This is a genomic window from Ruegeria sp. BG8 (assembly GCF_056538325.1).
The window spans coordinates 616,587-726,733 of sequence record NZ_JBQFSZ010000001.1; the positions used below are offsets into that span (position 1 = coordinate 616,587).

Consider the following 110,147-nt stretch of genomic DNA (forward strand, 5'->3'; position numbering starts at 1 on the left):
AAACCCCAAACCTTCTGCCCAAGAGATCGACGATTACATGCATGGCAATGCCTGCCGTTGCGCCACCTATCAACGTATCCGCGCCGGTATCCAGCGCGCATCCGAAATTATGGAGGCCTGATCCATGACCATCAACACCTCTCGCCGTGGATTTCTGAAGGGTGCTGCTGCCGCTGGTGCCGTTCTGCTGGTTGGCGCGCGGCCCGATGGCGCGCTTGCAGCGGCCTCGTCCGAGACCGCTCAGTTCAATCCATTCGTGAAAATCGACGCGGATGGCACCGTGACTGCCATCGTTAAACACTTTGAAAAGGGTCAGGGCCCGGCCACCGGCCTGCCGACGCTGATCGCCGAAGAAATCGGCCTCACGATGGATCAGATCGAATATGAGTTCGCGCCATCTGATCCGAACGTTTACAACAACCTGTTGTTCGGCCCCTTCCAAGGCACCGGTGGTTCGACCGCCATGGCCAACTCGTGGATGCAATACCGTCAGGCGGGCGCTGCCGCGCGCGAGATGCTGATCAACGCCGCAGCTCAAAGCTGGGGTGTGGATGCGTCCGGCATCACCATCGAGGAAGGCATCGTAAAGGCAGGCGACAAATCCGCGCCAATTGCCGAGTTCGTGGCCGCCGCATCGCAAATGGAAGCCCCTGCTGAGCCGCGCCTGAAAGATCCGTCCGAGTTCCGCCTGATTGGCAACGAAGCCGTTCGGCGCAAGGACTCAGCCATCAAGGGCAATGGTCAGGCGATGTATGCGATGGATGTGCATCTGCCCAAACAGATGGTCGCCATGATCAAACGTCCTGAGTCGAAAGGCGGTGTCGCACTTGGCTTTGACGATAGCGCGTCGAAAGAGGTCAAAGGCTATATCAACGCAGCCGTCCTACCCAATCAGGCGGGTGTCGCGGTTTATGCTGAAAACACCTGGGCCGCGATTCAGGCGCGTGACGCGCTGGAAGTCGATTGGGACATGTCCAACGCCGAGACCCGCGACTCGGACCAGATCAAGGCCGAGATCATGGCTGCACTGGACGCCGAGCCGACGTATAATGTGAACAAGGCGGATATGGCCGCCGTATCCGCGGCCATCGACGGCGCGGACAAGGTGGTTGAAAAAACCTTTTACTTCCCACTGCTGGCGCACGCCCCGATGGAGCCTCTGAACTGCACCATCGAGCAAACCGCCGATGGCGACATTGTTCTGCATGACGGTGCACAGATGCCCACCGGGCCACATATGGCCTATCAGCAGATCTTCCAACTGCCGCCCGAGAAGATCCACATCAAGACCATGCTGGCCGGAGGCTCGTTCGGTCGTCGCGCCACACCCGATGCGGATTATCAGGTCGAGGCCGCGTTGGCCTTTGTGATGACCGACCGCTCTCGCCCGGTGAAACTGGTTTGGACACGCGAAGACGATATCCGCAGCGGTTATTACCGCCCAGCTTTCGGCCACAAAGTTCGTGTCGGTCTGGATAACGAGGGAAATATCGTAGGGTGGCAGCATCAGATTGCCGGTCAGTCTGTGATCAAGGGTACCCCGTTCGAGGCGGTTCTGGTGCACGATGGAATTGATCACAGTTCGGTCGAAGGTGTGACAGACAATCCCTATGCTATTCCCGGCATGTCGATTGGCCTGACGGACACGCCCAAGGCAACCACGGTCCTGTGGTGGCGATCGGTTGGTCACACCCACACGGCCTATGCGATGGAGACCATGATGGACATGGCAGCCGAGGCTGCAGGCCGTGACCCGGTCGAGTTCCGGCTGGCCCATCTCGCCGACAGCGCCAACCCCGATCAGCAGCGCCATGCAGCCGTTCTGAAACTGGTGGCCGAGAAGGCAGGCTGGGGTAATGCTCCGGCAGGGCGTTCCCAGGGCATTGCGGTGCACAAGTCCTTTGGATCCTATGCCGCCGAGGTTGTCGAAATATCGGGCGATCCGGAAAACGGCATCAAGATCGAAAAGGTCACCTGTGCCGTCGACTGTGGGATCGCTGTGAACCCCGACGTGGTGCGCGCGCAAATGGAAGGCGGTATCGGCTATGGTATCGGCCACGCGATGCGCGACCAGATCACGTTGACCAGCGGGGCGGTCGATCAGTTCAACTTCCCCGACTACGAGCCGCTGCGCATTAGCGATATTGCCGCGATCGACGTTCACATCGTGCCATCGGCCGAAGCACCAACAGGCGTGGGTGAGCCCGGCACGCCTCCGTCCGCGCCAGCACTGGCGAACGCGATCCGCGCCATTTCGGGGGTCCAAGTCGCGGAACATCCGATGGAAGAAAACGGCGTCAGCTTTGCTTGACGCCCTGCCCCGCGCTGTCTGATCACGGCGCGGGGTAAATTTGATCAAATTCCGTGACAAGGCGCGCTGCGTCGACTAAACCTCGGGTAACCAGTGTGATGGAGACCCCGATGGACCTGAGCGCCTTGCACAGTTTTCGCGTTGCAGCCTGTGACCTTAACGGCCAGATGCGGGGTAAACGCGTGCCACCATCTTATGCCAACAAGCTGGAAAAAGGCTCGGTGCGGATGCCGTTTTCCGCGCTGAACGTGGACCTGTGGGGCGCAGATATCGACGGCAGCCCTCTGGTCTTCGAATCCGGCGACGCCGACGGGGTTCTGTTACCAACCGAGCGCGGCCCGGTGCCGATGCCCTGGCTTGAGACAGAAACGGCATTGGTGCCCATGTGCCTGTATGATGACCACGGCGAACCCTTTGCTGGCGACCCGCGCCACGCGCTGGCTTCTGTTCTGCATCGCTATGCCCAGCGCGGATGGTCGGTTATTGCAGCGACCGAGTTGGAGTTCACGTTGCTGGACTCCTCAAACGCACAACCTCAGCCGCCGATGAATCCCTTGACCGGACGCAGGCTTGTGGATGAGGCCGTTCTCTCCATGGCCGAGATGGACGCTTTCGACGCGTTTTTCACCGATCTCTACGATGGTTGCGCTGCAATGGGCATTCCTGCGCAGACCGCTATTTCCGAAAGTGGAGTTGGCCAATTCGAGATCAACCTGAACCACCAGGACGCCATGCGATGCGCGGATGACACGTGGCTTTTCAAGGCATTGACACGCGGCCTGGCACGCAAACATGGGTTTACTGCCACGTTCATGTCCAAACCCTATTCCGACGATGCTGGCAACGGGATGCATGTGCATTTTTCGGTTGTCGATCAGGCGGGTCGCAATGTCTTCGACAATGGCGGTCCCGAGGGAACCGAAACGCTGCGCCACGCCATCACCGGATGTTTGGCGGCCATGCCGGGCAGCACCTTGATCTTTGCGCCACATGGCAATTCCTACACACGGCTTGTCCCCGGTGCCCACGCGCCGACGGGCGCAAGTTGGGCCTATGAAAACCGCACCGCCGCCTTGCGAATTCCCGGCGGTGCCCCGGCCGCTCGGCGGATTGAGCACCGCGTTGCGGGCGGGGATATCAACCCATACTTGATGCTGGCCGCTGTTCTGGGCTCGGCCATGAACGGGATCGAAGACGCAATGGACCCGCCGGCCCCGATCACCGGCAATGCTTATGAAATCACCGGGCTGCCGCAACTGGCTCGGGACTGGGGCAGCGCGATTTCGGCCTTCGAATCCGACCCGCAGGTCGCGCGCATTTTCCCAGCCGATCTGATCCGGTTTATGGCGATGACCAAACGGCAGGAAATCCGCCGCTTTTCCGAGCGCTCACCCGAAGAACACTGGCTGAGCTACGTCGAGGCGGTCTGACCCCTCTTGCCCGGTTCAAAACGGTGCGGTAGAATAAATTTGATCAAATTTGGTGACCCATGAAAATCGGCATCCTTGTAACTGGCCACCCTCCGGACGAGTTATACGACGAATTCGGCGAATATGACGGCATGTTCCGCAACCTGTTGGATGGCAACGGGTTCACTTTCGAAACGTTCAACGTGGTGGACGGCCAGTTCCCCGCCAGCACCGATGCCGCCGATGGTTGGGTCATCACCGGCTCGCGCCACGGGGCGTATGAGGATCATCCGTGGATACCCTTGCTCGAAGATTTGATCCGAGCAATCCGCGACAAGGGGCAACCGCTGATCGGCGTCTGTTTCGGGCACCAGATCATCGCCCAGGCCCTTGGCGGAAGGGTCGAAAAATTCAAGGGCGGCTGGGCCGTCGGGCGAACGGATTACGACTTGGATGGCCAGACTGTTACGCTGAATGCATGGCATCAGGATCAGGTTGTCGCGTTACCCGACAGTGCACGTGTTACGGGCACGAATGATTTCTGCCGCAATGCGATGTTGGCCTATGGGGACACGATCTGGACGGTTCAGGCCCATCCTGAATATGGTGATGGTTTCATTCAGGGCCTGATCCAGACGCGCGGCAAAGGCGTTGTTCCCGACGAATTAATGCAGACGGCGACGAACCGTCTGCCCGCAAATGACGACAACCCCAAAATCGGGCAGTTCATGGCGGAGTTTCTAAAGAAAGAGAGGGCCTGATGGCCGACTGGACAGAACAGCTGCCGCAGGCAGCCCGCAGCTATTTCGACGGCCACCGACTGGATGAGGTCGAGTGCATCATCTCTGACCTGCCGGGCATCGCCCGGGGTAAGGCAGTGCCTGCCTCGAAATTCGCCAAGCAAGCCTATTTCCATCTGCCCGACAGCATCTTTTACCAGACCATCACCGGCGACTGGGGCGAGGCCGCGGGAGAGGACGGGTTCATCGAACGGGACATGATCCTCAAGCCCGATTTCTCGACCGCCTCTGCCGCACCGTGGACCGGCGACTGGACGTTGCAGGTGATCCACGACGCCTATGATCGCGATGACAAGCCGATCCCGTTCAGCCCGCGTAACGTGCTGAAACGCGTGGTCCAGATGTATCACGACAAGGGCTGGAAACCGGTCGTCGCCCCCGAGATGGAGTTCTTTCTGGTCGCCCCGAATGTCGACCCCGCTCAGGGTATCAAGCCGATGATGGGCCGTTCGGGTCGCCCTGCTGCTGCACGTCAGGCATACTCGATGACCGCCGTGGATGAGTTCGGCCCGGTGATCGATGACATCTATGATTTCGCAGAACATCAGGGTTTCGAGATTGACGGCATCACGCAGGAAGGCGGCGCAGGCCAGTTGGAAATCAACCTGCGCCACGGCAACCCGGTCAAGCTGGCCGATGAGGTGTTCTATTTCAAACGCCTGATCCGCGAGGCCGCGCTGCGCCATAACTGCTTTGCCACCTTCATGGCGAAACCGATCGTGGATGAGCCGGGTTCGGCCATGCATATCCATCATTCGATCATTGACATGGAAACGGGTCAGAACATCTTTTCCGGTCCACAAGGTGGAGAAACGGACGCGTTTTATCACTTCATCGCCGGGTTGCAGAACCACCTGCCTTCGGGGTTGGCGGTGATGGCGCCCTATGTGAACTCGTATCGCCGCTATGTGAAAGACCACGCCGCGCCGATCAATCTGGAATGGGCGCGCGACAACCGCACCACAGGTATCCGCGTGCCGCTGTCAGGCCCCGAGGCGCGCCGGGTCGAAAACCGCATCGCCGGGATGGACTGCAACCCCTATCTGGGCATCGCCCTGTCACTGGCTTGTGGGTACCTTGGGCTGACCCAACAAGAACGCCCGCGCCGTCAGTTCTATGGTGACGCCTATGAGGGCGACGGGGATATCCCTCAAGTCATGGGCAACGCGTTGGACCTCTTCGATCAGGCGACTGCTTTGCACGAGGTTCTTGGATCCGAATTCGCCCGTGTCTACGGCATCGTCAAACGCGCCGAGTACGAAGAGTTTCTGCAGGTTATCTCTCCGTGGGAGCGCGAGCATTTGCTGCTGAACGTCTGAGGCATGCAATGAACCTGCTCTATTCTAATGACCGAAAGGCTGAATACCCGGCCAGTTGGTACGCAGCGACAGCCAATCCGATCGACCGGTTTCCTGTCCTGAAGCAAGACATCAAGGCTGATGTCTGTGTCGTGGGCGGTGGCTACACCGGCCTGTCCGCCGCGCTGCATCTGGCCGAGGCCGGGTTCGACGTCGCTCTGCTCGAGGCGCATCGCGTGGGCTTCGGCGCGTCGGGTCGAAATGGCGGTCAGTTGGGCAGCGCGCAGCGGATGGATCAGGAAGACCTTGAGCGGTTGGTCGGCGATGACGACGCGGCAAAGCTATGGGATCTGGCCGAGGACGCCAAGGCGCTCGTCAAATCGCTGATCGCGAAACATCAAATCGCATGTGATCTGAAACCGGGCGTCGCCGTTCTGGGCCTGTCCAGCAAAGAGCAACAAGAACTGCATGACCACGCCGCGCATCTGTCTGAACGCTATGGCTATGACCAGATGGAGCTGCTGGACGAAGGCGCGGGCCACGGTCTTTGCCCCTCACCCTCTTACAGGGGCGGTTATCTGGACATGGGTGCCGCGCATCTGCATCCGTTGAATTATGCGGTGGGCCTTGCACGCGCAGCAGCTCAGGCCGGGGTGCGAATTTACGAAAGCACCGAGGTGACGGGGGTCGAGGAAACCTCGCCCGCCATTGTCCACGCCGAACAGGGCAAAGTGACAGCCGACCATGTCATTCTGGCCTGCAATGGGTATCTGGGTAATCTGAACGGTAAAGTCGCAGCGCGCGTTATGCCGATCAACAACTTTATCGCCGCCACCGAACCGCTGGGCACCGAAGCAGCCCGCGTTTTGACGCGGGACGTGGCGGTGGCCGATACCAAATTCGTGGTGAATTACTTTCGCCTCAGTGCCGATAACCGACTGCTATTCGGTGGCGGAGAAAGCTATGGCTATCGATTTCCAGCCGACATTGCGGCCAAGGTCCGCAAGCCAATGACCGAGATTTTCCCGCATCTGAGGGACGTAAAGATTGACTACGCCTGGGGCGGCACCTTGGGGATCACCATGCGCCGCATGCCCTATCTGACGCGGGTTGCGCCCAACATCCTGTCGGCCTCGGGCTATTCCGGCCACGGGGTCGGCACCGCGACCCACGCCGGTCAGTTAATGGCACTGGCCATCCAAGGGCAGGCCGAAGGGTTCGACACCATGTCCCGCGTCCCCGCCCTACCCTTCCCTGGAGGTCCCACCCTGCGCAGTCCCCTGCTGGTGTTGGCGATGACGTGGTTCGCGCTAAGGGATAGACTGGGATTGTGATTGAAAAGTAGCCAAACGCGGCGGTGTAAACTCTCGCAACACTCGAAAACCGTTAGACTGCGATCTGGCGTCCGCCCGTATTGGACCACGCGTGGCAACGCGAGAGAAATCCATTGCCGTCCAGTACGTTCCACCACGGCCAACTCTCTCGTCACAATCTGCCGAAACTGACATTTCGAGGTACACGCTGGACGAGTTCCAAGTTTTGTGCCGATCACTCCAACATGTCATAGTTATCTCGGCTACATTCCCTGACATATGCCGGAAGCCCCAAGCGTTGGCCGCATCAAGCTCTTCAACAGGGACCGGATGGCCTCTCCTAGCTAAATCTGGACGCTTTACGCCCAGCATTTCTTCGGTGGGTTTACCGTGAAAATTAACCTGATCGGTAGTGACTTCCTCTCCTTGAGCAAACGGTGTCTGAGTTCCTGCCCGCGCTGCATATTCCCATTCTGCCTCAGTGGGCAAACGGTACACATTTGCTCCGACTTTGTCGTTTAACCAACGAGTGTAAGCGACCCCATCCAAAAACGAAACGTTGAAGACTGGGTGACTACCTTGGGTTTCTAGACAGGATCCATCAGAGCGCGGTATGCAAGCACGCGGGATATACCCCCCACAACCTCCATCGTTCACGCAGGCCATCCATTGGTCATGGGTCACTTCATTTCGCGCCATTGCGATAGGCATCTCGATCCTAACCGGGTGAACTGGACCTTCGTGATGTGCAATATACGGCTCTTCCGGTGTCGCGAGACGGAACCCCTTATTGTCCCAATGGAAGTTACGCTTGGATTCTCCCGATGGGGCACCCATCAGAAACTCTCCCAACGGCAACACGATCATCTCGGGGCAGACATCGCATTCCTGAAACATTTCAAGCGGGGAGACCTCGGTTCCGTCGGTCAGATCATATTGGGCATGTGCCGGCAGAGCCAAAAAGAACAGTGAAATAGCGAGCCGGGCCAGCATGAAGGCAACAATCCGAATAGTGAAATGCATTCTTTAGATTGTGTCATTGCCACCCGACTTTCCCAACAGAAGCAAGACACATTTTCGAACCGCGTTGCGATTGCCACATCAAGTACGACAAATTGGTGAAATTTTGCCGCCCCCGCGAATGAAGGCTTGGATTGTCATTTGATTAGCTTTATCTTTCCCAAAGGTAGAATTTGGGAAAATCAAATATGACACTTCCTCCAAACGTTCATGACGCCGAACCCATCCCAGCAGCTGCCCGCGAGGCGATTGACGCTCTGATGCAATCGGGCGACCTGTTTCGCTATACCGCACCGCAAGATGCGCCGGTTGCTCTGTTGGAAAGTGAATTCGCAGAGTTGCTGGGATCGAAATACGCTCTGGCAGTTTCGTCCTGTTCAGCCGCTTTGTTTCTGTCTTTGAAAGCGTTGGACCTGCCCCGCGACGCGCGGGTATTGATCCCCGGATTTACCTTCGCTGCGGTACCATCGTCGATTGTGCACGCTGATTGCATTCCGGTGCTCTGCGAAGTGGGCGAGAACTACCGGATCGACTTGACCGATTTCGAGGCCAAGCTGGACAGTGTTCAAGCCGTCATCATCAGCCACATGCGCGGACATACCTCGGACATGGACGCGATCATGGCCTTGTGTACCGCGCGCGATATACCCGTCATAGAAGACGCGGCGCATTCGCTGGGCACCACGTGGCATGGGCGCAATATCGGCACCATCGGCAAGATCGGGTGTTTCTCATTCCAGTCGTACAAGATGATAAATGCCGGTGAAGGTGGCATCCTGATCACCGACGACGCCGATCTGGTGGCCCGTGCAGTGATCATGTCCGGCGCATACGAACACAACTGGAAAAAGCATAAAGGGCCGCGTGGCGACAACTCTCCCGAGTTGGAACAGGCTTTTGTCCGGTGGCAGAACAAACTGCCATTGTATAACCTGCGTATGAGCAATCTGAGCGCCGCCGTTATCCGCCCACAGATTCCTGAATTGGCGCGCCGCGTGAAGGACGGACTGGCAAATCATGACTATGTCGCCGAACGTCTAAATACTTCGCCCTTTATTGACGTCCCCGCCCCTCTGGCACCCGAGCGTCGTGCACCAGATTCGATTCAGTTCAACCTTGTTGGCCTCAGCGACGAAGACATTCGCGCCTTTGCTGCGGCTTCCGAGGCGCGCGGCGTCAAGGTTCAGGTCTTTGGTCTGAGCCAGGACAATGCCCGTGCGTTCTGGAACTGGCAGTTCCTGCCTGAACAGTTTGATCTGCCGCAGACGCAAGACATGCTGATGAAAGCCTGCGACGTCCGGCTTCCCGTTCGTCTGACACGCGCAGAATTGGATGTGATCGCCGATATCATACTGGCCTCTGTCGGTGAGGTGACAGCACCCGTCGTCGCATTCGGCACCTGATCAGATAGAAACAACGCAAAAGGGCCCGCTTTTACCGGCGGGCCCATTTGCGTTTTGTGCTGGATACTCAGTTCAGTTTCGATAACTTCTGCTGCAGCTCTGCCAGTTGTTTCTTGATGTCATCCAGATCTTCTTTGCCCTCTGGTTTGGCACCGTCGTCGGCATCGCCGCCCGTCCAACCACCGGACAATCCACCTGTCATCGCCTTTAGGAACGCTTGTTGCTGAGCCTGCATCGCCTCGAACCCGGGCATCTGCGACATCGGGTTCATCGCGTTCATATTCTCCATCATTTTGGACTGGCTTTCGCGCAGCATCTCGAACGAGCTTTGCAGGAATTGCGGCATTACACCCCCACCTGGCAGCATGTAACTGCGTACCAGATCGTTCAGGACGTTGACGGGCAAAACGTTCTCGCCTCGGCTTTCATGCTCGGCGATGATTTGCAGCAGGTATTGCCGTGTCAGGTCGTCCCCGGTTTTAAGGTCGATGATCTGCACCTCGCGACCGTCGCGGATGAACGCAGCGATATCCTCAAGCGTGACGTAGTCGCTGGTCTCGGTGTTATACAGCCGGCGGCTGGCATAGCGTTTGATCAGCAATGGTTTTTCTTGTTCCGACACCGGGTATCCTCCCCAAGGAATGATGCGTTGCAGCAGAGATTATGCGAGCGCAGAACAAAAAGAAAGGGCAGGTCTTTCGACCCGCCCAACGCGATTGCACCTAAAGGGAGGATTGGGTGCGCCTCGCGGCTTAACAACTTACTTGGCAGCAGCAGCTTTCTTGGCAGCGGCAGTTACCTCGGTCGTAGCTTTCTTAACAGCAGCAGTTGCGTCTTCTGCAGCGTCCTTACCGGCAGCCATCAGCAGCTCAACGGTTTCGGACTGAACTTTTTTCGCGATTTCTGCGAAAGCAGCCATGTTCTCTGCAGCAACTTCAGCCGACGCGCTTGCGAAATCGGTCGCAGCTTTTGCGTAGTCAGCAGGCTCTGCCTTTGCTTTCGACATTTCAGCCAGTTTGGCCAGAGTGTCTTTGGTCCATTTGTTGGAGAGCTCAGCCGACTTTTCAGCCGCCTCCAGAGCAACGCCAGACAGCTTTTCGTTCAGGGTTGCGGTCGACTTGAAAGCGCCTTCCATAGCGGTGGTGTCAACGGGAAATGCACCCATCATGTCTTTCAGAGTCGCGGTAAAGTCTTGAGTCTTTGCCATTGTCCTAAATCCTTTTGCCGAACCGGGCCCACCCCGGTTTTCATCAGCATGTCGACAATATGATTGCTGCGTCGCAGCATTGCAAGGTTTTTCTTGCTGCAACGCAGAAAAATTTTAGTTTCAGAATGAAATCAGCGGTTTGCTTTGACCTTCACATAGGTCCCCGGCGCCGGTGCAAGGCTTGGGTGGTCCGAATCGCCGGTATCCCGCGCGGGCACTTGCTTGCCGGACCGCTTTTTCAACCAGGCTTCCCACATCGGCCACCACGATCCTTCGTGGAAATCAGCCTCTTTCAACCAAGTGTCCGCGTCGGCCTTGATGTCGGGGTTGGTATAGTGTCCGTATTTTTTCTTGCTGGGTGGGTTCACAATCCCTGCGATATGCCCGGACTCGGACACGACAAAGGTCTTGGAGCGTGACCCCGTCTGCTGAAAGCCGCGGTAGCAGTCTTTCCACGTGGCGATGTGATCCGTTTCGCAGGTGATAGACATAAGCGGAATATCCACGTCGCGGATATGCAGCTTGTGCCCCATGAGGTCGAAACCTTCACTGACAAAGTCATTCGACTGGCAGAGCCCTCGCAAATACTCGACCGCCATCTTGCCCGGCAGGTTTGATCCGTCCCCATTCCAGAACAAGAGATCAAAGGCCGGGGGTGTCTCGCCCATCATGTAGTTGCGTATGGCGGGCGAATAGACCAAATCGCGCGACCTAAGGAAGGACATTGTGCGACCCATTATCCACGCATTCAATACGCCCTCTTTCGCCACGTGGTCCTCAATACCGTCGACAAAATGGTTCTGTAGGAATGGCGTGAACTCTCCCTGCTCGCCAAAATCGGTCAAGGTTGTAAAGAAGGTTGCGGATTTGACGGATTTGTCCCCACGCTGTTTCAACAGCGAAAGAGTCAGGTGCAGGGTCGTTCCGGCGATGCAATAACCGACAGCATTCACTTGCTTGACCTTGCAGATCTTCTTGGCCTCTTCGATCGCCGCCAGAAAGCCATCCTCGATATAATCGGCCATTCCGACATCCGCATAGGACGCATCCGGGTTAACCCAACTGACCACGAATAGGGTATATCCCTGTTCGGTGATCCATTTGATCATGCTGTTCTGGGCTTTCAGATCGAGGATGTAGAACTTGTTGATCCAAGGTGGGAACAAAACAATCGGCGTTTCATGAACCGTTTCAGTGGCCGGCTTATACTGGATCAGTTCCATCATACGGTTCCGGAACACCACATCACCCGGCGACGTGGCAATGTTCCCGCCAACTTCAAATGCGCTGTCATCAGCCAGTTTTACAACCAGCTCGCCATTGTTTGCTTCCAGGTCGGATACGAGGTTCTCAAGCCCTTGTATCAGCGACTGACCCTCGGTCTCGAGCGCCTTTTCCAATGCGTCGGGGTTGGTTGCCAAAAAGTTGGTCGGCGCCATCATGTCAATAATCTGCTGCGAGAAGTACTGAAGGCGTTGCTTGTCCTTGGCTTCAAGGTCTTCGACCGATTCAACCGCCTGTGCCAGCGCATCGGCGTTTGTCTGATATTGTTGGCGAATAAGACGGAAATAGGGGTTGGTCTCCCACATCGGGTTGGTGAACCGCCTGTCATGCACCAGGCTATCCGGCACCGATTCCCCACCTTGAGCGAGCGCCTTTTGCGCTTCGGCAAAGTTTAGAACGGACTTGCCCCAATACTCCACTTGCTGCTCAAGCAGCTTGGCCGGATTCTGCCAAGCCTCGGCCCAATAGGCCGTTGCCGCTCGTGCGAAAAGATCTTGATTCGGCCCGTCCAAAGCAGGCGTATGTGGTTTCTTTCCCGCCATGACTTCCATCAGACGTCGGGACAGCTCTTCAACTTTACCCAGATTTTCCTTAAGCTTTTCAAGGTTTTCTTCGGCCACCTGAGGCGTATCGCCGTCCGTAGTTGTCATTTTAACAATTCCCACTTAGTCTCGCTGCTATGCAGAATAACGCCGCGGAACCCTATGGGCAAAGCGACGAATGGTCCGAACTATCAGGCTGACATCCAGGAGGCCCATCCAATGCGATACATGATGACGTACGATCTGATGGAAACCGTGCGCAACACCAATCAATGGATGGGTGCGACAGCCAGTTCGATGGCATCCTACCCGATTTTTGCGATGGTCCCAAACCCCGCGTTCAGCATGATGGCCGCTTGGGGCGAAGTGACCGAGCGGACGTTCCAGCGCATGATCGTAAAGCCCGATTGGGGCATCCGGACGTTTACCTGCGAGGATGGTAAGGACCATCTGGTCGATATCGTTCCTGTTCTTGAACGCCCGTTTGGCGATCTTGTCCATTTCCGTGTGAACGGCCGTGCCGAACAAGCGCGTAAGGTATTGATCGTGGCACCCATGTCCGGTCACTATTCCACGCTGCTGCGGTCCACGGTCAAAAGCCTTTTGGTCAATTGCGAAGTCTACATCACAGACTGGCATAACGCGCGCGACATCCCCGTGTCGGAAGGTAAGTTCGATGTCGAGGACTATACACTTTACCTTGTCGATTTCATGAAGGAACTCGGCCCGGAAACCCACGTCGTGGCCGTTTGCCAACCAGCCCCACTGACGCTGGCGGCAACAGCCTATCTGGCAGAGGTCGAGCCGAAGGCCCAGCCCAGCACGCTGACCCTGATCGGCGGCCCGGTCGACCCTGACGCCACCCCGACGGATGTCACTGATTTTGGGCGCCGCGTCACGATGGGCCAACTCGAAGAGACCATGATTCAACGCGTGGGCTTCAAGTACAAAGGCGTGGGCCGTATGGTTTATCCCGGCCTGCTGCAATTGGCCTCGTTCATGTCCATGAACGCCGAGCGTCACACCAAAGCCTTCACCGATCAGATCCAGCGGGTCATGCGCGGTGAGGCGTCAGACCATGACGCGCATAACCGCTTCTACGACGAATATCTGGCCGTGATGGACATGACAGCCGAGTTCTATCTGTCCACTGTCGAGCGGATCTTTAAAAACCGTGAAATAGCGCGCAATGAATTTGTTGTGGCCGGCCATAAAGTGGATATCGGCAAGATTACCGATGTCGCTGTCAAAACGGTCGAGGGTGCCAATGACGACATTTCCGCGCCCGGCCAGTGTATCGCTGCGCTGGACCTCTGCACCGGGTTGCCGGAAGCGAAAAAAGCCAGCCATGTTGAACCCGGCGCAGGCCATTACGGCATTTTCGCAGGCCGCAGCTGGCGCGACAATATCCGCCCGCTGGTCATCGACTTTATGAACGCCAATTCCCGCAAACCACGTCGACGCGCCGCGAACAAAAACAAGGTGGCTTAACCTTAATGAGCATGGGCGAGGCGACGGATAGCGCCTTTTCCTGCACTTGCGGAACGATGCGTGGGCGGCTTACCCGGTCTGGTGTCAAGTCGGGCACGCATGTTGTATGCTTTTGCAACGATTGCCGCGCGGCCCAGCTATATTTCGGTCAACCAGACCCCGCACCCGGACCCGTTGAAGTCCTCCAGATGCTGCCGGAAGCGGTCAGAATTGACGCTGGCGCAGAACAGCTTGCTGTTATGCAGCTTAGCCCACGCGGCATGTTGCGGTGGTACGCCAGATGCTGCAACGCGCCATTGGCTACGACATCGCGCACCCCAAAGTTCCCATTCGCTGGTTTCATTGTCGACCGCATGGCCGACCCGAAGGTATTGGGCCCCGTCACAACCCGCGGTTTTGTTCCAAAGCCAGGTGGCAAGCAAGTGCACGAAAAACTCGGCCCTGCGATCTACGGGATGCTATCGCGCGTGCTGAAATCTCGCATCTCAGGCAGCTGGAAAAACACGCCGTTTTTCAAACCGGGCACAAGCGAACCGGTTTGCGAGCCCCTGATCCTGAGTAAAACGGAACGTTCTGCTCTTTACAGATAGGGCAATCTAACCTGAATATTGAGCCATTCCTCAAGCGCCTCACTTACAGCGCCCGGAGTTTCCAGCGGTGGCAGGTGGCCCGCGTCCTCAATCACCTTGAGTTCTGCATTCGGGATCATATCCGCCATAAATGCGTGTTTTCTCACGGGCGTTAGCTGATCATGCGCACCGCACAAAACCAAAGTCGGCACATTGATATGCCTTAGCGCCGGCTGCTGGTCCGGTCGCCTTTGCAAGGCGCGCATCTGCCGCTCGAACACATCAGGCCCCTGCCCCAACGCCATCTCCATAACCTCATTCATCACAGGAACACGGGCTGGCCCCGGAGCTAGAGTCTCGGTTCCAATGATCTTGTGCATAACCTCTTCCAGACGGCCCGATTTCGCACCGACGATAAGTTCTTCGCGGTCCGCTGCAATCTGCGGAGTGTCGGCTTGCGCATCGGTCGACATCAGGCACAAACGTGACACGCGATCAGACGCGCGGCGTACCAGCTCGAGCGCGACGACCCCGCCCATGCTGAACCCCGCCAGTGCAAACCGATGAGGCAATTGATCCAGCAAAGCGGATGCGATTTCTTCAATGCGCTCTCCACCGGATATTGGTGCAACAGTAACCGCACGCCGATCGGACAAGTGGAGAATCTGGGCCCCAAACAGCCGTGCGTCGCACATAAATCCGGGCAAAAACACCAACGGTTCAATCACGCAGGGCCTCCTTAAATTCGACCACTTTGTGCTTCATTTCCCGCAAGATGAGAGGTTTTGGGCAGGTGAGCAAGTGAAACTTCAAGGGTAGCGTATGCCGCGAAAGGTCGGAAAATCCGCGTATCTGCGTTGCCGCGTTCTGATATCCTCTTGGGGCTGGTCCCCCGGTCGCAAAAGACACCCGCGCGGGGCAATGTAGCTGTCAATGCGGCGATGCGGTTTTGGTCGCCAGACAAGGTTGAACGCACATAGTTTCGGGAAAAACCAGATTTCCGAATAGTCCAGATGATCGTGCATCCACCACGCAAGATCACGCCAATCCCGCCCGGCCTCATACTGATCCGCAAACCAGGGGATCACGATCGAAGCCCCGGCAATTCGCGCATCCCCGTCTGCCCTATCCCAGATATGGCATTCCATCGGGTTGTCGTTTCGTGCGCAATTCAGCCGGTTTTCGTTGCCAAATTGGTTCAGCGACGGCGCGCGGTATCCTGACCGAACAGCGATCCGGCCAAAGGTTTCTTCCAGTGGGTCCAACAAGGTCTGGCAAAGGGCGCGTCCTGTTTCGATGGCGAGGTCTGGGTTTTCCGGAAGGTTTTGGATCTGGTGATAGTTCCCGATTTCAGAATACAGGAAATCGCGCATGAAGAAATACCGGGACAATCGCACGCGACCCAAGGTTTCAAGGCTCCACATACTTCCCGGCTTACGCATCGCCCATCCTTTTCATTTGATACCCAGAGACCCAAGCCAATCCAGTATACCAGTGACTGTCGCCTCTGTTTGATCGGGCGACATGAGGCGCCCAGCAATAACATGCGACGCCGGGTCATCACGCGGCCCCATCGTCACCAAACGTATCGTTGCTGGCGCACCCCAAGCATCGGCAACCTTATGGGTCAAGTCAGGACGCACGACCTGATCGTCGTTGGAAAACCAGAACAACGCAGGCACAGCCGCGTCGCTGAAGTCTTGCGCATAGACCACGTCGACAAGCCGCGTCATAGGAACGACAGCCTCCCACGGGTAGACCGAAGACCAGTACATGTTCTTTTCCGGGTCAGGCCCGCTGACGTCCCGGATTTCGCCGGTCAGCAGGGGCAACCAGCTTCGTGCCCAGGGTAAGCCGGGTATCCACGCGCCTACCGTATTCACGCCGAAGTTTGGTGAGATGAAAACGATCCCGGCTACGTCCTGACCCAAGTCTTCGTTCAAGGCGGCCATGACGGCGAGGGTACCGCCTGTCGAGGTTGAGATAATGACGACCTTTTCACCGACCGCACGCGCGGCGGCAAGTCCCTCAGCCAGGTCATTCATCCACCCCGATGCCGTACCTTCGGCCATTGCTGATGCATCACGACCATGACCTTGCAGTCTTGTGTAAACCAGATTGGCCCCCAAAGCGTCCGCAACGAGGTCAGGAACCGGGCGTATTTCCTCGGACGATGCGGAAAACCCGTGTAAATACAAAACGGAAACTGGCGTTCGTTGCTCTTTGAAACCGTCTTGCCAGATCACGCGTTTTTCAACGCCTGGAAAAATGTCGCCATAAGCGGACTCTGTGCTTTCAAAATAAACCTGAACGCCTTCGCCAAATTTGCGAGGGTCAAAACTGGGGTTCAGATCGACCTCTTCCCGTGGGCCCAGCCAATAGGCCAAACCGGCCGCGACGAAAACGACTGCCAGAATACGAACCAAGACGCGCATCATTCGGAGTTCGTCACCTCTGACACGGCCCGCTCGATCATCCCAAGACACGGACCGTCAGAGAACCGATGATCCGCATCCTTGACCAGCAACAGACGCATATCAGGCCCCGCGGCATGTTCCAACAAACGTACCGCAGTTTCCGTAGATACAGCCGTATCAGCAGTTCCCTGCAAAAACCGCACCGGGAAAGGCAAGTTCAACTCACCCCGCAAAACAAGCCTTTGGCGCCCATCTTCGATCATCCTCTTTGTGATGATGTATGGCTCCATGTAGTCTGACGGCAGTTCCACATACCCAATTGTTTCAAGCTGGTTTTTCTGGGCGTCCGAGAAGGAGGCCCAATATCCATCCTCGGTGAAATCCGGCGCTGCCGCGATCGTAACCATACCCTCAATTCGTTCCGGCATGACCTTGGCCAGCAGCAATGCCTGCCACCCCCCCATCGACGAGCCCACGACGACCAGCGGCCCATCGGTCAATTGCGATACAGCAGTCACCGTGTCCTCATGCCAGTCTCCAATACACCCATCCTCAAAGCTTCCCGAGCTTTCGCCATGACCGGAATAGTCAAACCGCAAGAAAGCACGCCCTTGTGCCCGCGCCCAAGCCTCAAGATGCACAGCCTTGGTGCCCTCCATATCCGACTTGAGCCCCCCCAGAAAAACGATGGTCGGCCCTGTGCCCTCGGTTTTGTGATACGCTAACCGCCGCCCCTGCGCCGTTTCTAAAAATTCAGTCGCTGCCATAAAACCCTCTTTGCTTTCCCTGCATCATGCACGCCGCACCCCCAAGTGCAATTCCCCGATCCGCCCTTCATCTGGCTAAAAATATCCCGGGGTGCGCGAGGGGCAGCGCCCCTCGCTACGACACTTGACACAATCCCCCCCACCTGCCAAAGCAGCCAAACGCAAATAACCCGCAACCGGGCGTTCAGTGGGCGCCAAACCGACGAGGAGAGCCAACATGGCCCTGGATTCAAAATCCGTCTCTCTCACTTTTCCCGATGGCAACGCACGATCCTATGACGCAGGCATCACACCCGCGCAGGTGGCAGCAGATATCTCGACCTCTCTGGCCAAAAAGGCGATCTCGGCCACGGTCGACGGCAAGCACTGGGATTTGCAGTGGCCCATCGAAGCAGACGCGCAAATTGCCATCCACACCATGAAGGATGAGGAACAGGCCAATGAACTGATCCGCCACGATCTGGCGCATGTCATGGCCCGCGCCGTGCAGGAAATCTGGCCCGCGACCAAAGTCACCATCGGCCCCGTGATCGACAACGGCTGGTACTATGACTTTGACCGCGAAGAGCCATTCACGCCCGAAGATCTCGGCCTCATCGAGAAGAAGATGAAAGAGATCATCAACAAGCGCGACCCCGTCACCACCGAAGTCTGGGACCGCGACCGCGCGATCGAGTTCTACAAGGCCAATAATGAGCCCTATAAGGTCGAACTGATCGAAGCGATACCCGGCGATGAACCTCTGCGCATATATTGGCACGGCCACTGGCAGGATCTTTGCCGTGGCCCGCACCTGCAACACACCGGCCAACTGCCCGGCGATGCGTTCAAACTTATGTCCATCGCCGGTGCCTATTGGCGTGGTGACAGCGACCGCGCGATGTTGCAACGCATCTACGGCGTGGCCTTCACTGGCAAGGAAAAGCTGAAAGCCCACCTACACATGCTGGAAGAGGCCGCCAAACGCGACCACCGCAAGCTGGGCCGCGAGATGAACCTGTTCCACATGCAGGAAGAGGCCCCCGGCCAGATCTTCTGGCATCCGAACGGCTGGAAAATCTACACCACCCTACAGGACTACATGCGCCGGATGCAGGAACGCGACGGCTATGTCGAGGTCAACACTCCGCAAGTCGTCGACCGCAAACTGTGGGAGGCCTCAGGCCACTGGGACAAGTACCAGGAAAACATGTTCATCGTCGAAGTGGACGAAGAACACGCCCGCGAAAAAGCGATCAACGCGCTGAAACCGATGAACTGCCCCTGCCACGTGCAGGTGTTCAATCAGGGCCTGAAATCCTATCGCGACCTGCCCCTGCGTATGGCCGAGTTCGGCTCCTGTGCGCGCTATGAACCCTCGGGCGCTTTGCATGGGATAATGCGGGTGCGTGGCTTCACTCAGGATGACGGACATATCTTCTGCGCCGAGGATCAGATTGAATCTGAGACCGCCAAATTCATCGCCTTCCTTTCCAAGGTCTATGCTGACCTCGGATTCCACGACTGGACGATCAAACTGTCCACCCGCCCGGAAAAGCGCATCGGGTCGGATGAAAGCTGGGATCTGGTCGAAAAGGCCCTTGGCGACGCCTGTAAGGCGGCTGGCTATGAGTATGAAATCCTCGAAGGCGAAGGCGCGTTCTACGGTCCCAAGCTGGAGTTCACTCTGACTGATGCCATCGGACGCACATGGCAATGCGGCACGCTGCAGGTCGACCCGAACCTGCCCGAACGTCTGGACGCCAGCTTTATCGGCGCAGATGGTGCAAAACACCGCCCCTTCATGCTGCACCGGGCGACGCTGGGTTCGTTCGAACGCTTCATCGGCATCCTGATCGAAGAACACGCAGGCAAGCTGCCCTTCTGGTTGGCCCCGCGTCAGGTTGTCGTGGCCTCGATCACGTCCGAAGCAGATGGCTACGTCAATGAGGTCGTCGAAACGCTCAAAGCCGCAGGTGTGCGGGCCGAAGCGGACATCCGCAACGAAAAGATCAACTACAAGGTCCGCGAACACTCGGTCGGTAAAGTACCCGTGATCTTGGCCGTCGGACACCGCGAGGTTGATGAACGGACGGTCAGTGTTCGGCGTCTGGGCGAGAAACAAACGCAGGTTCAGTCACTTGAGGCTGTAACAATTGAGCTGGCCAAGGCCGCGACTCCGCCCGATCTGCTGTAACAATCGGCACTAAACTGCCCGATATCTGGCCCCAAAATTGGGGCCAGATTGAAATATTTTCCTTTTTCGTTTTTAAAAACAATATGTTAACCTGCAAGGGGCCATGACAGTCTTTGACGGGGTTGTGAGACACGGGCTCGTGAATTTAACTGCGGCCCTCGAAAGACTACCTTTGTCATTGTCAAACACAGACATACGCAGTCATCAAAAGGATAACCGAGATGTCGAACACCGCTAAGTCCCTCGTTATTGCAAGCGCAGTTGCAGCAGCCGTTTCCGGCATGGCAACCACAGCATCCGCACAAGCCAAAGAGAAATGCTATGGCGTTTCGCTGGCAGGCGAAAACGATTGCGCCGCTGGCCCAGGTACAACCTGCGCAGGCACCTCGACCGTTGACTATCAGGGCAACGCCTGGACATTGGTCGACGCTGGCACATGCGCCGATATCGAACTGCCGCAGACCGCAGACGGTTCGGATCGCAAAGGTTCGCTGGAGCCGCTGGACCGCGACCTGCCCGCATAAGGCTGAGCAACTCGAAATCGAAGGGGCGGGCAACAGCGCCCGCCTCTTTGTCGTGACTGGGGGACGTTAAAATGCTGGATAACGCTATTCGATCAAACAGGCTGCCTGCGGCACCGGGTGTCGGGTATAAGCCTCAGCATTTCCAACAGATCCTTGAGCACGCGCATCCAGTTGCATGGCTGGAAATCCATGCCGAAAACTACATGGGCGACGGTGGTCGCCCTCTGGCCCAGCTGCGCCACTTGTCGGAACAGTTTCCAATCTCGGTGCATGGTGTAGGCCTGTCCATCGGCGGCGAAGGTCCGTTGGACGCAGACCATCTGGCCCGTCTGAAACATCTTGTGGGTTGGCTGAACCCGGCAAGCTTTTCAGAGCATCTGGCCTGGTCGACCCATGACAGTCACTTTCTGAATGACCTTCTGCCCCTACCCTACACTGACGCGACCCTCTCGCGGATTTGCGAGCATATTGACCAGGTGCAGGACGTTGTCGGGCGGCAAATGCTGCTTGAGAACCCGTCCAGCTACTTGGCGTTCGAGGAAAGCACGTGGTCCGAGCCGGATTTCCTGCGGGAAATTTCACGCCGTACTGGCTGTGGTTTGCTGCTGGACGTCAACAATGTGTTCGTCTCGGCCACCAACCTCGATTTCTCGCCGCAGGGCTATATTGATGTTTACCCGCTGGACAAAGTTGGTGAGATCCACTTGGGCGGGCATGACGAAGACGAAGACGACCACGGGCACCCGCTGTTGATCGACAGCCACGGGCGCGAGGTGGTTGATCCGGTCTGGGCGCTTTTGGATTACGCTTTGGAGAAATCCGGCCCCAAACCAGTTTTGATTGAATGGGACACCGACGTTCCCGACTGGCCCGTGCTGCGAGACGAAGCGATCCGCGCACAAACAGCCCTTGAGCGTATTCCGGCATGACCGTTTCTCAGACGACATTTAACACAGCGCTCCTGAACCCGTCCGAGGCGGTTCCAGATGGGCTGGTGGATGCATCTGAACAACCGGCTGGCCGTCGCTTTAGCGTTTACCGCAACAATGTGGCCGTCTCGCTGACCGAAGCCATGCATCAGGCGTTTCCGGTCATTACCAAATTGCTCGGCACGCAGAACATGGACGGTTTGTCTGGTATCTTTCTGCGCAAGCACCCTCCGACAAGCCCCATGATGATGTTCTATGGCGAGGCATTCCCAGAGTTTCTAGCGGGGATGGATCAGCTTTCCCATTTGCCCTACCTTCCGGATGTTGCCCGTCTGGAACTGGCGATGCGCACCTCATACCATGCAGCCGACAGCGATGCCGCCCCGGCGGACGCGCTGGCTGTCCCCCCCGAAGACGTGATGCAGGCAAAACTGGAATTCGCCCCGGCGATGCAAATTCTGCGTTCGGAATGGCCGATTTTCTCAATCTGGCGTTTCAACACGCACGAGGGCGCGCCCAAGCCACAAGCTGGCAGCGAAGACGTTCTGGTCACGCGGCCGGAATATGACCCTGCTCCGCACTTGTTGCCATTAGGTGGTGCGGATTGGATCGCCAATATGCAGGCCGGTCTGACGATCGGACAGGCGTTTGAAAAAACTGCAGCAACCACCCCTGATTTTGATCTTGGGGCTACCCTTGCGCTGCTGCTTCAAGGCGGCGCTATTACTTCTGTGACTATCGAAAGGCTGGCACAATGACTGCCCTTATCACTCTTCATAATAACGTCTTGGGACGGCTCGACAGTTCAGCCAACTGGCTGACACCGACCCTGGCACGGCTTGTTTTTGTTGCTGTATTGCTTGTGTATTACTGGAACTCGGCCACATTGAAGATTGACGGCTCGATCTTCTCGGCCTCTGCCGGTGCCTTTGGTCAGATTTTCCCTAAGGCTGCCGAGGCGGTACTGTATGACGTCACTCAGATGACGTTTTTCCAGCGGATCGTGATCTTTTTCGGCACAGTTGCTGAATTCGTTCTGCCCGCGTTGTTGCTGGTCGGCCTGCTGACCCGTGTGGCGGCACTGGCCATGATCGGGTTTGTTTGGGTCCAGACCATTGTCGACGTTGCCGGACACGGCGTCCAACTGGGTGGCCTTTTCGACAACGCAATCACTCTGATGGATCAGCGCGTGATGTGGACGTTCCTGTTTTTGGTCATCATCATCAACGGCGCAGGCCCGATCTCGATCGATCGCATCCTACGCCTGAAGTGATTTAGAAATGCGCCTTGGGCTCGTCCGGTTTACCCGCGGCCAGCCCAAGGAGGCCCGCCACTCCGGCGAAGGCCACGGGGAACATGGTAAACGCGTTAAAGCCAAACGCGTAATACATGCCCACGGACGAAATAAGTAAAAGCAGCCCCCCGACCAACGCCCGCGCATGGGCCATTGCGCCACCGACCAAAGCCAATAGCGGGGCGACGATGGACGCGACCTTTATCAATTGGGCGTTGTCGACCTGCTCAGCGATCCCGTCAATCTCGCCAAAACGGTCGATCAGTTCGACATACCCATATCCCACAAAGCCAACCATCATGCCGATCAAACCGGCAATGACGCCCAAAATCATCGCTGCGTTACGCATGTACTATCCTCTTACCTGCGTCAGAGCAGATAAGTACCCAATCAGGAAACGCCAAGTGCGGTCTTAGTTTCTGCCGTCCAACCAACGAACATGCCGCTATCAGACACGATCAAGGGACGTTTCATCAGCGTCGGATGTTCTTTCAGCAATTCTAACGGTGGGGTTGAACGCTGCTGCTCATCTAATCCGCGCCAGGTTGTTGAACGTGTATTGAGCAAACCCTCGCCGAAGCGTGAAAAGGCGTCTTCCAGCACGGATTCCGGAACACCTTGGGATCGAACATCCACGAACTCTGCTTCTGGCAATGATTTCAGGGCTTTGCGACACGTATCGCATGTTTTCAGACCATAAAGCCGCATTTGGGGGCTTCTCCTGCATTTGTGTTAATTTTGGGCAATATCGCCAACGTGTTCCGGTAATTCTTGATTTTTTACTTCACCGTGCAATGTTGAAAAAGACGAAATACGCAATCCGGGCCGTGGCGTGTGGGCGAGGCGGTGATGGGTCGCGGTGGCGTCAATCACTACCCCCACCAATTTTGTGGGACAACGTGTAAGTAGAAGGAGACACGGGAAATGCCAACTGGCACCGTGAAATGGTTTAATACCACTAAAGGCTATGGGTTTATTGCCCCCGACGAAGGTGGCAAGGACGTATTTGTTCATATCTCGGCCGTCGAGCGGTCTGGTCTGACCGGGCTCGCAGACAACCAAAAAGTCCAATATGAATTGCAAGACGGACGCGACGGTCGCCAGATGGCAGCCGATTTGAAGCCGTTGTAATACACCCTCCCAGCGGAACAAGCAGAACAGGACAACGGCCAATTACCGGCCGTTGACCAATTTGGACTTTTAGCTTGCTTTACCCTCGCGCAGGTTTTTCACCGGCATGAGCATGCCAGTGTTCGCCCATCGCAACGATGCAGGATGTTCCGGTGGAATAGGTTACCACCATCGTCCAATCGCCTTTTTGGCTGGTCCAGACCTCCATGACCTGCTCGGGGCTTCTCACCCCTGTCGCCGTGCGTTGCGATCCAAACTGACGTTCTAGCTTGTCATGCATGTGCGACGTCGGCTCACAAAGCACTTCGGCAATCGGAGATTTTGCAAAAGCCGGAGAGCAAAGCAGCGACGCAATGCATGCGTATCGGATACAGGAAAAAATCGTCATGAAGCCAATGTAACAGCTTCATGACAAAGTGTATAGACAAATGATATGCGCGACTAGCTCTTGCGAATGACGGCTTCGAACTCCCTCCATTCGCGCGCGGTCATTCCAGAGTTTTCCTGTGTCACGGTTTCTCCGGCCAACATTCTGCGCAGGCTATCGACCATCTGCGCAGACAGGTTCACCGCACCCAACCGATAGTCTTCAAATGCTTTGTAGGCGAAGGGCACCCAGTCGGCGACGATCTTGCACATGGTGTCGGCATAAACCCGAATTTCGTATTGGGCGTGTGGGTCAGCGCGCAAACGCAGGAAATGAAAGAGGTTGTGCAGGTCGACCTTCCAATACCACTGCGTGTAGATGTTCGCGGGCAAGTTCATACGCGCCAATTCGCGCGCCAGCCCCTGCTGACCGTCCTGACTGATCATCGCTTCGTAATTGTCGTAACAACGCGCGCTATCAGCCTTGAGCATCTCAAGAACACGTGCGGCTTCTTCGCCCTGCAAGGCGTCGCCACGGCCCTGGTTATTCACCTCGGACTGTGCGGCGACATGGTCTGGCGCGGGAATATAGAACTCACGATCCAAAATCGAATAGCGAGCCGAATACTCGTTTACGTTCGCTGTCCGGTGCCTGATCCATTGGCGGGCCACGAAAACGGGTAGCTTGACGTGCAGCTTGATCTCGCACATCTCGAACGGGGTCGAGTGCCAGTGCCGCATCAGGTAGCGGATCAAACCTTCGTCGTTTTGAACTGACTTTGTGCCTTTGCCATAGGAAACACGCGCCGCCTGACAAATCGCTGCGTCATCCCCCATATAATCGATGACCCGCACGAAACCGTGGTCCAACACCTGATGCGCCGTATAGAGATGGTCTTCCATACCCGCGGCCACAACGCGGCGTGTTGGATGCGATTGCGCCCTTTGCGCTTCGATCTCGGCCAGTTGGTCAGAGGACAGCGGCATGAAATTTCCTTTCCAGCAATGAGTCGCCGCCTACTATATCTCGCGAATTACCGGACAGGAACCGCGATATGTGCACCCATTTTCAGGAATTGCAAAATGTGTCCCCTCGGCCTCTCGACTTGGTTGGCTTGCGCGCTAAGGTGCTGTGGACCACCTGAATAGAAAGGAAAGCGCAAATGGGGCTGAAATACCTCCACACCATGGTCCGCGTGAAGGACCTGGAGAAATCCATGGCGTTTTATGAGTTACTCGGCCTGAAGGAAACGCGCCGGTATGATAGTGAACAGGGCCGGTTTTCGCTGATCTTCATGGCTCCTCCGGGGCAGGAAGACTGCCCGATCGAGCTGACATTCAACTGGGACGGGGATGATGAACTGCCCAGCGATAGCCGCCATTTTGGCCACCTGGCTTACAGTGTCGATAACATCTACGAAATGTGCCAAAAGCTGCAGGACAATGGCGTTGTAATCAATCGCCCCCCGCGTGACGGACGGATGGCTTTTGTCAGGTCTCCCGACAACATTTCGGTCGAATTGTTGCAAGACGGTGAGGCTTTGGAGCCAGCCGAACCCTGGACCAGTATGGAAAGCACCGGTCACTGGTGATCCGTTGGCTTGCAACACTGGGCTTGGCCGCTCTGGCCAGCCCCCTAAAGGCCGAGACTTGCCGTCTTGCGCTGGCGCTGGCCATGGATATCTCGACATCCGTGGATGCAACCGAAGACACGTTGCAACGTCAGGGCTTGGCAGCAGCCCTTATCGCGCCCGAGGTGACTGAGGCGTTCTTTTCCTCGCCCATGCCAGTCGCGCTGGCCGTATATGAGTGGAGTGGGCGGACCACGCAGAACGTCATTCTGAATTGGACCATGATCCGCACGCGCGCGGACCTTTTGGCCGCGGCAAGTACGGTTCAGAAATCCGTTCGCTCCGACAGCGTATCGGCAACCGCAATGGGCTATGCTTTGGCCTTTGGCGCACAGCTGATGCAACAGGCCCCGCCCTGCCTGTTTCAAACGATTGATCTGTCAGCAGACGGCTCGAACAATGACGGGTACGGGCCAGAGTCGGCTTATCGCCACTTTCCTTTTAACAACACGGTCGTGAACGGGCTGGTCATCAATGCCGCCGATTTCGAAGGTGAGCTGTTCCTTATACCCTTCTTTGAAAACAACGTTCTACACGGACCCGGTGCTTTTCTGGAAATCGCGCAGGGTTTCGAGGATTTTGAACGCGCAATGCGGAAAAAGTTGGAACGCGAACTGCAAGGGCTCCAAATCGGTGCGCTGACCGAACCGGAAATCAGATGATCCGCACGCTGGCCGCGATATTCTTCCTGACGGCGGGGCCGGCCCTGTCAGATTGCAGGCAAGCACTAGCTCTTGGATTGGACGTCTCAGGTTCCGTCGACAGCGCCGAATATCGCCTGCAGCTTGATGGGCTGGCTTCTGCTCTGCGTCAGCCTGAAATCGAACAGCTGATCCTCTCTGATAGCGGCGCACCGGTCAGATTGGCTGTATTTGAATGGAGCGAGTCCAGCCATCAGCGCATGCTGGTCGACTGGACCGAAATTCGCACCCAGAGCGATCTGGAGGCAATTGGTGCCTCACTAAAGGCTGTAAAGCGCAGCTCGGCCCCGCAAGGAACTGCTGTCGGCTCGGCCATGATGTTTGGGGCCGAACTTCTGGCGCAGCAATCGACATGTTGGAAACGCACATTGGACCTGTCCGGAGACGGCAAACACAATATCGGCCCGAACCCGCGTGAGGTGAAACGCGCCCTCCTCTCGTCTGGGATAACGATTAACGGCTTGGTCATCGGGGCCGATGACTCAAGCTATGGCGACCAGCGATACGTGCAGGTTGGCGACCTGTCAGCCTATTATTCGGCATGGGTTATTCTGGGACCAGATGCATTTGTCGAAGTTGCTTTGGGGTTTGAAGCCTACGAGGAAGCCATGACCCGCAAATTACTTCGTGAATTGGAAAACCTGACCCTGTCCGATGCGGGCCAGCTTACCAAGCCTGATCAATAGATATAGCGGATCTGATCGGTCCAGTATCGTTCAACACGACGCAAAGACGTTGTTATCTCGTCGATCCCCTCTAACCCCAGTACGCCACGCGATTGCAAACCTTCGGCATGTCGTGCGAAGAGGTCGGAAACGATGTCGCGGATTTCGCGCCCCTGCGGCGTCAACCGCACCCGCACCGAACGTCTGTCAATCTCACAGCGTTGGTGATGCATATACCCCATCTCTACCAGCTTCTTGAGATTGTAACTCACGTTACTTCCCTGATAATAACCCCTGCTTTTGAGCTCACCCGCCGTGACTTCGTGGTCGCCGATGTTGAACAAAAGCAAGGCCTGCACCGCGTTGATCTCAAGCACGCCAACGCGCTCGAACTCATCCTTGATCACGTCCAGCAACAAACGGTGCAACCGCTCAACAAGGGCAAGAGATTCCAGGTAGCTGGTCATGAAACCCTTGGTTTCCGGCGCGGAGACCTGCATTTCCATACTCATCCGATCCTCCGATTCAATCGCGCTGTTTCAGGCAGAATGAAACGAAAAACCGAAAAATCAGTTAAGCTGGATTTTCTTTATTTTTGAAATGTTTGCGCGATATCAGAAAGAAGTTCCCGGTGTTGTTCGGGCGGTGCTGACTGCCCTGTAACCCACTGATAGAGATCCTGATCGTTCTCGTGCAGAAGGGCGTCATACTGATCCAGATCGGCATCAGTCATAGCCTCAAGGTTGCGATCGGCATAGGCCGACAGGATCAAATCCATCTCTTTGATCCCACGCCGCATGGATCGCATCTTTAGCCGTTTTATCCGGACGTCCCGCGGTTCGGTCACTGCACCTGCTCCAACATGAGGCGGACCCGTTTTTCCAGCTTGGCCGCACGCTCGGCACTGGCCCGCATCTCACCACGGATCGAGCGCAGCTCGGCTACGATTTCGGACAGTTCAGGGGCATCTTCCTCGGCCTCGAACGGGGCATCCATGCCCTCGCCCTCGCCTGTCAGCAACCACATGATCGACACATTGATCATACCCGCCATCATCGACAATCTGTTGGCCCGTGGCTCGGAAAGGTCATTCTCCCACGCGGCTATCGTGGCCTTTTTTACACCCAGCCTGCGTGCCAGTTGCGACTGCGTCATCCCCGCGGCTTCGCGCGCGCCTGCCAACCGGTCGCCAAACGTGGCCGATTCCGGGCCGTACCAGTCGTTCTCATCGTTCATCGGGGTCTCCAAATCTCAGAATTCATAGCGCTTGATCGTCATTCGGGCGCACCCTATGACAGACAAGTTGAACATACAAACCGAGGGCACCCATGAGTTTCCTGTCTGCGACACTCTCACGCGTAAAACCATCACCGACGATCGCAATGACCGCGAAAGCGGCGGAATTGAAAGCGGCGGGGCGGGACGTCATCGGCCTGAGCGCGGGGGAGCCGGATTTTGACACCCCTCAGAACATCAAGGACGCAGCCGTTGCTGCGATCGCGGCAGGTAAGACCAAATACACCGCGCCTGATGGTATCCCCGAGTTGAAACAGGCCGCTTGCGCGAAAATGAAGCGCGATCATGGGCTGGACTACACACCGGCACAAATCTCGGTGGGAACTGGCGGCAAGCAAACGCTCTACAATGCCCTGATGGCGACGATGAACGAAGGGGATGAGGTTGTTATCCCTGCCCCATACTGGGTCAGTTATCCGGATATGGTGTTGCTGGCCGGGGGCACTCCGGTCGTGGTCGAAACAACTTTGGCCAACAGTTTCAAGCTGACGGCGGAACAGCTTGAGGCCGCGATCACGCCGAACACCAAGTGGTTCATCTTCAACTCTCCGTCCAACCCGACAGGGGCGGGATACAGCCGGGCGGAACTGAAGGCACTGACTGACGTTTTGATGAAACACCCGCATGTGTGGATCATGTCGGACGATATGTACGAACACCTGGCCTATGACGGGTTCGAGTTCTGTACTCCGGCCGAGGTTGAGCCGGGTCTGTATGATCGGACACTCACGTGCAATGGCGTATCCAAGGCTTATGCCATGACCGGGTGGCGCATCGGTTATGCGGCGGGTCCGGTAGAGTTGATCGCAGCGATGCGCAAAATTCAGTCGCAGTCGACGTCGAACCCCTGTTCGGTCAGCCAATGGGCCGCGGTCGAGGCTTTGAACGGAACGCAAGCGTTCCTTGCGCCCAATAACGAGACGTTCAAACGGCGGCGTGATCTGGTGGTTCGGATGCTGAACGAGATTGATGGTATCACCTGCCCGACGCCTGAAGGGGCCTTTTACGTGTACCCGTCGATTGCTGGTCTGATCGGAAAGACAACGCCGGCTGGGACACCAATCGACAGCGATGAGGCATTCGCCACGGCGTTGCTGCAAGAGGCAGACGTTGCCGTCGTTTTCGGTGCGGCCTTTGGGCTGTCGCCAAATTTCCGTGTCAGCTATGCGACCTCGGATGCGGCCTTGACTGAAGCCTGCACTCGCATTCAGCGGTTTTGCGCATCCCTGACCTGAAAGGACGCTTTGATGACTGTCGAACTGCCCGAATACTATTTCCGCATCCGCGAAAACGGCGCGGTGGTGTTCCGGATTGACACTGAAAACCGTCAGCGCCGGATCGATATGGAGCAGATCGCAGTCATCAACATCCGCAATGGTGAGGTAAAACCACATGGTCAACGGACCCTGACCGAAGCAGACACAGCCGAGATCACCCGTTGGATTTCGGATCGCCAATCCTTGTTGGCTCAGCGTGATCTGGACGATATTCACCGCGCGGTCGACTACCTGAACCTGACAACGCAATGGGCGCAATCCAAGGCCACGAACGAGCAGCTAGAGGATGTTACCGATCGGTTGCTGTTGGCCATGCATGATCTGCGTTCGGTTCTTGTAAAGAAAAAAGCCGACCGTCTGACCAAAAGCTAGGCGGTTGAGACGTCAGCGATCGGAACCGAGCGAACCGATCGCAGCCAAAAGCGCGCCATCAGTAAGACAGCGGCACAGGCCAGCCCCAGAACAAGACCAAGCCAGACGCCTACCCCGTCCATTCCCCGAACAAAGCCAAAATAATAGGACGCCGGAATCCCAACCACCCAATAGCTAAGCGCGGCCATTACCATCGGGACCTTGGCGTCCTGCAACCCACGCAGAAGCCCCAACGCGATCACTTGCGCCCCATCAACAAGTTGGAACAGTGCGGCCATCGCCAGCAAGACGGTGCCAATGGCCAGAATCTGAGGGCGCTGCGGATCGTCAGCCTCCATAAACAGTGAAATGAGCGGCTCGGCGCAGGTCAGGAACAGGATGACGGTCAACACGGACATCACAAGGGACATACCTGTGACGGCGATTGCCCCTTTCTCAAGATGGGCGCGGTCCTTTCGACCCAGTGCGTTGCCAGCACGGATCGTAGCGGCGTTCGACAAGCCCAAATGCACCATGAATGTCGCTGACGCCAAGTTCAGCGCAATCCCGTGGGCCGCCAGGGGAACCTGCCCCAACCATCCCATCATGACGGCCGACGTCGCAAACAGCGTCACCTCGGCCAGTGTGGTCAAACCGATCGGCACCCCTAGGCGCAGTACGCTTTGGAACATCTCCCAGTCTGGGCGCCAAAATCGTTGGAACAGGCTGTGTTCAGGCAGAACGCGCACGGCGTATATGACGACAAAAACCAGCGAAACAATCTGCGTCACAACCGATGCGATAGCCGCACCTATTACTCCAAGTTCAGGCGCGCCCCAGTTTCCAAAGATCAAAGCATAATTGGTCACACCATTAACGACAGCCGCTGTCACGGTGATCCACAAAACGATCTGAGTGCGTTCCAAAGCCGCCAGGTATGACTTGAGCACCATGACCAGCAAGGCCGGGAACAACCCCCACCCCGCTACTCGCAGATACTGAGCCGCAGTTTCGGCGACCTGCGGCTCCTGCTTTAGCGCGATCAGAATGGGATAGGACCACCACAACAATGGCAAAACCAGCGTGGCATAGATCAGCGACAGCCAAAGCCCCATACGTGTGGACCGGCGAATGCTGGTTTCATTCCCTTCGGCCGCTGCGGTAGCCACCATTGGCATGACCGCCCAGCCAAACCCCGCGCCAAACAGGAACAACACAAAGTAGTAGCTGCTTGCCAGCGTCACGGCAGCCAGTGCCTCAACACCGTACCATCCCAACATTATGGTGTCGGTCAAACCGATGGCGAATTGCGCCAGGTGACCGCCAATCAATGGCAGCCCCAGCACAGCAATGGCCCGGAAATGGCCGCGATATGTCATCACCTTGTTCATTGCCCCAGCCTTATTCCCGGCAAAAGGCCGGGACAAGACCAGAACAGTGAAATTTCACATTGAGACATAAGGATGATCGCAGGCGATCACCTCAGGCAAGACCACCTAGCGCGCGTCAGGATGCAGCGCATTCCCCAGAATATGCTCGGATCTGTGGATCACATGATGCGCTTGCCCCACGATCAGTGGATCGGGTTCGCGCACGATATCTTCGTTCTTATCCGGGTAATCCAACGTCGACAGGAAATGGCGCATACAGTTCAGCCGCGCGCGTTTCTTGTCATTCGACTTCACGATCGTCCAAGGGGCGTCAGCGGTGTCCGTATAAAAGAACATCGCCTCTTTCGCTTCGGTATAGTCATCCCACTTGTTCAGGCTGGCCTTGTCGATGGGTGACAGTTTCCATTGCTTAAGCGGGTCGGTTTCACGACTTTTAAAGCGGCGTTGTTGTTCGGATCGTGTGACCGAGAACCAATATTTATAAAGCTGGATGCCCGAACGAACCAGCATACGTTCCAGATCCGGCGTTTGCCTCATGAATTCAAGGTATTCATTGGGCGAGCAAAAACCCATCACGCGCTCAACCCCGGCCCGGTTGTACCAGGAACGGTCGTAGAAAACCATTTCACCAACCGTCGGCAATTCCTGAACGTAACGCTGGTAATACCACTGGCCTTTTTCTTCCCAGGTGGGTTTGTTCAAGGCAACCACGCGGGCTTGGCGTGGGTTGAGATGTTCCATGAAGCGCTTGATCGTACCGCCCTTTCCCGCAGCATCGCGGCCTTCGAACAACAACACAAAACGCTGGCCCGTTTCCTGTGCCCACAGCTGAACTTTCAGCAATTCAGCCTGCAGCAAAGCCTTCTGCGCCTCATAATCCTTGCGCGCCATCTTGCGGCCATAAGGGTACTTACCGCTTTCAAAGGCAAGGCGGATTTTTTCCGGGCTGGGTCCGGCTGCCTCGGGCTTTGAAGAAGGGATAACACTGATAGGGGTTTCTTTGCTTCCTATGTCCTGCGCTGTTTCCATTCAGTCTCTCCTTGTTACACTGTTGGGGAAACGCCTAGCAGAGCTTGAGAAAACGCGCTTTGATTGGTGTCAAGTTAACTCATCTTTTGCGCACCCGATGCCCGCGCTATCCAACGGAGCCTTCGATGAAAAGCCGATTTATCGACCTGAACGGCCAGCGCTTTTTCCTGCGCAGTTGGGGGGACGAAGACTTACCGACCCTACTGATGCTGCATGGCTTTCCCGAATATGGCGGCGCGTGGAGCGATCTTGCCCCGCACCTCTCGGAACGGTTTCACTGCGTCGCCCCGGACCAGCGGGGATACGGCCAGAGCTGGTGTCCGGATGGTGTCAGCCACTATACACTGTCTCACCTGGTTTCAGACATGGTTGCATTGATCGAGACACTTGGTGGACCGGTCTGCGTGCTGGGGCATGATTGGGGCGCTTCGGTTGCTTATGGGCTGGCCATGTTTCGGCCAGAGCTGGTCAGCAGGTTAATCATCGCCAATGGTGTGCATCCAATCCCGTTTCAACGTGCCATGGCGGCAGGCGGCGCGCAATCAGCGGCCTCGCAATATATCAATGATCTGCGCTCACCCGATGCCGCAGATCGGTTTTCCGCCAACGAATTCGAACGTCTCGAAAGGTTTTTCCGGTACGGCATGGGGCTCGACTGGCTGACAGATGAGCGGATGCAGTCTTATCGCACCGAGTGGGCGCGTGCTGGCCGATTGGAGGCGATGCTGAACTGGTATCGCGCCTCGCCGCTTGTGGTCGCGAACCCGGGCGAACCCCGTACGGACCTGCCCGACTTGCCAGTTGAACGGTTGATGATCCGCTGCCCGCATCTGCTGTTGTGGGGCCCGGACGACAAAGCCCTGTTGCCGGAATCCACATCTGGTCTGGAAGAGGTCGCCCCTGATTTGACGCGGATCGAGATTACCGGCACTGACCACTGGCTGCATCATCAAAACCCGTCAGCAGTAGCGCGCGCCATTCGCGACTGGATGCCGGACTAACGGTGCCCCCAATCGGACGGATCGTCCGAATTATTCGGAGACAGCCCAAGGATATCGCCATCCGTCGAACAGCCCAGACCTAAGACCGTGCGGTTCGCGTACGAGAAATAAGCGCAGACCTGATTGATCTCGAGGATTTCACCGTCATCCCACCCGTCTGCGCGCAATTCGGCGATGTCAGCCTCAACCAAGTCTGCCGGTGCCAGAGTCAGCTTCCTCGCATAAATCATCGCTGCAACTTGCGCTGCGTCCAACGGAGCGTCCTCGGGCGCGCCTGCCTCGATAGCCGCTCGGATTGCATCCCCACGCGCCGTATCGCCCAACAAACGCTGCAACCCGCTAAAGTGATGTTCGACGCAATAGCCGCACCGATTCAGCGAGCTGACCCACACGCCCAGAACCTCAAGAAACCATTTCGGGATGGTATTGGCCGAATGATGCAGCACGTTCTTATACAATGCCATGTGGCCTTCCATCGAATGCGGGCGCAGGGAATGCACCATCATGATGTTGTCCACATTATTGCCCGGCCCCGTTACCCGCTCATACAGCTTGCGCAGCTTGCCGGTCGCTTCTTCGAACGGCACTACTTTGATCCAGCTCATACCTGTCCCCTGTCGCTTCCAGCGCAGTTTAGTTGCGTTCAAATTGAGCTTCGAGAGGCAATCGTATGAAATTTAGTATTTATACCGCCGCACCTATGACTTGTGGCACTCATAAGTGGTGGCAGACAAGGGCATGTTCATCCCGTTCGCCCCGAAGGCATCAGTCAGCCTTGCGAGAATACGAGCCACGACATCTTCGGGATCAACACCACCACGTTCGCGGATCTCGTCGATAAAAGGATTGCCAAAGACAAGAGCTGCTGCAAAGGCCCGCGGGTTCGAGATGGTTTTCGTCAGCTCGATCGTCAGGAATGAGACATCCTCCCAACCAGCCTCGGCCAGATCCGAACATACCAATTGCGGGTCGCCATAATGGAAGGGAACCTTGTAAAAGCCCGGCGGGTCATCCGGGAACACCTCCGAAGCAACCTGTTGGGCGATCTGGGAAAACGGATTCAACTCGATCGCGCTCCAGACATTGAAAACGTACCGGCCACCCGGCTTCAGAACACGCGCCGCCTCACGATACGACGCTACTTTGTCGGGAAAGAACATGACCCCGAACTGGCACACGATAAGATCGAAAAGCGAGTCGCCAAATGGTAACTCCATCGCGTTGGCGACTTGAAAATCGATCTTGTCCTTGGAGGAAAATTTTTGACGCGCGACATCCAACATCGGAGCGTTCAGGTCAGTAATTATCAAGGAGGCATCCGAAGGCAATTTTTCCCGCAATCTACTACTGACGATACCCGTTCCTGCCGCGAGTTCCAAAACGGTCTTGGACTGTCCTGAAACAGCGGCGTCGACAATCCGGTCCGCGTAATCAAAGAAAATATTTGGACCCAACCCGTTGTCATAGTGCGAGGGGATATCCCCGACAAAGCCCGAGGCGTTCGTGCTCATTGAAATTCTCCCAGTCTGGTGCAGTCCGCAATAGTCACAGGGTACACGAACTTGACCAAGCTTGCCAAAACCATGATCAGCCCTTCCGACCTGCCTACCATTTACCCACAACACTTCGCGCCCCTCTTCCCCCGGACCACATCACCTGCCATAATGGGTAAAACCCAAAAACAAGAGCAGCACCGATGCCAGACGATCTGTTGACGCCCAGCGCGACCACTACCTACGACGCCTCCTCGATCGAGGTGCTTGAAGGTCTGGAACCCGTTCGCAAACGCCCCGGCATGTATATCGGCGGCACGGATGAGCGTGCGCTGCACCATATGGTGGCCGAGATCCTCGACAACTCGATGGACGAGGCGGTTGCCGGTCACGCCAACCGGATTGAGGTTGAGCTGCACGCAGATTACGCCCTGACCGTGCGCGACAACGGGCGCGGTATTCCGATTGATCCGCACCCAAAATTCCCCGACAAATCGGCGCTGGAGGTCATTCTGTGCACCCTGCACGCGGGCGGTAAGTTCTCGGGCAAGGCCTATCAGACCTCGGGCGGTCTGCACGGCGTGGGTGCTTCGGTCGTGAATGCGCTGTCGGATTCGATGGTCGTGCAAGTCGCGCGCGACAAGACACTGTTTGAACAGCGATTCTCGCGCGGGATCCCTTTGGGTCCGGTTGAGAAAATCGGCGCAGCCCCCAACCGGCGCGGCACGACTGTTACCTTCCACGCGGATGCCGAGATCTTTGGCCATCACAAGTTCAAACCCGCGCGGCTGTTCAAATCCATCCGCTCCAAGGCCTACCTGTTCTCAGGCGTCGAAATCCGCTGGAAATCCGCCATCGACGACGGCGAAACCCCTACCGAAGCCACGTTCCATTTTCCCGGCGGCCTGTCCGATTACCTCAAGGAAACGATGAACGGCTCATCCACCTATGCCGAACAACCTTTCGCGGGCACCGTCGACTTCAACGAGAAATTCAGAACACCCGGCAAGGTCGAATGGGCGATCAACTGGACGCCTTCGCGCGACGGCTTCATCCAATCCTACTGTAACACCGTCCCCACGCCCGAAGGCGGCACCCATGTCGCGGGCTTCTGGGCTGCGATTCTCAAGGGGATCAAGGCTTACGGCGAGCTGATCAACAACAAGAAAGCCGCGCAGATCACCCGCGATGACCTGATCACCGGCGGTTGCGCGCTGGTGTCGTGCTTTATCCGCGAGCCCGAGTTCGTGGGCCAGACCAAAGACCGCCTTGCCACGGTCGAGGCCCAACGGCTGGTCGAGAATTCGGTCCGCGACCATTTCGATAACTGGCTGGCCGCGGACACGAAATCCGCCGGCGCTATTCTCGACTTTGTGATACTCCGAGCCGAGGAACGTCTGCGCCGACGGGCCGAGAAAGAGACACAACGCAAATCCGCCACTAAAAAACTTCGTCTTCCCGGCAAGCTGGTGGACTGCTCTAGTTCAACACGCGACGGGACAGAGTTATTCATCGTCGAGGGCGACTCGGCCGGTGGGTCCGCGAAAATGGGCCGGGACCGAAAAACACAGGCCCTGCTGCCCCTGCGCGGCAAGATCCTGAACGTGCTGGGCGCGGCCAGTTCCAAGCTGGGCACCAATGCCGAGATCAACGACCTGACCCAAGCGCTGGGTGTGGGACTTGGCACCAAGTTCAACGTCGACGATCTGCGCTATGACAAGATCATCATCATGACCGACGCGGATGTGGACGGCGCGCATATCGCCTCACTGCTGATGACCTTCTTCTTCACCCAGATGCGGCCGATGATCGACGCGGGCCACCTGTATCTGGCCTGCCCGCCTCTGTATCGCCTGACTCAGGGCGCCAAACGCGTCTACTGTCTGGACGAGGCCGAGCGGGACGAATGGCTGGAAAAAGGTCTGGGCGGTAAAGGCAAGATCGACGTCTCGCGCTTTAAAGGTCTGGGTGAAATGGACGCCAAAGACCTGAAAGAGACCACGATGGACCCGGCATCCCGCAAACTGATCCGCGTCACGATTGACGAGGACGAACCCGGCGAAACCGGCGATCTGGTCGAGCGTCTGATGGGTAAGAAGCCCGAACTGCGGTTCCAGTACATTCAGGAGAACGCGCGGTTTGTGGAGGAGTTGGATGTTTGAGGATAAAACAAAAAGCTTCGTTGTTTGATCTTGTTGTTCATGAAACACGAGCGGCTCTAAGACAATTAAGTTCACCCGAAGCAGATTTTTTTGAAGTCTACGGAGGAATTACGTCTGCTTTGGATAGAGAAACGATTCAAGCAACAAAATTTACTTCGTATTTGTTGATCGCCACAATTGCCACTTACTCATTAAGCGAGAATGGCTTCTTAATATTGAAAACCAGTTTTCTCGAGGTCAATATACCGAAAATTTATGCAGTTTTTTCATGTGTTTCGATTTTTGCCGCCTTGTTTTTCAACCTCTTCACACTCCTGCAATTAATGGTGCAAAGAGTTTTGGCTGAGCAAATACTAGGTTCACGCATAAGGTTCCCAAGTGTTTTATTAGCCCATTTGGGTCACAAAGGATTTGACGTACTTTCCCCCCAACGGAACGGTCATTTGATTGAGCACACCCCTCGGGCGAAGGCCATACTTAGCATTCCTCTTATCTTGTTTTTTTCCGCAGCTTTTTTTCCCCTTGCTGGTGTCAACCTTTACCTTTTGAGAGAATCCTGGAGCGCACTTTTCACTATCGACAGCATGTTCTTATCCGGCCCTTTGTCAGTCGCTAGTATGGCAATGTTAACACTGCCTTATGTGTACATAATTTTGTATTTTACAAAATTCGAAGTGGTAAAAAACAAAAGACAAATAAGATGGGGTTTCCTAAACCAGATTTTCCCGAAACCTCATCCAAGAGTCAAACACTGGTTAAAACACAAGTAATGGATGTAAGTTGGGTGTTTACACGCATCTATCTACAAGCCGCAATCAAGTTAACTACCGCCGTCGTGCCCGATCTGAGGATGTCTTCGAAAAACACCCGCCGTCAAAACCCTTGCCTAACCCGTTGATGCCGTTCACACTTACCCCCAACCCGTCATTCAAGAACGATATTTGAGGTTCTCGAGCGTCCAAGACCCATTTGACCCACAGATTTCTCAACGGGAGGACGACATGAAGACACTCGCCTTTGGAATGACGCTGGCCCTACTGGCCAGTCAGGCAACCGCGCAACAAACGCTCAGCCTTGCATCCCCGATCCCAGACGGGGCAGAGAATAAGTTCTGCTATTACAAAGGTATGGCCTATTCCGAGGATGCCTTTGTCCTGCTGGTGGGCGACAACACCGTCACGGCTACGGCCACCGCTGTGCAGGAACGCTTGCTGCGCTGTCACCGTGAGGGCGACGGGCCCCTCAAGTGGAAACCTCAAAGCACGTTTTCCACCAACAATTGACGCTCGGGCGGTCTAGTCTAGCTTATCATCCAGCCAGTCGGCGATCTGTCCGGCTGGCCCCTCCCACCCCGGCTCCATGAACAGGAAATGCGCGTGGTTCTCGACCGGTAGAAATGTCGCGCGGTCTCCGTAAAGCTTTGCCAGAGCGCGGCAGGTGTTGGGGTTCACGGCCCGGTCCTCGGTGCCTGACACGATCAGAACCGGGCAATCGACTTTGTCGATATCCACCTTCATCGCGTGGTGGTCGTCGAACATCCAAAAGAACATCTCGAACATCACCCGCCCGCTTTCGGGGCCGAGTTGGTCGAACACTTCGTGCTGCTGCGTCTCGGGCATTTTGTTCAGCGCAAAGGGGGCCATCAGGTCGAAATCGACGCGCATGGGCTGTTTCCAAAACGCCCCGCCCTCCATCAACGCACGCGGAACGGCGCGTTCGTCGTCGGTTTCGGGCAAAGTCCCCCAAGCCGCGTTCGGGTTGATCAGGATAATCGCGCTGGCCAGACCGCGCGCCGCCACCTGCTGCGCCACCACCCCGGCGATGGCATGGCCGAGCAGTACAGGTTTGCTATCCAGACCCTGCACAAACGCGGCAATGTCATCGGCGTAATCCATGACGCTGGTGTCGGTCAGGCCGGGATCGGGCTCGGCCTTTGGGTCTCCACCATGATAGCGCAACGCGGGGGTGTGCACCGTCCAGCCGCGCGCGCGGAAGAAACCCGCGTAGTCCTCCATACACCACGGCCCGGCAAAGGCCCCGTGGATCAGAACAATCTCTTTGGTCATGAAAATCTCCCTCACCTCAGCGCAGTATGCGAGGTGAGGGAGTGGGTCTGCAAGCCTGTTACAGCGCGGCTTTGAACAGCGCGGTCAGGTTGTCTTCGGTCAGTTCAATCGGATTGCCGCCGCAGGACGGGTCGATGATCGCGCCTTTGACCAGTTCGGGGATCGACTCTTCGGTCACGCCCAGATCTGAGAGTTTGCGTGGGATTCCCAGCGCGTCGTTGAACGACTGCACAAAGGCGCGGAAGCCGTCAAAGCCGCCTTCGATGCCCAGATAGGCCGCCGCCTGCTGGAACCGGTCGGCGATGGCCGGGGCGTTGAACTCCAGCACGGTGGGCATACAGACCGCGTTGGTGGTGCCGTGATGGGTGTTGAACACCGCGCCGATCGGGTGACTCATGGCGTGGATCGCGCCGAGGCCCTTTTGGAACGCCGTGGCGCCCATCGCTGCCGCGCTCATCATCTGGGCACGCGCTTCGGTGTCGGTGCCGTCAGCGTAGGCGCGCGGCAGGTAATCCTTGACTAGACGCATGCCTTCCAACGCGATGCCCTGAGACATGGGATGGTAGTGCGGGCTGCTGAACGCCTCGACGCAATGCGCAAAGGCGTCCAGACCGGTGCCTGCGGTGATGAAGTTGGGCATGCCCACCGTCAGTTCCGGATCGCAGATCACCACGGTCGGCAGCACTTTGGGGTGGAAGATGATTTTCTTCGCGTGCGTTTCCGAGTTGGTGATGACGCTCGCGCGTCCCACCTCGGACCCCGTCCCGGCAGTGGTCGGCACCGCAATGATGGGCGCGATGACATCGACATCGGCGCGGGTCCACCAGTCGCCGATGTCTTCGAAATCCCAGACCGGGCGCGTCTGTCCGGCCATGAACGCAACCATCTTACCCAGGTCCAACCCCGAGCCGCCGCCGAACGCAATCACCCCGTCGTGACCACCGGCATTGTAGGCCGCCACCCCAGCATCAAGGTTTATTTCGTTCGGGTTAGGATCCACATCACTGAACAACCCCGTACCAAGCCCAGCCGCCTGCATAATATCCAGCGTAGCTTTGGTGATGGGCAGATCGGCCAGGCCTTTGTCGGTCACCAGCAGAGGGCGTTTAATACCTGCGGCCAAACAGGCCTCAGGCAGTTCCTTGATCCGGCCCGCGCCAAACTTGATAGCGGTCGGGTAGGACCAGTTTCCAACGAGGTTCATCTTGTCACCTATTTCATGTGTTTGGATATCGGGTGTCCCAGTTGGCGCCCCATCACGGAACCGCACCGCATCGGTCACCCTTAGTTTCTGACTATTTCTCTTGTTGCGTTGGATATTGTCCCACCACTAAGCAACAAGTGTGACCCTCAGGCGCGCTCGAACCCGCGGGCAATTTCCCAATCGGTTACCACGCGTTCGAATTCTTCGATCTCAACTTCGGCCGCACGGACATAGTGATCAATCACATCGTCCCCCATTGCCTCTCGCAACATGGCCGAGCCATCCAGCGTATCCCGTGCCATCCGGAGGTTACCCGGGATCATGCCGCTGTCGCCCTGATAGACATCCCCCTTGGTCGGCGGCTCCAGTTCGAGCCCCTCTTGAATCCCCGCGATTCCGGCTGCCAGCATACCGGCCAAGACCAGATAAGGATTCATGTCCGATCCGGGGATACGACATTCAATGCGAACTGCCTTAGTTCCATCGCCGCACAACCGGAACCCTGCCGTGCGGTTGTCGACCGACCAAATGATCCGAGTCGGTGCAAAAGTCCCTTTCATGAACCGCTTATAGCTGTTGATGTATGGCGCCATGAAATACGTGTAGTCTCCGGCATATTTCAACAGACCCGCCATGTAGTTTTTCATTAGCCCAGACATGCCCAACGCGTCTTTAGCGTCATAAAACGCAGGTTGACCATCAGCCCATAGCGATTGGTGCACATGCGAAGAACTGCCCACCTTGTCATGGTGCCATTTCGGCAGGAAGGTCGCGGCGTGACCATGTTGCCAGGCGATCTCTTTCACTGCGTTTTTGGCGATCGAGTGATACTCGGCCGTGTCCATCGCAGATGCATATTTGATATTCAGTTCTTCCTGACCAGTCTCAGCCTCACCCTTCGAGTTCTCAACCGGTACGCCCGCGTTCCACAAATGATTGCGGATCGGGCGCATGACATGCTCTTCCTTGGTGGTCTGCAGGATGTGGTAGTCTTCGTTATAGCCAGAGATCGGTTCGAGATCGCGGAAGCCTTCCTTACGGATCTGGTCAAAACTTTTTTCGAACAGGAAGAACTCCAGTTCGGTCGCACACATCGCGTCGTAGCCCAAAGCCTTTAAGCGTTTGACCTGTCTTTTCAGGATCGAGCGCGGCGCGTGTGGTACATCCTGATGGGTGTGGTGATCCAGTACGTCACACATCACCATGGCCGTGCCTTCCAACCACGGCACGGGGCGCAAGGTGCTGAGATCGGGTTTCATGATATAGTCGCCGTATCCCCGCTCCCAACTGGTAGCCGCGTATCCATCGGGCGTTCCCATCTCAAGGTCGGTGGCCAAAAGGTAATTACAGCAGTGTGTTTCGTTCCACGCGCCAGCTACGAAATGGCCTGCGTGGAACCGCTTTCCCATCAAACGCCCCTGCATATCCACCATGCAAACCAACACCGTGTCGATTTCCCCGGTAGACACCAGCGCCTTAAGTTCATCGAGTGTCATATCAACCTCATTCCCCGTTGGACATCAAAGGTGAAACCCTTTGTTCGTTTGCCCCATGTGCCTTTGTATAAGCCTAGATGAATTCGTGTATGCCCGCACCCTTGCGGGGACCAAGATTATACGTTGCTCCGATTAGGATCATTGCCGCGCCTCTGCTTCAAATCTCGCCAACGTTTGCGAAATCCACGGCACGAGGCAATCAGAAATGGCCACCTGCTGTTCGGACGTGCGTATCAAGTCGTTGCGGATTTCGATCATCACGTTCAACAGGCCATTCGGCACCGCACGCGCATCTAAGGTATGGGCCACCCCATCGGCCGCCGAATAAGGTTCGTTCAGCATAGTCACATAGGGAACATCAGCGGTTTTACCCGCGATCATCGCCTTTGCGAAATGGGCGTCTTGTCCGTGCAGAATACCAAGTTCAACCGCGCGCCTTTTGCCGTGGTAGACAGGGGTGAAGCTGTGGATCGTTACCATCAGTTCCAGCGAACCACGATGGCGGTCAATCAAACCCTCCAGAGACGCACAAAACGGCTTATAGATGCTGTCGACCCGAGACTGACGCTGATCGGGCGTTATCGAAATGTTTGCAGGAATATCGTAGGCCTCACTGCGAGAGGGCATTGCGCTATTTGCTTCGGGCGGGCGGTTGCAATCGTATACCAGCCGAGACACGCCGCCATGCACCAAGGGCGCCGAAAGCCGTTTTGCTATTAGCCTCGCAACTGCCAACGCGCCGGGATCCCAGGCGATGTGGCTGTGCAAGGCTTCCGGTCCAAGCCCCATATCCCCCAGAAAATCTGGAATACGGTGAGAGGCATGCTCGCACACCAACATGACGGTTGGTGCACCTGATACATCATCCACATGAACAACTGCCCCAAAGTCCAAATTTCTGCCCCACGAATCCGATCATGAAATTTGGTAAAAAATCCTACAGCCCACATGCGACTGTCAATATTTTTTCTGTGCAGATTTTTCCATGCTTGATAATGATGGTTAAATCTTCACAGTTCGAACCAAGCGCATTCCGGAGGATCATCAGTGCGGGTAACAGACAGGCTTCTGGCGTATCGGGACGAGATGACCCCGTCTGAACGCCAATTGGTTGCCGTGGTTTTGGATGACTACCCCATGGCCGGGTTGGGCAGCATCACTGAACTGGCCGAGGCGGCCTCGGTCTCGACAACCACCGTCGCAAGAATGCTGCAAAAAACCGGCTTTGACGGCTACCCTCAGTTCCAAGCGGCCTTGCGGGCAGAGGTCAAGGAAATGATCTCGGGGCCCGTGGCCAAGCGTGACGTCTGGCAAAACGACCTGCCCAAGGAACATATCCTGAATCGGTATTCTCAGCAGTCTCTGGACAACCAGAAACGTTCGATAGACGAGGTGGACCCTGCGGAATTTGATCGTTTTTGCAGCCTGTTATCCGACCCCAATCGCCGCATTTTCATAACCGGAGGCCGTATAACCGGCACCTTGGCGCAATACCTATACCTTCATTTACAGATGATCCGACCAGATATACGGCTGCTACCGGTCGCAGCCTCTTGGACGCACGACCTGCTGGATGTCCGAGAAAACGACGTATTAGTTGCGTTTGATGTTCGTCGCTATGAAAACGCCAGTCTACTGATCGCCCAGCTCTGCCATGAGCGCGGGGCACAGATCGCGTTGTTCACAGATCAATGGCGCTCGCCCATTCACAAGTTCGCCAAACACACGTTCGCCGCCCGCATCGCGGTGCCGTCCGCATGGGATTCTATGGCTTCAATACTGACCTTGGTGGAATGCACGATCGCCGCAGTTCAGGATCGTCTGTGGGAGTCGGTCAAAGATCGCACTAACGAACTGGAACAGGCCTTTGATCGGACCAAGCTGTTTCGAAAATTTGGTCAAAGCTCAGGCTCTTAGCGTTTGATTTTGCCATAAACTACAAGAGCCCGTGAAGAGTGTTGCCAGTTCGCGGTCGCGTCGTCACTTTGTACCCATGAGTTTTGTGGCTGATAACCAACTACCGCTGCTGGTGTTGTTCTTTCTGGTCGGGTTGATCGGAACGGGTTTCCTGTTCCGCAAACCGGCAGGGCACCGTGCCTGGAAACTGGCCGACCTTGTCTGGGTCGTGCTGGGGGGCATTGGTGCGCTTGTGGCGATACTGGCCGGGCTATACACCGCAGACAGTTCCCGGTTAGACCGCCAGATCGACGTGGCTTATGCAGCGACATTGGCCTTTGACCGTGATGCCGCCCGCTTTCGGTTGCGCTTTTGCGACCCGGCTTATGATGATGATATCGGGGTTCTGTGCGAAAAGGTCGAATTCCTGTCGGCCTCGACCGCTTCGAACGCAGATTTGCCGCTATTCATTGCCGTCACGAACGAAGTTGCCCCGCTTCAGGGTCTGCATTTCCTGTTCGGTCGCGAGGCAAAAGACGATATGGAAGACGCCCGCGCGATGGCCGCCAAAGCGGATGCGTTCAGCATTGATCAGTTTCTGGTCTTCACCACGCTGGACGACAAAACCCAGATTGCCATCGACAATATGCGTCGCAAAGTTCCTGCAATTGCTGGCGATTACCTGATCCTCGCCCAAAGCTATGACGATCTGGTAGAGCAGGTCGGCAAGCTGAAGGATGAATGGGAATACCTGCAGGCCAATGCGCATATTCTGGTTCTACAGATCATAGCTCTTTGCCTGGTCAGTTTTGCTGCACCATTCCGACTGGGTAAATCCATTGTCGAGCTGCGCACCGCGTTCAGCGCCGATACATCTGCGCAAGGCGTTCGGGATCCGCGCCCAGAAAATACCGCGTCAGAACCCACAGGTTCCGAGCACCCCGACGTATCCACCCCGCCCGCTCATAGCGGTCCGCGCTCGTAAAAGCGCGAACAGGCAGCAAGGTTATTCCTTTCAGGCGTCGAACCAATGCGACGTCTTCCATCAATGGCTGATCCGGGAAACCGTCCACCTCAAGATAGGTTCGGCGTAGAACCAGCAACCCTTGATCACCATACGGCAGGCCGAACAACCGGCTGCGCAGATTGGCCCACCCAGCCACCCATGTCGGCGCAATTCCTGCTGCCCGAAACGCCAGCCGAAATGCGGCGGGATTCCCTGTTGGCAAATGATCACTCACAAATCTGCTCCAGCCTTCCTGCAAAACAGTATCCGCATGCAAGACCAGCACCCATTCCCCTTTGGCAGCCGCGCATCCCCTTCGCAGTTGCCCCCCGCGCGACGCTGATCCGGTTACGATTTCCGCTCCGGCTTCATCTGCGATTTCAAGGGTTTGGTCCGTGGAACCGCCGTCCGACACGATCAACTCACGGATCAGGCCGGTGTGCAGCCCTTCGATCAACGCTTGCAGCGTCGCAGGCAGCGTTTCTGCTGCGTTCAGGGTCGGAATGACAATACTAATTGGTGCGGGCACGTCGGTTAGCCTCTGGTCATGTCGGCGCGAACTCCTATATCACGAGGCCGAGGGAAAGCACGAGGACATCGCCATGCCCAATCGCCGCATCTTGCGCCTAAGTGGCGCGGACACAGACAATTTCCTCCAGGGATTGGTGACCAATGACATCTCTGGGTTGGAAGAAGGGCTGGTCTATGCGGCGCTGTTGACGCCTCAGGGCAAGTATCTTGCTGACTTCTTTCTTAAGCGGGACGGCGATAGCGTTTTGCTGGACGTTGCCGAAGAGATCGCGGATGGATTTGTGAAACGCCTGACCATGTACAAGCTGCGCGCCGATGTTTCTATTGCAGACAGCGGGCTAAACTTGCAACGCGGCACAGGCAACGCGCCTCAGGGTGCCCTGCCCGACCCCCGTCACCCAAATATGGGCTGGCGCGTTTATACAGCGGATGATGCGGCAGATGATGGTACGGATTGGGATGCGATCCGGGTGCGCCACTGTATTCCCGAGACAGCCGTTGAACTGACACCCGACAGCTACATCCTCGAATCCGGGTTCGAGGACCTGAACGGTGTCGATTTCAAGAAAGGCTGTTATGTCGGTCAAGAAGTGACCGCGCGCATGAAGCACAAGACCGAACTGCGCAAAGGGCTAAGGCGCGTTCGCGTCATCGGAAACGCTCCGGTCGGCACCCCGATCACCGCAAACGGTAAACCTGTCGGCACCCTGTTCACGCAGTCAGATGGTGCGGGCATTGCTTACCTCAGACTGGACCGCGCGACCGGAGAGATGCAGGCCGACGCGGCAACCGTCCACTTGGACAGCTAGATTGTTGCCCTGCCATCACGGCTGACATCATCTGGTCTGGCGTGACATTGATACCAGCCACATAGCGCTGTCACAGTACCCCAAGGTCACTGAAACAGGTGCAAATATGTTCAAGCTGTACAGAGCGATCTGGCACGCAAGCGCCGGGCGTCAAATTATCCTTATTGCCCTGTCATTGTCCGTTGCCGCCCTAGCGGCCGTTCCGCTTGAGTTTCAGCGCGACATCATCAACCACCTGACCGCAAGCAACGTTGAACCAGACCGGCTTATCTTGCTGGGCGCAGGTATGATGGCTGTGATCTTGCTCAGCCTGGGCTTGAAGTGGGTACTGGGCTATCGCGCGGGCACACTGGGCGAGGACATGATCCGCATGATCCGCCAAAGGCTGCTGGTGCGCTCGGCGGATATCGGGGGCACGGGTGAGACGGTCCGCAAGGGCACAATGACAACCGCCATTTCAGCCGAAGCAGAAGAACTGGGTAAATTCGCAGGCGGCGCGTTCTCGGATCCGGTCGTGCAAATTGGCACGTTGATCAGCGTGATCGGCTATATTTCATCAACTCAGCCGGGTTTGGGCTTGATCGCCTTTTCCATGATTGTTCCGCAAATCTTCATCGTGCTGCTCTCACAGCGCAAGGTGAACGTCTTCGTAGCCGAACGTGTTCGCATCCTGCGCAGTGCCACCGACCGACTGACCGCTGAAGAAATCGACAAGATCTCGCGCGATGTTGAGGCGCAATTTGACGATATCTTCGAAACCCGGCGTAAAATGTTCATTTGGAAACTATCCGCCAAATTCCTGCTGAGCGTGATCAACGGTGCCGGAACAGTTGGCATATTGATGCTGGGTGGTTGGTTGGTTCTGCAAGGCAAGACAGATGTCGGCACAGTGGTCGCGGCCACCAGTGGGCTCAGCCGGATTCAAGGACCGACCGCCTTTTTGATCGCCTTCTACCGTCAGGTCAGTGCCAATCGCATCAAATATGAGCTGATGCTGGAATTGTTTGGGCCCAATCCGGAAAAATACCGCCGAATAAAGCGCCACAACTAAAAGGGCCGCACAGTAAAAACTGCACGGCCCGGTTTTCTTGGTTCCGCCGCGAAAATTAAGCGCGTTCGGAATATTCCATGGTCTCGGTGTTCACCACGATCATCTCATCCTGGCCGATGAACGGAGGCACCATGACCTTCACCCCATTGTCCAAAATCGCCGGTTTGAACGAGTTTGCAGCGGTCTGGCCTTTGACGACCGGCTCGGTCTCGACAATCTTACACGTCACCTTTTGCGGCAGGGTCGCGTTCAGTGCCTCAGATTCGTAGAATTCGACCACGATTGTCATGCCGTCCTGCAGAAACGGGCGGCGTTCGCCCAGCAGATCAGACGGCAGTTCGATCTGCTCATAGGTTTCGGAATCCATGAACACCAGCATACCGTCGGATTCGTAAAGGAACTGCTGATCTTTCTGCTCCAACCGCACGCGTTCGACTTTATCGGCCGAGCGGAAACGCTCATTCAACTTCGAGCCGTTGCGCAGGTTACGCAGTTCGACCTGCGCAAATGCGCCGCCTTTTCCGGGCTTTACATGATCAACTTTGACCGCCGCCCACAGGCCGTCATTATGCTCAAGCACGTTGCCGGGGCGAATTTCGTTCCCATTTACCTTGGGCATGACATAAATCCTTCACAAACGGTTGATGCGTCAGTTGTCGTCCCTATATCTGGCGTGGCTGCACCTGGCAAGACAACGATACCTTGTGCTGCAGTTGCAGCGAGCCATGCAAATGACGCAACGCAACTATGCATATTAGGTGTATCCGAATCACACTTAATCGGTCATAAGGACCGTCACGCCGAAAATGCAAGAGCAAGAACAACAAGGAAGACGAGATGAGAGATTTCGTTGACGGCACCGCCTTTAACAATGAGCAAGGCAACCGTGCGCGCAAACTTTTCGCAGCCGTTGTGTTGGCTGCACTTGATGATGCCATTGCCGATGACAAAAAGTACGGCAACGGCCCCGAACAGATTGCCCGTTGGGCACGCTCGCGCGATGGTCGCGAGGTACTGTCCTGTGCAGGCATCGACCCGAATGAACGGGTTGTTAGTGGCCTGATGGAATTCGTTGGTCGCGGAGTGCGGACTTCGGTCGCTCTGTCGCGTGAAGAAAGCGAACGCCGTAACGCAGCGCAGCAGGCCGAAGCCGCCTGACCTGAGCTGCAATCTTATTGAAAAAGCGCGCTCTTCCAGCAAGAGCGCGCTTTTCTTTTGCAAACGTAAGCTTAGAAAAACAGCAGCCATTGGCGGGCGACCCATATTTCAGCTGCCAACAAAGTCCCAAAGAACATTTTGGTCGAGGCGTTCAATCCTCTGCGCCAAAGGACACCATAGGCGATGGCACATGCCATGATCGAGAACGGGACCACCCACTGCGCGTGATGCGTGCTGTCCCAATAGCTGATCGGGCTATGAAAAACCCAAGAACTGACGGGCCAGAACTGAGGCCTGCCGTCCCCTGCATGCAGCAGAAAGTCAGTCAACAGGTGTAGCAAACCCGCAGACGCGCCCAAGATCAGAGGACGCGCGCCCAGCCACATCGCAATGCCCCATGCCGCCCCCCAGATCAGAAAGGAGTTGTCGATCGCAAAAACGGTCTGCCATGACGAAGAATAGTAGAGTTGGCCAAACACAACCTGTTCCGGAATCCCCAGTATGAACAGGGACACGCCTGCCATCAGGTACAGCGACAGGTCTGGCAGTACCGATCCGATTAGCACCGCTTGCAACGTGCGCCCATGAGCTGGGCGGGCGAAAGCGGCTGCCCCGATTAAAAGATGCGCTGGAGTATTCATCGGGGCTTTCCCTCTGCCATCAAATCGGGTCATCTGCCCGCCAGTTATAGGAGACTCGATATGGTTCGCGCCATCATGATTCAAGGTACCGGCAGCAATGTCGGGAAATCGGTGTTGGTGGCCGGGCTGGCGCGCGCATACACGCGACGCGGTCTTCGTGTGGCGCCGTTCAAGCCTCAGAACATGTCAAACAATGCCGCCGTAACTGAAAACGGGGGCGAGATCGGGCGCGCGCAGGCGCTGCAGGCGCGGGCAGCCAAGAGGCCGACGCATACAGACATGAATCCCATCCTGCTCAAACCCGAAACAGACACCGGCGCACAGATCATTGTTCAGGGACACCGCGCAGGGACGATGAAGGCCGGCGATTACCGCAAGGACAAGGCCAAGCTGCTAGGGGCCGCGCTAGAAAGTTTTGATCGTCTTTGCGATGACGCGGATCTGGTTCTTGTCGAAGGTGCCGGCAGCCCGGCCGAAACCAATCTGCGTAAGGGCGATATCGCCAATATGGGTTTTGCCTGTGCAGCGGGAGTGCCCGTCATTCTGGTCGGCGACATCCACCGCGGCGGGGTAATTGCGCAGATCGTCGGCACTCAGGCCGTTCTGGACCCGGGCGATTTGGCGATGATCAAAGGATTTGCCGTAAACCGCTTTAAGGGCGATGTGACTTTGTTCGACGACGGCAGAGACGACATCGCAAACCGCACTGGATGGCCTTGTCTGGGCGTTGTGCCGTGGTTTCAGGACGCCTGGAAACTGCCGGCGGAAGACATGATGGATATCCGATCCCATCACGGTGGCGATTGCAAAGTTGTCGTGCCTCAGCTGGAGCGGATGGCGAACTTTGACGATCTGGACCCGCTGTCTGCGGAACCCGGCGTTACGGTTGAAATTGTCCCGGCAGGACGACCTTTACCTGGCGATGCGAACCTTGTCTTACTGCCCGGCAGCAAATCAACGATTGGGGATCTGGCCTATTTTCGCGCTCAAGGCTGGGATGTGGACCTATACGCCCATGTCCGCCGTGGAGGGCACGTTCTAGGCCTATGCGGCGGGTATCAGATGTTAGGAAACAGCATCGCAGATCCCGATGGTGTCGACGGTCGCCCCGGCACCGTAAAAGGGTTGGGTTTGCTGGATGTCGATACGGTAATGGCCGGACAAAAGCAGGTCACCCTGCGATCCGCTCGCGCCCTTCCGGGGAATGAACCAGTCTCAGGATACGAAATCCACATGGGCCGCACCGAGGGCCCCGATTGCACCAGAGCCTGGCTTGAGATTGAGGGACGGCCCGAAGGTGCCACTGACCGAACCGGGCGCATCCGGGGCAGTTACTTACACGGTATATTTTCGTCAGACGCGTTCCGGGGCCTCTACCTGTCGGAATTGGGCGTTAAGTCCGAATTGGCCTACGAAGAAGGTGTTGAAGATACTCTGGATGCCCTTGCAACGCATCTTGAGCGCAGTATGGATTTGGATCGCTTGTTGGATTTGGCAGAAAAACCCAGTCGAGGATGACGGATTACTCGACCTTGTATTCAGCCAGGGCTTTCTGAATTTCGCGGCGCACCATCTTTCGAACGTTCCGTGTAATACGCTCACCAAGAACGCCCTGCAGCTCTTCCCGCACGACCTTGGCAATCAGTGCGCGCAAGGCTTCCTGATCCAGTGTCTCCACATCCCGTGGCGCAGCGGCCGGAGCAGCCATGCGTGACGTTGTTTCGGGGTCGCGTATGAAGGTCGCCTTGGTTTCGGACTTGATTGGCTCTTCAGGTTCTTCGTCTGCCTGAGCGGCTTGTGCGCCCTCAAGGTCAAACTCATCGGCCCAGTTTATGGCCTTCGCCAAGGTCCCAGAATAGGCATCCTCGCTATCTCCGTCCGGCTCCCATTGATCTTCCGTTTTCGCTATCGCAGCTTCCAACGCTTCTATTTTTGAGCTCAAACTTTCAGCAGCATTCTGCGCAGGAGTTTCATTCGAATTGGTGTCGCGAACATCTTCTTTGACTGCATCACTCGCCTTTAGAAGAATAGGCCTCGCTGATGGTGCGACAGCCTGCTCTAGATTCGATTCGTCGAATTCTTCATCCCGATTGTCAGTATTTTCGCTGACGCGTAACGCGTCAGTCAAAACCAGCCTATCAGGTTTTCTCTCCTGCGTGGCCCGTATTCCAGGAATTTTCCGCCCTTCTTCACTTACCAGGCGTTTAATGGAAGACAAAACGTCCTCCACTTCACCATTGACGAAGTTATCGGTCATTTTTTTACACCACTCTTTCCTTAGGAAAGAGTGTAGTCAAACTTGTTCAAGGTCACAACACGTAGTCGCGGCGTTTATTCACGCCGCAACGCTTTGAGTACACGATCCAGATCCTTGCTCTGCTTACTCAATTGTGCCGGGGCTTTCTTGACCAAGTTGTAGTACAGTGTCGGGTCATAGATTTGTACAGCCAAACCGAGACGTTCAGCAGTCAAAAGACCCTGCGCCTGCAGCAAATCATAGGCTGCGATAGAACGTTCTGTCCGCGACCCAACTTCGGCCAACTGCGCGTCCAACAGGTCTTGCTGCGCATTTAGTACGTCCAGTGTTGTCCGTGCGCCCAATGTTGCCTCTTCACGGATACCGTCAAAGGCGACCTGAGAGGCTCGGACCTGTTCGGTCGACGCCCGCAAACTGGCCGACGCCGCCTGGAAATTCGCATAGGCCGCAGCAACACCCTGTCGGATGTCTTTTTCAACGTTCAACAAGTTTGCGCGCGACGCATCGCGCGTGGCCATTGCGCTACGCACCTGAGCAGCCAGCGCACCACCTGCGTAAATCGGTTGAGTGAAGTTCAGCGAAATGGATGCGGTTTCAAGACTGTCATCATTGTCGAACGTCTCCTGAATACCAGCGTCAGCGTTCAAAGTTACGTTCGGCCCAAGGTTTGCGCGCTGCTGCTGAACAGCGATGTCAAAAGCGCGAACTTCGTGCTGCGAGGACAGGATGGCGGGGTGGTTGCGCTGCGCGAAAGCGATAGCTTCCGCTTCAGAGTTTGGCAGGTTTGGCAGGCTTGGTTGTCCCGCAGTTGCACCGGGCTCCTTTCCGACAGCATTTACATATTCGGCGATAGCGGTGCTCAGGTTACCACGTGCCACCGCCAGTTCAGCTTGCGCGCTCGCCAGCTGTGCCTCGGACAAGGCAACGTCTGTTCGTGTGACTTCGCCAACGTCGAAACGGTCTTGTGACGCGCGAAGTTCCTCGGCGGACACTTCCACATCGTTCAACTGAATCTGAACGGTTTCTTCCTGCAGAACCACCTGTAGATATGCGTTTACAGCCCGGAATAGAACGGCCTGTTCAATGTCGATCAAGTTCTGCCGTGTGGACAGAACGATCTCTTGCGCGGACTGCTTACCCAGAACCGAGAAGCCACCATCGTAAACCAACTGACTTAACGCAAGGCCGGTGAAGAAGGTCGACGGCTCATTCCGTGTGACGACGTCATCCACCGAAGACCGGTTGTAATCCTGACTAATCTGAGCCGTCCAGTTGATGATTGGTCGCAAAGCGGCCAATGCGATTGCCACGTCTTCGTCAGCCGCGCGCAGCAGCGCACGGTTCTGTTCAAGTAGGCCACTGGTATTGTAGGCCCCTATCAGTGCATCCGTCAGATTATCAGCCCAAGCTGCACGACCGGGTATAACACTAAGCGCAACACCAGCCGTCAGCGCCAACGCCTTGACCAGTTTACCTCCCGCCTTCGAACTCATAACGAAATCCTCTCAAATCAAAAATTACGCTGCCCTGCCGACAGTTTGCGCGTTTGTTTTCAACTAATCAAGGCGACAGAATAAACTTACACAAAATTATAGCGAAAATGCACGATCCATGGAAAATGCCTTCAAAACCGGCGCATTGGCGTTAAAAGCGTGCCGCCATGTGACGCGGGTGCCAGATTTGTGTCCAATCCGGACAGTTCCCAGCTCACCGTCCATAAACAAAGCCGCGATCCGACCGTGATCCTTGAGTTGATCGGTCAGAGCAGCTGGAACCTGCTCGACTCCGCCCTGGATCAAAATCACATCATATGGTCCATGCTCGACTGCGCCTTGCTCCAAAGGCCCCACATGAACAATCGCGTTATCCGCATCTGCTTCCATCAGAACGGTCTGTGCTTCGGCAGCCATCGCCTCGTCTTCTTCGACCGCGACAACCAGCTGTGCCATACGCGCGGCAACAGCCGTCGAATAACCCATAGCCGGAGCGATATCCAACACGGCCTCATCGTTGGAAATATTGAGGATATCCAGCATCTTGGCCAGAGTACGCGGCTCTAGCATACAGCGCCCATTCCCCAGTTCGATTAGCCCTTCGACATAGGCGGCTTCACGCTGCGCGTCCGGCACAAAATTCTCTCTTCGGACTGTCAGCATCGCGTCGATGATTGGGAATTTGGTTACGTCAGAGGGGCGAATTTGGGTATCAACCATTGTGCGGCGCCGGGCTGCGAAATCTGTCATTGGGTCGCTCGTTCTGTTCCCTAGGATGTGTGGCTTGTGCCATATCCAGACAAAACCGGCAACGCCCCTGTCGATCAAACTAATCAAGCACGGACAAGATTTTTCAACGCGCCGCAGCCACCGAGTGTTCGGATACGTCTAAATTTGCCCTCAACCCTCTGGACGCCCCAGACGAAAGCTGCTAAAACGCCTGTCACACCACGGCAAGTATTTGATTTTACTTGAAAAGGCGAGTTGGCGGAGTGGTGACGCAGCGGATTGCAAATCCGTGTACACCGGTTCGATTCCGGTACTCGCCTCCACTTCACCGATAATTCTAAGCGCCGGATCGTGGCTCCACTTGCGTCATTCGGCCCCACGTCCACTTGGGATGACTTCGTAGCCTGCCTCTTCTGGTTCGTCGTCCACCATCTCGGGCGGGAAACCGGGGGCTGTGATATCCAATCCTGTCGCGTCCTCAAGTCGGCGGATGATGTTGGGCGACAATTCGCGCTCGCCATACCGGGCGATGCCGTCCTCGAAAATATTGATCATGACAGGGTTTATTTCCAAGGGAACACCTGCACGGTCAGCCACTTCCTGAAAAAGACCGATATCTTTTTTCACAAGATCCATTGTGAATGAGATGTCGCGTGACCCGTTCAAAATGACTTGACTTTCCGTTTCATGCACAAAAGACGTTCCCGATGAGATCTTGATTGCCTCATACGTGGTGTTCAGGTCCATACCGGCGGCCTTTGCGGTGACCAATGCCTCGGCACAAGTGATCAGGTTTGCGGTTGCCAGATAGTTGGTCAGCACCTTCAGAACCGAAGCTGAGCCCAGATCGCCCGTGTGTAAAACGCGGCGTCCCATCGTGGTCAGAAATGGCAGGATTCTTTCAAAGGTCTCGCGATCGCAACCGGCGAAGATCGAGATGTTTCCCGTCGCCGCCCGGTGGCATCCGCCGGAAACCGGGCAATCCACTGCGGCACCGCCGCGCGCGATCACTTCGGACCCAAGACGTTTGACTTCTGCTTCGTCGGTCGTCGACATCTCCATCCAGATTTTGCCGGGGCCGACTTCGGGCAACATCTCTTGCATAACGGCATCTGAGGCGGCAGGAGACGGCAAGCAGGTGATCACTGCGTCGCAATCCCGCATCAGCTGCGCAGGGCTTTCGGCTGGCTTTGCACCTTTTGCGACGAACGCCTCGACAAGCGTTGAATTCAGGTCATGAACGGTCAAGTCGATTCCATTGCGCAGCAACGATCCCGACAGCTTGCCCCCCACATTCCCCAGTCCGATAAATCCAACCTTCATTCGTTGCGCCTCCGTCATCGCATTTCGTAGGCATGCCAGCACGAGAAACCGACCAGATCATGCCGCCCAGCGACGCCGACAGGTCGCTTTTCATCCCACTCACCAACAGATCAGCGCAACGCGCTTGACAAGCGACCTGCCGGTGCCGCATGTCCCATCCGTTGGTGTCTGCATCGGCAGATGAAAAGGGAATGCGTCAGCGGTTATCCGTCAAACGCAGCCGCCCCCGCGACCGTGACCGGAGAGGGTGCCCAAAGCCACTGGCCGAATGGCCGGGAAGGCGGGACACCTGCCAGAGCCAGGCCTCTGACATCCGCAAGCCGGGAGACCTGCCAACAGCCGAAGTTGAAACCGGACGGGGTGTTCCGGTGTCGGGTCCATGTCGCAACGCGTGGCCCGCATGAGACCCCGTCCCCCGCAAAAGGATCTGGGGGGATGAGAGACATGACCGAGACCACACCGGTTGAGCTGCTGGTCTGCACAACGTGCCGCCGCGGCCTGCCTGTCGAGGATGACGCGCAACGTCCCGGCGCTTTGCTACATAAAGCACTGGAACAAGCCGAACTGCCCGAGGGTGTGACCCTGAAAGCCGTTGAATGCCTATCGAATTGCGATCAAGGCTGTTCCATCGTTTTGCGCGGCGGCCCAGACCGCTGGACATTCGTCTACGAGAATCTGAACGAAACCGATCATGTTGACGTGATCGTTGAAGGCGCAAGCAAGTATCTGGCCACCGAGGATGGCTTGGTCAAATGGCGTGAACGCCCTGAACACTTCCGCAAGAACTGCGCCTCACGCATTCCCCCGATTGGAGCCCTGAAATGAGCAATCTCGAAAAACTCCCCGTCACCGTGATCACCGGCTTTCTGGGCTCGGGAAAAACCACGCTTGTGCGCCATTTGATGCAGAACCCACAGGGCAAGCGCCTGGCTGTCGTGGTCAATGAATTCGGCGATGTCGGCGTGGATGGCGATATCCTGAAATCCTGCGCCATTCCGGACTGCCCTGCGGAAAACATCATGGAGCTGGCAAACGGTTGCATCTGTTGCACCGTGGCCGACGACTTTATCCCGACAATCGAAGCGCTGATGGCGCTGGAGCCCCGCCCGGATCATATCCTGATCGAAACATCTGGTCTGGCACTGCCCAAGCCATTGCTGAAGGCGTTCGACTGGCCGGATATCCGTTCGAAAATCACCGTGGACGGTGTCATCGCCCTAGCCGATGCCGAGGCCGTAGCCGCCGGTCGCTTTGCCCCGAATGTCGAAGCGGTAGATGCCCAGCGGATGGCAGACGACTCGATTGATCACGAAACGCCGCTGTCCGAGGTGTTCGAGGATCAGATCTCTTGCGCGGACATTATCCTGTTGACCAAGCCCGATCTGGCCGGTCCGGAAGGGATCGCAAAAGCCAAAGAGGTCATCGCCGCAGAGGCCCCTCGCCCCTTGCCGGTTGTTGAAGTGGCCGAAGGGGCTGTGGACGTGCGCGTTGTTCTGGGCCTCGAAGCGGCAGCCGAAGATGACATGGACGCGCGTCCCAGCCATCATGATGGCCACGACGATCACGAGCATGATGACTTCGAAAGCATCATCGTCGACTTGCCGGAACAGACGGACCCGCTGGATCTGGTCGCAAAGATCGAACGTCTGGCCAATGAGCTGAACATCCTGCGCGTCAAGGGCTATGCCGCCGTTCAAGGCAAACCGATGCGTCTGCTGGTACAGGCCGTAGGCGCGCGCGTCCGCCATCAATACGACCGCCCCTGGGAGCCCGGCGAAGAACGCCGCTCGCGTCTGGTGGTGATTGCCGAACATGACGACATCAAAGAGGCTGAAATCCGCGAAATCCTGGCGGGTGTTCCGGAAGCTGCCGAGTAAGCCATGCACGTCGTCTTCCGCGAAAGCCACGGGCTCGAGGAAACCGAGACCCCATTCGATCTGGGCCAGAGCCCGGCGGATCTGGTGGTGCTGTCATTTTCGGACAGTGACCTTGGCGCTTTTGCGGCGGGCTGGCATCGCGGCGGCGGACCGGAGGGGCGCTTGCCGACAATGCGGCTGGCCAATCTGACGGCGTTGAAACATCCCCTGTCCGTCGACACCTATGTCGAACAGACGCTTGAGGGGGCCAAGGGCATCCTGATCCGCCTGATCGGAGGGGTGCCCTATTGGGCCTACGGATTGCAGCAGGTTCTGGCGCTGGCGCAGGCCAAGGGACTGGCTCTGGCCGTGCTGCCCGCCGACGGGCGCGAGGATACGCGGCTGGATGAGTACTCCACCCTGCCCGTCTCGACCCTGCGTCGGTTGGCGCATCTGTGCGATACAGGCGGCGAAGTTGCGGCACAGGCGGCGCTGGCGCAGATGGCATTGGCCGCAGGGCTTTATGCCGGGCCAGTCATGGGGGCCAAGACGATCCCCGAATGCGGCGCATGGTGCCCGGATCGCGGCGTGATCCCGGTGGAGAGCGCAGTCACGAATGCCGGAAAAACCATCGTCGTTACATTTTACCGCGCCTATCTGACCTCAGCCGACACCGCCCCGGTTGCAACCCTGATCCGCAATTTGCGCGCGCGTGGGCTCAATGCGCTTGGCATGTTTGCGCCGTCGCTGAAAGCCCCGGCCGCGGCGGATTGGTTGCGTGAAACCCTGACGGCGCTGAAGCCCTCGGCGATCATCAACGCGACTTCATTCTCGGGCAAAGGTGCATCCGGCACCTCTCCTCTGGATGCAGCCAACGTGCCAGTGTTCCAGGTCGCGCTTGCCACCTCACGCCGCAAAGCCTGGGCCGAGGCCGAACGCGGCCTGTCTCCCGCCGACCTTGCCATGCACGTGGTACTGCCCGAGGTGGACGGTCGGATTTCGGCTGGCATCGCCTCGTTCAAAGAGCCCGGAAAGCGTGACCCGCATCTGGAATACTCCCGTTTCGCACATCGCGCCGAGGAGGAGCGGATCGAAGCCATCATCGACCGCGTTACCGGCTGGTTGAAGCTATATGACAAGCCAAAGTCGGAACAGGTACCCGCGTTGGTGTTGTCCACCTACCCGGGCAAGGATTGGCAGATGGCCCACGCGGTCGGTCTGGACGCACTCGCCTCAGCCGAGGCCATTCTGTCCGATCTGCAAAGCGAAGGCTATTCCACAGCACCGGCAGAGCCAATTGCCGACACATTGCTGGATGCTCGGATTACATGGCCTCTGCAGGACTACCTCGTCGCGCTGGCAAACCTGCCTGAACAGATGCGCGCTGATCTGCAAACCGTCTGGGGGCGACCCGAGGACGACCCAGCCTTCCGCGACAACGTATTTGAGTTCACGGCGCTGCGCCGCGGCAAGGCACTGGTTGCGCTGCAACCTGAACGCGGCACGCCCGAGATGCGCGATGATGACTATCACGACCTGTCCCGCACCCCGCGCCACAGTTACGTGGCCTTTTACCTGTGGCTCCGCAAAGGGCTGGACGCGGATGCGCTGATCCATATCGGTGCGCATGGCACGCTGGAATGGCTGCCGGGCAAATCGGTCGCCCTGTCCAACACATGCTGGCCCGAGGCGCTGATCCGCGATCTGCCCGTGATCTACCCCTTCATCGTCAACGACCCCGGCGAGGCCGCGCAGGCCAAACGCCGGATCGGAGCCGTTACGCTGGGCCATATCCCACCTGCCCTGAAGGAAAGCGGTACGCCAGATCGCATGGTGCGGCTGGAATCCCTGCTGGACGAATTCTCGAACGCTGACGGTCTGGACCCCAAGCGCCGCGACCGCTTGCAGGAAGACATCCGGGATGAGGCGCAAGCCATTGGGCTGGAAAATGATCTGGGGCTGGATCAGGCCACTTGCACCGCCGAGGCGATCACGCGCATCGACCGCTTCGTCTGTGACATCAAGGAAAGCCAGTTCGGCGACGGGCTGCACATCTTTGGTCGGGTTCCGCAAGTCACCGGCAATTTCGACCCTGCGCCATCGGCCCATGCCGAGCGCGAGGGCTTGCTGGCTGCGCTGGCAGGCAAACGGATTGAGGCCGGGCCGTCCGGTTCGCCCTATCGCGGGCGCTCGGACGTGCTGCCGACGGGGCGGAACCTCTATACCACCGACCCACGCTCGGTCCCGACCCGCGCGGCTTATACCCAAGGCGTGAAACTGGCTGAGGAACTGGTGCGGCGGCATCTGCAAGAGGAAGGCGATTATCCCAAGGGGCTGATCGTCGATCTCTGGGGTTCGGCCACCATGCGCACGGCGGGCGAAGAATTCGCCATGGCGCTGCATCTGCTGGGCGTCAAACCGATCTGGGATAAGGGGTCCGAGCGCGTCTCGGGCATCGAGGTTCTGCCCATAACCGACCTGAGCCGCCCGCGGCTGGATGTGACACTGCGGGTCTCGGGCCTGTTCCGCGACGTGTTCCCGACGCTTTCGGCGCTGTATGGTCAGGCGATCCGGGCGCTGACTGCACGCGATGAGGCCCCGGACTGGAACCCCTATGCCGGACAAGAGCCCGCCGCCCGCGTCTATGGCCCCGCCCCCGGCAGCTATGGCGTGAACATGACGCAATTGTCCGAGGTCTACACCGACGAGGCCCGCGCGCAGGCGGGCGAAGCGTGGCTCAACGCCAGTTCCTTTGCGCTTGAGGGCGAGCATATCGCGCAGGACAAGGACGGGATCAAACAGCGCGTCGCCAATGCCGACAGCTTTGTCCACCTGCAGGACCTGACTGAGACCGATCTTCTGCTGGCCAATGACTACGCCACGCATGAGGCCGGGTTTGCCGCCGCCAAAAAGATCACCGGCGGCAGCGCGCAGCTGTATCATCTGGACAATACCAACCCCGACACCCCGCGCGCGCGTACTCTGCCCGAGGAAATCAGCCGCGTGGTCCACGCCCGTGCAGCCAATCCCGGCTGGATCGCCGGGATGCAACGCCACGGATTCCGGGGCGCGGCCGAGATCGCGGCGACGCTGGATCACATGGCGTCGTTTGCGCATCTGTCGGGCACGGTCGCACCGCATCTCTTTGACCTCTATCACGATGCCACACTGGGCAATGAGGATGTCGACGCCTTTTTGGCCGAAGCCAACCCAAAGGCCCATCAGGCCATGCAGGACCGGTTCCGCGCCTTGTTGGAGGCCGGGCTCTGGAATACGCGCCGCAACTCGATCCGCGCTGATCTGGAGGGGCTGGGATGAGTGCGCCAGTCGTCCAAGGCTGGTGTCCCGGTGCGCACCGACCGATGATGTCCGGCGATGGGCTGGTGGTGCGGGTACGGCCCCGGCTGGCGCGGCTGACGGCGGAACAGGCCGTGGGCCTGTGCAATCTGGCAGAGCGCTTTGGCAATGGCACCATCGACCTGACCAACCGCGCCAACCTGCAATTGCGGGGCGTGGCTGAGGGCGATCATCAGGCACTTCTTGCAGAACTCGCCGCGCTCAACCTGCTGGATACCGAGCCAGGCATCGAGGTGCGCCGCAACATTCTGGTCTCACCGCTGTATCAGGCTGGCGATCTGACCGCGCGATTGACGCAAGCGTTGATCAACCGGCTGGCCGAACTGCCCGCCCTGCCCGCCAAGTTCGGCTTTGCCATCGACACCGGGCTTGAGCGCCTGCTGGCCGGAGATTCCGCCGATATCCGGTTGGAGACTGGCCCGGATGGCCTGATCCTGCGCGCCGACGGTGCAACTAGCGGAATGGTGGTAGAGGAAGCCGAGGCCATTGATCACTTGATCGCTCTGGCCGAGTGGTTTGCCCGCACCTACACGCCGGAAGCCCGCCGCATGGCACGGGTCGTCGAGACTTTGCCGCAGCAGTGGCAGGGCAGCGCCCCGGGGTGCGTGGGGACACCACTGCAACCGGGCGCTTGCCAACAGGGCGCATTCTATGGCGCGGCCTTCGGACAACTGCCAGCACGCGCTTTGCGAGAGTTGATGGAAAACAGCGGTGCGAAGGCCCTGCGTGTCACCCCGTGGCGGCTGATCCTGCTGGAAGGCGGGGCGGCGATACCCGCCCCGGACTTTGTCACGGATGGCTCTGACCCGCTGATGACTACGGACGCCTGCCCCGGCGCGCCATACTGCACGCAGGCGCAGGTGGAAACCCGTGATACTGCGCGCAAACTGGCCCCGCGCATCCCCGGAAGCCTGCATATTTCGGGCTGCGCCAAAGGATGCGCGCGGATGGGATCGGCAGACATAACTTTGATCGGCCACAACGGACGATTTGATCTTGTCAAACAAGGCCGCGCAGGGGATGAGCCCAGCCAATGTGGTCTGACCAAAGAAACACTGATGAATATGGACTTCACCTGATGCCCTACACGTACGAAACCGACGGCGCAGCGATTTATAAAGAAAGCTTTGCCACCATCCGGTCCGAGGCCGATCTGGCCCGGTTCGACGCGGACGAGGAACAGGTTGCCGTCCGCATGATCCATGCCGCTGGAATGGTCGGGCTTGAGGAATTCGTCCATTTCTCGCCCGGTTTTGTCGCCGCCGCCCGCACCGCGCTGGAAAATGGCGCACCGATCCTGTGCGATGCGCGCATGGTCAGCGAAGGCGTGACACGGTTCCGCCTGCCCGCCGATAACGAAGTGATCTGCACCCTGCATGACGAGCGCGTGCGCCCACTGGCCGCTGAGATGAGCAATACGCGCTCGGCCGCCGCGCTGGAGCTGTGGCGTCCGCACCTTGAGGGCGCTGTAGTTGCTATCGGAAACGCACCGACCGCCCTGTTCCATCTGTTGAACATGCTGGAAGATCCCGACTGCCCGCGCCCGGCGGCCATCATCGGTTGCCCGGTTGGCTTTGTTGGCGCGGTCGAGTCCAAAGATGCCCTTTGGGAAGCACAGCCCGTGCCGTCCTGCATCGTAAAGGGCCGTCTGGGTGGCAGTGCCATCACCGTTGCGGCAATAAACGCGATCGCGAGCCGGGCGGAATGAGCGTCGGCAAGATATACGGCGTGGGTCTTGGCCCCGGTGACCCCGACCTGATGAGCGTTCGGGCTGACCGGCTGTTGCGAAACGCCCGACACGTGGCCTTCTTTCGCAAACCGGGCCGCAACGGTCAGGCACGTCAGATCGTCAACGGGATGATCCCCGAAAGCGCAACAGAATTCCCGATGGAATACCCGGTAACAACGGAAATTCCGCTGACTGATCCGCGCTATAACGAGTTGCTGTCGTCATTTTATGAAGACTGTGCCGCGCATCTGAAAGCCCTTTCAGACAAGGGCGAGGACGTTGTTGTCCTGTGCGAGGGAGATCCCTTTTTCTATGGGTCTTTCATGCATCTTTACAGCCGGTTGCGTGACATATCTGAGGTAGAAGTTGTCCCGGCCATCACAGGAATGTCCGGGGCGTGGACGGCCACGGGTGACCCCATCACGTGGGGTGACGACGTGTTAACAGTTTTGGTCGGCACCCTGCCCGAAGAGACATTGGCAGAGCGCATGAGCCAGACAGATGCCTTGGTCGTCATGAAGATCGGGCGCAACATCGAAAAAGTGAAACGCGCTTTGAAATCATCCGGTCTGTTTGACCGTGCATGGATTGTCGAGTTCGCACAAATGCCGAACCAGACCGTTTCAAAACTGTCTGAGGCAAGCGACAAGATCACCCCATATTTTTCGATCATCATCGTTCACGGCCAAGGACGGCGTCCATGACCGGCTGGGTCAAGATCGCGGGCCTTGGTCCCGGGGATGAAGCATTGGTCACCCCCGAAGTGACAGCCGCGTTGACCGACGCTACGGATGTTGTGGGTTACATCCCCTATGTCGCTCGCATCGCCGAGCGAGACGGCCTGACGCTGCACGCCAGTGACAATCGGGTTGAGATCGACCGGTCTCAGCATGCGTTGCAAATGGCGGCTGATGGCAAAAGGGTCGTTGTTGTTTCTTCTGGTGATCCGGGTGTGTTCGCCATGGCGGCTGCGGTTTTTGAGGCTTTGGAAGACGGCCCCGCAGAATGGCGGGATATTCCAATAGATGTTTTGCCCGGGATCACGGCAATGCTGGCCGCGTCAGCCCGCGCTGGTGCGCCGATGGGGCATGATTTCTGCGCCATCAACCTTAGCGACAACCTCAAACCCTGGTCGCTGATCGAAAAGCGGCTGCGTCTTGCGGCACAGGCGGATTTTTCGATGGCCTTCTATAATCCGCGCTCGAAATCCCGGCCGGAAGGCTTTGTAAAGACGTTGGAAATCTTGCGCGAAGAATGCGAGCCAGAGCGTCTGATCCTTTTCGCACGGGCTGTGTCGCGCGCGGATGAGGCGATACGTATTTCGACACTGGCAGATGCAACACCCGAAATGGCGGATATGCAAACAGTGGTCATCGTCGGCTCTTCCCGAACCCGCGTGATCGAACGCAATGGTCCGCCGATCGTCTACACACCGCGTTTCACCCCGGATGAGGGTCAGGGATGAATCAGCCAGTCCAGAACCTGCGCGACATTCGACAGCTCGACCCGATTGGGCAGGTTCGGGCGATCGATCATCAGCACCGGCAGGCCAAGCGCGCGTGCCGCGTCCAGCTTGGCGCGCGCGCCAGTGCCGCCTGCGTTCTTGGACACAACCAACTGCGTCCCGTGATCCAGCATCAGCGCGCGGTCTTCAGCCTCGGAAAAGGGGCCGCGGGCCGCGATAACGTCTGCATTCGGCAATGGCACAACGTCGGGCGCGTCGATCAGGCGCAGAAGGTAGTTGTGCTGCGGTCGCGCCGCGAAATCTTCAAGATGCATGCGACCGACAGCCAGAAACACGCGCATTGGATCACCAGACAATGCCTGGACTGCGGCAGCGATATCCGGCACATGCGTCCAAGCATCACCGGGCTGCGCGCGCCATGCCGGACGGGTCAACGCGGACAAAGCCGAACCGGTCACGGCACAAGCCTCGAAGGCGTTCCGGCTCATTTGAGCCGCGAAGGGATGCGTGGCGTCCACCACATGGGTCACCGCGTTGTCCCGGATGTAAGCCGCCAACCCTTGCGCACCGCCAAAGCCGCCGACGCGCACCGGCAGCGGCTGCGGTCGCGGATTTTCCACACGACCGGCATAGGAATAAACGGCCGGAATTCCTTGGCTGACAACAGCTTTGGCCAAAGCGTTGGCCTCAGTCGTACCACCAAGGATCAGGAGGTTGGGCATGTCTGAAGCTCCTTGGTTGACCGTATTGGGTTTGGGCGAAGATGGGCTTGATGGCCTTTCGCCTGCAAGCCGTCAAGTGCTGGATCGGGCCGAAGTTATCATGGGCCCGCCCCGCCATCTGTCGTTATTGCCCGACCAGAGCGCCGAGCAGATTGAATGGCCCGTTCCCTTTTCAGATGGCTTACCGATACTGCAGAACTTGCGTGGTCGGGCGACGGTCGTTCTGGCCTCGGGGGACCCGTTCTGGTTCGGTGCTGGTTCTGTGATCGCGCGCAGTTTTGAGGTTGGGGAATGGATAGCCCTGCCCGGGCAGTCAACATTTTCTCTGGCGGCCGCCCGTTTGGGCTGGCCGTTGGAAAGCACGCAAACCTTTGGCTTGCACGCCGCCCCCCTGACCCGCATGCGCCCGCATCTTTCGCCGGGTTTGCGGGCAATTCTATTGCTGCGCAACGGTGCCGCAGTTGCCGAGCTGGCCACGTATTTGAACGAGACAGGTTTTGCCAACACGCGACTACACGTCATGGAAGCCCTGGGCGGTCCGCGCGAACGCGCTCGCAGCGTATCACTGACCGAGGCTTTGCTGGGTGGATTTGATCATCCTGTTTGCGTCGGGCTCGAGGTTGCAGGCACAGGTCGGGCCTTTCCCAAAGCCTCTGGCAAGCCCGATGAAATTTTCGAAAATGATGGTCAAATCACCAAACGCCCAATCCGCGCGCTGACGTTGTCCGCCTTGGCGCCTCAGCGAGGCGAGCATTTGTGGGATATCGGCGGTGGGACCGGGTCGATCAGCATCGAATGGTTGATGTGTGACCCGACGCTGACCGCGACGACGATTGAGCCGCGCCCAGATCGCGCCGAGCGCATTCGCCGAAATGCAAACACCTTAGGACAGGATCGGCTGAACGTGGTGCACGGTGCTGCGCCAGACTCACTGGGTGAGCTGGAGCGACCCCATGTCGTTTTCATCGGCGGTGGCCTCAGCACCGAGCTGTTGAACTGGCTGCACACCAACCTGACTGCGGGCACGAGGCTGGTCGCGAATGCGGTGACCTTGGAAAGCGAAGCTTTGCTGGCTCAGTGGCACGCGAAACTGGGCGGTGAGCTGTTGCGCATCGAACTTGCGCAATCGGCCCCATTGGGCCCGCGCCGCGGCTGGAAATCTGCCTATCCGGTGGTGCAGTGGAGCGTAACGCTGTGATCGTGGCGGGTTTGGGTTTCTCTTCGGCGGCTACATTGGACAGCCTGCAATCCGCTTATGGTTCTGCAGCCGCTGGTCACGATGTTGGTGCTATTGCGACCGTTGCGGACAAGGACGGCCACGCCGCATTGTCGGCGCTGGCAGAATTGCTCGCCCTGCCCTTGCAACTGATCCCACCTGCCCAGTTGGCGGGGCAACGCACATTGACATGCTCGAACCGCAGCCGTGCCACGTATGGGACCGGCAGCGTCGCCGAAGCATCCGCCTTGGCAGCCGCCGGACCCGGCGCGCGGCTACTTTCACCCAGACTTATCTCGGACGACCGGCTGGCCACCTGCGCCATTGCCATCGGAGGACTAAAATGACCGTTCATTTCATCGGTGCCGGACCAGGCGCCGCCGATCTGCTGACCCTTCGCGGGCGTGACATTATCGCGTCCTGCCCCGTTTGCCTCTATGCGGGGTCGTTGGTGCCCGAAGAAATTCTGGGGCACTGCCCGGCAGACGCCAAGATCATCAACACTGCGCCCATGGATCTGGATCAGATCATGGCCGAGATCGAGGCTGCGCATCAAGCGGGTCAGGACGTCGCGCGCCTGCACTCTGGTGATTTATCCGTGTGGTCGGCGATGGGTGAGCAAATCCGTCGTCTGAAAGAGATGGGAATCCCGGTTAGCGTGACGCCGGGCGTCCCCTCGTTCGCGGCGGCTGCAGCATCCTTGGGCACCGAACTTACGCTACCCGGATTTGCACAGTCGGTTGTTTTGACCCGGACCCCCGGGCGTGCATCGTCGATGCCCGAGGGCGAAACACTGGAAAACTTCGCCCGGACCGGGGCGACTCTGGCCATCCATTTGTCGATTGGAAATCTGGACAAGGTCATTGCCGACCTGACCCCAGCTTACGGCCCCGATTGCCCGGTTGCCGTTGTGTACCGCGCAAGCTGGCCGGATGAACGGATTATTCGCGCGACGCTGGAAACGCTGAAAGATGCGCTGGATGACAGTATTTCCAGGACAGCCCTGATCATGGTGGGCCCCGCCCTCGCGGGCGAAGGGTTTGACGAAAGCTGTCTATACTCAAAAGACTACGACCGCAGGTACCGCCCGCAAAGCGCGGACAGCCCGTGGTCAAGCTGGAGCCATGGCGATGACTAACCCTCCGGGTGTTTTGATATCCGCGCCTTCTTCAGGGACTGGCAAGACCACTGTCATGCTGGGCTTGTTACGAGCGCTGGCAGAAGATGGCCTGACGGTTCAGCCGTTCAAAAGTGGGCCGGACTATATTGACCCTGCCTTTCATCGGGCTGCGGCAGGGCGTGCCTCTTTCAACCTGGACAGCTGGGCGATGGGCGATCCCTTGCTCAGCGCGATTTCAGAGCAGGCCGAGGGCGCTGATATTGTTGTCGCCGAAGGGTCCATGGGTTTGTTCGACGGTGTGGCAAAACCGGGTGAGCTGGGTCACGGCACCAGCGCCGAGACTGCGTTGCGAATGGGCTGGCCAGTTGTGCTGGTGCTGGACGTTGGCGGTCAGGCGCAATCCGCTGCTGCGACGGCGCTGGGGTTCAAGATATACAACCCCGACCTGCCGTTTGCCGGGGTGATCCTGAACCGTTGCGCTAGTCCACGGCATGAACGGTTGACCCGATTGGGGATGGAGCGCGCTGGATTGCCGGTATTGGGCGTCTTGCCGCGCCGCGGTGATCTGACTTTGCCGGAGCGGCATCTTGGTCTGATTCAAGCGGTCGAGCATCCCGATCTGGAGAGCGCAATCGTGGGCTACGCCGCGTTCTTGCGGGAACATGTGGATCTTGAAGCAATCAAGCGGGCGGCTTCCTCAGGCCCGGTGGGGCCATCGTCAGCCGCGCTGCCGCGCCCGCCTGCCCAACGGATTGCACTGGCCAGAGACGCCGCGTTTTCGTTTACCTACCCGCATTTGCTGGAAGGTTGGCGCGCGGCGGGCGCAGAAATTTTGCCTTTTTCCCCGCTCGCTGACGAAGCCCCTGCCCAAGACGCGGATCTGGTTTGGTTGCCAGGCGGTTACCCAGAGCTTCATGCAGGCCCCTTGGCAGCCGCAAGCACATTCCAAAGCGGTTTGCGCGCACATGCAGCAACCAAGCCCGTCCACGGCGAATGCGGCGGTTACATGGCTTTGGGTCAAGCGCTGATCGACAAGGACGGTGTTCAACATCAGATGGCGGGTCTGTTGGGGCTGGTCACCTCATACCAGAAGCGCAAATTCAACCTTGGCTATCGCAAGGCCGAGTTGCTGACCGAGATGCCGGGTTTCAAAGCGGGAAGCGCCTTGCGCGGGCATGAGTTTCACTATTCTTCGATCATCGAACAACCCGACGCCCCGCTTGCACGTGTTTTTGATGCGGAAGGTGCTGAAGGACCCCAGACTGGGTCGCGGCGAGACAACGTTACCGGTACGTTTTTTCACCTGATCGCAGAGGCCACGGCATGAGTGGTTTTGTCTCGTTCATCGGCTCGGGCCCGGGTGATCCCGAATTGCTTACGCTGAAGGCAGTGGACCGGATGCAAAAGGCGGATGCGGTGCTGTTCGATGATCTCAGCAGCGGCCCGATCCTGACGCATGCGCGCAGCGATGCGGATCTGGTGGGTGTCGGAAAGCGTGCGGGCCGACCCTCGCCCAAACAGGATCATGTCAGCCGGCTGCTGGTCGACTATGCAATGACCGGTCAACGTATCGTACGGCTTAAATCCGGTGACGGAGGGATGTTCGGGCGCCTTGAGGAAGAGCTGGTTGCCCTGCGCGCCGCCGGAATCGCGTACGAAATCATTCCGGGAATCCCGTCGGCGGTCGCCGCGGCAGCTGCCGCAGGTATTCCGCTAACCCGGCGCTTGACGGCACGGCGCGTGCAGTTTGTAACCGGCCATGACGTCAGTGGTAAACTACCCCAGGACCTGAACCTGCCAGCGTTGGCCGACCCGGACGCAACCACCGTGGTCTTCATGGGAAAACGTACCTTTCCTTTGCTGGTCCAAGCACTGAACGAGCATGGGCTGCCTTTGGACACCCCAGCCTTGATGGCCGAGTCTGTGTCAACACCAGACCAAAAGCTGCACCGCGCAACGGTCGGAGCGTTGTCCGACAAACTAAGTTCCGAGATCGGCACCGCCCCTGCATTGATCCTGTATGGCCCGTTGGCAGAGTTCGACAATGTATGACCTGACACTGGTCGGTATCGGCACCGGCAACCCCGATCACGTGACGTTTCAAGGCGCGAAGGCTATTCGGGCCGCAGATTTGATCCTTATTCCGCGAAAAGGTGAAAACAAGGCCGATCTGGCAGGGCTTCGGGAAGAGATCATCGCGCAGGTGACCGAAACTCCGCAAACGATCGCTTATTTCGACATTCCCAAGCGCCGGTCGGATGACGGATACCTGCGGGGCGTTGACGAATGGCACGATGCCATTGCGTTGCGTTGGCAAGACGCGATTGCGGCCCATCCTAAGGCGCGCCACGTTGCATTGCTGATTTGGGGGGACCCCTCGCTCTACGACAGTTCCTTGCGAATCGCGTCTCGGCTGCAACCGCAGCCGTCGACACGTGTGATCCCCGGAATCACGGCGCTTCAGGCGCTTACCGCGGCCCATGCGATCCCGATCAATGATCTGGGTGCGCCGTACGTTGTTACAACCGGGCGACGCATCCGCGAAGAGGGTTGGCCCGACGCCACCGCCAAGGTCGCCGTCATGCTGGACGGAGAATGCTCGTTCCAAAGCCTTGAGATGGCAGAGTTTGACATCTGGTGGGGCGCTTACGTTGGGATGAAGGAAGAAATCCTGATCAAAGGACAATTGTCCGAAGTTGCACAGCAGATCCTGGAAACCCGAGCCCGCGCCCGAAGCCAGCATGGCTGGATCATGGACATCTATCTTTTAAAAAAGCGCGTGAACTGACCAAAAATGTCGCAATTGGCGATTGCGCCAGCGCACCTCTAAGGGCTAAATGAATGGGTCTGGTCCTGCCGGAGATACTGGTAGGCTAAGAGGGAATGTGGTGCGATCACGCCAATGGTCAACTCCACAGCCGCCCCCGCGACTGTAAGCGGAGAGCCCCTGTTCAACCAGCCACTCCTGATTTTCAGGGGGAAGGCGAACAGAGGCACTGACCCGCGAGCCAGGAGACCTGCCGGGCAACGTATTGAAACACCGGCCGTCGGGTGCGGCGGCAAAGGAGAACTAGAATGGCGACTCAAACAGCAACCGCATCGGCCTCACGCGCTGGCATTCTGCCCGTTATGTTCGCAGTGGTTTTGGGCCTGGGTATTATCACGCTGACCGGTCACGTTCAGGCAGCCGCCCTGCATGACGCTGCTCATGACGTGCGTCACGCGACCGGCTTCCCCTGCCACTAACACCATGTTTAGCCGCATTTTGACCAGCGCGTTGTTCGCTGGTGCTGCAGCGGGGCTGATTGCCGCCTTGCTGCAGTTGGTTTTTGTGCAACCTGTTCTACTGCACGCCGAACTCTATGAGTCGGGCGAATTGGTGCATTTTGGCGCTGCCCCGGTTTCAGCCCATCCCGAGTTGCCCGGTATGTTTTCGGAACTGTTCCGCGACGCGCTGAGTGTCATTTTCACAATGCTCACCTACACGGGGTATGCGCTGTTGATGGTCGCGCTTATGTCGGTTGCAGAAGGCAACGGTCACAAGATTGACGGACGCACAGGCGTTCTGTGGGGTTTGGCCGGTTTCATCGCCTTCCATCTGGCCCCTGGCTTTTCTCTGGCACCCGAAGTTCCCGGCGTAGCCGCGGCGGACGTATACGCGCGTCAGGTTTGGTGGTTTGCCACTGTCGCAGCCGCAGTTGTGGCATTGTGGCTGATCGCGTTCGGCAGCAACCTTGTAAGCTACCTGATCGCGGCTGCCCTTTTCGTTGCCCCTCACCTTATTGGTGCACCGGAACCCGATGTCTTCACAGGCCCGGTACCGACCGAGATTGGCGCTTTGTTCGCCGCGCGCGCCTTTGGCATCGGTCTGGTGGCCTGGGTGCTGGTTGGCGCATTCGCGGGCTATTTCTGGCAACACGAAGGTCAACGCGCAGAAGCAACGGCCTGATTTAATTCCGCTTTGACGCGCCGGGTCCTGCCCGGCGTGTCTATGTTTGCATGCAAGGAACACGAAATGGCACGCTCACTTGCCCTTTTCGCAATCGGCTTGGTCTTTGGCAGCGGCGCGGGATTTGTTGTCGCCGCCGCAAACGGGGTCACCTTTGATGGGCACGACCACAGCGATCCTGCCCACCATGGGGCTTCGCATTCCGAAGCAGCGGCCCACGATCATTCGACCGCCATCAACCTACCCGCCGGCGCAGACGCACCCGGTTTGGAAATCGCATTGACGCAAGATCCGTTGGCCGGTTGGAACCTGCAAGTCGTACCCCGGAACTTCCGGTTCTCGCCCGAGAATGCCTCGGCCCAGGATATCCCCGGCGAGGGTCACGCGCATGTCTATGTCAATGGACAGAAACTGGCCCGGCTATACGGAAACTGGATGCATATTGATCAGCTTCCGAAGGGAGAGGTCGAGGTTTCAGTTTCCCTGAACGCCAACGGTCACAGCCCTCTGATGGTGGACAACGTACCGGTCAGTGCCGCCGTTACCGTTCAGGTCGACTAAAGCGCAGGAATGCGCGCGCGCAAGCACATTCGAAGGCGACCGCATGGCCGGGCGTCTTCGATCCAGCCCTTGGGGCTGTCCAGATATGCCTGACAGGTCGCTGCAATGTCATCTGCATCAGTCGTTACGTTGACACCAGAAAAGACATAGGTCGCCCGCCCCTCTGCCTGCATCGCCAAAGCAACAGGCTCGGCACATCCGCTGAAGCAGGCGTGCTCGGTCACTTCGACCTGCTCTGCCAGCGCCAAGTGCTCCAGGGCCTGTTTTATGGATAGCTCTTCCACCTCCCGATCCCGGGCACCAGAACAGCTGCTGCAGATCAACAGGCGCATTGCAACCTGACCTTTCTTTTCATTGCCGGGACGTTTTGCGCCTTTCGCAGCGCGCGGGCAATCCTGAATACGCACAAGATTGTGAGTGCGCGAAATCTCTGTTTCTGGCAATTATCACCCAGCTTCACCAAAGGAGATAGCGATATGAAGGCGTTTTGGACGACTCTCGCGTTTTTGGCTATGCCAGCATGGGCTGATGAGCCTCTGTCGGGATGGGCCGTGTATCCAACCGGTAAAAGCTATAATGAGTTGGTGGAAGATACGAAAGCGGCAGTTAAGAAAAACGGTTTGATCGTTGTCACACAGGCCGGGCCGACCAAAGCCGCTGCGTCCCGTGGAATCACGATACCGGGTAACCGCGTCATTGGTGCGTTTAACAACGATTATGCAGTGCGTGTGCTTGAAACCTCGGTGAATGCGATGATCGAAGCGCCAATTCGGTTTTACGTGACCGAAAACGACGATGGCACGGCAACTTTGTCGTATAAGACTCCAAGCTTTGTTTTTGCGCCCTATGTCTACGAAGGTGGGGAGCCCCTGCGCGACATAGCGGAAGAACTGGATGGCAAGTTCCAATCCATCGCCGAAACTGCAGTCAAATAGTCACACTGGCGTGATCCGACTTGCGTCTGAGGCTGTCCTCCGCAATCTGCAGTGAAACAATTCTTCGGAGCACGACTGATGCAAGACCTCTCGCCCCGCGCTGCGGATCTGCTGGCCCAACGTTTGTACGAGGCCGGATGCCGTCACGCATTTGGTATGCCCGGTGGTGAGGTACTGACCCTGGTCGATGCGTTGGAGCAGGCCGGTATTCAGTTCCACCTGACCAAGCACGAGAACGCGGCTGGTTTCATGGCCGAGGCAGTGCATCACCGGGATGGGGCCCCTGCCATTCTGGTGGCGACATTGGGCCCCGGCGCGATGAATGGCATCAACGTGGTCGCCAATGCGTTGCAAGATCGCGTACCGATGATTGTGCTGACAGGTTGCGTGGACGCCGACGAAGCACTGACCTACACGCATCAGGTGATGGACCACGCGCAGGTCTACCGCTCGATCACCAAAGGTACCTTCACGCTAACGGCCAAAGGTGCAGATATCATTGCTGACAAAGCAGTGACACTTGCAAACCAGCCTCGCCCGGGGCCGGTGCATATCGATGTGCCGATCTCGGTCGCGGACACCCGTGTCTCAGGGGTCAAGCTGCGCCGCCGGGCAAAGATCGCCGCCGTGGCCCCAGAAGGCAATTGCGTCGAAAAAGCCCGACGGTGGGTGGCACAAGCCGAACGTCCGATCGCAATCATTGGGCTGGATGTGCTGTATGACGATTCACGCAACGTCGTGCAGGCGTTTCTAGAGCATTTTGGCATCCCGTTCGTCACCACTTACAAAGCAAAAGGGATTATCCCCGAGGATCATCCGCTTTGTCTGGGTGGCGCAGGTCTTTCGCCATTGGCCGACAAGCACCTCGTTCCGCTGGTCGAGCAGGCTGATCTGGTGTTGTGCTTGGGCTATGACCCGATCGAAATGCGCCCCGGTTGGCGCGAAATCTGGGACCCGAACGAAAAGCGTGTCATCGATATCGCTGCTGTTCCCAACGACCACTATATGCATCAGGCCGGACTGAACATGGTGGCCCATACCGGTGCAACGCTGGAGGCGATCGCCAAGGGCAACCCCGCCCGTGCCACATGGCCGGGTCAAGAGCCTGAAAAGGTAAAAGCTGCGTTGTCGCAGGCGTTTCCTGCTGATGACGAATGGGGACCGGCTGCAGTGATCGCCGAAACCCACGCGGCGCTGCCAGCAGAAACACTCGCGACCGCAGACAGCGGTGCCCATCGCATCCTGTTAAGCCAAATGTGGAACTGCTCAGAGGAGCGCGGGCTGATCCAGTCATCGGCGCTCTGCACGATGGGGTGTGCGGTGCCCATGGCGATTGGCCTGAAACTGGCAGAACCTGAACGACCCGTTATCAGCTTTTCGGGCGATGCCGGGTTCCTGATGGTCGCGGGCGAGCTGTCAACTGCCGCAGAACTGGGCGGAAACCCGATCTTTCTTGTTTTCGTCGACGCCAGCCTCGCCCTGATCGAGCTGAAACAAAGGCAACGGCAAATGGGCAACAAAGGCGTTGACTTTGACCGCCATGACTTTGCCGCGCTGGGTCGTGCTTTCGGCGGCCACGGGCACACCGTTCGAAACCGCGAAGAACTGCGGGCCGCTTTGGATGCAGCCGTCAAGGCAGATACCTTCACCATCATCGCTGCCGAAATCGACCGCGGAGGATATGATGGCCGGATCTGAAGGGCCGCTGAAGGGCGTAAAGGTTCTGGATCTCAGCCGTATTCTGGCCGGACCGACCTGCACGCAATTGTTGGGCGACCTTGGGGCAAGCGTCATCAAAATCGAAAACCCCGCCACCGGGGGCGACGATACACGCCAATGGGGCCCTCCATACGTGACCGATGCCGCGGGCGTGCCCTCGGATTTAAGCGCCTACTTCATGTCCGCCAACCGCAACAAAAAGTCTGTTGCGATCGACATCACTTTGCCCGAAGGACAGGCTGAAATCCGTAGGCTGGCTTCGCACGCAGATATACTGATTGAAAATTTCAAACCCGGCGGCCTGGCAAAATACGGATTGGATTATGCCACGCTGTCGACGGAGTTTCCTGCTCTGGTCTACTGTTCAATCTCGGGATATGGGCAAGATGGGCCCAACGCATCGAAACCCGGCTATGACCTGATGGCGCAGGGGTATGGTGGGATCATGTCCCTGACGGGTGACCCCGACGGTGCGCCGATGAAGGTCGGAGTGGGTATCGCCGACGTCATGTGCGGCATGTATGCCAGCGTCGGCATCTTGGCTGCACTGCGGCACAGGGATCAGACCGGAGAAGGTCAACATATCGACCTCGCGCTGGTGGACGCGCAAATCGCGTGGCTGATCAACGAAGGTGTGAATTATCTGACGTCCGGCAAAGTTCCCCAACGCAGGGGTAACGGCCATCCAAACATCGTTCCATACGACGTGTATGAAACAGCGGATGGGCACGTCATACTGGCCGTCGGAAATGACAGCCAATTCAAGCGATTCTGCGCGTTTATTAACAAACCCGAACTGGCAGACGACACGCGCTTTGCGACGAACCCGGCCAGACTTGAAAACCGCGACGCTTTGAATGCCGTGCTGCGACCCGCCGTGATGGAACACGATACCGCGACCGTGATCTCGGAACTTGAAGCACGCAAGGTTCCGGTGGGTCCGGTTCAGACCCTGGATCAGGTTTTTGCCACCGATCAGGTGGCGGCGCGACAGATGCAGATCGCAATGCAAGCGGCCCCGGCCGAAGTGAATCTGATTGGAAATCCACTCAAATTATCCAAAACGCCTGTAACATATCGCAGTGCCCCACCGGTCTTCGGGGCGGACACTCAGGCCGTTTTAAACGCCGAAAACCCCTTTGATGACTGAAACACATTGCCTAATTCGGCAGCATGTTGCTGAAACATGCCGTTGAATCGGCGGTTTTTTTCACGTTTTGCGCACACAGCATTTCACCAATTCGAGAGGTCGGTCGATACTGATACGACCCCGCTAGAGTCTCTGGTAAGTCGAATATCGTAGAAATTCTCAACTGGATCGGACCACGAGCATGAAACAAGACGTTTTCGGACAGATGAACACCCTGACCCAATCGGCGGCTGCCGAAGCGTGGGATGGGGTGCTGCTCGGGTTCATGTCACACGCAGCTATTACGCCTCAGCATCTTGGAAAAGTGTTGGAGCTGGAGCCTGACTTTGCACTGGGGCACGCCGTAAAAGGTTTGTTCATGGTCTTGCTGGGCCGTCGCGAAATGATGCCTGTCGCTGTCGAGGCACTGACGGCAGCTAACGCAGCGATGGAACGCCAGCCCGTGACCAAGCGCGAACAGCTCTATGTTGATGCTCTTGGCCTTTACCTGTCCGACCTGCCCTCGCACGCTGTGCAGAAATTTGAAGAGGTGCTGCGGGAACACCCTCAGGACACGCTGGCGATGAAGCTCAGCCATGCGACACGCTTTGTTCTGGGGGATGCCGCTGGTATGCGTCGGTCCATCGAACGCGTGATGCCCGCCTACGAGCCTGACCACGCGGGCCGCGGTTACCTTTTGGGCTGCCACTCATTCGCGCTCGAGGAAACCGGCGCGTACGAAAAAGCAGAAATTGCAGGCCGTCAGGCACTGTGGATGGTATCGGACGACGCATGGGGCCTGCATGCTGTGGCCCACGTGCATGAAATGACGGGTAACGCGCAGTTGGGTCTGGACTGGCTGGCTGGCCGCGAGGATGCCTGGGCACATTGTAACAACTTCCGCTATCACGTCTGGTGGCACAAGGCGCTGATGCATCTGGACCTGGGCCAAGTGGATCAGGTTATGGAACTTTACGATAACTACATCCGCCAGGATAAAACCGACGATTACCGCGATATCTCAAATGCGACATCGCTGTTGTCCCGTCTGGAACTGGAAGGCGTCGATGTCGGCAACCGCTGGCAAGAGCTGGCCGATCTCAGCGCCGCGCGGACCGAGGATGGCTGTCTGATCTTTGCCGACCTGCACTACCTGCTTGCTCTGACCGGCGACAACCGGGACGAAGCGACCGGTAAAATGCTGCAGCGCATTCAGAAAGACGCCCAGCGCAACCAGGGTGACACTCCGATCCGGATGTCTGACCCCGGCATTGCAGCGGCCAAGGGTCTTGAGGCGTTTGGCGATGGCCTCTACGGCCAAGCCTTTGATTTCCTGTCGACTGCACGGGATGGAATGCAATTGGCAGGTGGAAGCCACGCCCAACGTGATGTATTCGAGCGCATCACAATTGATTCCGGCCTGCGCGCCGGTCGTCTGGATGCTGTCGAGCGCATTCTGGATGATCGCCGTGCAAAACGAGCCGGTGGCGAGGACAATTACGCTTTGGCGCGCCGCGCGTTGATTGACGCGGCTCGTGACAACGGAGACGCACAAAGCGTTCCGGCTGAATAACAAAATAAAAAAGACCAAAGAAGGACAGAACACGTATGGCGACTGCTTCGCCCGCTTCTGATTTTGCGCCTGTGGCGGCTTCAACAGCTGCCCCAGTACGCACGCGCGATCCGCGCCTGGATTTCTATCGCGGCATCGCGATGTTTATCATTCTGATTGCTCATATCCCGAACGATCCCTGGGCCAAATGGATTCCCGCGCGGTTCGGGTACTCGGACGCGACAGAGATATTCGTTTTCTGCTCGGGCATGGCATCGGCCATCGCCTTCGGAGGCGCCTTTGCCCGCAAAGGTTGGTGGATGGGCACAGCCCGCGTGGCGTTCCGCATCTGGCAAGTTTATTGGGCGCATATCTGTCTGTTTTTCTTTGTCGCCATGTCTATGGCGGCGCTGGATCAGTCTGGACTGTTTGAGAAAACCTACATCACCTCCCTGAATCTGCAGCATTTTTTCAATGACCCTGCCTCGCAGATGGTTGGCATCTTTACGCTGACCTACGTGCCAAACTATTTTGACATCCTGCCGATGTATCTGGTGGTTCTGGCCCTGATGCCCGTATACATGGGCCTGTATCGCATCGGTTTCTGGGCCGTAGCCGCAACGTCGATTGCGATTTGGCTGGTGGCACAAACCGGCGCGCTGGCCCTTCCGGCCGAGCCATGGTCGGACCGTCAGTGGTTCTTTAACCCCTTCGGCTGGCAGTTGCTGTTCTTTACCGGTTTTGCGTTCATGCGTGGGTGGATCCCCGCCCCACCTGTGTCGAAAACCCTGATCTGGGCCGCTGTGCTGTTCCTGATTCTGTCGGCCCCGTTTGGGTCGTGGAAGGTCTTTACCTGGATCAACAATGCCGCACCTGAACTGGGTGCCGTGCTACGCAAGGGCTGGCCTCTGACATCGGAACTTCGGGGCAAGACCGAGTTTGGCCTGCTGCGCTATGTTCACTTCCTCTCACTGGCCTATCTGGGCTGGGTCGTTGCGGGTGAGCATGGCCATCGCTTGATCGCAACCGGTCAGGGTGCTGCCGCGAAAGTTTGGGAATTCCTGCTGACCGTCATCACCAAGGTCGGGCAGCAATCACTTGCAGTCTTTGTATTTTCCATGGCAGCCGCGCGCCTGATCGGCGTCGGACTGGACCTGGGTGGGCGGGATGTCGCCAGTGTTTTCATCGCCAACATGATTGGCTTTGCCATGATCATCGGGGTGGCTTATCTGGCCGCTTGGTTCAAGTCACAACCCTGGAAGTCGAAAAAATGAATTTCACACGTCGCGCATTTTTGGCCTCTACATCGGCGCTCGCCGTTGCCCCGGCCACCTTTGCAGCAGGCGGAGAAGTCCCGTTTGACCGCAATGATGTGATCGAATTGGCCCGTGAGATGGCCAGCCGACCATACGCCGAACGCGAAATGGTTCCGCAGGAATGGCAGGACCTGACATACCAACAATACCGCTCGATCCGGTTCCGGCTTGACCGGGCGCTTTGGTATGAGACCGACACCCCGTTCAACGTGGATTTCTTTACGCCCGGCCTGTACTTCCCGCGAACTGTTAAGGTTTCGACAGTAGAAGATGGCACGACAACGCCTGTCAGCTTTGACCTGACAATGTTTGACAAATCCAAGGACGTGCCCACCCTGCCAATCGACGAAACGCTGGGCTTCTCCGGCTTGCGGTTGCGCACTGAAATGCATCGCCCGGGCAAAACGGACGAATTCTGCGTGTGGCAGGGTGCCAGCTATTTCCGCGCCATTGGGTTGCACGAAGTATACGGCCTGTCTGCGCGCGGACTTGCCTTGAAAACAGGCGACCCCGACGGTGAAGAATTCCCCGAATTCATTCGCTTTTGGCTGGAGCGCCCGAAACCTGGCCAGCGCAACATGATCGTTCACGCATTGATGGACAGCCCCAGTGTGACCGGCGCGTATAAGTTCAATGTAACTGCCGGCGCAGATTGCATCATGGACGTTGAGGCGACCCTATTCCCGCGCGAAGAGCTGCGGCATGTGGGTATCGCGCCCGGCACCTCGATGTTCCTGTTCGACCAAACCAACCACAGCCGTTTCGATGACTTCCGCCCGGCTGTGCATGACAGCGATGGCCTGATGATCCGCAACGGTGCTGGCGAAGTTCTGTGGCGTCCGCTCGCCAATCCGACACGCCTTCAGATTTCGTCCTTCGTTGATCTGAATCCACGCGGTTTTGGGCTGATGCAACGTAAGCGCAAATTCTCGGATTACGCCGATCTTGAAGCCAATTATCACAAGCGCCCCGGCCTGTGGGTCGAACCCAATGGGGATTGGGGTAAAGGCACCGTGACACTGGTTGAGATTCCGGCAGATCAGGAAATTTATGACAACATCGTTGCGTATTGGCGCCCTGCAGAACCTTACGCAGCAGGCAGCCAGGTCGACCTGTCCTACCGCCTGATCTGGGGTGAAGAGCCGCAGCGCACCCCAATGCCGCGTGTGATCAATACCGCCATGGGGGAAAACACTTTTGGCGAAGGTCGTCTGGCCGTGATCGACTTTGAAGACAGCGAGTTGTTTGACGACCCCGAGGCGATGACCATCTTTGTCAACTCGCCCCACGCCGAAACATCCGATGGCGTATTGCAACGTAACCCCGATACGGGCGGTATGCGGTTGGCTTTCTCGTTCCAGCCGGGCGACCGCAACCATGTCGAACTGCGCGCGCAATTGCTGAAGGACAGACAGCCGGCCTCTGAGGTCTGGCTTTACCGTTGGACCACATGAACCGCGATCTGCATATCATGCCGCCAGAAGCACCTCTGGCGATGCCCGCGCAGAACTTTAGCGAGGGGTTTCGGGACGCGCAGGTTCCGGGCGGCAAGCGCGCATCGGCGGGTTTTTGGCGTGCACTGGCGTTTTCGCCCGCGATGTTTGCAACGCTTGGCTTGCTATGGATCATGAGCGATTGGTTCGGTGCCGAGGGGATCAATCTGGTCGAAGGTATTCTGCTTGCGCTGATATCGTTCAACTTTTTCTGGATATCTTTCACGGTCTGCACCGTTCTGCTGGGTATGGTATCCCTGTCGCGGCAGGAACAACCCAAACGGCAAGGCCGACCGCAACCGCTGCGCGTGGCGCTGCTGATGCCGGTGTATAACGAAGTTCCCTGGAACGTTCTGGGCAACGCCCGCACGATGCTGGAAGATCTGCGTAAACGCAGCGGTCAGCACCACTTTGCGATGTTCATCCTGTCCGATACCCGTGATCCCGAAATCGCGGCACAGGAACAAGCCAGCATCGAGGCATTGCGCACCACACTCGCCCCCGGTCTTGAGCTTTACTATCGCCGCCGCGAACAAAACACTGACCGAAAAGTCGGCAATATCGCCGATTGGGTCAGCCGTTGGGGCGCCGATTGGGACGCGATGCTGGTATTGGATGCCGACAGTCTGATGACCGGCCGGGCCATCACACGCCTGACCGACGCCTTGGCGCGTGATCCCGGCGCGGGCCTCATCCAAAGCTATCCGCAACTGATTGGTGCACAATCCGTTTTTGCCCGGATGCAACAATTCGCCAATGGCGTTTATGGCATTGCGTTTGCCGAAGGTCTGGCCCGTTGGTGTGGGCAAGAGGGCAACTATTGGGGCCATAACGCGATCATTCGCACCAAGGCTTTCGCCTCGAGCGCGGGGCTGCCAAAGCTGCGGTCGCTGAATGGTCAGGAAAAACTGATCATGAGCCACGATTTCGTTGAGGCCGGTTTGCTGCGCCGTGCAGGCTGGGCCGTCCGCTTTTTGCCGCGGATTCGTGGATCGTACGAGGAAACACCGCCCACATTGATCGACCATGCGCTGCGGGATCGCCGTTGGTGTCAAGGTAACCTGCAGCATCTGAAGCTGTTGGGTTCAGCCGGTTTCCGGGCTGTGTCACGCTTTCATATGTTCCACGGAGCCGTCGGATACCTGATGTCGCCGCTATGGTTTGCTCTGCTGGTGATGTGGGCGCTGATCGGTCAGGGCGAGGACGCGTCGGTTCTATACTACTTTAGCCCCGACAACCCACTGTTCCCACAATGGCCCGAGATGTCGGAAACCCGCCATGTGCTGATTATCCTTGTGATGTACGCCATGCTGCTCGCACCCAAGGTCCTTGGTGTTTTGGCGTTGCCCCTAAGCGGTGTGCGCTATGCCGATTTTGGTGGCGGCGGGAAATTCCTGACATCCTTCCTGGCGGAAGTGATCCTTTCGATCCTGTATGCCCCGATCCTGATGGTACAACAGATGATCGCAGTGTTCCGAACCGCGTTTGGAATTCAGAAAGGTTGGTCGCCACAGGCGCGCGATGGCGGCAGCTACAGCCTGCGCACCCTTGTGTTTTGCCACGTGCTGGAAACCATCAGCGGCATTGCGCTGAGCGTGGGCATCCTGTCCGGCCTGGTATCCATCTGGCTGGCCCCAATCGCGATCAGCCTTGCGCTTGCGATCCCTCTGTCTGCGCTCAGTGGCGTTTCCTCCGGATCGGCGCGGCGCATGGTGGGAATGAAGGAAGATGTGCACGAGCCAGCGATCACCCGATCGGCCCGCCGCCACCGCGATGAACTCAAGCGCCTGATCGAAGGCAAAGGCGTCATGACACCTGCCGAGTGATTAACCGCCCGGCAGGCCCTCATACCAATCGACCATCATGTCCGCCCAACCTTTGGGGACATTGTGACCGCCGGGAAACAGCGCGAATTCCAGTGCGCTGCCATCGGCGCAACCGGTCCAATAGCGCCGCATGAACTGACCCGTCGTCGAAAATCCGCTGGGCTTGGTATCGGCACATTCATTCGCGACCCGCCAGATTTCTAACCCTGCAAAGATATCGCCCTGATGAAAACGGCCGCCCCCAAGAATGCGCCCTTCAAGCGGGACGACGTTATCCGTCCATCCATGGGTGTGGAACATACGGATAGGACCATCGCAGCTTTCGGGGTCTGGACGCCAAAAACCGCCCGAGACCGGAACGTAGGCAGAAAACGTCTCAGGCGCGGCGCAGGCAAGATAATAAACCATGAAGGCCCCTGCCGAAAATCCACCCAACAGAACGCGATCCGGGTCGACACCAAACCGGGCTGATGCGTCCTGAACAGCTTCGGTCAAAAAGGCGGTTTCATCGCGGCCTTTCCAACCCGGAAAAAAGTTCCAGCTTTGGCGACCATTGCGCTCTGACCCTTCCGGGGCCATCACGGCATAGCCGCGGTCCAGCAAAGGATCGACCATTCTGCGGTTTTTCAATGTTCCGGTCGCTGTTCCGCCATAGCCGTGCAGGAACACGACCAGCGGGGGGTTCTCAGCGTCGGGCAATTCTATGTGGTAGCCGCCCGACTGTGTTTCGCACATTCCCTTTTGGTCCGCGCAGGCCGCGTATCCGGTTTTGGCGGCCAATGCCGCAGCGACTGTAAGAACGGCCGCTCGGATCATTGCGATGCACCTTCGTATTTCTCAATGGGCAAACCAGTTCGCACCCAGCCCGGCCCAGCAGCGGATCCAAGCATGCCCTCAGGCACATCAATGATATTGGTGAACCCTGCTGCGCTGAGCTGATTGCTCAGGCGCGCGGAACGAACCCCACGTGCGCAGATCAATGCGACGGGCGCATTCCTGTCGCCATCCGTCAATTCATCCAGCGCCGCAACAAAGTCTTCACGGCGCATATCCAGTGGATACGCTCCTTCGCCAACACCGGTTGCACTCCACTCGCGCGGCGTGCGGATATCCAAAAGCAAAATATCGCCCGAGACCGCCTGTTGATGCGCGGACTCGACACTCAGGTGGCCACCCGCATAGCTGGCTGGGATCAGACGATACTCTCGTATCCCAAACCCCGCCGCGATTAACGCGCCGCCGCCAACCAGCACCCATCTGCGGCTTTTGAACTTGTTGCCTGTCACGTCCGGTCCTCCTGAAAGGTCAGAAGCTTATTAACACAGCAACCGAAGCTATTTCGCATGGAAATTACCGTTTGAGTTCAAGTTCCCGTCAGAGATTTTTCAAAATTTTCATTTCGACACCCGCCCTAGAACTATGTCGAAAACTTGCAATAGCTGGACAGCTAGAAAATTTTCTTTACAAAAAACAGAACTATATTGACCGCCAAGACCGGAGTATCGCACTTGTCCCTATTCCTCATCGCGGCCCTTCCCTTTCTCGGCGCTGTATTCCCAGCCCTACTGATCAGGGCAGGACGAAACGCAGCCGCGTCTGCGGCGGGTTTGACAACATTTCTTGCGCTGATGGGGCTGTTGATTCACATCCCCTCGGTCATGCGCGGCGACGTGGTGACCGCTCGGTTCGACTGGATCCCCGGGCTGGGTCTGAATGCCAATTTCATGCTGGATGGGTTGGGCTTTCTGTTTGCCCTGCTGATCCTCGGGATCGGCTTGCTGATCATTCTCTACGCGCGGTTTTATCTGTCGCGCGAAGATCCTATGGGTCAATTCTATACGTATCTGCTGCTTTTTCAGGGCGCGATGGTGGGGATTGTCCTGTCGGATAACATCCTTCTTCTGCTTATTTTCTGGGAGCTTACGTCGCTTAGTTCATTCCTGCTGATCGGCTATTGGAAACACCTGCCCGAAGGACGTCAAGGAGCCCGCATGGCGCTGGCCGTAACCGGATCGGGCGGGTTGGCTATGATCGCGGGAATGCTGATTCTGGGCAATATCGTAGGGTCGTATGACCTAAGCGTCATCCTTCAGAACAAAGAGCTTATTCAAGCCTCGCCCTACTATTTGCCCGCGCTGATCCTGATCCTGCTGGGGTGTTTCACCAAATCCGCGCAGTTTCCGTTCCATTTCTGGCTACCTCACGCAATGGCGGCCCCAACGCCGGTTTCGGCATATCTGCACTCGGCCACGATGGTAAAGGCAGGTCTGTTCCTGATGGCGCGGATGTGGCCTGTGTTGGCCGGAACCGACGCGTGGTTCTACATCGTCGCAACCACGGGTCTGGTCACTATGCTGATCGGGGCCTGTATTGCGCTGTTCAAAGACGACCTCAAAGCGCTGTTGGCGTTTTCAACCGTCTCTCATCTGGGTCTGGTAACGATGTTGCTGGGCTTTGGGACAAAATTCGCCGCAGTCGCTGCCGTGTTTCACATCATCAACCACGCAACCTTTAAGGCTGCTTTGTTCATGACGGCCGGGATCGTGGATCACGAGACCGGAACCCGTGACATCAAACGTTTGGGCGGGCTGCGGCACCTCATGCCAATCACCTTCACGATTGGCACAATTGCAGCGTTGTCCATGGCGGGCCTGCCACCATTGAATGGCTTCCTATCTAAGGAAATGATGCTTGAAGAGACGGTTCATACCACGTGGTTGCACTCACACTATCTGGTGCCCGGTCTGGCTTTGCTGGCAGCGTTGTTCTCGGCGGCGTATTCGTTCCGTTTCGTCAGCCATGTCTTTCTTGGACCGGAGCGGACCGATTATCCGGCGCACCCGCATGATCCACCGGTCGGCCTTTGGTTGGCACCCGCTTTCCTTGTAGTTCTAGTGATCCTGATCGGCCTGTATTCGGCGGCGATCGTCGGACCGCTTGTCGCCGTTGTAGCCAGCGCTGTGATCGGCGGAGAAAAGCTGCCTTATTACTCGCTCAAGCTCTGGCACGGTTTCACGCCCGCACTCTATATGTCCGTTGTTGCCACCATTGGCGGCCTTGTCCTGCTGGCGTTGCATCGCCGCGGCGAGCAATTGTGGAACGCCTTGCCGCGCCCAGAGGCCAAGGTCATCTTCGAAGCTGTCATTGACGCAATGACCCGGCTTAGCAACTGGATCACCGACACACTGCACAACGGTGTCATAAGCCGTTACGCCATCATCCTGATCGCGTTCACTGTTGGGCTGGGCTACTACGCCTATTCGACCGGCACCATCGGCGCTGAGACCCGAGACCCGCTACCTTTTCAAACCATCCCGGTCATAGGCTGGATCTGCCTTGTCGCCGCAACACTTGCGATCATGTGGTTCCATCGCAACCGCCTGTTGTCGCTGGTGTTGATCGGTGTCGTTGGCCTGATTGTTTCGATGGCCTTCAACTATCTCTCCGCGCCTGATCTGGCGCTGACACAGATTTCGGTCGAAGTGGTGACGATGATCCTGTTGCTGCTGTCGCTGAACTTCCTTCCCACCGACACACCGTGGGATAGCAGTGCAGCGCGACGTTGGAGGGATGCGGCCATTTCGGTTGTTGCTGGCATCGGTTCGGGTGCGTTGATTTATGCGCTTATGTTGCGCGATTTCGCCTTCCCGACCATCTCGGATTTCCATCTGGCCAACTCGTACAAAGGCGGCGGTGGCACCAATGTGGTCAACGTGATCCTCGTGGATTTCCGAGGCTTTGATACCTTTGGCGAGATCATCGTTCTGGGCATCGCAGCGCTTATTATCTTTGCCCTGACCGAGTCAGTTCTTGGCACAAACGTGCGTGGATATCTGCTGAACCGCAAACCGCACTGGCCGCAATCGGGGGACTCGCATCCGCTGATGATGGTCGTCGCGACACGGGTCATGATGCCGATTGCCCTGATGGTCGGTGCCTATATCTTTTTCCGCGGTCACAACCAGCCCGGAGGCGGCTTTATCGCCGGTCTGATCGTGGCGATCGCCTATCTGATGCAATACATGGCCAGCGGGTACACTTGGGCGATCGAACGTCAGCGGTTCTATTATCACGGCTCGATTGGCTGGGGCGTTCTGATTGCCGCTGCAACCGGCATAGGGGCCTGGTTCAATGACCGCCCATTCCTGACCAGTGACTTTGGCTACATTCATTGGCCGCCGCTGGAGGAGTTTGAATGGGCCACCGCGATCCTGTTTGACACAGGCGTTTTCCTGGCGGTTCTGGGCGCTGTTATGCTGGCGTTGGACAGCCTGTCGCGCTTCGCCTGGCAACCCGGCATGGCGCAGGAGTTCCCAATGGATATCAACCCTCTGCGGGATGATGCCGGAAAAGAAGACGAAGAGAAGGAGCAGGCCTGATGGAAGCGCTCGTAGCCTCAGCCGTAGGCGTGATGACCGCTGCCGGGATCTTTTTGATCCTGCGTCGGCGCACGTTTCCCGTAATCCTGGGCCTGTCCCTGTTAACCTATGCGGTCAACGTCTTTCTTTTTGCAACAGGAAGGCTGGCGCTGGACGCACCGGCGGTTCTGAACAAGTACGAAGAGGTTCCATATACAGATCCGCTGCCACAGGCGCTGGTTTTGACAGCCATCGTGATCTCATTCGGGATGACGGCGGTGATCGTGATGATTTCGCTCAGCGCTTATCTTTCGGCCAAGGATGATCACATCGACATGACTGCGCAGGATAGCACCGACGCGCCGGGAGAAGACGCATGAACCACTGGATCGTTGCTCCGATCGTTCTGCCTGCGATCCTTGCGCCCTTCATCATCATGGTTCTACGCTACCACCTGGACCTGCAGCGCATCTTTTCGGTGGCCGGGGTTGTTGGCCTGCTCGGGATCGCCCTGACGATTACGGTGCAAGCCGGCGGAGGCGATATTCAGGTCTATGAACTTGGCGATTGGCCTGCGCCCTTTGGCATTGTGCTGGTTTTGGATCGCTTGTCGGCGATGATGGTTCTGCTAACCGCGCTTTTGGCGTTGCCGATTGTTCTATATGCCATTGCGTCGGGCTGGGACGACAGGGGTAAGCATTTCCACGCGCTGTTCCATTTCCAACTCATGGGCGTGTGTGGCGCTTTCCTGACCGGTGATGCCTTTAACCTGTTCGTTTTCTTCGAAGTGCTTCTGATCGCCTCTTATGGGTTGATGACCCATGGCGGCGGTGCGGTTCGACTGAAGGCAGGTGTGCAGTACGTGGCCTATAACCTGCTGGGATCGACCCTGTTCCTGTTCGCTTTGGGAACGCTGTATGCGGTGACAGGGACGCTCAATATGGCGGACATGGCGGCGCGTGTGGCCGAACTGCCCGCGGAAGATACAGCGCTGCTGCGGGTCGGTGCAGTGCTGCTGCTGCTGGTGTTCTGCATCAAAGCTGCGGTCTTACCCCTGCACTTCTGGCTGCCTGCCAGTTACGCAAACGCACCGCTGCCGGTTGCTGCCCTGTTTGCAATCATGACCAAGGTTGGCGCGTATTCGATCCTGCGCATGTACACGCTGGGTTTCGGGCCCGAAGTCACGGCGACCCAAGGCTTGGTTGGTGCATGGTTGCAACCCGCCGCGCTGGTGACATTGGCCGTTGGTGCCATCGGTATATTAGGTGCAAAGCACATCGCGCGCATGGTGGCCTTCTGCGCCATTGCGTCAATGGGCACGCTGCTGATCGCTATCTCACTATTCACTGAGACCGCAACCGCCGCTGCGCTCTACTATATCTACCACTCAACGCTGGCGACGGCCTTGTTGTTCCTTGTCGCCGATATGGTCATGGAACGGCGCGGTGGTGCGATTGCTCCGACAGCGCCGATGCCGCAGAGCGGGCTGATCTCGGCGCTATTCTTTGTAGGTGCCATTGCCTTGGCTGGCATGCCGCCGCTGTCTGGCTTTATCGGCAAATTGCTGGTGCTGGATGCCGCGCGTGATGCGCCCAATGCCAATGCGATCTGGGCTGTAATCCTGATCGGATCATTTGTGACCATTGTTGGTCTCGCGCGGGCTGGCACGCTGATCTTCTGGAAAAGCCATGATGCCCGCTATAGCACTGAACCAGAGCCCGAAAACGCCGAAGAGGTCGCAGCGCAACCCGCACCCGAACCGAACCCAGGTTTGGCCCTTACTGCGATATTTGGAACCGTTCTCGGACTTGTCGTACTGACAGTATTCTCGGGCCCGGCGCTGCAATATGCCGATCGCACAGCTGAACAGCTTTTCACGCCTGAAAACTATATCGCAGCCGTTTTGGGAGGCGAAGAATGATGCGCTTGTTACACCGAATATTCCCACACCCACATCTGACCTTCCTGCTGACGGTAGTCTGGGTTTTGCTGGCGAACAAACCCTCGTTGAACTCGGTGGTTTTCGGTTTGATCCTTGGGATCATCATACCGTTCATCACCCAACCCTACTGGCCCGACCGCCCCAAGTTGCGTAATTGGCCGATGATCGTTGAATACGGACTGGTCGTCCTTTGGGATATCGTAATCGCCAATATCACAGTGGCCAAAATCATCCTGTTCAAGCGCGACGCAGACCGACAACCCAACTGGGTTTGCATCCCACTCGAGCTGCGCACCCCCGAGGCGATAACTGTATTGGCAGGAACGATCACGATGACGCCCGGCACGGTCAGTTGCGATCTGTCAGCGCAAGGCCACAACTTGCTGGTTCATTGCCTGGATGCACCCAACCCGGAAGAAGTTCGCGACGAAATCAAACAGCGCTATGAACGGCGGCTAAAGGAGATTTTCGAATGATCGAATACGCCATCTACTTTGCCTTCGCCTGTTTCGGGGTCGCCATCATTCTGTGCCTCTGGCGCATCATTACAGCCGACGGTGTCGGAACCCGCGTGCTTGCTCTGGATACGATGGTCATCAACACCATCGCGCTGATGATCCTGTACGGGCTTGCGTTGGGCACTGAAATCTTCTTCGAGTCCGCCATGATCATCGCCATGCTTGGCTTTGTATCAACTGTGGCCTACGCACGCTTTATGCTGCGCGGCAATATTATCGAGTGAGGGCAGCATGACGTTTATCTTCGAATTGCTAATCTCATTCTTTCTGATCGTTTCAGGCATTTTCGGCTTTGTCGGCTCCTATGGGATGATCAAGCTAAAGGACCCGATGTCCCGGCTGCATGGACCCACCAAGGCGACGACACTGGGCGTAGGCGGCGTCCTGCTGGCGTCTATCTGTCACTCGGTCCTGCTGGAGGGCAAACTTTCGCTGCACGAGTTGCTGATCACCTTATTCCTGTTCCTCACGGCACCGATCACAGCTCTGTTCATTGCAAAATGGCATATCCATCGCCATGAAAAACCCAACGATCTTCCGGACGCGGGCGAGGACGAACTTTGGGCCACCCATGCGGTCGAACAGGTCGAAGACGTTCCTGATCACAGCAATACCTGAGCCCCATGCACACACCTCCGCTGCCCCTGACCCGCGATCTGGTTCTTATAGGCGGAGGTCATACCCACGCCCTGCTTCTGCGCAGTTGGGGTATGAACCCGTTGCCCGGTGCGCGCGTAACCGTCGTAAATCCCGGCCCAACCGCACCCTATTCTGGTATGTTGCCGGGCTTTGTCGCCGGACATTATGACCGATGGGAACTGGACATTGACCTTGTAAAGCTTGCGCGCTTTGCCGGTGCCCGCGTCGTGCTGGGCAAGGTCGAGGGGTTGGATGCGAAAGAACGCCTTGTTCATGTTCCCGGGCGTCCTCCGATCGCGTTTGATGTGGCTTCTGTGAATGTGGGCATCACCTCTGACATGCCCGCCCTGCCCGGTTTCGCGGAACACGCGATACCGGCAAAGCCGTTGGGGCCGTTTGCCGCCAAATGGGCTGAGTATCTTGCCGGTCATGGCACTGCATCCGTCGCCGTTATTGGTGGTGGCGTGGCCGGAGTAGAACTCGTCATGGCAATGGCCCATGCACTGAAGGAAAAAGGGCGCGAGGCACAGGTCACGCTGATCGACAACGCAAAAGCGCTGACCGCAACTGGCGCTAAGGCTGCATCCACAATCCGTAACGCAATGCGCGAATTGGGTGTAACCGTGCTGGAAGATGCGCAGATATCGAGCATCGAAGAAGATCATGTTTTGCTGGACAACGGTGATCGCATCCCTGCCGCCTTCGTTACCGGAGCCGCGGGCGCCCGACCGTACGGTTGGATTTCTGAAACGGAATTGGCACTGCAGGACGGCTTCATCCGGGTTAATGCCCATCTTCAATCCAGCGATCCCGCGGTGTTCGCGGCAGGCGATTGCGCACATCTGACCGAAAATCCGCGTCCCAAAGCAGGTGTTTACGCGGTGCGCGAGGCCCCGGTTTTGTTCAACAACCTGCGCGCTGCTTTGGGCGCGGGTACTCTGCGCCGATACGTTCCGCAGAAGGACTATCTGAAACTGATTTCACTTGGCGGCAAGTCTGCTCTGGCCGAGCGTTTGGGGACGTCATTCAGCGGTCCCTTGATGTGGAAATGGAAAAACCACATCGACCAGACGTTTATGAACAAGTTCCGCAATCTTCCCAAGATGGCACAACCGGCCTTGCCCACCCAACACGCAAGTGGCCTGAAAGAAGTGTTGGGCGACAAACCGATGTGCGGGGGGTGTGGTGCCAAAATTGGACGCACTGCGCTGCGATCGGCGTTGAACGCGCTGCCTGCCCCGGAACGTACGGATGTCATCCCCCTGCCCGGTGATGATGCCGCGCTACTGCAGACTGGGAATGCCAGACAAGTCATGACATCCGATCATCTGCGGGCAATTACCGACGACCCCGTCTTGATGGCCCGCATCGCTGCTGTTCATGCTCTTGGGGATATTTGGGCTATGGGAGCCGCCCCACAGGCCGCCACTGCGACAATCACCCTACCGCGCATGGCACTAGAGCTTCAGCACCGCACGATGACTGAAATCATGTCCACCGCCAGCGATGTCATACGCAACGCCGGGGCCGAGATTGTTGGCGGTCATAGTTCAATGGGCGATGAATTGACCATTGGTTTCACCCTGACAGGCTTGTGTGAAAATGACCCCATCACCCTGTCGGGCGCCCGGATTGGTGACGCCCTGATCCTGACCAAACCACTGGGCAGCGGCGTGTTGATGGCCGCCGAAATGGCCGGTCTGGCGGATGGAGAGTGGATTACAAAGGCCTACGAACAGATGAGTCACCCACAGGGTGAGGCGGCCCGTATTTTAACCGATGCCCACGCCATGACCGATGTAACGGGTTTTGGTTTGGCTGGACATCTGGTCGGAATATGCGAGGCATCGGGTTGCGGGGCCACTTTGGATTTGGATGCAATTCCCGTAATGAAGGGTGCGCTGGACCTGGCCGCAAGGGGTGTGCAATCGACACTGTTCGAAGAAAACCGAACGGTCGCGCCGGACCTGCCGCTTGGGGGCAAAACAGACCTCTTATTCGATCCTCAAACAGCCGGTGGATTGTTGGCCGCTGTGCCATCCGATCTGGCCCGCCATATGTGCGACACGCTTCGCGCCGCCGGATATCCGGCCGTCATCATAGGACACATCACGGACACAGCCGGGCTACGACTTCAGAGCTGATCCAGCAGAGCCTCGATCCGGTTAGCCGCCGCTTCCAGACCAGCCGCATCCAATGCGTCCACATTTACATGGGCGATCACTTTGGAAACGCGCGCGCGGCTGGATTTCGTGTAAGCCGGATCGTAATGCTGTTCCATCAAGGCGCGCGTTAATGCCAGTTTGTCTTGAGATTTTATCAAGTCGACCCAACCATCCACGACGGCATGTCCCAGGTGATAACGCAATGGGGAAAGACGATCCGTCAACCGGGTGCCATCGGACAAAACGTCTTCATAAGCCGAAACCAAATAGGCCGAACGCGCCTCGATCGAGGCTTCGATGTTGATCCGTGGTGCGGCACGCAATGCATCCCACAAGGAAGGAGGCAAAATTAGCTTGCCGATTTTAGACGACTCTGCCTCGACGACCACAGGCCGATTGATATCGAGGTGACAAAGTTCAGACGCCAACACGGATTCGAACGCTTTTTGGCTGGGTTGTCCGCCCGGCATCTCACCCAGCAAAGAACCTCGGTGGTTTGCCAACCCCTCAAGGTCCAACACTTGAACACCGCGCGACCTAAGTACCCCCAAAAGCGCGGTTTTCGCCGTACCAGTGTATCCGTCCAGTGCGAAAAGGCGATGACCTAGTGGATCATCATACAGATATTGGTTCACCAGACGGCGATACGTTCGATAGCCCCCCTCGACCACATCGGCCCGCCACCCAATTTGTTGTAGCGTCCACGCGAACGATCCTGACCGCTGGCCGCCTCGCCAGCAATAAACCAGCGGTTTCCATCCACCTTCATGATGCGACAAGCTGTTTTCAATGTGATTGGCTGCATTGCGAAACACCAATGCCGCACCAAGTTTTCGCGCTAGGAACGGGCTTTCCTGAACGTAAAGTGTTCCAACCCGCGCGCGTTCTTCATTGTTCAGGACCGGTAGGTTGATCGCACCGGGCAAGTGATCTTCGGCGTATTCGGCCGGGCTGCGCACGTCGATCACTGTATCAAACGCATGCTTGTACAAGTCAGGCAAGCTGGTGAATTTCGAACTCATATCAGTGATCTAACCCCTGATGGGGTATTTGAGAAGCCGCATAGTCATGCAAGAATTGGTTCAATAAGCTGCGCGCCACTCGCCCGGTTCGAGTTCACTGCCGCGTCCACGCGATGATAGTCCAGAACACCTTCGGCCCCAGGCTTCATCAAAAGCGCGGCACCTTTCCCGGCTTCGCCCAGCCATAATGGCCAATCATTGGGTTCCAGGATCAAGGGCATGCGATGATGGATAGTGCCGAGGTCGTGATTGGCAGGGGTGGTCACGATTGCACAAGTTCCAAACCGCATCTCGTCGGCACCCCAGTCTTGCCAGACACCTGCAAATGCGATGGGTGCCTTATCACGGCGCGTTATATACCAAGGCAATCTGTCGCCCTGCTCGGTCTTGGCCCATTCGTAGAACCCGGTTCCCACAATCAGACAGCGCCTCTCGCGGCAAGCTGCACGAAATGCAGGTTTCTCGGCCAGGGTTTCCGCCCGCGCGTTAATCAACAAGGGACCAGCCGTCTGGGTTTTGTACCAATGGGGCAAAAAACCCCAGCGCAGCGCATCCAGTGTCCGCCCATTTTCACCCGCGCGCACAACATGCACCTGATTTGTCGGACAAACATTAAAATTTGGAACCGCAGGCAACGTATTCGCTGGCCGTGCGGAAAACAGCTGCGCCATTGCATCGTTCGGAAGAGTTATTGCAAAGCGTCCGCACATGGGTAATGAACCATCAATATTGTTTCGACAGATACCGGGCCTAATGCAAAACCAAACAGCGAAAACGCTCAAAAGCAAGGCATTGACTGCTTTGGAAGCTGGCAAGCCGCAATCAGCTTTCAAAAAAGCCCAGCTAGGTCTGAAAAAATTTCCAAGTGACTCAGATTTTCATGCCATTGCCGGTTTTGCCCTGACGCAGTTGAAGCAATATCGAAAGTCCATTCCGCACTTCATCGAAGCATCAAAGTTAAAGCCAGATGACCCCCAGTTCGCTGAAAATCTGGCGAACGCACTGATGCAGTCGGGACAGATACCCGTCGCATTGGAATATGCCGAGCAAAAGCTGGAGAAGTTTCCAAATAACAAGGAACTGCTCAGAGTTGTCGATGAGATCCAACTCAAAGGCAAAAACTGGCGTGAGATCATCGATCACACTTCGAAAAAGCTGGAAAAAGACCCCCAGAACGCAAGCCTTCTTTCCGCACGCGCGCGGGCCTATGACCGGATAGGGTTTGTCGACAAAAGCGTTCAGGACATTTCGCGGGCTTATGAGCTGGAGCCCGGGAACGACGATATCGCTTACCAGAAAGCATCCACCTTTCATCAACGCGGTGAAAAAGAGGAATCCCGGCAAATTCTGCATCGCATTGCAGCCCGGAATCCAGCGCATGTGAATACGCTATTTCAACTGAGCATGATGGCCAGCGCCGAGGACGCACCCGACATGCTGGTGGCTGTCGAAAAAGCGATCGCCTCTTCAGAACAACCGGGTGCCGAGTTGGAATTTGCAAAGGCTCAACTCACCTCCAAAATCAAAGGATTAACAGCTGCGCTTCCCCAATACGTCTTGGCGAACGCAAAGCAGCATGCACTGAACCCATACGACTCTGCCTCAGAGGATCGAGCATTCGAAGCAGCCACAGGGCTGTTTTCCGTTAACACCGATATTCCATTCTCCAATTTGAATGAAAAACCTTTGCCGGTTTTTGTACTGGGACAACCCCGCTCTGGCACCACTCTAATGGAAATGATGCTGAGTTCAGCGCCCCATATCGCAGGATGTGGAGAATTGACGGTAGGGGCGGACTTATCGCGTGAGTACCTAGCTGGATCGTCTACCTTTGATGCTAAAAGCGCTGAGCAGTTTGCGCAGGACTATCGTGAATTTATGCCACCACTACCGCAAGATTCGACGGCTTTTATCGATAAGATGCCGCACAACTATAAGCGCCTGGGTTTTCTGCTAACGGCTTTTCCGAATGCTAAAATCATCAATATGTTGCGAGACCCTCGCGATGTTGGATTGTCGAAGTGGATCCGTTTTTTCCCAGCGAGTGGAATGCGTTACGCGTCAGACCAAAAGGCGATTGCGCATTCTGCGAACCTGTATCGCCGGTATATGTCCCATTGGCGGGCCGTTTTCGGCGACCGGATCCTAACTGTGCAATATGAAAAACTGGTCGACGACCCAAAGACCTACAGTCAACAGGTCGCGGCCTTCTGTGGCATCGACTGGTCCGAGGCGATGATGCATCCGGAAGAGAATACCAAGCAGGTCCGAACGGCCAGTATCGATCAGGTACGCAACAAGATTTCGACCAAGTCAATTGGCGGATGGCAGAGTGTTTCTGAGCATCTGCAACCCATGCTCAACGGCTTCGACCCGGCCTTGTGGCCGGAATACGATCTAAGCTGACCCTACCAAAAGGCCGCATCCCCAGACGCGGCCTTTTCGCTTTTTCAGCACTTACTTCTGTTTGATGCGTCCATCCAGGTAAGGCTGGTACGGGGCGTTTTGCGCAAGATACTCAGCCGTTACATCCGCCAAATCCGGACCGAAGTCATAGGCGTTCTTGTCATCACCTTCGAACATGCTGTAGCCGTCCCCGCCGTTGCGAACATAGTTGTTCGTCACCACGCCGTAGACTTTTGCCATATCCAATGGTTCCCACGCGCCGTCATGCTGCACTTCGACAAGCGTTATGCGCTGATTGGTTGGCGCGCTTGGATCAAATTCATAGCGCATGCCCGCGACCTGAGGGAAGCGCCCGTTCTTTTCCTCTTCATCGAATTGGGCCATGCCGTTTTCCAATGCGGCCTTGATTGTCGCGCCGTCAGTCCAGAACGTAGACAACGTGTTTTGGAACGGCAGGACCAGTACAACTTCACCCTGAGTGATCTCGCCTTCGTCAATACTGGTGCGCAATCCACCACCGTTTTGAATCGCGATCTGCACACCCTGATCCTTGACCCTGTCCAGCATCGCATCGGCGACCAGATTGCCCATTTCACATTCCACGTGACGACAGGATTCCCGCGCGCCATCAATAGGTGCGGCAGCGCTGGCAACGACGCGTTGCTTCATTTCCTCGATCGGAGCGGCCATTTCAGCCACGCGTGCCGCAATATCCGGGTCGGGTTTGATCGACGCATCCAGAAGGATCGGCTCACCCTCAGCTGAAATCAGATTGCCGTCATCGTCAAAGGTTAATGTGATCTCTCCCAAATACTTGGAATAAGCATAGGCCTGCACAACGGGGACATCGCCTACCATCATCGGATAGGGTCCCGCCGCTCCGTCGTCGGTGTTTGACAGCAATGTGTGTGAGTGCCCTCCGATGACCAGATCCAGACCGGGCACTTGCTCTGCGATTTTGAGGTCTTTGGACAAACCAACGTGGTTTACGGCTATGATGATATCGACACCTTCGTCCTGCAGCGTGGCCACATCGGCCTGAAGGCTTTCGATCTCATCTTGAAAAACGACGTTGTCACCGGGGCTGGACGTATCAACCGTATCTGTTGCCAAGGCGGATACGATGCCGATCTTCTGATCCCCAACATCCAAAACCAAATGGTTCTTTACTTTGCCTTTCAGCTCTGCCGATGAGGACAGATCAAGGTTACCCGACACGACGGGAAAGCTCACAGCATCTATGAAAGCTGCCAATCCTTCGGGGCCGTCGTCGAATTCGTGGTTTCCAACAGCCATGGCATCATAGCCGATAGCCTCCATAAACTCGGCCTCGGCTGCGCCCTTGTAAGTGGTGTAAAATAACGAGCCCTGAAAAGGATCGCCCGCATCCAGCAAAAGAACGTTTTGACCTTCCAACGCGCCACGACGCTCATCCACAAGCGTTTTCAGGCGGGCAACCCCGCCAAAGCATTTGCCTTCGGCCTCGTCCTCTGCATCACAGGTGGAGTCATATTTGTTAATCGACTCGATACGGCTGTGGATGTCGTTTGTATGCAGGATTGTCAGCTTGTATTCCGCAAAAGCCATGCCTGCAGTAAGCCCCAAAACGGCCGCCGAGGTCAGGAAACGGGTGAACATCTTGAAACTCCCTATCGTTATTTTCCGTGATGGTGCGACTTGCGGAACAAAGAGTCAAAGGGGGGAAATCCGGCTTGATTCCAGCTGCCTCGCAGGGCATCACGGCCTCATGCTGGTTTACAAGATTTTCCGGGCCGATGAATGGGCCACGTTGCAAGCCGAGGGTGCATCCGATGGGGCGCCGATTGATGTCTCAGACGGGTTTGTGCACTTTTCAACCGCCGAACAGGCAGCCGAAACAGCCGCCAAGCATTTCGCGGGTGTCACTGATTTGACCCTTTTGGCCTGCGATACAGACGGCATGGGCGAAGACCTCAAGTGGGAGGTTTCGCGCGGTGGCGCTCTTTTCCCACATCTATATCGCCAGATCAGAATGACCGATGTGGTATGGTCGCGCGCCCTGCCCTTTGACGGCAAAAGTCATCAGTTTCCTCCGGAGATGGTATGACCGCTTTTGTCGATCCTGATCGCGCTCAGTTCCAGGTATTCAAGGACCTGGACCGGGATCATCCGATCGAGATGCTGAACCTTGTGAAATTTCGGGCCGAGGCCGATTACCCCGAAGGGCACGCCTTGGCCGACGCTGGTCTGACCGGGGCTCAGGCCTATCGCAATTACGGCGACGAAACCGCGCCGATCATTGCCCGGCTGGGCGCAGAAATCCTGTGGCGAGGCGCGTTCCAGACAACTCTGATCGGCCCCCAGGACGAAACATGGGACGCGGTCTTCATCGCACGTTATCCCACGGGTCGCGCTTTCCTAGAGATGGTGACTGACCCTGTGTATCAACAAGCGGTCGTGCACCGTCAGGCTGCGGTTGAAACCTCGCGCCTGATCCGATGTGCCCCCGCTGAAGGCAAAAAGAGCTTCGGATGAAACTGACTGAAAAACTGGGACTTGCAGCCTTGCACAAGATGGACCCCGAAGTTGCGCACGGGATGTCGATTAAGGCGTTGAAAGCTGGTTTGACCCCGACCCCCGGCCCCGTCACGACGCCGCGCCTGCGAACGCAAGTGGCGGGTTTGGATTTGCCGAACCCGGTTGGGTTGGCTGCGGGTTTTGACAAGAACGCAGAAGCACTCACCCCTTTGTCGCGCGCTGGTTTTGGGTTTATCGAGGTCGGCGCAGCCACCCCACGCCCCCAACCCGGCAACCCCAAGCCAAGACTGTTTCGCCTGACCGAAGACAAGGCGGCCATTAACCGGTTTGGGTTCAACAATGAGGGGATGGAAGTCATCGCCCAGCGTCTCGCGGGCCGTCCAAAGGACGCGGTGATTGGCTTGAACCTTGGGGCCAACAAGGACAGCGACGATCGCGCGGGCGACTTTTCCAAGGTGCTTGCCCATTGCGCCGCCCATCTGGATTTTGCCACCGTTAACGTTTCGTCGCCAAATACTGAAAAACTGCGGGACCTGCAGGGTAAAGAGGCCCTGAGCGCGCTGTTGAGCGGCGTGATCGAAACACGAGACAGCTTGTCCCGCCCCCTTCCTGTATTCCTGAAGATCGCGCCAGATCTCAGCGACGAAGAACTGAAAGACATTGCAGAAGTCGCGCAGGATACCGGTGTAAACGCCGTTATTGCGACCAACACCACGCTGTCGCGCGATGGATTACAAAGCGGGCACAAGGATGAAGCCGGTGGTCTGTCCGGCGCCCCCTTATTCGCAAAATCCACACGCGTTCTGGCGCGCCTCAGCCAGCTGACTGGCGGCCAAATCCCCCTGATCGGCGTGGGCGGCATCAGCACGGCAGAACAGGCCTATGCCAAGATCTGCGCCGGGGCGTCGGCAGTGCAGTTCTACACCGCGATGGTTTATGGCGGTATTTCCCTTGCTGCCGAAATTGCGCAAGGCTTGGATACCTTGCTGGCCAGGGATGGCTTTGACACTGTCGAACAGGCGGTCGGCAGCAAAAGAGAGGATTGGCTATGATCGAGTATTGGCACAACCCACGCTGCTCGAAATCTCGTACGGGCTTGGCGCTTTTGGAAGAGAACGGTGCACAGGTCAACATCCGCAAATACCTTGAGGACGCCCCCTCAGCCGACGAAATTCGGGCCGCTTTAAAGCGGCTGGATATCCCCGCGATTAAGATGATGCGAACCGGCGAAAAGCTGTTCAAGGAATTGGGGCTAAGCAAAACTGCACCCGAGAACGAGCTTATCGATGCCATGGCCCGCCATCCGATTCTGATTGAACGTCCGCTGGCGATCAAAGATGACAAGGCCGCGATCGGTCGGCCGCCGGAAAACCTGCTGTCGCTGCTTTAGATCTGGGCCTCAAGCCGGGGATAGCGCGCGCCCAATGTTACCGCGCGCGCGGTGTTCAGAACCATAAGGGCAGCCCACAGCCCATGGTTGCCCAGTGTCGGCACAAGAACAAACAAGGCAACGACATAGATCGCGACAGACTGTATCATCGCGTTGCGCATCGACCGGGTCCAGGTTGCTCCGATGTAGATACCGTCGAACATCCAACTTGCGACGCCGATCACCGGCGCAAGCGCCGCCCAGACCAGATACTCTCGGGCCGCCAATCGTACCTCGGCGGACGTTGACATCAGGTCGATCAGCGCAGGTCCAGCCAGGAAAAAGACGGCCCCAAGTGCAAACGCGCCACCAACACCCCATTGCGACGCCATGACCGAGGCCCGCCGCACCTGAAACCGGTCTTTTGCTCCGACCGCTCCTCCGACCAGTGCTTCGGCGGAAAAGGCGAAGCCATCCAGCGCAAAGGCGGTGATCTCGAGAAACTGCAAAAGAACCTGATTTGCCGCCAGATTGACGTCCCCGAGATCCGAGCCAACGAACAGAAAGGTCGTGAACGCTCCGGTCAACAGGACCGAACGGATCATGATGTCACTATTGACCTGCAACATCCTACGCAGGCGGGCCGCGTCGAAGATACGGTTCCAATCACACCACTGACGGCCGCCAAATGCGCTGCGGCATAGCCAAAGCCCCAGCGCGAGGCCTGTCCATTCGGCGATCAGCGTCGCAACAGCGACACCTTCCACGCCCCAGCCCAGCCCCAGAACAAACCACAGATCAAGCAGGATGTTCAGCCCGTTCATCCAAACCTGCAGGACGAACACGCCGCGCGTTCGCTCGATCGCAATCAGCCACCCGGTCACCGCATACAGCGCAATTGTGGCCGGAGCCCCCCAAATTCGAATCTCCAGATAGCTTCTCGTCAGCGCCTCGACTTCGGGGCTGGCGGGTGACAGCGCAAAGGCCCCCCAAAATACGCCCGCTTGAATCAGGATGAAGAAAACGCCCGCTGCCCCGCCAATCAGCAATCCACGCATCAGCAAAGCGCCGGTTTCAGCGACATCTCCGGCCCCGCGCGCCTGTGCCGCAAGGCCGGTGGTTCCCATCCTCAGGAAACCAAAAATCCAATAGATCGCAGACAGGATCACTGCGCCCATACCGACGGCACCAATGGGTGCTGCCTGCCCCATTTGCCCAACGACACCGGTATCAACCGCTCCCAATATCGGAACGGTTGCGTTGGACAGCACGATGGGAAGTGCGATTTTCAGCACCCGCCTATGCGTGATGGGCGCCGAGGCGTCTCGCATGTGACCCTAAGCGTCCTGCATGTTGGGTTGCGGCATCAGGAAATGCCCGGTTGCTTGCGCGTAGGGACGCGCGTGGTTGTCCTGCCATGCCTCGACCCGTACCGAAGCATAACGGCGACCCGAACGGCTTACGAACGCACGGGCATAGGCATCCCGCGGCAACCCGGATCGCAGGTAATCGACCGTGAAATCAACCGTCTTGGGAAAGCGGATCGTTTCATCGCGTGTAATTGTGTCGGCATCCAACGCGCCGCTTTCAATACTGGGCAGAAAGTGCTCCCAGCTTAGGGTAATGACGGCCGTTACCTCGAGAAAGGCCGCTGTGACACCTCCGTGCAGGGCTGGAAGCAGAGGGTTGCCGATCAGTTTCTCGTCAAAGTTCAGAACTGCTGTTAGTTCATCCCCGCGCCGATCGAAGCCTATATTCAGAAACCGAATGTAGGGAACGCCCTCAACAATCGCGTTCAACGCAGCGTCGCGCCTTTGCTTGACCACCTGCATGGGTTCTGGGCGTTTACGAGCCATCACAAACCCTCCACCGTGAAAGAGCCCGCTGCGGTTGCAACCGGCAGTTCCTGATCTTCGTCCATGGCCGTTGCACGCACAAACGCCACGTTTCGCGTCAGGTGGAAACAGGTCGCGCGGGTTGTGATCATCTGCCCCGGCGTCGCTGCCCGCATATAGTCGATCCTCAGATCAATCGTAGCGGTTCCCCCGGGTGAGGACGGGTGGCTCATGACTGCAGCGCCGCAGCATGTGTCCAATGCCGCAAAGACTGCGCCGCCGTGAATAACACCGGTGCGAGGGTCACCGATCAGTTCGGGGTTGTACGGCATCGTAATCTCGGCCTCGCCGTTGCCAATCTGGGTCAGGCTCATACCCAGAGCCCGCGCATGCGGAATCGCCTCGATGAATTGGCGTGCAATGGCTGTTTTGTCGACCATCTACTTGTGTCCCCTTGATTTATCCCTTTATGGGCGTGTCACCCGCAAAAGAGCAAGCCCACCTGTTGCGCTTGGCTGTGACGCACCATAATCTGCTGCAGAGGAGATCAGGAATGTCCGACGACCGTTTGTCATTCAAAGAGATGTGTGCCGAGTTTGACGTGACTCCGCGCACCCTGCGCTACTACGAGTATATCGAGCTTTTGCAGCCAGATCGCGAAGGCAGATCCCGATTTTACGGCCCCCGCGAATGCGCGCGAATGACACTGATCATGCGCGGGCGAAAATATGGTTTCCCGCTTGAAGACATCCGGCAGTGGTTGTTGATCTACGAAGATCAGGGGAATCAGGCACAGATGCAGACCTTCGTCGAAATGGCGGATTTGCAGCTGGTCGAGTTGAACAATCAAAAGCAGCAATTGAATGAGGCGATCGACGCGCTTCAGAAAATGCGCGATCAGACGGCCAAATCGCTGGAATGATCGCAACGCCCAAGTCTTGATGCGTAACGTGATTTGCGCCCATGCGTTGACAGTGCTGTGAAAGACCAACACTTCATGCCTTGATAACCTTTACGTGAGAATTCGCTTTTCGATCCTGTCGAAAACAGACTATATCCGGCCATGTGAACCACCCTATGTGGTTCTAAAGGCGTTGATTTTCAGGATTGGTCAAGAATTCCATGACAAGCTTTAGTATCGCGAACGGAAACTCTACCACGTTCACGGATACGTCACCGGGTGGCGGCCTTGTCATTGATTTTGACACGCTGGACAACGGGTTCAGCGTTCAGATCAACGGTGTAGATCTTTTCGTGGGCGGACCAGCCGGCGTACCCAACGAAGCGGAATTCCAGATCGTAAGTACGCCCGGCCAGACCGTCGGATTTGCTGACGGTGACAGGTACGAAGTTGACACGCCCGCGGTCTGGCAGCTTGGAAACACAAATGGCGAACCGGTCGTGCGGCTGGTGATCAACCCGGACGGCACGATCGAGTTTTTCGGTGTTAAAACGAATGACGGGCCGCTGGAACCGCTTGAGCTGATAAACGGCTTGTCCGTTAATACAGATGCCATCGCAGACGCTTGGAATGAGGATGGCCCCAATACCATTGTCATCGACCAGGAACAGACCGGGCCCACTAACGCCAGTGGCGAATTCGTGGATGTGCTGTGCTTTGCATCCGGCACATTGATTGAAACCTTGCACGGTCCTGTCGCGGTAGAAAAGCTGCAGATTGCCGACGAGGTTCTGACCTACGATCACGGTTACCAACCAATTCGCTGGATTGGGTCAAATCGCCTGACACCGTCCGAATTGGCTGACAACCCAAGGCTGAAACCCATTTTGATCCGAGCAGGCGCTTTGGGCACAGGCTATCCCAAACAAGACCTGATCGTTTCCCCGCAGCACCGCATACTTGTATCTTCGGCCGTTGCCCTGCGCATGTTTGAGAACAAGGATGTTTTGATCCCCGCGAACAAGCTTCTGTCTTTGGATGGCGTCGATGTTGTTAAAGCGGCACCGGACGGCGTCACATACTTCCACATTCTGTTCGATACACATGAAATCATCTGGTCGAACGGTACGCCGACAGAAAGTCTTTTTACCGGCCCCGAGGCGCTCAAGTCCGTGTCAGAAGAAGCGCAGGCCGAGATCAAAGACTTGTTTCCTGCGTGTTTCGATCCGGAATTCAAGGCGGTGTCCGCACGTTTCATTCCGGAAAAGGGCAAGCGTATGCGCAAGCTCGTCCAAAGACATCTGGACAATCGGAAGCCCCTTTTTGACGGCTCTGAGACGCCCGGCAGCACGATTTGACACCGGCGCATCTGCGCCAACGCAAGATGCGCGCCGCAATAAGAACGCCAGCAGCGTTCAGATCGGAATCGCGAAACTGTGTCTGCCGCCTCTTAAGTATCCCCCCCAACATCGTGTTCGTTGGCAGGTACGCGCTCCTGTTCAATGCCGAAATCGTCAAATTACGTGACGTGAAAATCCAGTTTTGGCCCAGTTCAGCGTCTTGACGCGACCGGAAGTTACGTCAACTTATTTGTGACGTAGCGTTTGCATTACGTGAACGTCATCTCCGTGTTGTAAAAGGCGCATCGACTGCGCACCTGAACCTTATCGACGCCAGTGACAAGAGTGCTGAAACCATGACCGAAGATCTGATGACCATTCGTGAAATGTGCGAGACATATGATGTCACTCCACGCACGTTGCGGTTTTACGAAGCCAAGGAACTGCTGTTCCCGATCCGTGAGGGGCAGAAACGTCTGTTCACCAAGCGCGACCGGGCCCGGCTAAAGCTGATCCTGCGCGGTAAGCGCTTTGGCTTTAGCCTCGAGGAAATCCGCCAACTTCTGGATTTGTATCATGTGGGAGACCAGCAGATGACCCAGATGACCCGCACATTCGAAATAGCGCGCGAGCGTCTAGCCGATATGGAAGCCCGCCGCGAAGAGCTGACGCAGGCGATTGACGACCTCAAGGAACAGTTGCGCTGGGGCGAAAAGGTAATCGCCTCGATGACAAACGAAAAAAAGGCCGCCGAATAAACCTCGGCGATCCCCACTCACCGGACATCTGAATTTAAAGGGAGCTTCAAATGCCCGTCTACAACGCGCCTACCAAAGACATGCAGTTCATCCTGCACGAGGTCCTGAATGTGTCAGGATCGGATATCCCGGGATACAACGAGCTTGAGGCAGAGTTCACCGGCGCCGTGCTGGAAGAGGCCGGCAAAATCTCGACAAACGTTCTGCACCCGCTGAACGTTGTCGGCGATACGGAAGGGTGCCGCCTGGAAAACGGTATCGTCTACACCCCCACGGGTTTCAAAGACGGTTTCGAACAGATGAAAGAAGGCGGCTGGACCGGCCTCGACATGCCCGAAGAGTATGGCGGGCAGAACATGCCTTACGTGATGGGCACCGCCGTGGGCGAGATGTTCTCGGGTTCGAACCAGGCATTTACCATGTACCAGGGTCTGACGCATGGCGCGGCCTCGGCCATTTTGGCGCATGGCACGGACGAACAGAAGAACACATACCTGCCCAACATGGTCAGCTGCGAATGGACCGGTACGATGAACCTGACCGAGCCGCATTGCGGCACCGATCTGGGGTTGATGCGCACCAAGGCCGAACCACAAGATGACGGCACCTACAAGGTATCGGGCCAAAAGATCTTTATCTCGGCTGGTGAGCACGACATGGCCGACAACATCATCCACCTGGTTTTGGCCAAGATCCCCGGCGGCCCTGAGGGTATCAAGGGTGTCTCGTTGTTCATTGTTCCCAAGTTCATCGTCAACGAAGACGGCAGCCTGGGTGAACGCAATGGCGTCGCGGTCGGCAAGATCGAAGAGAAAATGGGCATCCATGGCAACTCGACCTGCGTCATGAACTATGACGAGGCGACCGGCTACTTGCTGGGCGATACGCACAAGGGCATGCGCGCCATGTTCACCATGATGAACGAGGCACGTCTGGGTGTTGGCATGCAGGGTGTTGCACAGGCCGAAGCGGCCTATCAAAACGCCGTCGAATACGCCAAGGACCGCCTGCAAGGCCGCGACGTGACGGGCGTCAAGAACCCCGACGGTCCGGCAGACCCTTTGATCGTTCATCCCGACATTCGTCGCAGCCTGATGGATCAGAAAAGCTTTACCGAAGGCGCCCGCGCGTTTCTTCTGTGGGGCGCAACAATGATCGACAAGGCGCACCGCGCCGAAGACAAGGACGCAGACGGCCTGATCTCGTTGTTGACGCCGGTTATCAAGGGCTTCCTGACGGACGAAGGCTATGACATGACCGTCAAAGCGCAACAGGTCTACGGCGGTCATGGCTACATCGAGGAATGGGGCATGTCGCAATATACCCGCGACGCCCGCATCGCGATGATCTACGAAGGTGCGAACGGTGTGCAGGCGCTGGATCTTGTTGGCCGCAAGCTGGCGCAAGACGGCGGCAAGCATGTGATGGCATTCTTTGAGATGGTGAAATCCTTCTGCAAGGAAAACGCAGGCCAAAACGAAGCGTTTGACAAGGCGTTTATTGAACCCCTGAAAACGGCATCCAAAGATCTGCAGGCCGCCGGTATGTACTTTATGCAGCAAGGCATGAAGAACCCCAATCACGCGCTGGCCGGATCAAACGACTTCATGCACATGTTTGGCCATGTGTGTCTTGGTTTGATGTGGGCGCACATGGCCAAGGCGGCCTATGCGGCACTTGAAGCCGGAGCGTCAGATACCGAGTTCTACGAAACAAAGATCGCAACCGGCCAATTCTACACCGCGCGCCGTTTGCCGGCGACGGCCCTGCATCTTGCACGGATTCAGACCGGTGCCGACACCGTGATGGCGCTTGAGGCAGCAAGCTTCTGATACACGCCCGGTTCCGGTGCGTTGTGCCGGAACCGGTCATTCAAAGGGAAAGACATGCCGAAACGATTTCGCCTGACCCGCCGTTTCCCGGTCGCCATGACCGAAGACGGGTATCGCAAACTCAGGGCTTTTGCCCATGAAGCGGGGTTGGACGAAGGCGAGGCCCTGTCTTTTCTGTTTGAGAACTTCAACAGCGTGATTGATGAGCACAACCTGACCCACCGGTTGCGCCAGTTCAATTCCGAGTTGGAGGCGCGCAAACGCTGAGCATACGGCCACCGGGCCGGCTGTCTGAACACCGCACATGCGCCACGGGAGGGGCGATCACATGACCATCAAACTGTACTGCTTCGGTGAAAGCGGAAATTCGTACAAAGCCGCCTTAGCGCTGGAGTTGTCGGGCCTGGATTGGGAACCGGTCTTTGTCGACTTCTTCAATGGAGAAACGCGAACCCCCGAATACCGCGCGAACGTCAACGAACTGGGCGAAGCGCCGATGTTGGTTGACGGCGATTTCCGCACCAGCCAGTCAGGCGCGATTCAGGCCTATGTCACGGAAAAATCGGGCAAGTTCGGCGGCAAGACCCGCGAAGAAAACTACGACATCCTGCGCTGGGTTTTGTGGGACAATCACAAGCTCAGTTCGATTGCAGGAATGACCCGTTTTCTGTGTAACTTCCTGCCTGAAGAAAGCCGAAATGCGGATGTCATCGGCTTTAACCAAGGTCGGCTGAAAGCGTCGTACCAGCTTTTGAATGATCATCTGAAGGGCCGCGACTGGATTGTCGGCGACAATGTAACCAATGCCGATCTCAGCTGTTGCGGCTACCTCTACTATCCCGAACCATTCGGTTTTGACCGCGCCGAATGGCCCCATATCGACACCTGGCTGACACGCCTCAGCGAACAGCCCGGCTGGAAAGCCCCATATGACCTGATGCCCGGCAACCCGTCGGATCGAGCTTAAGGAGAAGACCCATGACCGAAGCCTATATCTATGACGCCCTGCGCACTCCGCGCGGCAAGGGCCGCAAGGATGGCAGCCTGCACGAGGTAACCTCGGTGCGGCTGTCCGCCGTGACCCTGAACGCGATGAAAGAGCGTAACAATCTGGAAGGTCACGCCGTTGAGGACGTGATCTGGGGCAACGTTACCCAGGTGATGGAACAAGGCGGCTGTCTGGCGCGCTCGGCCGTGCTGGCCTCGGATCTTGATCAGTCGATCCCGGGACTGGCGATCAACAGGTTCTGCGCCTCGGGCATGGAGGCCGTGAACCTCGCCGCAAACCAGGTCAAAGGCGGTGCAGGTGAGGCGTATATCGCAGGCGGCGTTGAGATGATGGGCCGCGTGGCCATGGGCAGTGACGGTGCAGCGATTGCCGTTGACCCCTCGCTGGCGATGGACACCTATTTCGTGCCTCAGGGTATCTCGGCGGACATCATCGCAACCGAATATGGCTTTGATCGCGATCAGGCGGACGCGCTGGCTGTTGAATCGCAAAAGCGCGCAGCCAAGGCGTGGGAAGAGAACCGGTTCGAAAAATCGGTCATCAAAGTCACCGACCAGAACGGCCTGACCATTCTGGACCGCGACGAATATATGCGCCCCGGCACGGACATGCAGAGCCTGGGCGCGCTGAACCCGTCCTTTGCGATGATGGGTGAGCAGATGCCGGGCTTCGACAAGGTCGCAATGCTGAAATACCCGCATCTGGAGCGGATCAACCACATCCACCACGCGGGCAACAGCTCTGGCATCGTGGATGGGGCTGCGGCTGTGCTGATCGGCAACAAGGAATTTGGCGAGAAATACGGCCTCAAGCCGCGCGCCCGCATCAAGGCGACAGCGAAGATCGGCACCGACCCGACCATCATGCTGACCGGTCCGGTGCCCGTGACCGAGAAGATCCTTGCTGACAACGGCATGAAGATCAGCGATCTGGACCTGTTCGAAGTGAACGAAGCCTTCGCCTCGGTCGTGCTGCGGTTCCAGCAGGCGTTTGATGTGGACCCTGAACTGGTGAACGTCAACGGTGGTTCGATCGCGATGGGCCACCCGCTGGGCGCAACCGGCGCGATGATCATCGGCACCCTGCTGGACGAGCTGGAGCGTCAGGACAAGGAAACCGGTCTGGCAACGCTGTGCATTGCGTCCGGCATGGGGGCGGCAACCATTATCGAGCGGGTCTGATGCCCAAGCTGGATCTCTCTCAGATCCCGTTTCAGGGCGGCTCCTCCTATCCCGGCAAACTGGCCGAGGCGACCGCGGGTCGTTTCGTGCAGCGGCTGACGGATGCAGGCGGGTTGACCCAATACGGGGTCAACATCGTGCGGCTGGAACCGCAGGGCATGTCATCGCTGCGCCATTACCATATGGAGCAGGACGAGTTTGCCATCATGCTCAGCGGCACCTGCGTGCTGATTGATGACGATGGTGAGCACCAGATGCAGCCCGGCGATTGCGCCGCCTGGCCCGCGGGTAATCCCAACGGCCATCACCTTGTGAACAAGACCGATGCGCCTGCGACCTTTCTGGTGGTGGGCACGCGGACCCCGACCGAGACCGCCTATTACAGCGACATAGACATGATGGTGAAGGATGACGCAGACGGCGAATCCTTCACCCGGAAAGACGGCAGCCCGCTGACGGCTGACCAGATTGGAGATGACAATGACTGATTTCACTCTGACCAAAGACGCAGACGGCGTCGCCACGATCACCTGGAACGTCCCCGGAAAGACGATGAACGTGATGTCCTTTGACGGGCTGTCCCAGCTGAGCGACCTGATCGATCAGGCGCTGGCGGATGAAGGGGTCAAGGGCATCGTCCTGACCTCGGGCAAAGAGGGGTCGTTTGCGGGCGGCATGGACCTGAACCTGCTGGCCGTGATGAAGGAACAGGCGGGCGACAATCCGGCCAAGGGTCTGTTCGAGGGCACGATGCAAATGCACGCCCTGCTGCGCAAGATCGAACTTGCGGGCATGGACCCCAAGACCAAGAAAGGCGGCAAGCCCATCGCGACCGCCCTGCCCGGCACCGCGGCAGGCATCGGGATGGAGTTGCCGCTGTCCACGCACCGCATCTTTGCCGCCGAGAACCCCAAGGCGAAATACGGCCTGCCCGAGATCATGGTCGGCATCTTCCCCGGCGCGGGCGGCACCACGCGGATGGTCCGCAAGGTGGGCGCGATTGCTGCGGCTCCGTTGTTGCTGGAAGGCAAGATGCTGGACGTCAAGAAAGCAAAGGGCGCGGGTTATATCGACGAGATCGCTGCTGACCCAGTTGCCGCCGCGAAAGAATGGGTGCTGAACGCGAAAGACGCCGATCTGGTCAAGCCGTGGGACGCCAAGGGCTATAAAATGCCCGGTGGTGCTCCGTACCACCCCGCAGGGTTCATGAACTTCGTCGGCGCCTCAGCCATGGTCAACGGCAAGACCCAAGGCGCCTTCCCCGCGGCCAAAGCATTGCTGAGCGCGGTGTATGAGGGCGCGCTGGTCGATTTCGACACTGCGCTGAAGATCGAGGCGCGCTGGTTTACATCCGTCCTGATGAACCCCTCCTCGGGTGCTATGATCCGGTCGCTGTTCCTGAACAAGGAAGCGCTGGAAAAAGGTGCCGTACGTCCTGCCGGTGTGCCGGATCAGTCGGTCAAGAAGATCGGCGTTCTGGGCGCAGGCATGATGGGTGCGGGCATCGCGCTGGTCTCGGCCCAGGCCGGGATGGAGGTTGTTCTGGTCGACCGGGATCAGGCAGCTGCGGACAAGGGCAAAGCCTATACCGAAGCCTATCTGGACAAGGGTATGAAGCGCGGCAAAGTCACCGAAGACAAGAAACAGGCCATGCTGGCGCGCATCACTGCCACCCCCGATCTGGATCATCTGAAGGGCTGTGACCTGATCATCGAAGCCGTGTTCGAGGATATGGGCGTCAAGGCCGAGATGACCAAAAAGGTCGAGGCGATCATCCCCGAGGATTGTATCTTTGCTTCGAACACCTCGACCCTGCCAATCACCGATCTGGCCAAGGCCAGCGTGCGGCCCGAGCAATTCATCGGCATCCACTTCTTCTCACCGGTTGAGAAGATGTTCCTGGTTGAGATCATCAAGGGTCGCGAAACCGGTGATCGCGCGGTGGCCAAGGCGCTGGATTACGTCCGCCAGATCCGCAAGACGCCGATCGTGGTCAACGATGCGCGGTTCTTCTACGCCAACCGCTGCATCATCCCCTATATCAACGAAGGTCTACGGATGATCACCGAAGGCGTCAGCCCGGTGCTGATCGACAATGCCGCGCGTCAGCTTGGCTTCCCCGTGGGGCCGATCCAGTTGAATGATGAGACCTCGATTGATCTGGGGGCCAAGATCGCACGTGCGACCAAAGCCGCCATGGGCGACGCCTATCCCGAAAGCCCTGCCGATGACCTGATCTTCTGGATGGAGGCCGAGGGCCGCCTGGGCCGCAAGGCCAATGCCGGGTTCTTTGACTATGACGACAAGGGCAAGCGCGTCGAATACTGGAAAGGTCTGGCCGAAAAGTACCCGCATGCCGAAGACCAGCCCGACCTGATCGAAGTGCAGGAAAGACTGATGTTTGCGCAGGTGCTGGAAGCCGTCCGCGCGCTGGAGGAAGGTGTTCTGGAAGACATCCGCGAAGGCGACGTGGGTGCCATCCTGGGCTGGGGCTTTGCCCCGTGGTCCGGCGGCCCGCTGAGCTGGCTGGACATCATCGGCACGCCCTACGCGGCCGAGCGCTGCGACCAACTGGCCGCTACCTATGGCGAGCGCTTCGCCTGCCCGCCGCTGCTGCGCGAGATGGCTGAAAAGGGTCAGTCCTTCTACGGCCGGTTCGATCCAGAAGCCAAAGCCGCCTAACCAAAAAAACGCTGGCGCATGCCCCCAATGCGCCAGCGAACCTTATGCCGACGATTGACTTGTCGGCGGATCAAACGTGTATCCAAAACGGTTTATGTCTTCGCGACATGTTGCCTCCAGCGCGGAATGCGCGCGTGAGGAGTAATAAGTCCGGTAGTCTTTTGTGCGTTTGGATGCGTTCAGATGGGGTAGCTGCACGCGAAACCCCAAATGATCGAACAACGGCGCGGCATCGCGTTCATAGTATTCAAGCCTTATATACGCGTTGCAGTGCTCAATGCCGTTAGACCACGTCATGTATTGACGGGCAGGATTGGCCCGGAACGAGCGGGCCGTGTCCGGGTGGAGCACAAAAGCCTCGAAAGACAGCTTTTTCGCCCGTTCAGGTGCCGGGTGATCAAAACTCTGTTCCTGTAGCCAATGATAATAGCTGACCATGCGATCCCAAGGGTTTCGCACCAGCGTGAAGGTGAACAAAGCGTCCCGCTCAGACGGGTCAATCAACTCATCAAGATCAGCTAGTGTTGCGTGTTTTCGCAACTGCCCGGAATGATCAATTGACTTGACCCTGTTGCGTCGGCGAATGGCCTTGGGCGTATCCCCGATCAGAATGTCATCCTTCATTGCACGTTGTTCCAGTGCCAGGGACAACGACGTTCCTCCGGTTTTTGGGATATGGACAAAGACGTAAGCCCGCCCCTTCGAGATTATCATGCGGCCTCCGGTTGGGCGGGCGTGCGACCAGCTCTCCACCCCAACAAGGCCCCTGCTGTTGCGATCAGGCAAATCCCGACAATCTGCATCAACCCGATGGATTGCC

The 110,147-nt window shown here is 57.4% G+C and carries 115 protein-coding genes, 1 tRNA gene and 2 riboswitches (2 of these 118 cut by a window edge); of the genes, 74 read left to right on the forward strand and 42 right to left on the reverse strand.

What is annotated here, in order from left to right:
- From ACR0DG_RS03110 to ACR0DG_RS03135, 6 genes are all read left to right on the forward strand, one after another.
- Nucleotides 1-121 carry the final stretch of a (2Fe-2S)-binding protein gene (locus ACR0DG_RS03110; protein WP_480694206.1) on the forward strand. Its footprint begins 344 nt before the window's first position, so only the last 121 of its 465 coding nucleotides appear in the window; its start codon lies beyond the left edge, outside the window; it ends in the stop codon at nucleotides 119-121.
- A gap of 3 nt (nucleotides 122-124) precedes the next feature.
- Nucleotides 125-2,311 carry a xanthine dehydrogenase family protein molybdopterin-binding subunit gene (locus ACR0DG_RS03115; RefSeq protein WP_480694208.1) on the forward strand — a complete coding sequence of 729 codons (2,187 nt, stop codon included), beginning with the start codon at nucleotides 125-127 and terminating at the stop codon, nucleotides 2,309-2,311.
- 110 nt (nucleotides 2,312-2,421) lie between these two features.
- Nucleotides 2,422-3,741 (forward strand): glutamine synthetase family protein, encoded by a 1,320-nt coding sequence (locus tag ACR0DG_RS03120; RefSeq protein WP_480694210.1) that lies wholly within the window; start codon nucleotides 2,422-2,424, stop codon nucleotides 3,739-3,741.
- 59 nt (nucleotides 3,742-3,800) lie between these two features.
- Nucleotides 3,801-4,481, forward strand: a complete 681-nt coding sequence (locus ACR0DG_RS03125) for a type 1 glutamine amidotransferase (RefSeq protein ID WP_480694212.1) — start codon at nucleotides 3,801-3,803, stop codon at nucleotides 4,479-4,481.
- Complete coding sequence (locus ACR0DG_RS03130; RefSeq protein WP_480694214.1) at nucleotides 4,481-5,839, forward strand: glutamine synthetase family protein; 1,359 nt, start codon at nucleotides 4,481-4,483, stop codon at nucleotides 5,837-5,839. Before ACR0DG_RS03125 ends, ACR0DG_RS03130 begins: the two co-directional genes overlap by 1 nt.
- 8 nt (nucleotides 5,840-5,847) lie before the next feature.
- Nucleotides 5,848-7,152, forward strand: a complete 1,305-nt coding sequence (locus ACR0DG_RS03135) for an NAD(P)/FAD-dependent oxidoreductase (protein ID WP_480694216.1) — start codon at nucleotides 5,848-5,850, stop codon at nucleotides 7,150-7,152.
- Here the strand turns inward: ACR0DG_RS03135 and ACR0DG_RS03140 are convergent.
- On the reverse strand, nucleotides 7,129-8,154 hold the full coding sequence (locus tag ACR0DG_RS03140) for a formylglycine-generating enzyme family protein (protein WP_480707034.1): 1,026 nt from the start codon (nucleotides 8,152-8,154) through the stop codon (nucleotides 7,129-7,131). The genes ACR0DG_RS03135 and ACR0DG_RS03140 overlap by 24 nt on opposite strands.
- Before the next feature lie 185 nt (nucleotides 8,155-8,339).
- Between ACR0DG_RS03140 and ACR0DG_RS03145 the strand changes: the two genes are divergently transcribed.
- Nucleotides 8,340-9,554 carry a DegT/DnrJ/EryC1/StrS family aminotransferase gene (locus ACR0DG_RS03145; protein WP_480694220.1) on the forward strand — a complete coding sequence of 405 codons (1,215 nt, stop codon included), beginning with the start codon at nucleotides 8,340-8,342 and terminating at the stop codon, nucleotides 9,552-9,554.
- A 67-nt stretch (nucleotides 9,555-9,621) separates the two neighbouring features.
- Here the strand turns inward: ACR0DG_RS03145 and phaR are convergent, their stop codons facing one another.
- The 3 genes from phaR to phaC form a co-directional block, all read right to left on the reverse strand.
- Nucleotides 9,622-10,176: a polyhydroxyalkanoate synthesis repressor PhaR gene (gene phaR / locus ACR0DG_RS03150; protein WP_480694222.1), complete on the reverse strand. Its 555-nt coding sequence runs from the start codon at nucleotides 10,174-10,176 to the stop codon at nucleotides 9,622-9,624.
- 138 nt (nucleotides 10,177-10,314) lie between these two features.
- Nucleotides 10,315-10,761 (reverse strand): phasin family protein, encoded by a 447-nt coding sequence (locus tag ACR0DG_RS03155; protein ID WP_480694223.1) that lies wholly within the window; start codon nucleotides 10,759-10,761, stop codon nucleotides 10,315-10,317.
- A gap of 131 nt (nucleotides 10,762-10,892) precedes the next feature.
- Nucleotides 10,893-12,695, reverse strand: coding sequence for a class I poly(R)-hydroxyalkanoic acid synthase (gene phaC / locus ACR0DG_RS03160; protein ID WP_480694225.1), 1,803 nt, complete (start codon nucleotides 12,693-12,695; stop codon nucleotides 10,893-10,895).
- A gap of 111 nt (nucleotides 12,696-12,806) precedes the next feature.
- On the opposite strand from phaC, the gene phaZ reads away from it, so the two are divergent.
- Together phaZ and ACR0DG_RS03170 are read left to right on the forward strand one after the other, a co-directional pair.
- Entirely contained in the window at nucleotides 12,807-14,078 is a 1,272-nt protein-coding gene (phaZ, locus tag ACR0DG_RS03165; RefSeq protein ID WP_480694227.1) for a polyhydroxyalkanoate depolymerase, read from the forward strand.
- A 5-nt stretch (nucleotides 14,079-14,083) separates the two neighbouring features.
- Nucleotides 14,084-14,668 (forward strand): DUF6151 family protein, encoded by a 585-nt coding sequence (locus ACR0DG_RS03170; RefSeq protein WP_480694229.1) that lies wholly within the window; start codon nucleotides 14,084-14,086, stop codon nucleotides 14,666-14,668.
- Here the strand turns inward: ACR0DG_RS03170 and ACR0DG_RS03175 are convergent.
- The 4 genes from ACR0DG_RS03175 to ACR0DG_RS03190 all read right to left on the reverse strand — a co-directional run bounded on the left by ACR0DG_RS03175 (nucleotide 14,659) and on the right by ACR0DG_RS03190 (nucleotide 17,831).
- A complete protein-coding gene (locus ACR0DG_RS03175) occupies nucleotides 14,659-15,375 on the reverse strand; it encodes an alpha/beta fold hydrolase (protein ID WP_480694231.1) in 717 nt (238 codons plus the stop codon). The genes ACR0DG_RS03170 and ACR0DG_RS03175 overlap by 10 nt on opposite strands.
- Nucleotides 15,376-15,456: 81 nt before the next feature.
- Entirely contained in the window at nucleotides 15,457-16,071 is a 615-nt protein-coding gene (locus ACR0DG_RS03180) for a hypothetical protein (protein WP_480694979.1), read from the reverse strand.
- Between the two features lie 30 nt (nucleotides 16,072-16,101).
- A complete protein-coding gene (locus tag ACR0DG_RS03185) occupies nucleotides 16,102-17,085 on the reverse strand; it encodes an alpha/beta hydrolase (protein ID WP_480694233.1) in 984 nt (327 codons plus the stop codon).
- Complete coding sequence (locus ACR0DG_RS03190) at nucleotides 17,082-17,831, reverse strand: alpha/beta fold hydrolase (RefSeq protein WP_480694235.1); 750 nt, start codon at nucleotides 17,829-17,831, stop codon at nucleotides 17,082-17,084. The genes ACR0DG_RS03185 and ACR0DG_RS03190 overlap by 4 nt, the downstream gene beginning before the upstream one ends.
- A gap of 217 nt (nucleotides 17,832-18,048) precedes the next feature.
- Here ACR0DG_RS03190 and thrS point away from each other — a divergent pair, with 217 nt between their 5' ends.
- The 5 genes from thrS to ACR0DG_RS03215 all read left to right on the forward strand — a co-directional run bounded on the left by thrS (nucleotide 18,049) and on the right by ACR0DG_RS03215 (nucleotide 22,733).
- Complete coding sequence (gene thrS / locus ACR0DG_RS03195) at nucleotides 18,049-20,007, forward strand: threonine--tRNA ligase (protein ID WP_480694237.1); 1,959 nt, start codon at nucleotides 18,049-18,051, stop codon at nucleotides 20,005-20,007.
- A gap of 221 nt (nucleotides 20,008-20,228) precedes the next feature.
- Entirely contained in the window at nucleotides 20,229-20,531 is a 303-nt protein-coding gene (locus ACR0DG_RS03200; protein ID WP_480694239.1) for a BufA1 family periplasmic bufferin-type metallophore, read from the forward strand.
- A 71-nt stretch (nucleotides 20,532-20,602) separates the two neighbouring features.
- Nucleotides 20,603-21,460, forward strand: a complete 858-nt coding sequence (bufB, locus tag ACR0DG_RS03205; protein ID WP_480694241.1) for an MNIO family bufferin maturase — start codon at nucleotides 20,603-20,605, stop codon at nucleotides 21,458-21,460.
- Entirely contained in the window at nucleotides 21,457-22,218 is a 762-nt protein-coding gene (locus ACR0DG_RS03210) for an HvfC/BufC family peptide modification chaperone (protein ID WP_480694243.1), read from the forward strand. The genes bufB and ACR0DG_RS03210 overlap by 4 nt, the downstream gene beginning before the upstream one ends.
- Nucleotides 22,215-22,733 (forward strand): hypothetical protein, encoded by a 519-nt coding sequence (locus tag ACR0DG_RS03215; protein ID WP_480694245.1) that lies wholly within the window; start codon nucleotides 22,215-22,217, stop codon nucleotides 22,731-22,733. The genes ACR0DG_RS03210 and ACR0DG_RS03215 overlap by 4 nt, the downstream gene beginning before the upstream one ends.
- 1 nt (nucleotide 22,734) lies before the next feature.
- On the opposite strand, the gene ACR0DG_RS03220 is transcribed toward ACR0DG_RS03215, so the two are convergent.
- Nucleotides 22,735-23,103 (reverse strand): hypothetical protein, encoded by a 369-nt coding sequence (locus ACR0DG_RS03220; protein WP_480694247.1) that lies wholly within the window; start codon nucleotides 23,101-23,103, stop codon nucleotides 22,735-22,737.
- A 41-nt stretch (nucleotides 23,104-23,144) separates the two neighbouring features.
- Nucleotides 23,145-23,462 (reverse strand): ArsC/Spx/MgsR family protein, encoded by a 318-nt coding sequence (locus tag ACR0DG_RS03225; RefSeq protein ID WP_480694248.1) that lies wholly within the window; start codon nucleotides 23,460-23,462, stop codon nucleotides 23,145-23,147.
- 216 nt (nucleotides 23,463-23,678) lie between these two features.
- Between ACR0DG_RS03225 and ACR0DG_RS03230 the strand changes: the two genes are divergently transcribed.
- Nucleotides 23,679-23,885, forward strand: coding sequence for a cold-shock protein (locus ACR0DG_RS03230; protein ID WP_170652516.1), 207 nt, complete (start codon nucleotides 23,679-23,681; stop codon nucleotides 23,883-23,885).
- A 79-nt stretch (nucleotides 23,886-23,964) separates the two neighbouring features.
- Here the strand turns inward: ACR0DG_RS03230 and ACR0DG_RS03235 are convergent, their stop codons facing one another.
- A complete protein-coding gene (locus ACR0DG_RS03235; protein ID WP_480707036.1) occupies nucleotides 23,965-24,273 on the reverse strand; it encodes a hypothetical protein in 309 nt (102 codons plus the stop codon).
- Nucleotides 24,274-24,326: 53 nt separating this feature from the next.
- Nucleotides 24,327-25,238, reverse strand: a complete 912-nt coding sequence (thyX, locus tag ACR0DG_RS03240) for an FAD-dependent thymidylate synthase (protein ID WP_058280711.1) — start codon at nucleotides 25,236-25,238, stop codon at nucleotides 24,327-24,329.
- 176 nt (nucleotides 25,239-25,414) lie between these two features.
- On the opposite strand from thyX, the gene ACR0DG_RS03245 reads away from it, so the two are divergent.
- From ACR0DG_RS03245 to ACR0DG_RS03255, 3 genes are read left to right on the forward strand one after another with little or no spacing between them, the layout of a single operon-like run.
- The gene (locus ACR0DG_RS03245) at nucleotides 25,415-25,843 is read left to right on the forward strand and encodes a VOC family protein (RefSeq protein WP_480694252.1); all 429 of its coding nucleotides are present in this window, start codon (nucleotides 25,415-25,417) and stop codon (nucleotides 25,841-25,843) included.
- The gene (locus ACR0DG_RS03250) at nucleotides 25,840-26,544 is read left to right on the forward strand and encodes a DUF1194 domain-containing protein (protein ID WP_480694254.1); all 705 of its coding nucleotides are present in this window, start codon (nucleotides 25,840-25,842) and stop codon (nucleotides 26,542-26,544) included. The genes ACR0DG_RS03245 and ACR0DG_RS03250 overlap by 4 nt, the downstream gene beginning before the upstream one ends.
- Nucleotides 26,541-27,269 (forward strand): DUF1194 domain-containing protein, encoded by a 729-nt coding sequence (locus ACR0DG_RS03255; protein ID WP_480694256.1) that lies wholly within the window; start codon nucleotides 26,541-26,543, stop codon nucleotides 27,267-27,269. The genes ACR0DG_RS03250 and ACR0DG_RS03255 overlap by 4 nt, the downstream gene beginning before the upstream one ends.
- Here ACR0DG_RS03255 and ACR0DG_RS03260 read toward each other — a convergent pair.
- The 3 genes from ACR0DG_RS03260 to ACR0DG_RS03270 form a co-directional block, all read right to left on the reverse strand.
- A complete protein-coding gene (locus ACR0DG_RS03260) occupies nucleotides 27,263-27,760 on the reverse strand; it encodes a MarR family winged helix-turn-helix transcriptional regulator (RefSeq protein ID WP_480694258.1) in 498 nt (165 codons plus the stop codon). The two genes, ACR0DG_RS03255 and ACR0DG_RS03260, sit on opposite strands and share 7 nt — an antisense overlap.
- Nucleotides 27,761-27,837: 77 nt before the next feature.
- A complete protein-coding gene (locus ACR0DG_RS03265) occupies nucleotides 27,838-28,095 on the reverse strand; it encodes a succinate dehydrogenase assembly factor 2 (RefSeq protein ID WP_480694260.1) in 258 nt (85 codons plus the stop codon).
- On the reverse strand, nucleotides 28,092-28,484 hold the full coding sequence (locus ACR0DG_RS03270) for a helix-turn-helix domain-containing protein (protein ID WP_480694262.1): 393 nt from the start codon (nucleotides 28,482-28,484) through the stop codon (nucleotides 28,092-28,094). The genes ACR0DG_RS03265 and ACR0DG_RS03270 overlap by 4 nt, the downstream gene beginning before the upstream one ends.
- Before the next feature lie 92 nt (nucleotides 28,485-28,576).
- Here ACR0DG_RS03270 and ACR0DG_RS03275 point away from each other — a divergent pair, with 92 nt between their 5' ends.
- Both ACR0DG_RS03275 and ACR0DG_RS03280 read left to right on the forward strand, forming a co-directional pair.
- Nucleotides 28,577-29,779 carry a pyridoxal phosphate-dependent aminotransferase gene (locus tag ACR0DG_RS03275; protein ID WP_480694264.1) on the forward strand — a complete coding sequence of 401 codons (1,203 nt, stop codon included), beginning with the start codon at nucleotides 28,577-28,579 and terminating at the stop codon, nucleotides 29,777-29,779.
- Nucleotides 29,780-29,791: 12 nt separating this feature from the next.
- The gene (locus tag ACR0DG_RS03280; protein WP_480694266.1) at nucleotides 29,792-30,193 is read left to right on the forward strand and encodes a hypothetical protein; all 402 of its coding nucleotides are present in this window, start codon (nucleotides 29,792-29,794) and stop codon (nucleotides 30,191-30,193) included.
- Here ACR0DG_RS03280 and ACR0DG_RS03285 read toward each other — a convergent pair.
- Nucleotides 30,190-31,551 (reverse strand): MATE family efflux transporter, encoded by a 1,362-nt coding sequence (locus tag ACR0DG_RS03285; RefSeq protein WP_480707037.1) that lies wholly within the window; start codon nucleotides 31,549-31,551, stop codon nucleotides 30,190-30,192. The genes ACR0DG_RS03280 and ACR0DG_RS03285 overlap by 4 nt on opposite strands.
- Nucleotides 31,552-31,668: 117 nt before the next feature.
- Entirely contained in the window at nucleotides 31,669-32,592 is a 924-nt protein-coding gene (gene ppk2, locus ACR0DG_RS03290; protein WP_480694270.1) for a polyphosphate kinase 2, read from the reverse strand.
- Between the two features lie 125 nt (nucleotides 32,593-32,717).
- Between ppk2 and ACR0DG_RS03295 the strand changes: the two genes are divergently transcribed.
- Entirely contained in the window at nucleotides 32,718-33,593 is an 876-nt protein-coding gene (locus tag ACR0DG_RS03295; protein WP_480694272.1) for an alpha/beta fold hydrolase, read from the forward strand.
- On the opposite strand, the gene ACR0DG_RS03300 is transcribed toward ACR0DG_RS03295, so the two are convergent.
- Both ACR0DG_RS03300 and ACR0DG_RS03305 read right to left on the reverse strand, forming a co-directional pair.
- A complete protein-coding gene (locus ACR0DG_RS03300; protein WP_480694274.1) occupies nucleotides 33,590-34,198 on the reverse strand; it encodes a carboxymuconolactone decarboxylase family protein in 609 nt (202 codons plus the stop codon). The genes ACR0DG_RS03295 and ACR0DG_RS03300 overlap by 4 nt on opposite strands.
- A 93-nt stretch (nucleotides 34,199-34,291) precedes the next feature.
- On the reverse strand, nucleotides 34,292-35,104 hold the full coding sequence (locus ACR0DG_RS03305) for a class I SAM-dependent methyltransferase (RefSeq protein ID WP_480694275.1): 813 nt from the start codon (nucleotides 35,102-35,104) through the stop codon (nucleotides 34,292-34,294).
- A gap of 185 nt (nucleotides 35,105-35,289) precedes the next feature.
- Here ACR0DG_RS03305 and parE point away from each other — a divergent pair, with 185 nt between their 5' ends.
- From parE to ACR0DG_RS03320, 3 genes are all read left to right on the forward strand, one after another.
- Nucleotides 35,290-37,248: a DNA topoisomerase IV subunit B gene (gene parE, locus ACR0DG_RS03310; RefSeq protein WP_480694277.1), complete on the forward strand. Its 1,959-nt coding sequence runs from the start codon at nucleotides 35,290-35,292 to the stop codon at nucleotides 37,246-37,248.
- On the forward strand, nucleotides 37,245-38,018 hold the full coding sequence (locus tag ACR0DG_RS03315; protein ID WP_480694279.1) for a hypothetical protein: 774 nt from the start codon (nucleotides 37,245-37,247) through the stop codon (nucleotides 38,016-38,018). Before parE ends, ACR0DG_RS03315 begins: the two co-directional genes overlap by 4 nt.
- Before the next feature lie 231 nt (nucleotides 38,019-38,249).
- On the forward strand, nucleotides 38,250-38,531 hold the full coding sequence (locus ACR0DG_RS03320) for a DUF1496 domain-containing protein (RefSeq protein ID WP_480694281.1): 282 nt from the start codon (nucleotides 38,250-38,252) through the stop codon (nucleotides 38,529-38,531).
- Between the two features lie 12 nt (nucleotides 38,532-38,543).
- Here ACR0DG_RS03320 and ACR0DG_RS03325 read toward each other — a convergent pair whose 3' ends face one another.
- From ACR0DG_RS03325 to ACR0DG_RS03340, 4 genes are all read right to left on the reverse strand, one after another.
- Complete coding sequence (locus ACR0DG_RS03325) at nucleotides 38,544-39,314, reverse strand: alpha/beta hydrolase (protein ID WP_480694283.1); 771 nt, start codon at nucleotides 39,312-39,314, stop codon at nucleotides 38,544-38,546.
- Nucleotides 39,315-39,372: 58 nt separating this feature from the next.
- The gene (locus ACR0DG_RS03330; protein WP_480694285.1) at nucleotides 39,373-40,518 is read right to left on the reverse strand and encodes an iron-containing alcohol dehydrogenase; all 1,146 of its coding nucleotides are present in this window, start codon (nucleotides 40,516-40,518) and stop codon (nucleotides 39,373-39,375) included.
- A 146-nt stretch (nucleotides 40,519-40,664) separates the two neighbouring features.
- Nucleotides 40,665-42,014, reverse strand: a complete 1,350-nt coding sequence (locus ACR0DG_RS03335) for a glutamine synthetase family protein (protein ID WP_480694287.1) — start codon at nucleotides 42,012-42,014, stop codon at nucleotides 40,665-40,667.
- Nucleotides 42,015-42,152: 138 nt separating this feature from the next.
- The gene (locus tag ACR0DG_RS03340) at nucleotides 42,153-42,908 is read right to left on the reverse strand and encodes an N-formylglutamate amidohydrolase (protein ID WP_480694288.1); all 756 of its coding nucleotides are present in this window, start codon (nucleotides 42,906-42,908) and stop codon (nucleotides 42,153-42,155) included.
- A gap of 153 nt (nucleotides 42,909-43,061) precedes the next feature.
- Here ACR0DG_RS03340 and ACR0DG_RS03345 point away from each other — a divergent pair, with 153 nt between their 5' ends.
- Nucleotides 43,062-43,931 carry a MurR/RpiR family transcriptional regulator gene (locus tag ACR0DG_RS03345; protein ID WP_480694290.1) on the forward strand — a complete coding sequence of 290 codons (870 nt, stop codon included), beginning with the start codon at nucleotides 43,062-43,064 and terminating at the stop codon, nucleotides 43,929-43,931.
- A gap of 839 nt (nucleotides 43,932-44,770) precedes the next feature.
- On the opposite strand, the gene ACR0DG_RS03350 is transcribed toward ACR0DG_RS03345, so the two are convergent.
- The gene (locus ACR0DG_RS03350) at nucleotides 44,771-45,445 is read right to left on the reverse strand and encodes a TIGR04283 family arsenosugar biosynthesis glycosyltransferase (RefSeq protein ID WP_480694292.1); all 675 of its coding nucleotides are present in this window, start codon (nucleotides 45,443-45,445) and stop codon (nucleotides 44,771-44,773) included.
- A 73-nt stretch (nucleotides 45,446-45,518) separates the two neighbouring features.
- Between ACR0DG_RS03350 and ygfZ the strand changes: the two genes are divergently transcribed.
- Together ygfZ and ACR0DG_RS03360 are read left to right on the forward strand one after the other, a co-directional pair.
- On the forward strand, nucleotides 45,519-46,256 hold the full coding sequence (gene ygfZ / locus ACR0DG_RS03355; protein ID WP_480694294.1) for a CAF17-like 4Fe-4S cluster assembly/insertion protein YgfZ: 738 nt from the start codon (nucleotides 45,519-45,521) through the stop codon (nucleotides 46,254-46,256).
- A gap of 106 nt (nucleotides 46,257-46,362) precedes the next feature.
- A complete protein-coding gene (locus ACR0DG_RS03360; RefSeq protein WP_480694296.1) occupies nucleotides 46,363-47,307 on the forward strand; it encodes an ABC transporter transmembrane domain-containing protein in 945 nt (314 codons plus the stop codon).
- 55 nt (nucleotides 47,308-47,362) lie between these two features.
- Here ACR0DG_RS03360 and efp read toward each other — a convergent pair whose 3' ends face one another.
- Entirely contained in the window at nucleotides 47,363-47,926 is a 564-nt protein-coding gene (efp, locus tag ACR0DG_RS03365) for an elongation factor P (RefSeq protein ID WP_480694298.1), read from the reverse strand.
- A gap of 218 nt (nucleotides 47,927-48,144) precedes the next feature.
- On the opposite strand from efp, the gene ACR0DG_RS03370 reads away from it, so the two are divergent.
- A complete protein-coding gene (locus ACR0DG_RS03370; RefSeq protein ID WP_037310273.1) occupies nucleotides 48,145-48,465 on the forward strand; it encodes a DUF6280 family protein in 321 nt (106 codons plus the stop codon).
- Between the two features lie 71 nt (nucleotides 48,466-48,536).
- On the opposite strand, the gene ACR0DG_RS03375 is transcribed toward ACR0DG_RS03370, so the two are convergent.
- Nucleotides 48,537-49,106 (reverse strand): cobalamin biosynthesis protein CobQ, encoded by a 570-nt coding sequence (locus tag ACR0DG_RS03375; protein WP_480694300.1) that lies wholly within the window; start codon nucleotides 49,104-49,106, stop codon nucleotides 48,537-48,539.
- Between the two features lie 60 nt (nucleotides 49,107-49,166).
- Between ACR0DG_RS03375 and ACR0DG_RS03380 the strand changes: the two genes are divergently transcribed.
- A complete protein-coding gene (locus ACR0DG_RS03380; protein ID WP_480694302.1) occupies nucleotides 49,167-50,624 on the forward strand; it encodes a cobyric acid synthase in 1,458 nt (485 codons plus the stop codon).
- Between the two features lie 4 nt (nucleotides 50,625-50,628).
- On the opposite strand, the gene ACR0DG_RS03385 is transcribed toward ACR0DG_RS03380, so the two are convergent.
- The 3 genes from ACR0DG_RS03385 to ACR0DG_RS03395 form a co-directional block, all read right to left on the reverse strand.
- The gene (locus ACR0DG_RS03385) at nucleotides 50,629-51,363 is read right to left on the reverse strand and encodes a hypothetical protein (RefSeq protein WP_480694304.1); all 735 of its coding nucleotides are present in this window, start codon (nucleotides 51,361-51,363) and stop codon (nucleotides 50,629-50,631) included.
- A 74-nt stretch (nucleotides 51,364-51,437) separates the two neighbouring features.
- Entirely contained in the window at nucleotides 51,438-52,856 is a 1,419-nt protein-coding gene (locus tag ACR0DG_RS03390; RefSeq protein WP_480694306.1) for a TolC family outer membrane protein, read from the reverse strand.
- Nucleotides 52,857-52,952: 96 nt separating this feature from the next.
- The gene (locus ACR0DG_RS03395) at nucleotides 52,953-53,606 is read right to left on the reverse strand and encodes a protein-L-isoaspartate O-methyltransferase family protein (protein ID WP_480694308.1); all 654 of its coding nucleotides are present in this window, start codon (nucleotides 53,604-53,606) and stop codon (nucleotides 52,953-52,955) included.
- A 228-nt stretch (nucleotides 53,607-53,834) separates the two neighbouring features.
- Between ACR0DG_RS03395 and ACR0DG_RS03400 the strand changes: the two genes are divergently transcribed.
- Nucleotides 53,835-53,908 (forward strand) — tRNA-Cys (locus ACR0DG_RS03400).
- Nucleotides 53,909-53,951: 43 nt separating this feature from the next.
- On the opposite strand, the gene ACR0DG_RS03405 is transcribed toward ACR0DG_RS03400, so the two are convergent.
- Nucleotides 53,952-54,926, reverse strand: a complete 975-nt coding sequence (locus ACR0DG_RS03405) for an NAD(P)-dependent oxidoreductase (protein WP_480694310.1) — start codon at nucleotides 54,924-54,926, stop codon at nucleotides 53,952-53,954.
- A 127-nt stretch (nucleotides 54,927-55,053) separates the two neighbouring features.
- A riboswitch (cobalamin riboswitch) is annotated at nucleotides 55,054-55,259 on the forward strand.
- 93 nt (nucleotides 55,260-55,352) lie between these two features.
- Between ACR0DG_RS03405 and ACR0DG_RS03410 the strand changes: the two genes are divergently transcribed.
- The 7 genes from ACR0DG_RS03410 to cobJ are packed head-to-tail and all read left to right on the forward strand — an operon-like array spanning nucleotide 55,353 to nucleotide 63,315.
- Nucleotides 55,353-55,733, forward strand: a complete 381-nt coding sequence (locus ACR0DG_RS03410) for a DUF1636 family protein (RefSeq protein WP_480694312.1) — start codon at nucleotides 55,353-55,355, stop codon at nucleotides 55,731-55,733.
- On the forward strand, nucleotides 55,730-56,785 hold the full coding sequence (gene cobW, locus ACR0DG_RS03415; RefSeq protein WP_480694314.1) for a cobalamin biosynthesis protein CobW: 1,056 nt from the start codon (nucleotides 55,730-55,732) through the stop codon (nucleotides 56,783-56,785). Before ACR0DG_RS03410 ends, cobW begins: the two co-directional genes overlap by 4 nt.
- A gap of 3 nt (nucleotides 56,786-56,788) precedes the next feature.
- A complete protein-coding gene (gene cobN, locus ACR0DG_RS03420; RefSeq protein ID WP_480694316.1) occupies nucleotides 56,789-60,082 on the forward strand; it encodes a cobaltochelatase subunit CobN in 3,294 nt (1,097 codons plus the stop codon).
- Nucleotides 60,079-61,200 (forward strand): precorrin-3B synthase, encoded by a 1,122-nt coding sequence (cobG, locus tag ACR0DG_RS03425; RefSeq protein ID WP_480694318.1) that lies wholly within the window; start codon nucleotides 60,079-60,081, stop codon nucleotides 61,198-61,200. Before cobN ends, cobG begins: the two co-directional genes overlap by 4 nt.
- Nucleotides 61,200-61,829 (forward strand): precorrin-8X methylmutase, encoded by a 630-nt coding sequence (locus ACR0DG_RS03430; protein WP_170354666.1) that lies wholly within the window; start codon nucleotides 61,200-61,202, stop codon nucleotides 61,827-61,829. The genes cobG and ACR0DG_RS03430 overlap by 1 nt, the downstream gene beginning before the upstream one ends.
- A complete protein-coding gene (locus ACR0DG_RS03435; RefSeq protein ID WP_480694320.1) occupies nucleotides 61,826-62,554 on the forward strand; it encodes a precorrin-2 C(20)-methyltransferase in 729 nt (242 codons plus the stop codon). The genes ACR0DG_RS03430 and ACR0DG_RS03435 overlap by 4 nt, the downstream gene beginning before the upstream one ends.
- Nucleotides 62,551-63,315, forward strand: a complete 765-nt coding sequence (gene cobJ / locus ACR0DG_RS03440; RefSeq protein ID WP_480694322.1) for a precorrin-3B C(17)-methyltransferase — start codon at nucleotides 62,551-62,553, stop codon at nucleotides 63,313-63,315. Before ACR0DG_RS03435 ends, cobJ begins: the two co-directional genes overlap by 4 nt.
- Here the strand turns inward: cobJ and ACR0DG_RS03445 are convergent.
- Nucleotides 63,306-64,037, reverse strand: coding sequence for a cobalt-precorrin-6A reductase (locus ACR0DG_RS03445; protein WP_480694324.1), 732 nt, complete (start codon nucleotides 64,035-64,037; stop codon nucleotides 63,306-63,308). The two genes, cobJ and ACR0DG_RS03445, sit on opposite strands and share 10 nt — an antisense overlap.
- Between ACR0DG_RS03445 and cbiE the strand changes: the two genes are divergently transcribed.
- The 9 genes from cbiE (at nucleotide 64,036) to ACR0DG_RS03490 (ending at nucleotide 70,883) form a co-directional block, all read left to right on the forward strand.
- The gene (gene cbiE / locus ACR0DG_RS03450; RefSeq protein WP_480694326.1) at nucleotides 64,036-65,235 is read left to right on the forward strand and encodes a precorrin-6y C5,15-methyltransferase (decarboxylating) subunit CbiE; all 1,200 of its coding nucleotides are present in this window, start codon (nucleotides 64,036-64,038) and stop codon (nucleotides 65,233-65,235) included. The two genes, ACR0DG_RS03445 and cbiE, sit on opposite strands and share 2 nt — an antisense overlap.
- Nucleotides 65,232-65,600, forward strand: a complete 369-nt coding sequence (locus tag ACR0DG_RS03455; RefSeq protein ID WP_480694981.1) for a cobalamin biosynthesis protein — start codon at nucleotides 65,232-65,234, stop codon at nucleotides 65,598-65,600. Before cbiE ends, ACR0DG_RS03455 begins: the two co-directional genes overlap by 4 nt.
- Nucleotides 65,597-66,391 carry a precorrin-4 C(11)-methyltransferase gene (gene cobM, locus ACR0DG_RS03460; RefSeq protein ID WP_480694328.1) on the forward strand — a complete coding sequence of 265 codons (795 nt, stop codon included), beginning with the start codon at nucleotides 65,597-65,599 and terminating at the stop codon, nucleotides 66,389-66,391. The genes ACR0DG_RS03455 and cobM overlap by 4 nt, the downstream gene beginning before the upstream one ends.
- On the forward strand, nucleotides 66,378-67,700 hold the full coding sequence (locus tag ACR0DG_RS03465; RefSeq protein ID WP_480694329.1) for a cobyrinic acid a,c-diamide synthase CobB: 1,323 nt from the start codon (nucleotides 66,378-66,380) through the stop codon (nucleotides 67,698-67,700). Before cobM ends, ACR0DG_RS03465 begins: the two co-directional genes overlap by 14 nt.
- Nucleotides 67,697-68,425 (forward strand): uroporphyrinogen-III C-methyltransferase, encoded by a 729-nt coding sequence (cobA, locus tag ACR0DG_RS03470; RefSeq protein WP_480694331.1) that lies wholly within the window; start codon nucleotides 67,697-67,699, stop codon nucleotides 68,423-68,425. Before ACR0DG_RS03465 ends, cobA begins: the two co-directional genes overlap by 4 nt.
- A complete protein-coding gene (gene cobF / locus ACR0DG_RS03475; RefSeq protein WP_480694333.1) occupies nucleotides 68,418-69,161 on the forward strand; it encodes a precorrin-6A synthase (deacetylating) in 744 nt (247 codons plus the stop codon). Before cobA ends, cobF begins: the two co-directional genes overlap by 8 nt.
- Before the next feature lie 43 nt (nucleotides 69,162-69,204).
- A riboswitch (cobalamin riboswitch) is annotated at nucleotides 69,205-69,412 on the forward strand.
- A gap of 36 nt (nucleotides 69,413-69,448) precedes the next feature.
- Nucleotides 69,449-69,619, forward strand: a complete 171-nt coding sequence (locus ACR0DG_RS03480; protein WP_480694335.1) for a CbtB domain-containing protein — start codon at nucleotides 69,449-69,451, stop codon at nucleotides 69,617-69,619.
- A gap of 4 nt (nucleotides 69,620-69,623) precedes the next feature.
- Nucleotides 69,624-70,322: a CbtA family protein gene (locus ACR0DG_RS03485; protein WP_480694337.1), complete on the forward strand. Its 699-nt coding sequence runs from the start codon at nucleotides 69,624-69,626 to the stop codon at nucleotides 70,320-70,322.
- A gap of 66 nt (nucleotides 70,323-70,388) precedes the next feature.
- Nucleotides 70,389-70,883, forward strand: a complete 495-nt coding sequence (locus ACR0DG_RS03490) for a hypothetical protein (RefSeq protein WP_480694339.1) — start codon at nucleotides 70,389-70,391, stop codon at nucleotides 70,881-70,883.
- On the opposite strand, the gene ACR0DG_RS03495 is transcribed toward ACR0DG_RS03490, so the two are convergent.
- Complete coding sequence (locus ACR0DG_RS03495) at nucleotides 70,880-71,290, reverse strand: DUF1636 family protein (RefSeq protein ID WP_480707040.1); 411 nt, start codon at nucleotides 71,288-71,290, stop codon at nucleotides 70,880-70,882. The two genes, ACR0DG_RS03490 and ACR0DG_RS03495, sit on opposite strands and share 4 nt — an antisense overlap.
- 69 nt (nucleotides 71,291-71,359) lie before the next feature.
- On the opposite strand from ACR0DG_RS03495, the gene ACR0DG_RS03500 reads away from it, so the two are divergent.
- The 7 genes from ACR0DG_RS03500 (at nucleotide 71,360) to mdoH (ending at nucleotide 80,853) form a co-directional block, all read left to right on the forward strand.
- Nucleotides 71,360-71,818 carry a DUF302 domain-containing protein gene (locus tag ACR0DG_RS03500; protein WP_480694343.1) on the forward strand — a complete coding sequence of 153 codons (459 nt, stop codon included), beginning with the start codon at nucleotides 71,360-71,362 and terminating at the stop codon, nucleotides 71,816-71,818.
- A 78-nt stretch (nucleotides 71,819-71,896) separates the two neighbouring features.
- Nucleotides 71,897-73,516, forward strand: a complete 1,620-nt coding sequence (locus ACR0DG_RS03505; RefSeq protein WP_480694345.1) for a thiamine pyrophosphate-binding protein — start codon at nucleotides 71,897-71,899, stop codon at nucleotides 73,514-73,516.
- Nucleotides 73,503-74,687: a CaiB/BaiF CoA transferase family protein gene (locus tag ACR0DG_RS03510; protein WP_480694347.1), complete on the forward strand. Its 1,185-nt coding sequence runs from the start codon at nucleotides 73,503-73,505 to the stop codon at nucleotides 74,685-74,687. The genes ACR0DG_RS03505 and ACR0DG_RS03510 overlap by 14 nt, the downstream gene beginning before the upstream one ends.
- A 181-nt stretch (nucleotides 74,688-74,868) precedes the next feature.
- Nucleotides 74,869-76,239: a tetratricopeptide repeat protein gene (locus ACR0DG_RS03515; RefSeq protein ID WP_480694349.1), complete on the forward strand. Its 1,371-nt coding sequence runs from the start codon at nucleotides 74,869-74,871 to the stop codon at nucleotides 76,237-76,239.
- A gap of 35 nt (nucleotides 76,240-76,274) precedes the next feature.
- On the forward strand, nucleotides 76,275-77,492 hold the full coding sequence (locus ACR0DG_RS03520; protein ID WP_480694351.1) for an OpgC family protein: 1,218 nt from the start codon (nucleotides 76,275-76,277) through the stop codon (nucleotides 77,490-77,492).
- The gene (locus ACR0DG_RS03525) at nucleotides 77,489-78,988 is read left to right on the forward strand and encodes an OpgD/OpgG family glucan biosynthesis protein (protein ID WP_480694352.1); all 1,500 of its coding nucleotides are present in this window, start codon (nucleotides 77,489-77,491) and stop codon (nucleotides 78,986-78,988) included. The genes ACR0DG_RS03520 and ACR0DG_RS03525 overlap by 4 nt, the downstream gene beginning before the upstream one ends.
- Nucleotides 78,985-80,853 carry a glucans biosynthesis glucosyltransferase MdoH gene (mdoH, locus tag ACR0DG_RS03530; RefSeq protein WP_480694354.1) on the forward strand — a complete coding sequence of 623 codons (1,869 nt, stop codon included), beginning with the start codon at nucleotides 78,985-78,987 and terminating at the stop codon, nucleotides 80,851-80,853. The genes ACR0DG_RS03525 and mdoH overlap by 4 nt, the downstream gene beginning before the upstream one ends.
- Here the strand turns inward: mdoH and ACR0DG_RS03535 are convergent, their stop codons facing one another.
- Both ACR0DG_RS03535 and ACR0DG_RS03540 read right to left on the reverse strand, forming a co-directional pair.
- A complete protein-coding gene (locus ACR0DG_RS03535) occupies nucleotides 80,854-81,669 on the reverse strand; it encodes a CE1 family esterase (RefSeq protein WP_480694356.1) in 816 nt (271 codons plus the stop codon).
- Nucleotides 81,666-82,139: a rhodanese-like domain-containing protein gene (locus tag ACR0DG_RS03540; protein WP_480694358.1), complete on the reverse strand. Its 474-nt coding sequence runs from the start codon at nucleotides 82,137-82,139 to the stop codon at nucleotides 81,666-81,668. Before ACR0DG_RS03540 ends, ACR0DG_RS03535 begins: the two co-directional genes overlap by 4 nt.
- Nucleotides 82,140-82,361: 222 nt before the next feature.
- Between ACR0DG_RS03540 and ACR0DG_RS03545 the strand changes: the two genes are divergently transcribed.
- The 7 genes from ACR0DG_RS03545 to selD are packed head-to-tail and all read left to right on the forward strand — an operon-like array spanning nucleotide 82,362 to nucleotide 90,454.
- Nucleotides 82,362-85,232 carry a monovalent cation/H+ antiporter subunit A gene (locus ACR0DG_RS03545; protein WP_480694361.1) on the forward strand — a complete coding sequence of 957 codons (2,871 nt, stop codon included), beginning with the start codon at nucleotides 82,362-82,364 and terminating at the stop codon, nucleotides 85,230-85,232.
- The gene (locus tag ACR0DG_RS03550; RefSeq protein WP_480694363.1) at nucleotides 85,232-85,591 is read left to right on the forward strand and encodes a Na+/H+ antiporter subunit C; all 360 of its coding nucleotides are present in this window, start codon (nucleotides 85,232-85,234) and stop codon (nucleotides 85,589-85,591) included. Before ACR0DG_RS03545 ends, ACR0DG_RS03550 begins: the two co-directional genes overlap by 1 nt.
- On the forward strand, nucleotides 85,588-87,132 hold the full coding sequence (locus ACR0DG_RS03555; RefSeq protein ID WP_480694365.1) for a monovalent cation/H+ antiporter subunit D: 1,545 nt from the start codon (nucleotides 85,588-85,590) through the stop codon (nucleotides 87,130-87,132). The genes ACR0DG_RS03550 and ACR0DG_RS03555 overlap by 4 nt, the downstream gene beginning before the upstream one ends.
- Nucleotides 87,132-87,629, forward strand: a complete 498-nt coding sequence (locus ACR0DG_RS03560; protein WP_480694983.1) for a Na+/H+ antiporter subunit E — start codon at nucleotides 87,132-87,134, stop codon at nucleotides 87,627-87,629. Before ACR0DG_RS03555 ends, ACR0DG_RS03560 begins: the two co-directional genes overlap by 1 nt.
- A complete protein-coding gene (locus ACR0DG_RS03565) occupies nucleotides 87,626-87,895 on the forward strand; it encodes a K+/H+ antiporter subunit F (protein WP_480694367.1) in 270 nt (89 codons plus the stop codon). Before ACR0DG_RS03560 ends, ACR0DG_RS03565 begins: the two co-directional genes overlap by 4 nt.
- 7 nt (nucleotides 87,896-87,902) lie before the next feature.
- Complete coding sequence (locus tag ACR0DG_RS03570) at nucleotides 87,903-88,289, forward strand: Na+/H+ antiporter subunit G (RefSeq protein WP_480694369.1); 387 nt, start codon at nucleotides 87,903-87,905, stop codon at nucleotides 88,287-88,289.
- A 5-nt stretch (nucleotides 88,290-88,294) separates the two neighbouring features.
- The gene (gene selD, locus ACR0DG_RS03575) at nucleotides 88,295-90,454 is read left to right on the forward strand and encodes a selenide, water dikinase SelD (RefSeq protein WP_480694371.1); all 2,160 of its coding nucleotides are present in this window, start codon (nucleotides 88,295-88,297) and stop codon (nucleotides 90,452-90,454) included.
- Here selD and mnmH read toward each other — a convergent pair.
- A complete protein-coding gene (mnmH, locus tag ACR0DG_RS03580; RefSeq protein ID WP_480694373.1) occupies nucleotides 90,445-91,497 on the reverse strand; it encodes a tRNA 2-selenouridine(34) synthase MnmH in 1,053 nt (350 codons plus the stop codon). The genes selD and mnmH overlap by 10 nt on opposite strands.
- A 44-nt stretch (nucleotides 91,498-91,541) precedes the next feature.
- The gene (locus tag ACR0DG_RS03585; protein WP_480694375.1) at nucleotides 91,542-92,207 is read right to left on the reverse strand and encodes an SOS response-associated peptidase; all 666 of its coding nucleotides are present in this window, start codon (nucleotides 92,205-92,207) and stop codon (nucleotides 91,542-91,544) included.
- Between the two features lie 43 nt (nucleotides 92,208-92,250).
- Here ACR0DG_RS03585 and ACR0DG_RS03590 point away from each other — a divergent pair, with 43 nt between their 5' ends.
- Entirely contained in the window at nucleotides 92,251-93,903 is a 1,653-nt protein-coding gene (locus ACR0DG_RS03590) for a tetratricopeptide repeat-containing sulfotransferase family protein (RefSeq protein WP_480694377.1), read from the forward strand.
- A gap of 51 nt (nucleotides 93,904-93,954) precedes the next feature.
- Here the strand turns inward: ACR0DG_RS03590 and ACR0DG_RS03595 are convergent, their stop codons facing one another.
- A complete protein-coding gene (locus ACR0DG_RS03595) occupies nucleotides 93,955-95,541 on the reverse strand; it encodes a bifunctional metallophosphatase/5'-nucleotidase (protein WP_480694379.1) in 1,587 nt (528 codons plus the stop codon).
- Nucleotides 95,542-95,650: 109 nt separating this feature from the next.
- On the opposite strand from ACR0DG_RS03595, the gene ACR0DG_RS03600 reads away from it, so the two are divergent.
- The 4 genes from ACR0DG_RS03600 to arsC are packed head-to-tail and all read left to right on the forward strand — an operon-like array spanning nucleotide 95,651 to nucleotide 97,810.
- Nucleotides 95,651-95,989 (forward strand): DUF952 domain-containing protein, encoded by a 339-nt coding sequence (locus ACR0DG_RS03600; protein ID WP_480694381.1) that lies wholly within the window; start codon nucleotides 95,651-95,653, stop codon nucleotides 95,987-95,989.
- On the forward strand, nucleotides 95,986-96,417 hold the full coding sequence (locus ACR0DG_RS03605) for a DUF1330 domain-containing protein (protein WP_480694383.1): 432 nt from the start codon (nucleotides 95,986-95,988) through the stop codon (nucleotides 96,415-96,417). The genes ACR0DG_RS03600 and ACR0DG_RS03605 overlap by 4 nt, the downstream gene beginning before the upstream one ends.
- Entirely contained in the window at nucleotides 96,414-97,472 is a 1,059-nt protein-coding gene (locus ACR0DG_RS03610) for a quinone-dependent dihydroorotate dehydrogenase (RefSeq protein ID WP_480694385.1), read from the forward strand. Before ACR0DG_RS03605 ends, ACR0DG_RS03610 begins: the two co-directional genes overlap by 4 nt.
- A complete protein-coding gene (gene arsC / locus ACR0DG_RS03615; RefSeq protein ID WP_480694387.1) occupies nucleotides 97,469-97,810 on the forward strand; it encodes an arsenate reductase (glutaredoxin) in 342 nt (113 codons plus the stop codon). Before ACR0DG_RS03610 ends, arsC begins: the two co-directional genes overlap by 4 nt.
- Here the strand turns inward: arsC and ACR0DG_RS03620 are convergent.
- The 3 genes from ACR0DG_RS03620 to ACR0DG_RS03630 are packed head-to-tail and all read right to left on the reverse strand — an operon-like array spanning nucleotide 97,807 to nucleotide 100,064.
- Nucleotides 97,807-99,120, reverse strand: a complete 1,314-nt coding sequence (locus ACR0DG_RS03620) for an MATE family efflux transporter (protein WP_480694388.1) — start codon at nucleotides 99,118-99,120, stop codon at nucleotides 97,807-97,809. The genes arsC and ACR0DG_RS03620 overlap by 4 nt on opposite strands.
- A 6-nt stretch (nucleotides 99,121-99,126) precedes the next feature.
- Nucleotides 99,127-99,645: a PaaI family thioesterase gene (locus ACR0DG_RS03625; RefSeq protein ID WP_480694391.1), complete on the reverse strand. Its 519-nt coding sequence runs from the start codon at nucleotides 99,643-99,645 to the stop codon at nucleotides 99,127-99,129.
- Nucleotides 99,645-100,064, reverse strand: a complete 420-nt coding sequence (locus ACR0DG_RS03630; protein ID WP_480694393.1) for a PaaI family thioesterase — start codon at nucleotides 100,062-100,064, stop codon at nucleotides 99,645-99,647. The genes ACR0DG_RS03625 and ACR0DG_RS03630 overlap by 1 nt, the downstream gene beginning before the upstream one ends.
- Before the next feature lie 113 nt (nucleotides 100,065-100,177).
- Between ACR0DG_RS03630 and ACR0DG_RS03635 the strand changes: the two genes are divergently transcribed.
- The 9 genes from ACR0DG_RS03635 to ACR0DG_RS03675 all read left to right on the forward strand — a co-directional run bounded on the left by ACR0DG_RS03635 (nucleotide 100,178) and on the right by ACR0DG_RS03675 (nucleotide 109,327).
- On the forward strand, nucleotides 100,178-100,546 hold the full coding sequence (locus ACR0DG_RS03635; protein WP_480694395.1) for a MerR family transcriptional regulator: 369 nt from the start codon (nucleotides 100,178-100,180) through the stop codon (nucleotides 100,544-100,546).
- A gap of 200 nt (nucleotides 100,547-100,746) precedes the next feature.
- Nucleotides 100,747-101,883: a Hint domain-containing protein gene (locus ACR0DG_RS03640; protein ID WP_480694397.1), complete on the forward strand. Its 1,137-nt coding sequence runs from the start codon at nucleotides 100,747-100,749 to the stop codon at nucleotides 101,881-101,883.
- Between the two features lie 338 nt (nucleotides 101,884-102,221).
- The gene (locus ACR0DG_RS03645) at nucleotides 102,222-102,623 is read left to right on the forward strand and encodes a MerR family transcriptional regulator (protein WP_480694399.1); all 402 of its coding nucleotides are present in this window, start codon (nucleotides 102,222-102,224) and stop codon (nucleotides 102,621-102,623) included.
- Nucleotides 102,624-102,673: 50 nt separating this feature from the next.
- Entirely contained in the window at nucleotides 102,674-104,455 is a 1,782-nt protein-coding gene (locus tag ACR0DG_RS03650; protein WP_480694401.1) for an acyl-CoA dehydrogenase C-terminal domain-containing protein, read from the forward strand.
- Between the two features lie 54 nt (nucleotides 104,456-104,509).
- Nucleotides 104,510-104,722: a hypothetical protein gene (locus ACR0DG_RS03655; protein WP_480694402.1), complete on the forward strand. Its 213-nt coding sequence runs from the start codon at nucleotides 104,510-104,512 to the stop codon at nucleotides 104,720-104,722.
- Between the two features lie 61 nt (nucleotides 104,723-104,783).
- Complete coding sequence (locus tag ACR0DG_RS03660) at nucleotides 104,784-105,422, forward strand: glutathione S-transferase family protein (protein WP_480694404.1); 639 nt, start codon at nucleotides 104,784-104,786, stop codon at nucleotides 105,420-105,422.
- Nucleotides 105,423-105,433: 11 nt separating this feature from the next.
- Entirely contained in the window at nucleotides 105,434-106,645 is a 1,212-nt protein-coding gene (locus ACR0DG_RS03665) for an acetyl-CoA C-acetyltransferase (protein WP_480694406.1), read from the forward strand.
- The gene (locus ACR0DG_RS03670; protein ID WP_480694408.1) at nucleotides 106,645-107,133 is read left to right on the forward strand and encodes a cupin domain-containing protein; all 489 of its coding nucleotides are present in this window, start codon (nucleotides 106,645-106,647) and stop codon (nucleotides 107,131-107,133) included. Before ACR0DG_RS03665 ends, ACR0DG_RS03670 begins: the two co-directional genes overlap by 1 nt.
- Nucleotides 107,126-109,327 carry a 3-hydroxyacyl-CoA dehydrogenase NAD-binding domain-containing protein gene (locus ACR0DG_RS03675; protein ID WP_480694410.1) on the forward strand — a complete coding sequence of 734 codons (2,202 nt, stop codon included), beginning with the start codon at nucleotides 107,126-107,128 and terminating at the stop codon, nucleotides 109,325-109,327. Before ACR0DG_RS03670 ends, ACR0DG_RS03675 begins: the two co-directional genes overlap by 8 nt.
- Nucleotides 109,328-109,369: 42 nt before the next feature.
- Here ACR0DG_RS03675 and ACR0DG_RS03680 read toward each other — a convergent pair whose 3' ends face one another.
- Together ACR0DG_RS03680 and ACR0DG_RS03685 are read right to left on the reverse strand one after the other, a co-directional pair.
- The gene (locus tag ACR0DG_RS03680) at nucleotides 109,370-110,041 is read right to left on the reverse strand and encodes a sulfotransferase family 2 domain-containing protein (protein WP_480694412.1); all 672 of its coding nucleotides are present in this window, start codon (nucleotides 110,039-110,041) and stop codon (nucleotides 109,370-109,372) included.
- Nucleotides 110,038-110,147, reverse strand: partial view of a DMT family transporter gene (locus ACR0DG_RS03685; RefSeq protein WP_480694414.1) — the end only. The gene runs 826 nt beyond the window's last position; the window shows 110 of its 936 coding nt (coding positions 827-936); its start codon lies beyond the right edge, outside the window — the gene reads right to left on this strand; the stop codon is at nucleotides 110,038-110,040. Before ACR0DG_RS03685 ends, ACR0DG_RS03680 begins: the two co-directional genes overlap by 4 nt.

What these genes read in the sequence shown, in the direction of transcription:
- ACR0DG_RS03115 (WP_480694208.1), top strand. Translation starts at nt 125, where the DNA reads ATGACCATCAACACCTCTCGCCGTGGATTTCTGAAGGGTGCTGCTGCC.
- ACR0DG_RS03120 (WP_480694210.1), top strand. Translation starts at nt 2,422, where the DNA reads ATGGACCTGAGCGCCTTGCACAGTTTTCGCGTTGCAGCCTGTGACCTT.
- ACR0DG_RS03125 (WP_480694212.1), top strand. Translation starts at nt 3,801, where the DNA reads ATGAAAATCGGCATCCTTGTAACTGGCCACCCTCCGGACGAGTTATAC.
- ACR0DG_RS03130 (WP_480694214.1), top strand. Translation starts at nt 4,481, where the DNA reads ATGGCCGACTGGACAGAACAGCTGCCGCAGGCAGCCCGCAGCTATTTC.
- ACR0DG_RS03135 (WP_480694216.1), top strand. Translation starts at nt 5,848, where the DNA reads ATGAACCTGCTCTATTCTAATGACCGAAAGGCTGAATACCCGGCCAGT.
- ACR0DG_RS03140 (WP_480707034.1), bottom strand. Translation starts at nt 8,154, where the DNA reads ATGCATTTCACTATTCGGATTGTTGCCTTCATGCTGGCCCGGCTCGCT.
- ACR0DG_RS03145 (WP_480694220.1), top strand. Translation starts at nt 8,340, where the DNA reads ATGACACTTCCTCCAAACGTTCATGACGCCGAACCCATCCCAGCAGCT.
- ACR0DG_RS03155 (WP_480694223.1), bottom strand. Translation starts at nt 10,761, where the DNA reads ATGGCAAAGACTCAAGACTTTACCGCGACTCTGAAAGACATGATGGGT.
- phaC (WP_480694225.1), bottom strand. Translation starts at nt 12,695, where the DNA reads ATGACAACTACGGACGGCGATACGCCTCAGGTGGCCGAAGAAAACCTT.
- phaZ (WP_480694227.1), top strand. Translation starts at nt 12,807, where the DNA reads ATGCGATACATGATGACGTACGATCTGATGGAAACCGTGCGCAACACC.
- ACR0DG_RS03170 (WP_480694229.1), top strand. Translation starts at nt 14,084, where the DNA reads ATGAGCATGGGCGAGGCGACGGATAGCGCCTTTTCCTGCACTTGCGGA.
- ACR0DG_RS03180 (WP_480694979.1), bottom strand. Translation starts at nt 16,071, where the DNA reads ATGTGGAGCCTTGAAACCTTGGGTCGCGTGCGATTGTCCCGGTATTTC.
- ACR0DG_RS03185 (WP_480694233.1), bottom strand. Translation starts at nt 17,085, where the DNA reads ATGATGCGCGTCTTGGTTCGTATTCTGGCAGTCGTTTTCGTCGCGGCC.
- ACR0DG_RS03190 (WP_480694235.1), bottom strand. Translation starts at nt 17,831, where the DNA reads ATGGCAGCGACTGAATTTTTAGAAACGGCGCAGGGGCGGCGGTTAGCG.
- thrS (WP_480694237.1), top strand. Translation starts at nt 18,049, where the DNA reads ATGGCCCTGGATTCAAAATCCGTCTCTCTCACTTTTCCCGATGGCAAC.
- ACR0DG_RS03200 (WP_480694239.1), top strand. Translation starts at nt 20,229, where the DNA reads ATGTCGAACACCGCTAAGTCCCTCGTTATTGCAAGCGCAGTTGCAGCA.
- bufB (WP_480694241.1), top strand. Translation starts at nt 20,603, where the DNA reads ATGCTGGATAACGCTATTCGATCAAACAGGCTGCCTGCGGCACCGGGT.
- ACR0DG_RS03210 (WP_480694243.1), top strand. Translation starts at nt 21,457, where the DNA reads ATGACCGTTTCTCAGACGACATTTAACACAGCGCTCCTGAACCCGTCC.
- ACR0DG_RS03215 (WP_480694245.1), top strand. Translation starts at nt 22,215, where the DNA reads ATGACTGCCCTTATCACTCTTCATAATAACGTCTTGGGACGGCTCGAC.
- ACR0DG_RS03220 (WP_480694247.1), bottom strand. Translation starts at nt 23,103, where the DNA reads ATGCGTAACGCAGCGATGATTTTGGGCGTCATTGCCGGTTTGATCGGC.
- ACR0DG_RS03225 (WP_480694248.1), bottom strand. Translation starts at nt 23,462, where the DNA reads ATGCGGCTTTATGGTCTGAAAACATGCGATACGTGTCGCAAAGCCCTG.
- ACR0DG_RS03230 (WP_170652516.1), top strand. Translation starts at nt 23,679, where the DNA reads ATGCCAACTGGCACCGTGAAATGGTTTAATACCACTAAAGGCTATGGG.
- ACR0DG_RS03235 (WP_480707036.1), bottom strand. Translation starts at nt 24,273, where the DNA reads ATGACGATTTTTTCCTGTATCCGATACGCATGCATTGCGTCGCTGCTT.
- thyX (WP_058280711.1), bottom strand. Translation starts at nt 25,238, where the DNA reads ATGCCGCTGTCCTCTGACCAACTGGCCGAGATCGAAGCGCAAAGGGCG.
- ACR0DG_RS03245 (WP_480694252.1), top strand. Translation starts at nt 25,415, where the DNA reads ATGGGGCTGAAATACCTCCACACCATGGTCCGCGTGAAGGACCTGGAG.
- ACR0DG_RS03255 (WP_480694256.1), top strand. Translation starts at nt 26,541, where the DNA reads ATGATCCGCACGCTGGCCGCGATATTCTTCCTGACGGCGGGGCCGGCC.
- ACR0DG_RS03260 (WP_480694258.1), bottom strand. Translation starts at nt 27,760, where the DNA reads ATGAGTATGGAAATGCAGGTCTCCGCGCCGGAAACCAAGGGTTTCATG.
- ACR0DG_RS03270 (WP_480694262.1), bottom strand. Translation starts at nt 28,484, where the DNA reads ATGAACGATGAGAACGACTGGTACGGCCCGGAATCGGCCACGTTTGGC.
- ACR0DG_RS03275 (WP_480694264.1), top strand. Translation starts at nt 28,577, where the DNA reads ATGAGTTTCCTGTCTGCGACACTCTCACGCGTAAAACCATCACCGACG.
- ACR0DG_RS03280 (WP_480694266.1), top strand. Translation starts at nt 29,792, where the DNA reads ATGACTGTCGAACTGCCCGAATACTATTTCCGCATCCGCGAAAACGGC.
- ACR0DG_RS03285 (WP_480707037.1), bottom strand. Translation starts at nt 31,551, where the DNA reads ATGACATATCGCGGCCATTTCCGGGCCATTGCTGTGCTGGGGCTGCCA.
- ppk2 (WP_480694270.1), bottom strand. Translation starts at nt 32,592, where the DNA reads ATGGAAACAGCGCAGGACATAGGAAGCAAAGAAACCCCTATCAGTGTT.
- ACR0DG_RS03295 (WP_480694272.1), top strand. Translation starts at nt 32,718, where the DNA reads ATGAAAAGCCGATTTATCGACCTGAACGGCCAGCGCTTTTTCCTGCGC.
- ACR0DG_RS03300 (WP_480694274.1), bottom strand. Translation starts at nt 34,198, where the DNA reads ATGAGCTGGATCAAAGTAGTGCCGTTCGAAGAAGCGACCGGCAAGCTG.
- ACR0DG_RS03305 (WP_480694275.1), bottom strand. Translation starts at nt 35,104, where the DNA reads ATGAGCACGAACGCCTCGGGCTTTGTCGGGGATATCCCCTCGCACTAT.
- parE (WP_480694277.1), top strand. Translation starts at nt 35,290, where the DNA reads ATGCCAGACGATCTGTTGACGCCCAGCGCGACCACTACCTACGACGCC.
- ACR0DG_RS03320 (WP_480694281.1), top strand. Translation starts at nt 38,250, where the DNA reads ATGAAGACACTCGCCTTTGGAATGACGCTGGCCCTACTGGCCAGTCAG.
- ACR0DG_RS03325 (WP_480694283.1), bottom strand. Translation starts at nt 39,314, where the DNA reads ATGACCAAAGAGATTGTTCTGATCCACGGGGCCTTTGCCGGGCCGTGG.
- ACR0DG_RS03330 (WP_480694285.1), bottom strand. Translation starts at nt 40,518, where the DNA reads ATGAACCTCGTTGGAAACTGGTCCTACCCGACCGCTATCAAGTTTGGC.
- ACR0DG_RS03335 (WP_480694287.1), bottom strand. Translation starts at nt 42,014, where the DNA reads ATGACACTCGATGAACTTAAGGCGCTGGTGTCTACCGGGGAAATCGAC.
- ygfZ (WP_480694294.1), top strand. Translation starts at nt 45,519, where the DNA reads ATGCCCAATCGCCGCATCTTGCGCCTAAGTGGCGCGGACACAGACAAT.
- ACR0DG_RS03360 (WP_480694296.1), top strand. Translation starts at nt 46,363, where the DNA reads ATGTTCAAGCTGTACAGAGCGATCTGGCACGCAAGCGCCGGGCGTCAA.
- efp (WP_480694298.1), bottom strand. Translation starts at nt 47,926, where the DNA reads ATGCCCAAGGTAAATGGGAACGAAATTCGCCCCGGCAACGTGCTTGAG.
- ACR0DG_RS03370 (WP_037310273.1), top strand. Translation starts at nt 48,145, where the DNA reads ATGAGAGATTTCGTTGACGGCACCGCCTTTAACAATGAGCAAGGCAAC.
- ACR0DG_RS03375 (WP_480694300.1), bottom strand. Translation starts at nt 49,106, where the DNA reads ATGAATACTCCAGCGCATCTTTTAATCGGGGCAGCCGCTTTCGCCCGC.
- ACR0DG_RS03380 (WP_480694302.1), top strand. Translation starts at nt 49,167, where the DNA reads ATGGTTCGCGCCATCATGATTCAAGGTACCGGCAGCAATGTCGGGAAA.
- ACR0DG_RS03385 (WP_480694304.1), bottom strand. Translation starts at nt 51,363, where the DNA reads ATGACCGATAACTTCGTCAATGGTGAAGTGGAGGACGTTTTGTCTTCC.
- ACR0DG_RS03390 (WP_480694306.1), bottom strand. Translation starts at nt 52,856, where the DNA reads ATGAGTTCGAAGGCGGGAGGTAAACTGGTCAAGGCGTTGGCGCTGACG.
- ACR0DG_RS03395 (WP_480694308.1), bottom strand. Translation starts at nt 53,606, where the DNA reads ATGACAGATTTCGCAGCCCGGCGCCGCACAATGGTTGATACCCAAATT.
- ACR0DG_RS03405 (WP_480694310.1), bottom strand. Translation starts at nt 54,926, where the DNA reads ATGACGGAGGCGCAACGAATGAAGGTTGGATTTATCGGACTGGGGAAT.
- ACR0DG_RS03410 (WP_480694312.1), top strand. Translation starts at nt 55,353, where the DNA reads ATGACCGAGACCACACCGGTTGAGCTGCTGGTCTGCACAACGTGCCGC.
- cobW (WP_480694314.1), top strand. Translation starts at nt 55,730, where the DNA reads ATGAGCAATCTCGAAAAACTCCCCGTCACCGTGATCACCGGCTTTCTG.
- cobN (WP_480694316.1), top strand. Translation starts at nt 56,789, where the DNA reads ATGCACGTCGTCTTCCGCGAAAGCCACGGGCTCGAGGAAACCGAGACC.
- cobG (WP_480694318.1), top strand. Translation starts at nt 60,079, where the DNA reads ATGAGTGCGCCAGTCGTCCAAGGCTGGTGTCCCGGTGCGCACCGACCG.
- ACR0DG_RS03430 (WP_170354666.1), top strand. Translation starts at nt 61,200, where the DNA reads ATGCCCTACACGTACGAAACCGACGGCGCAGCGATTTATAAAGAAAGC.
- ACR0DG_RS03435 (WP_480694320.1), top strand. Translation starts at nt 61,826, where the DNA reads ATGAGCGTCGGCAAGATATACGGCGTGGGTCTTGGCCCCGGTGACCCC.
- cobJ (WP_480694322.1), top strand. Translation starts at nt 62,551, where the DNA reads ATGACCGGCTGGGTCAAGATCGCGGGCCTTGGTCCCGGGGATGAAGCA.
- cbiE (WP_480694326.1), top strand. Translation starts at nt 64,036, where the DNA reads ATGTCTGAAGCTCCTTGGTTGACCGTATTGGGTTTGGGCGAAGATGGG.
- ACR0DG_RS03445 (WP_480694324.1), bottom strand. Translation starts at nt 64,037, where the DNA reads ATGCCCAACCTCCTGATCCTTGGTGGTACGACTGAGGCCAACGCTTTG.
- cobM (WP_480694328.1), top strand. Translation starts at nt 65,597, where the DNA reads ATGACCGTTCATTTCATCGGTGCCGGACCAGGCGCCGCCGATCTGCTG.
- ACR0DG_RS03465 (WP_480694329.1), top strand. Translation starts at nt 66,378, where the DNA reads ATGGCGATGACTAACCCTCCGGGTGTTTTGATATCCGCGCCTTCTTCA.
- cobA (WP_480694331.1), top strand. Translation starts at nt 67,697, where the DNA reads ATGAGTGGTTTTGTCTCGTTCATCGGCTCGGGCCCGGGTGATCCCGAA.
- cobF (WP_480694333.1), top strand. Translation starts at nt 68,418, where the DNA reads ATGTATGACCTGACACTGGTCGGTATCGGCACCGGCAACCCCGATCAC.
- ACR0DG_RS03480 (WP_480694335.1), top strand. Translation starts at nt 69,449, where the DNA reads ATGGCGACTCAAACAGCAACCGCATCGGCCTCACGCGCTGGCATTCTG.
- ACR0DG_RS03485 (WP_480694337.1), top strand. Translation starts at nt 69,624, where the DNA reads ATGTTTAGCCGCATTTTGACCAGCGCGTTGTTCGCTGGTGCTGCAGCG.
- ACR0DG_RS03490 (WP_480694339.1), top strand. Translation starts at nt 70,389, where the DNA reads ATGGCACGCTCACTTGCCCTTTTCGCAATCGGCTTGGTCTTTGGCAGC.
- ACR0DG_RS03500 (WP_480694343.1), top strand. Translation starts at nt 71,360, where the DNA reads ATGAAGGCGTTTTGGACGACTCTCGCGTTTTTGGCTATGCCAGCATGG.
- ACR0DG_RS03505 (WP_480694345.1), top strand. Translation starts at nt 71,897, where the DNA reads ATGCAAGACCTCTCGCCCCGCGCTGCGGATCTGCTGGCCCAACGTTTG.
- ACR0DG_RS03510 (WP_480694347.1), top strand. Translation starts at nt 73,503, where the DNA reads ATGGCCGGATCTGAAGGGCCGCTGAAGGGCGTAAAGGTTCTGGATCTC.
- ACR0DG_RS03515 (WP_480694349.1), top strand. Translation starts at nt 74,869, where the DNA reads ATGAAACAAGACGTTTTCGGACAGATGAACACCCTGACCCAATCGGCG.
- ACR0DG_RS03520 (WP_480694351.1), top strand. Translation starts at nt 76,275, where the DNA reads ATGGCGACTGCTTCGCCCGCTTCTGATTTTGCGCCTGTGGCGGCTTCA.
- ACR0DG_RS03525 (WP_480694352.1), top strand. Translation starts at nt 77,489, where the DNA reads ATGAATTTCACACGTCGCGCATTTTTGGCCTCTACATCGGCGCTCGCC.
- mdoH (WP_480694354.1), top strand. Translation starts at nt 78,985, where the DNA reads ATGAACCGCGATCTGCATATCATGCCGCCAGAAGCACCTCTGGCGATG.
- ACR0DG_RS03535 (WP_480694356.1), bottom strand. Translation starts at nt 81,669, where the DNA reads ATGATCCGAGCGGCCGTTCTTACAGTCGCTGCGGCATTGGCCGCCAAA.
- ACR0DG_RS03550 (WP_480694363.1), top strand. Translation starts at nt 85,232, where the DNA reads ATGGAAGCGCTCGTAGCCTCAGCCGTAGGCGTGATGACCGCTGCCGGG.
- ACR0DG_RS03555 (WP_480694365.1), top strand. Translation starts at nt 85,588, where the DNA reads ATGAACCACTGGATCGTTGCTCCGATCGTTCTGCCTGCGATCCTTGCG.
- ACR0DG_RS03560 (WP_480694983.1), top strand. Translation starts at nt 87,132, where the DNA reads ATGCGCTTGTTACACCGAATATTCCCACACCCACATCTGACCTTCCTG.
- ACR0DG_RS03565 (WP_480694367.1), top strand. Translation starts at nt 87,626, where the DNA reads ATGATCGAATACGCCATCTACTTTGCCTTCGCCTGTTTCGGGGTCGCC.
- ACR0DG_RS03570 (WP_480694369.1), top strand. Translation starts at nt 87,903, where the DNA reads ATGACGTTTATCTTCGAATTGCTAATCTCATTCTTTCTGATCGTTTCA.
- selD (WP_480694371.1), top strand. Translation starts at nt 88,295, where the DNA reads ATGCACACACCTCCGCTGCCCCTGACCCGCGATCTGGTTCTTATAGGC.
- mnmH (WP_480694373.1), bottom strand. Translation starts at nt 91,497, where the DNA reads ATGAGTTCGAAATTCACCAGCTTGCCTGACTTGTACAAGCATGCGTTT.
- ACR0DG_RS03585 (WP_480694375.1), bottom strand. Translation starts at nt 92,207, where the DNA reads ATGTGCGGACGCTTTGCAATAACTCTTCCGAACGATGCAATGGCGCAG.
- ACR0DG_RS03590 (WP_480694377.1), top strand. Translation starts at nt 92,251, where the DNA reads ATGCAAAACCAAACAGCGAAAACGCTCAAAAGCAAGGCATTGACTGCT.
- ACR0DG_RS03595 (WP_480694379.1), bottom strand. Translation starts at nt 95,541, where the DNA reads ATGTTCACCCGTTTCCTGACCTCGGCGGCCGTTTTGGGGCTTACTGCA.
- ACR0DG_RS03600 (WP_480694381.1), top strand. Translation starts at nt 95,651, where the DNA reads ATGCTGGTTTACAAGATTTTCCGGGCCGATGAATGGGCCACGTTGCAA.
- ACR0DG_RS03605 (WP_480694383.1), top strand. Translation starts at nt 95,986, where the DNA reads ATGACCGCTTTTGTCGATCCTGATCGCGCTCAGTTCCAGGTATTCAAG.
- ACR0DG_RS03610 (WP_480694385.1), top strand. Translation starts at nt 96,414, where the DNA reads ATGAAACTGACTGAAAAACTGGGACTTGCAGCCTTGCACAAGATGGAC.
- arsC (WP_480694387.1), top strand. Translation starts at nt 97,469, where the DNA reads ATGATCGAGTATTGGCACAACCCACGCTGCTCGAAATCTCGTACGGGC.
- ACR0DG_RS03620 (WP_480694388.1), bottom strand. Translation starts at nt 99,120, where the DNA reads ATGCGAGACGCCTCGGCGCCCATCACGCATAGGCGGGTGCTGAAAATC.
- ACR0DG_RS03625 (WP_480694391.1), bottom strand. Translation starts at nt 99,645, where the DNA reads ATGGCTCGTAAACGCCCAGAACCCATGCAGGTGGTCAAGCAAAGGCGC.
- ACR0DG_RS03630 (WP_480694393.1), bottom strand. Translation starts at nt 100,064, where the DNA reads ATGGTCGACAAAACAGCCATTGCACGCCAATTCATCGAGGCGATTCCG.
- ACR0DG_RS03635 (WP_480694395.1), top strand. Translation starts at nt 100,178, where the DNA reads ATGTCCGACGACCGTTTGTCATTCAAAGAGATGTGTGCCGAGTTTGAC.
- ACR0DG_RS03640 (WP_480694397.1), top strand. Translation starts at nt 100,747, where the DNA reads ATGACAAGCTTTAGTATCGCGAACGGAAACTCTACCACGTTCACGGAT.
- ACR0DG_RS03645 (WP_480694399.1), top strand. Translation starts at nt 102,222, where the DNA reads ATGACCGAAGATCTGATGACCATTCGTGAAATGTGCGAGACATATGAT.
- ACR0DG_RS03650 (WP_480694401.1), top strand. Translation starts at nt 102,674, where the DNA reads ATGCCCGTCTACAACGCGCCTACCAAAGACATGCAGTTCATCCTGCAC.
- ACR0DG_RS03655 (WP_480694402.1), top strand. Translation starts at nt 104,510, where the DNA reads ATGCCGAAACGATTTCGCCTGACCCGCCGTTTCCCGGTCGCCATGACC.
- ACR0DG_RS03660 (WP_480694404.1), top strand. Translation starts at nt 104,784, where the DNA reads ATGACCATCAAACTGTACTGCTTCGGTGAAAGCGGAAATTCGTACAAA.
- ACR0DG_RS03665 (WP_480694406.1), top strand. Translation starts at nt 105,434, where the DNA reads ATGACCGAAGCCTATATCTATGACGCCCTGCGCACTCCGCGCGGCAAG.
- ACR0DG_RS03670 (WP_480694408.1), top strand. Translation starts at nt 106,645, where the DNA reads ATGCCCAAGCTGGATCTCTCTCAGATCCCGTTTCAGGGCGGCTCCTCC.
- ACR0DG_RS03675 (WP_480694410.1), top strand. Translation starts at nt 107,126, where the DNA reads ATGACTGATTTCACTCTGACCAAAGACGCAGACGGCGTCGCCACGATC.
- ACR0DG_RS03680 (WP_480694412.1), bottom strand. Translation starts at nt 110,041, where the DNA reads ATGATAATCTCGAAGGGGCGGGCTTACGTCTTTGTCCATATCCCAAAA.